The following is a 115343-nucleotide window of genomic DNA, read 5'->3' on the forward strand; positions in this document are numbered from 1 at the left end:
GTTGGGGTTAGTGAGGCCAAAAACCTTTGGATGGGAACATTTCACTCGGTTTTTGCACGTATTTTACGTTCAGAAGCAGATAAATTAGGTTTTCCCTCTAATTTTACAATTTACGATACGCAAGACTCTGTTCGTTTGATTTCTTCTATTATCAAAGAAATGGGGTTGGACAAAGAACGTTACAAAGCCAAACAAATTTTAGGGCGAATTTCATCCTTTAAAAACAGCTTAATTACGGTTAGAGCGTATTTTAATAATTCTGATTTGCAAGAAGCAGATATGCATGCAAGCAGGCCAAAAGTAGGCGATATTTACAAAGAATATGTAGATAGGTGTTTTAAGGCAGGTGCAATGGATTTTGATGATTTGTTATTAAGAACCAACGAATTGTTGGCTCGTTTTCCAGACGTTTTAGCAAAATATCAAGATAGATTTCGATATATTATGGTAGATGAGTATCAAGATACAAACCATTCACAATATATCATTGTAAGAGCTTTAGCAGACCGTTTTCAAAATATTTGTGTGGTAGGTGATGATTCTCAGAGTATTTATAGTTTTAGAGGAGCAAATATCCAAAATATCTTAAATTTTCAGAAAGATTATCCAGATGTAAAAACCTTTAAATTAGAACAAAATTATAGATCAACCAGTAATATTGTAAACGCTGCAAACTCAGTTATAGCAAAAAATAAAACAAAGTTAGATAAAGAAGTTTGGACGTCTAATGATGCTGGAGATTCTATAAATGTAATGCGTACTATTTCAGATGGAGAAGAAGGGCGTTTTGTAGCACAGTCTATTTGGGAAAACATGATGAACCATCAGTTAACACCAGAAAACTTTTGTGTATTGTACAGAACCAATTCACAATCTAGAGCCATAGAAGATGCTTTAAGGAAAAAAAATATCGATTATAAAATTTACGGAGGAATTTCATTTTATCAGCGTAAAGAAATCAAAGATATTTTATCTTATTTACGCATTTTGATCAACCCAAATGACGAAGAAGCCTTAAAAAGAATTATCAATTATCCTGCACGTGGTATTGGTGTAACAACCATAGATAAGCTAACCATTGCAGCAAACCATTATAAAAAATCAATTTTCGATATTATAAAATATATCGATAAAATAGATTTAAAAATAAATTCTGGTACCAAAAATAAGTTACAGAATTTTATGAATATGATTTTACGCTTGCAAATAGAAGCTAAAACCAAAAATGCTTTTGAAATTGCAGAAATTGTAGTAAAACAAACCCAATTAATAAAAGACTTAGAAAAAGATGGTACACCAGAAACTGTAAGTAAAGTAGAAAATGTACAAGAGCTTTTAAACGGAATTAAAGATTTTATTACAGATAAAATAGAGCAAGGCGAAGATGCTTCTTTAACATCTTTTTTAGAAGATGTGGCTTTAGCAACAGATTTTGATGCAAAAAAAGATAATGAGAAACCAAGCGTTTCTTTAATGACTATTCATCAATCTAAAGGATTAGAATATTTGTACGTTTACATTGTTGGTTTAGAAGAAAATTTGTTTCCCTCTGCCATGAGTATGAACACCAGAAGCGAGCTAGAAGAAGAGCGTAGGTTGTTTTACGTGGCCTTAACTAGAGCAGAAAAAGCAGCTTATTTAACCTATGCACAAACACGTTACAGATGGGGTAAATTGGTAGATGCAGAACCTAGTAGATTTTTAGAAGAAATAGACGATCAATTTCTATATTACATCACCCCAAAAGTGCCAGAACCTTCTATAAATAGGTTTGTAGACAAAAGTATTTTTGATGATGCTCCAAAAGGAATCCGTTTTCAAAAGCCAATTCAGCGAAAAAAAATGGAGCGAGATATGGCTAAAAAGAAAGAAGTCATTATTCCTAAAAATTTAAAAAAGGTATCAGAAACAAAATCAAAATCTAATTTGTTCGACAATAAGATTGCTGTGGGTAATATAATAGAACACGAACGTTTTGGTAGAGGTGAGGTACTTTCTTTAGAGGGAAAAGGACCTGATAAAAAAGCGCTGATTAAATTTAGTACAGCAGGAAAAAAGAATTTATTACTACGATTTGTAAAATTGAAAATTATTGGTTAAAAATCGTTAGTAAAACTAAAATAAATTGCTATTTTGCAACTTATAAAACTATCATATACAAACAAGTCTAATCTTGCACAGTAAAGACCTTATTTATTAAATTTTAATAAATAAAACATACTTCAAAAAATAAATAAATGACATACGACTTAGAATATAATTCAGAAAGACCATTAATGATCATTCCAGAATATGGAAGACACATCCAAAAAATGGTAGACCATTGTGTAGCTTTGGCAGATGCAGAAGAGCGTAATAAAATGGCAAAAGCCATTGTAGATGTAATGGGTAATTTACAACCACACTTGCGTGATGTGCCAGATTTTAAGCACAAACTTTGGGATCAATTATACATTATGTCAGATTTTAAATTAGATGCCAAGTCACCTTATCCAATTCCTTCAAGAGAAGAATTACAAGAAAAGCCAGAGCGATTGCCTTATCCAAAATACGCTTCTAAATATCGTTATTATGGGAACAATATTCAAACAATGATAGATGTTGCTCTAAGTTGGGAAGATGATGATAAAAAAGAAGCATTGGTGTATACCATAGCAAATCACATGAAAAAATGTTATTTAAATTGGAACAAAGACACAGTAGATGATGCTGTAATTTTTAATCATTTATATGATTTATCTGATGGTAAATTAGATTTAAGAAACTCTGAAGAAGAATTATCTGACAGTAAAAACTTGTTAAGAAAAAGAAATACTCAAGGACAGAATAATTCTAAAAATCATAAAAAACAACACAATAACAAAAACAGAAAAAGATACTAGTCTATGGCGTCATTTAAAATAGAAGGTGGGCATAAATTAAAGGGAACAATAACACCGCAAGGAGCAAAAAATGAAGTTTTACAAATCCTTTGTGCAGTTTTATTAACACCAGAAAAAGTTATTGTAAACAATGTACCAGATATTATAGATGTAAATAAACTAATCTTTATTCTGGGTGAATTAGGAGTTAAAGTAGAAAAACTATCAATAAACTCTTATTCTTTTCAGGCAGATAACATTAATTTAAAGTATTTAGAATCAGCAGATTTTAAAAGAGATGGTAGCTCTTTAAGAGGTTCTATTATGATTGTTGGCCCACTTTTAGCACGTTTTGGTAAAGGATACATACCAAGACCAGGAGGAGACAAGATTGGTCGTAGACGTTTAGATACACATTTTGAAGGTTTTATCAAATTAGGTGCCAAGTTTAGATACAATAAAGAAGAATCTTTTTATGGAGTAGAAGCAGACCAATTACAAGGTGTAGATATGTTGTTAGATGAAGCTTCTGTAACAGGAACCGCCAATATTTTAATGGCAGCAGTTTTGGCAGAAGGCACTACCAAAATTTACAATGCAGCATGCGAGCCTTACATTCAACAATTATGTAAAATGTTGAATGCAATGGGTGCAAAAATTAGTGGTGTTGGTTCAAATTTATTAATTATAGAAGGTGTAGATGCTTTAGGTGGTTGTGTGCATTCAGTTTTACCAGATATGATAGAAATTGGTTCTTGGATTGGTGTTGCAGTTATGACACAATCAGAACTTACTATAAAAAACGTTTCGTGGGAAAACCTTGGACAAATACCCAACGTATTTAGAAAATTAGGCATCACTTTAGAAAAAAAAGGAGACGATATTTACATACCAGAACAAGAATCTTATGAAATACAAAATTACATAGATGGTTCCGTTTTAACAGTAGCAGATGCACCTTGGCCAGGTTTTACACCAGATTTGTTAAGTATTGTTTTAGTAATAGCAACACAAGCAAAAGGTACTGTTTTAATACATCAAAAAATGTTCGAAAGTCGTTTGTTTTTCGTTGATAAATTAATAGACATGGGCGCAAAAGTTATTTTGTGCGATCCACATAGAGCCACTGTAATTGGGCACAATTTTCAATCGCAATTAAAAGCAACTAAAATGACCTCTCCAGATATTAGAGCAGGTATTTCTTTATTAATTGCAGCGCTTTCAGCAAAAGGAACCTCCATTATTAATAATATAGAGCAAATAGATAGAGGTTACGAAAATATAGAAGCTCGCTTAAAATCTATTGGTGCAAAAATAGAACGTATTGAAGATTAGTAATAAATATCTAAAAAAAAATATATGAAAAAGTAAAATATTTTATAAACCAAAATATTTTAAAAATGATAAGAAATTTATGGAATGAAGAATGGAAAAACATTCAATTCGATGAAAAAATTTCTGAAAAAGAAAAATTTAAAATTTCCAACTACGGAAGAATAATTAATTGTAAAGATGAAAATAAAGAGTTTTTAAAAAATGAAAACTATACAAATGGTTATGCAACTATTTCTTTAAAACAAAAAGTAAATGGAAAAAATACAGCAAGATATATACATAAATTAGTAGCACAACATTTTTTAAAAAAAGAAAATGAAGCGCAAGTTTTTGTGATTCACTTAAACTATGATAAAAAAGATAATACTTTAGAAAATTTAAAATGGGCTACAAAAAGAGAAAAAGAATTACATCAATTTAAAAATCCAAAGTTTATAGAATCTCGTAAAAGTATAACTTATGGGAAACTATCTGTTGGTAAAGTAAAAATTATTAAGCGCCAACTTCAAAATAAAAATAATAGAATTACAATGATTGCTAAACGGTTTGGTGTTTCAGATACACAAATACATCGTATAAAATCAGGCGAAAATTGGGCGGAAGTTCAAATATAAAAATATAAAATAGTGTCAGTTTGACACTATTTTTTTGTTGGCAACATTTTTGCCAATTATTGGTAGATAATTTAATGATTACAAAGAAATGAGTAAGAAAGAAAAGATACAAGAAGAAGAAATAAAAAATGAGCAAGAAACTTTGCAAGTTGAACAAAATCAAGAGGTTGAACCAGAGGTTGTAAAAGAAGAACCAACAGCAGAAGAGCTTCTTCAAACAGAAAAAGACAAGTTTTTACGTCTATTTGCAGAGTTTGAAAATTATAAAAAAAGAACCACTAAAGAAAGAATAGAGCTTTTTAAGACAGCAGGACAAGAAGTTATGACATCTTTACTGCCAGTTATAGATGATTTTGAACGTGCCTTGTCACATATTAAAGAAGACAAAGAATCAGAAGAATTAAAAAAAGGTGTATTGTTAATTTATAATAAATTTTACAACACTTTAGAGCAAAAAGGGTTGTCTAAAATAGAAACCGAAGCTGGCGATGTTTTTGATGCAGAAATTCACGAAGCAATTACACAAATACCTGCAACTACAGAAGATATGAAAGGTAAAATTATAGATTGTGTAGAAAAAGGATACAAGTTAGGAGATAAAATTATTCGTTATCCAAAAGTGGTAATAGGACAATAAGACTATAGTCTCTCGTTTTTAGCCGATAGTATTTACTATCGATTAAATTACTAAAGACTAAAAAATAAAACAATGGCAAAACAAGATTATTACGAAATATTAGGTATCTCAAAATCTGCTTCTCAGGCAGAAATAAAAAAAGCATATAGGAAAATGGCTATCAAATATCATCCAGATAAAAATCCTGATGATAAAACTGCTGAAGAGAAATTTAAATTAGCAGCAGAAGCCTACGAAATTTTAAGCGACGAAAACAAAAAAGCAAGATATGATCAGTATGGTCATGCAGCCTTTGATGGTCCTCAAGGTGGAGGAGGCTTTGGAGGTGGAGGCATGAATATGGATGACATATTTAGCCAGTTTGGAGACATCTTTGGAGGTGGTGGCTTTGGTGGTGGTTTTGGTGGTTTTGGTGGTGGTGGAGGCCAGCGTCAAGCCAGAGTTAAAGGAAGCAATATGCGAATACGAGTAAAGCTTACTTTAGAAGAAATTGCAAAAGGCGTAGAGAAGAAGGTTAAAGTTCGAAGAAAAGTACAAGCAGAGGGTGTAACATATAAAACGTGTACTACTTGTAATGGTTCTGGGCAACAAATGCGTGTTACCAATACTATTTTGGGTAGAATGCAAACAGCTACAACTTGTAGTACCTGTTCTGGAGCTGGAGAAATTATGAGCAGCAAACCCAATGGTGCAGATATACAAGGGTTAATTGTAAAAGAAGAAACAGTTTCTATAAATATACCTGCAGGTGTTACAGAAGGTGTACAATTGAAAGTTGGTGGAAAAGGAAATGAAGCTCCAGGTAAAAACTCTATAGCAGGAGATTTATTAGTTTTAATTGAAGAAATTCAACATGAAAACTTAAAAAGAGAAGGGACAAACATTCATTACGATTTGTATATTAACTTTTCTGAAGCAGTTTTAGGAGCAAGTAAAGAAGTAGAAACAGTTACAGGAAAAGTAAAAATAAAAATAGAACCAGGTACACAATCTGGTAAAATTTTAAGATTAAAAGGAAAAGGTTTACCAAGCATAGAAAGATATGGTACAGGAGATTTCTTAATCCATATTAATGTTTGGACACCACAAGAATTAAGCAAAGAACAAAAATCTTTTTTCGAAAATATGTTAGAAGATGAAAACTTTACACCAGCACCAAATAAGTCTGATAAATCATTTTTTGAAAAAGTAAAAGACATGTTTTCATAGTATTATATTAATAAACATTTTAAATGCATTTAATAAATAGAATTTGTTTTTTTTAAAATAATAAATACTATATATTTGCAAAGTTGTTAAGCAATTAACAACATTTTCTTTTTCATAGCAATTTTTCCCACTCAATTTATTGAGTGGGTTTTTTTTAAAAAGAAATTGTAATTTTGGATATTATTAAAGCAGGCTTATCTTATCGACTTATTATATAAGTAGGAAAGTCCGGACACCATAGAGAATCATAGCGGATAACATCCGTCCAACGTAAGTTGAGGACAAGTGCAACAGAAAGCAAGTACAGTTAGGCTGTAGTGAAACCAGGTAAACTCTATGAGGTGCAATGCCATGTAAATTAGAGTTAGAGAGTTTCTCGCTCGATTCTAAAGGGTAGGCAGATAGATTCTAAAAGTAATTTTAGAACTAGATAAATGATAAGAACCTTTTAAAGGACACAGAATTCGGCTTATTAGCCTGCTTTTTTATTTTGATTTTTATAAAAAAAACACGAAAATTATTAAGTAGAAAAATGTAATTTATACACAGTTTAATAATTATCGCACCCATTTTCTCATAATTGGGAACTCTTCTTTTTTGCAAAGGTTCATCCATTCTAATAGAGGTAAACCTATATAATTTTTATTTGTAAATTGTTTAATTTAAAATCTTGATTCAGGATCTTCAAGATCTAGATTTTCTGTTTTTTTTAGATTTAAAACAAGATTTATTTTCTCACGTAAAATTTAATCAACGTTTAAAAAAAATTAGATGAAGTAAGTAAATAAAACTCTCTAATTTATATAGTCATTATGATAACAACTTACCATAGTTAGTAAAATGACTTTTTTAATTATTTTTTTAAGTAAATGCAAAAAAAGACGGTTTTATTTGAGTTAAATTTAGTTAATTTTCAAATATTCTTTTTTTATTCATTAATTCTTGCATTCTTTTAATTATACTTGAAAGTTACTAGAAAAAATGTATTTTTGTCAAATTAAATTAACCAAAAAATAAAGCACTATACCTTAGCCAAAATAGAGGTGTAAATTTTTAGAAAAAATAACTTTCTCATGCATACTTACAAAGACTACCTTATAGAAATTGAAGAACGTAAAGCGCAAGGTCTCCAACCAAAACCTATTGATGGTCAGGAATTATTAAGCGACATAATTTCACAAATAAAAGATATAAATAATCAGTATAGAGAAGATTCTCTAAACTTTTTTATATATAATGTACTACCAGGTACAACAAGTGCAGCTAGTGTAAAATCAAAATTTTTAAAAGAAATCATTTTAGGGGAATCTAAAGTTGATGAAATTACAACTGAATTTGCATTCGAGTTACTATCTCATATGAAAGGTGGTCCATCAATTACAGTTTTGTTAGATTTAGTATTACTAGGTAAAGACATTGAAATAGCGAAACAAGCTGCAGAGGTTTTAAAAACCCAAGTTTTCTTATACGAAGCTGATATAGAAAGATTAGAAGACGCTTATAAAAAAGGATGTCCAATATCAAAAGAATTATTGGAAAGCTATGCTCAGGCTGAATTTTTTACAAAACTTCCAGAAGTAGAAGAAGAAATTGAAGTGGTTACTTATATAGCAGGTGTTGGAGATATTTCTACAGATTTACTATCTCCAGGGGCAGATGCACATTCTAGATCTGATAGAGAATTACACGGTCAATGTATTTTTGAGCATAATAAAGATATGCAAAATGAACTTTTAGCTTTAAAAGAAAAACACCCAGATAAGCGAGTAATGTTAGTAGCTGAGAAAGGAACTATGGGAGTAGGCTCCTCTAGAATGTCGGGTGTAAACAATGTTGCACTTTGGACAGGTGTAGAATCTAGCCCTTATGTACCTTTTATTAACATAGCTCCTGTTATTGCAGGTACAAACGGAATTTCTCCAATTTTCTTAACCACAGTAGGGGTAACCGGTGGTATTGGAATAGACTTACAAAATTGGGTAAAACAAAAAGATGCAGAAGGAAATACAATTGTAGATAAAGATGGCGAACCAGTTTTAAAGCAAATGTATTCAGTTGAAACAGGAACAGTTTTAACAATTAATACTAAAGAAAAGAAGTTATATAGTAATAATGTTGCGTTAAAAGATATTTCCACAGCCTTAACTCCACAGAAAATGGAATTTATCAAAGCAGGTGGCTCTTATGCAGTTGTTTTTGGTAAAAAACTACAAACAATTGCTTGTAAAATATTAGGAATAGATATTCCTCAAGTATATGCTACTTCAAAAGAAATTTCTATTGAAGGTCAAGGTTTAACTGCTGTAGAAAAAATATTCAACAAAAATGCAGTTGGTAACACTCCAGGAAAAAAATTACACGCAGGTTCAGATGTTCGTGTAGAAGTTAATATTGTAGGTTCTCAAGACACCACAGGTTTAATGACTTCTCAAGAATTAGAAATGATGGCTGCAAATGTGGTATCTCCAATTGTTGATGCAGGTTATCAATCTGGTTGTCATACAGCTTCAGTTTGGGATGATAAATCAAAAGCAAACATTCCTAGATTAATGAAATTTATGAATGACTTTGGCTTAATTACCGCACGTGATCCAAAAGGAAATTATCACGCAATGACAGATGTTATTCACAAAGTTTTAAATGATATCACAATTGATGATTGGGCTATTATCATTGGGGGCGACTCTCATACACGTATGTCTAAAGGCGTTGCTTTTGGGGCAGACTCGGGTACTGTAGCTTTAGCATTAGCAACTGGTGAGGCAACAATGCCAATTCCTCAGTCTGTAAAAGTTACTTTTAAGGGAGATATGAGAAGTTTTATGGACTTTAGAGATGTAGTTCATGCAACGCAACAACAAATGCTAAAGCAGTTTAAAGGTGAAAATGTTTTTCAAGGAAGAATTATTGAAGTGCATTTAGGAACACTTACTGCAGACCAAGCGTTTACATTTACAGATTGGACTGCAGAAATGAAAGCAAAAGCATCTATTTGTATTTCTGAAGATGACACATTAATTGAGTCACTAGAAATTGCCAGAGATCGTATACAAATTATGATTGAAAAAGGAATGGATAATGAAAAACAAATGTTACAAGGCTTAATAGATAAATCCAATGCTAGAATTACTGAATTAAAAACAGGAATTAAACCAGCGTTAACACCAGATGCAGATGCTAAATATTACGCAGAAGTTGTTATTGATTTAGATGAAATAGCAGAACCAATGATTGCTGATCCAGATGTTAACAATAATGACGTTTCTAAACGTTATACACACGATACAATTAGACCGTTATCTTTTTATGGAGGAACTAAAAAAGTAGATTTAGGTTTTGTAGGTTCTTGTATGGTTCATAAAGGAGATATGAAAATATTAGCTCAAATGCTAAAAAATATTGAAGCTCAACATGGTAAAGTAGAATTTAAAGCTCCTTTAGTAGTGGCCCCTCCAACCTACAATATTGTTGATGAGCTAAAAGCAGAAGGAGATTGGGAAGTCTTACAAAAATATTCAGGTTTTGAATTTGATGATAAAGCTCCAAAAGGATTGGCAAGAACTAAATATGAAAATTTATTATACTTAGAACGTCCAGGATGCAACTTGTGCATGGGGAATCAAGAAAAAGCAGAGCCAGGAGATACAGTTATGGCAACATCAACACGTTTATTTCAGGGTAGAGTAGTAAAAGATTCTGGAGAGAAAAAAGGAGAATCACTATTGTCATCTACTCCCGTAGTTGTATTGTCTACAATTTTAGGCAGAACACCAACTATGCAAGAATATGAGAAGGCTGTAGATGGTATTGTTTTAACCAAATTCAAACCATCTCAAAAACAGCTGGTCGGATAATAAAAATTTTAAAAATAATTAAGCTCAAGTTTTACTTGAGCTTTTTTTTTAAATTAAAAATCAAACAATAATAATTTAATAGAAAATAGATATAGTGCCATAAGATAAAGTTAGTAAGAGAAATCGTTATCTAATTTTTTTTATTTAAATTAGAGAGTAGAAATAAAAAAAACTCAAACTATATGGCTTTTGATATTAATATGATTAAAAAAGTCTACGCGAACGTTGTAGAACGTGTAGATGCAGCACAAAAAATTACAGGAAAACCTTTAACTTTAGCAGAAAAAATATTGTACTCTCACCTTTGGGATGGGAATCCAAGTAAGGTTTTTACCAGAGGAAAAGATTATGTAGATTTTGCACCAGATAGAATTGCATTACAAGATGCAACAGCACAAATGGCGTTATTGCAATTTATGCAAGCTGGTAAATCTAAAGTTGCGGTTCCAACCACTACACACTGTGATCATTTAATTCAAGCAAAAAACGGTGCCAGTACAGATTTACAATCTGCGTTAAATACAAGTAACGAGGTTTTTAACTTTTTAGAATCTGTATCTAATAAATATGGTTTAGGTTTTTGGAAACCAGGTGCAGGTATTATTCATCAAGTAGTATTAGAAAATTATGCATTCCCTGGAGGAATGATGATTGGTACAGACTCTCATACAGTAAACGCTGGTGGTTTGGGTATGGTTGCCATTGGTGTTGGTGGTGCAGATGCAGTAGATGTAATGGCTGGTATGCCTTGGGAATTAAAATTTCCCAAATTAATAGGTGTAAAATTAACAGGTAAACTTTCTGGTTGGACGGCCCCAAAAGATGTTATTTTAAAAGTAGCAGATATATTAACTGTAAAAGGCGGTACAGGTGCCATTGTAGAATACTTTGGTCCTGGAGCAACATCAATGTCTTGTACTGGAAAAGGTACAATTTGTAACATGGGAGCAGAAATAGGTGCTACAACATCTACTTTTGGGTATGATGATTCTATGGAACGTTATTTACGTGCTACAGATAGAGATGATGTTGCAGATGCAGCAAACCAAGTTAAAGATTATTTAACAGGTGATGCAGAAGTGTATGAAAATCCAGAAAACTATTTTGACCAAGTAATAGAAATTAACTTATCAGAATTAAGTCCGCTTTTAAACGGGCCATTTACACCAGATTTGTCTACTGCTGCAGGTTCAGAAATGACTAAAAAGGCAAATGAGAATGATTGGCCATTAAAAGTTGAATGGGGATTAATAGGTTCTTGTACAAACTCTTCTTACGAAGATTTATCAAGAGCATCTTCTATTGCACAACAAGCTATTGATAAAAATTTAAAAACAAAAGCAGACTTTGGGATCAACCCAGGTTCTGAAAAAGTAAGATATACTGCTGATAGAGACGGTATTTTAGGAGTGTTTGAAAAATTAGACGCAACAATATTTACAAATGCCTGTGGACCATGTATTGGGCAATGGGCTAGATATTCAGATCCAAAAAATGCACCCAAAAACTCTATTATTCACTCTTTTAATAGAAACTTTGCTAAACGTGCAGATGGTAATCCAAATACACATGCCTTTGTAGCATCCCCAGAAATGGTGGCAGCTGTAGCTATTGCTGGTCGTTTAGATTTTAATCCAATGACTGATAAGTTAATCAATGAGAATGGAGAAGAAGTAATGTTAGATGAACCAACAGGATGGGAATTACCTCCAAAAGGTTTTGAAGTAAAAGATGATGGTTTCTTAGCTCCAGAAGAAGATGGAAGTCATGTAGAAATTGCTGTAAAAAACGATTCTGAAAGATTGCAATTATTAGAGCCTTTTACACCTTTAGGATCAGAAATTAAAGGAGCAAAATTATTAATAAAAGCCTTTGGAAAATGTACAACAGATCATATTAGTATGGCAGGTCCATGGTTACGTTTTAGAGGGCACTTAGATAATATTGCAAACAATACTTTAATTGGTGCAGTAAACGCATTTAACAAAAAAACAAATTTTGTAAAAAACCAATTAACAGGTGAATATGGTGGGGTGCCAGATGTACAGCGTGAGTATAAAAAAGAAGGTGTAAAAACAGTTGTTGTAGGAGATCATAACTATGGTGAAGGTTCTTCAAGAGAGCATGCTGCAATGCAACCACGACACTTAGGTGTTGCTGCTGTAATTGTAAAATCTTTTGCACGTATACACGAAACAAACCTAAAAAAACAGGGAATGTTAGGCTTAACTTTTGCAAATGAAGCAGATTATGATTTAATTCAAGAAAATGATACTTTTAACTTTTTAGACTTACATGAGTTTGCACCAGAAAAACCTTTAACAATAGAAGTTGTTCATGCAGATGGTAGCAAAGATATTATTAAAGTGAACCACACATATAATGATGCTCAAATTGCATGGTATAAAGAAGGTTCTGCTTTAAATTTAATTAAAAAGCAAAACGCTTAATATTATAAAAAAACTCCTGAATTTCTTCAGGAGTTTTTTATAAAAACTTATCTTTCTCTTCGTCTTCTACCAAAACCACCAGATTTTCTGTCTCCAGAATTTTTAGGTCTATCACTAGAGCTTCTATCAGATCTTTTTCTTCCACCTCTGTCAGAAGAGCCTTCAGAGCTTCTTTTTCTTCCAAATCCTCCATCTTTTTTTCCAAAGGGTTTTTTACCGCGTCTTCTTCCACCACCAGAACGTTCTTTTTTAGTAATTTCTATATTTACAGAGCGTCCGTCAAAATCTGGTTGATTTTCTCCAAAAGCAGCTAATGTTTCGTTTTCGAAATTTTTATCTATTTCAAAGAACGAAAATGTATCTAAAATATCAATAGCACCAATTTCTATTTTATCACCTATATTTTGGTCATTAATTAAGCCAATTAACTTGGCAGGGTTTAAACTATCTTTTCTACCAATGTTGATAAAGAAACGAGTCATGTTTTCATTTGTAGCTCTTGCTCTAGAGTTTTCTCTAGATGATAAATCGTTTAAATCTTTAGCATTTTCATAATAAGCTAACATGGTGTTAAACTCTAAAGAAACAAATTTCTGAATCAATTCTTCTCTGTCTAAAGCGGCAAGTTTTTCGTAAATAGTTGGTAAAAACTCGTTAATTTCAGATTCGTTAACTTTTGTAGCTTGTACCTTATCAATTAAATTCATCAACTGATTTTCTACAATTTCTTTACCGGTAGGTACTTTAGTTTCTACAAATTTCTTTTTAATAATTCTTTCAATTGCTCTTAGTTTCCCTTTTTCTTTACCGTTTACTAAAACAATAGAAATACCTTTATTACCAGCTCTCCCTGTTCTACCACTTCTATGTGTATAGTTTTCTATTTGATCTGGTAATTTATGATTTAAAACATGCGTTAATTCAGTAACATCTAAACCTCGTGCAGCAACGTCTGTTGCTACTAATATTTGTATGGTTTTTTTACGAAACTTACCCATAACAGAATCTCTCTGACCTTGAGATAAATCTCCATGTAAAGCATCTGCACTATACCCATCTTTTATTAAGTTATCTGCAACTTCTTGTGTTTCTCTTCTGGTTCTACAGAAAATAATTGCGTAAATATCTGGGTTTAAATCTGCAATTCTTTTTAATGCTGGGTAACGTGTTCTTTCTGTTACCGAGTAATATTCATGACTTACGTTATCAGAACCTTGGTTCTTTTCACCAGAAGTAATTTCTACTGGTTTGGTCATATAGTTTTTTGCAATAGCTTCTACTTCTCTTGGAAAAGTTGCTGAAAATAGTAGGGTTTGTTTGGTTTCTGGAGTTGCTTCTAAAACTTTGTCCAACTCATCTTTAAAGCCCATGTTAAGCATTTCATCTGCCTCATCTAATACTAACCATTGTACATTGCCTAACTTTAAGGCTCTTCTATTAATTAAATCTACCGTTCTACCTGGAGTACCTACTACAATTTGAGATCCTCTTTTTAAAGATCTAATCTGTGTATCCATATTAGCACCACCATAAACCGTTGTTACTTTTACTTTTGGTAAATATTTACAAAAATCTTCTATGTTTTTACCAATTTGTACGGCAAGTTCTCTTGTTGGTGATAAAATAATAGCTTGTACATTGCTATTATCTTCATTTAAAAGTTCTAATATTGGTAAACTAAAAGCGGCTGTTTTACCGGTACCTGTTTGTGCAAATGCTTTTAAATCGTCTGTAGATGAAATAATTTGCGGAATTGCCTTTTCTTGAATAACAGTTGGTTTTTCGTAACCTAAATCTGTTAATGCATTGTTTATAGGTGCTTTTAAACCTAATTCTAAAAATGTTGACATTACTGTGTTTTTGTAGATTCACAGAACGCCCACCTGCAAATCAATTTATAATTTCGACTTGATTTTTATTCGAGTATATCTCAAAAATAAAACCGTGCAAAGGTACAGCAAATTAAATAGATAGCAAGTTTAAACTTGTTTAATTGTTTTTAGTGAGTTGTTTTAGCTGATAATAGATGTTTTGCGAAGCTATTGAAGCATAGCCATTTTCTACAATACCATTTTTGTTTACCAAAATAGTTCTTGGCATACCACTGGTTAAAAAGTTATTTTTTAGATTTTTGGTATTGATGTAATATTGATTTTTTATATCAATATTAGGAATTCTATTTAAGCTATTGCCATCTATTTCTATAATAGCAATATTTAAATCTGGAAATTTCCTTTTAAGAAAAGGGATTCGAGTGCTTAAAAAAACTTTTGAATAATAATCTTCATTCCAAAAAACCAATAATGAGTTTTTGTTTAAAACAAAATCTTGAATGTTTATAGGTTGTTCTGTAAAATCATAAAATAGAAAATCTTTAATCTCATCACCTTTGTGTATGGCTTCACCATCATTTAAAATATTTTTAACCAACGATTTGTCTTTAACGTTGGTACTGTATTTAAAAAAGGTATCAAAAGTTTTTGTATTAAAATTACAGCTAGATTTTTTGTAAAAATGTTCTAAAACAGTACTTTTTAAAAAGGCATTTTTAGAGTTCTCAGAGCTTATTTTATCGTTTATAGACTTTAATAAGTCTACCGTAAAATTAGCAGTGTATTCATTTTTCATAGGTTTATAACCTAGAGCATATGTAACATTATATAAATAATCTCTTATATATCTTGTGTATGGTGGATAATACATTAGAGAATCGTTATTAAAATCTATATAATTTCTATGGTTATAAAAATTACTTTTTGTTTCTATAAAACTATTGTGTCTATTTATTTTACTGTGGTTTAAGGGGTATCTTTCTATTCTAGAAAAAATAGGGTAGGTAAGTGCAATTTTTAAAAGTTTAAAATAATTATCTGTTTCTTTAGTATGATCTTTTACATAATCATTATAGGTGTCTAATCTTATTTGAAGTATAGAATCTATTTTATTTTTGAAGATGGTTGGCTTAAATTTATTAATTAGATAATAAGATCTTCTATCATTCTCATCTTCTAAAAAAATATCTATTAAAATATTGTTTCTTTCGGCACCTTTACCTGCGTAAACTAAAGATTCATCAAAATCCCATGTGTTTAAACGCAACATTAAACTGTCTTTAGGCTCTAAATATATGTATTGGTTTTCATTGCCATGTTCAAAGTAGTAAAGTCCTTCTTTTAAAGAAGTAAATTCTGCTAAAAACTTATTTTTATTATCTAATAAAATTGTATCAATTACTTTATCCTTAGCATATAAGACAACATATTTTGTTTTTGGGTTTATTATTTTACCACCAAAAAATGTAGGTTTATTTTTTTTAGAGTCCGTACAACTAATAGTTAATACTAAAAGTGTTAGGGGTAAATATAAAAATATGTTTTTTATCATTTATCATTTAAGTCTTGTGAACAAATTTAGAAATTTGGTACTGTTGTTCTTGTTAATTCACTGTTAAAATAGCCTTAAAAAAACTACCAATATTATTAAAGATAGTGCAAAATCTCTTGTATTTAAAGATTGTTAAGCAAAATGTAATTTGTACTTTTGCACAAAATTTAAAAATACAATTATGTTATCAGTTTCTAACTTATCTGTACAGTTTGGTAAGCGTGTTTTATTTGATGAAGTAAACACTAAATTTTTGCAAGGAAATTGCTATGGTATTATCGGTGCAAATGGAGCAGGAAAATCTACTTTTTTAAAAATTATTTCTGGTAAGCAAGAACCTACTTCTGGACAAGTACACTTAGAAACAGGAAAACGAATGTCTGTGTTATCTCAAGACCATTACGCTTATGATGAGTTTCCTGTTTTAGAAACGGTAGTTATGGGTAACAAAGAATTGTTTTCTATTAAAAAAGAAATAGATGCTTTGTATGCAGATTATACCGATGAAAATGCTGAAAAAATAGGAGAACTACAGGTAAAGTTTGAAGAGATGAATGGTTGGAATGCAGATTCTGATGCTGCAGCAATGCTCTCTAATTTAGGCATTGCAGAAGATTTGCATTACACTTTAATGAAAGATTTAGATGGTAAACAAAAAGTACGTGTTTTAATTGCACAAGCTTTGTTTGGCAATCCTGATGTGTTAATTATGGATGAGCCTACCAATGATCTAGATTTTGAAACCATTGCTTGGTTAGAAAATTTTATTGCAAATTTTGATAACTGTGTAATCGTAGTATCACACGATAGACACTTTTTAGATGCTGTTTGTACACATATTTCTGATATCGATTTTGGTAAAATCAACCATTACTCTGGGAACTATACTTTCTGGTATGAATCTAGCCAATTAGCAGCAAAACAACGTGCTCAACAAAACAAAAAAGCAGAAGATAAAAAGAAAGAATTAGAAGATTTTATACGTCGTTTTTCTGCTAATGTTGCAAAATCGAAACAAGCAACATCTCGTAAAAAAATGATAGACAAGTTAAATGTAGAAGACATTAAACCTTCTAGCAGACGTTACCCAGCTATTATTTTTGATAGAGACCGAGAAGCAGGAGACCAAATATTAAATGTAGAAGGTTTGTCTAAGAGTTTTGAGGATGAAAGTCTTTTTAATGAGGTACATATAAATTTGAATAAAGGAGATAAAGTAGCCGTAATTTCTAAAAATTCTAGAGCTATTACTGCTTTTTATCAAATTATTACTGATAATGAAAAGGCAGATGACGGTAAACATTCTTGGGGTGTAACAACTACACAATCGTACTTACCTTTAGATAATTCAGATTTTTTTCAAAATGGAGATTTAAACTTGGTAGATTGGTTAAGACAATATGCACAAACCGAAGAAGAACGTGAAGAAGTTTTTTTACGTGGGTTTTTAGGAAAAATGATTTTCTCTGGAGAAGAAGCTTTAAAGAAAAGTAACGTGTTATCTGGAGGAGAAAAAGTACGTTGTATGTTATCTAGAATGATGATGAAAAGAGCTAATATTTTAATTTTAGATGAGCCAACAAATCACTTAGATTTAGAATCGATACAATCTTTAAACAACGCCTTAATTAACTTTAAAGGGACTGTGCTATTTTCTACACACGACCATGAGTTTGCACAAACGGTTGCTAACAGAATTATAGAATTAACTCCTAAAGGAGCTATAGATAGATATGCCACTTTTGACGAATACTTATCGGATCCAAAAATTAAAGAATTACGAGAAAAAATGTATTCTTAGTTACTTAATAATAAATACTAAAAAAAAAAGGAAGCCCTTCAGCTTCCTTTTTTTAGTATAGTAATTTCATTTTATTTATTTTGCAAAGGACTAATAATTTTTACATCAGAAAAAGAAATAGCACCTCTAACTACACCATCAATAGTCTTTTTTAAAGCTTCAATTAATTGCATTTTTAATTGCGATTTATGGTAAATTAAACTCACCTCTCTTGCTGGTGGTGGATTTGTGAATTCACGTAGGTGTCTTTTATCAACATCGCTTAAATCAAGGGTATGTAAATAAGGTAACAAAGTCATTCCTAAGCCTTCTTTAGATAATTTTATTAAGGTGTCAAAACTTCCACTTGCTAACTGAAACCCTTTTTTATTATCTATTTTGTGATTTCTGCATAAATTTATTACACTATCTTTAAAACAGTGTCCATCTTCTAACAATAAGATATCTTCCATTTCTAACTCACCTTCAGTAATTTGTTTGTTATTAAAAAGTCTGTGGTTTTGCGGAATTAAACCCACAAATGGTTCATAGTACAAAGGTTTTTCTTTAATTGCCTCATTTTCTAGCGGTGTTGCAGCAATGGCTGCATCAATGTGACCATCAGTTAACTTTCTAACAATTTCTTCTGTAGTTAGTTCTTCTACAATCAATTTTACTTTTGGATATTTTTTAGTAAAATTATTTAAAAACATTGGTAATAAAGTAGGCATTATAGTTGGTATAATACCTATTTTAAACTCACCCCCAATAAACCCTTTTTGTTGGTGTACAATATCTATTATTCGGTTACTTTCGTCAACAATAACTTTGGCTTGCTCTACTATTTTTTTACCCACAGCAGTGAGTTCAATAGGTTTTTTAGAGCGATTAAATATTTGTACTTCCAATTCATCTTCTAGCTTTTGAATTTGCATACTTAACGTAGGTTGCGTAACAAAGCTATGTTCTGCAGCTATGGTAAAATTTTGGTATTCTGCAACAGATAAAACATACTTTAATTGGGTAATTGTCATTTTATATAATAATTTTCGATAAAGATATTAAAACTATCAATATTTACTATGGTAAATCGTTATAAAATTTTTGTAATTTTAAAAATGAATAAAAATTACAAGAATATGAGTATATCAATCTTAGGATTAGACAAAAAAGAAAGTGAAAATCTGGTAAACAAATTAAATGGTTTATTGGCAAATTTTCAAGTATATTATCAAAATTTAAGAGGTTTACATTGGAATATTAAAGGAAAAAATTTTTTTGAATTGCATGTAAAGTTCGAAGAATTTTACACAGACTCTCAAGTTAAAATAGATGATATTGCAGAACGTATTTTAACTTTACAAGGTAAACCATTGCACACGTTTACAGATTACATAGAAAATGCAACTGTACCCGTTGGAAAAGATATTTCTAATGATGTTGAAGCTGTAAACTTAGTTGTAAACTCTTTATCAGAATTATTAAAAATTGAAAGAGAAATATTAGACCTTTCTGATGAAGCAAATGACGAAGGTACTAATGCAATGATGAGTGATTTTATATCTGAACAAGAAAAAACAATTTGGATGTTAAACTCTTGGTTAGGTAACTAAATTATTTAAAAACTTACAATCTAAAAAACGCTACAAAATTTAAATTTTGTAGCGTTTTTTAGTTTAAAATATATTGCAAACCAACTTCAAAACCCACAAACGAATAACCATTATTTGGTTTTTTAGTATCAAAATTAGAAACATGGCCAATATTACTTCCTACATATAAAGTAGTTTGTTTGTAAAATTGGTAACACAAACCTAAAGAGCCATTTTCTAAAAAGGTAAATCCTTTAGCCAAACGTTCAGTACTAGTATCTATGGTAGCAACCCCTAAACCAATAGTTGCTAAAAATTTTATATTTTTTAATAATTGTTTTTTTAAAACAAAACCCAACTCAAAACCATATAAATTAATGTTTTTAGGTGATGTAAACTCTGTTCTTTTTTCTAAGTAATTTAATTCTGATGGTAATACAAATTGTTCATTATCTAGTTGATGATAAATTCTTTGATATTGTGGTTGTACAATTAATTCAAAATCTAAAGATCTCCAATTACCTAGATTGTAAAAAGCTTGTATTTTGTAGGTTTTTGTATTGTACGAATAATCTTTATCATCAAAAATAAAGTTTTTTTCGTTGGCATAATTGTATAAAAAGCCAATTTTTTTAGGTTTTAATTTATCAATTTTCACCTGAGCTTTTATAGTACTAACTGTAAAAAAAAATACAATGAGAAATAAAAATATCTTTTTCATATATCTACTTAAGAAAACATACTCGCTACTTTTCCTGCTTTTCTACTTTCTGAATAATCGTAAAAACCTTCACCAGATTTTACCCCCAATTTACCAGCCATCACCATATTTACTAATAATGGGCAAGGAGCATATTTAGGATTTTTAAATCCATCATACATTACATTTAAAATAGACAAACAAACATCTAAACCAATAAAATCTGCCAACTGCAAAGGTCCCATTGGATGTGCCATTCCTAACTTCATAACCGTATCAATTTCTGCAACACCAGCAACTCCATTATATAGGGTTTCAATAGATTCGTTAATCATGGGCATTAAAATTCTATTAGCCACAAAACCAGGGTAATCATTTACCTCAACAGGAATTTTATTAATTTTCTTTGCCAAATTTACAGTAAAATCCATTACAGTATCAGAGGTATTGTAACCTCTTATAATTTCTACCAACTTCATAATTGGCACAGGATTCATAAAGTGCATCCCAATAACTTTATCAGGTCTATTTGTTTTCGCAGCAATTTGCGTTATAGAAATAGAAGAAGTATTGGTTGCTAAAATGGTGTCTTTAGGGCAAAATTTGTCTAATTCTTTAAAAATATTACCTTTTAAAGCAACATTTTCTGTAGCAGCTTCCACCACTAAACTTGCATTTTTAACCCCCTCTTTAATAGAAGTATAGGTTGTTATATTTGCTAATGTATTGTTTTTATCGTTTTCTAAAATTTTTTCTTTAGCAACCATTCTATCCAAATTTTTACTAATGGTAGCCAAGCCTTTTTTTAGAGCATTTTCAGACACATCTATAAGTTGTACACTATAATTAAACTGTGCAAAAGTGTGTGCAATTCCATTTCCCATAGTTCCTGCACCTATTACTGCTATGTTTTTCATTGTATATTTTTTTGGGCGTTTTAACAGGCTTTCGCTACTCGCTTTACGCTTTTGGCATAAGAGCTCAAACAGGTCGCTCAATCCTTAACGCATTTATTAATCAACTTTATTGATATATTGTTACTTACTGCAATTCTAAATTTTAATTGTTTAAAAACAATCAATAATCATTTGTGCAACACGTAAAGCTTCAGCACCTTGGTGTAAAGAAACAATTGGTTTTGTACCATTATTTATGGCATCTGCAAAAGCTTCTAATTCATCTAAAATGGCGTTGTTATTTTTAACTTCAGGATTATCAAAGTAAATTTGTTTTTTTACACCTTCTGCATTTTGCAAAATCATAGCAAACTCATCGGGTTTTTCAGGTACATCTTTCATTCTAACCACTTCCGATTTTTTCTCTAAAAAATCTACAGAGATATAAGCGTCTTTCTGAAAAAAGCGAGATTTACGCATGTTTTTCATAGAAATTCTACTAGCTGTTAAATTGGCAACACAACCATTTTCAAATTCTATTCTTGCATTGGTAATATCTGGAGTTTCTGAAATTACAGAAATACCACTAGCGTGTACATTTTTTACTTTAGAATCTACAACCGAAAGTATAATATCTATGTCATGAATCATTAAATCTAGTACAACAGGTACATCTGTTCCTCTAGGATTAAACTCTGCCAATCTATGAGATTCTATAAACATAGGTGTGTCTATTTTATCTTTTACAGCTGTAAAAGCTGGGTTAAAACGTTCTACATGACCTACTTGACCTTGTACATGAAATTGGCTTGCCAAAGTTTTAATAGCCTCTGCCTCTAAAACCGTTTTGGTTATGGGTTTTTCTATAAAAATATGACACCCCTTTTCGATAGCTATTTTTGCACATTCAAAATGAGATAAAGTTGGGGTAACAATGTCTACAACATCTACAGCTGCAATTAAATCATCGATAGAATCAAACAATTTATAGCCAAATTCTTTAGAAACTTTCTCTGCATTTTCTTTAAAAGGATCAAAGAAACCTACCAATTCATATTTTTCTGATTGTTGTAATAAACGAAGATGAATTTTACCTAGATGACCAGCACCTAAAACGCCTGCTTTTAGCATAAAATGTATTATTTTATTTTGTCTGCTCGAGCGCAGTCGAGAGGTTTGTAATTAATTATAAGATAGTTCTTGACTGCGCTAGAACTGACATATTAAATAATAATATTTAAAAAACGCCAAAAACAAAGATACAATTTTATGAGTTTGTAATTAGAATTATTCTTATTTTTAGCTCATAGAAATTTGTTAAAATTGAGAGACACTTCGAAACACCAAGGACTTAGAAATCAGTTAGCTAAAGTATTAATGGCTAAAGGTATTACAGATAAAAATGTATTAGAAGCAATTCGTAAAATTCCACGTCATTTATTTATAGATTCTAGTTTTGAGGCGCATGCATACCAAGACAAGGCTTTTCCTATCGCAGCAGAACAAACCATTTCTCAACCTTACACAGTGGCATTTCAATCGGAAACATTGGCTGTAAAACCCGAAGAAAAAGTGTTAGAAATTGGTACAGGTTCTGGTTACCAAACTGCAGTTTTATTAGAATTAAATACAGAAGTATTTACCATAGAAAGACAGCACGAACTGTTTAAAAAAACAAGTTTGTTTTTACCTAAAATAGGTTACAAACCAAAGAAATTTATTTTTGGCGATGGGTATAAAGGTTTACAAGATCAAGCTCCTTTTGATAAAATAATTGTAACTGCTGGAGCACCATTTGTGCCCAAACCTTTACTTTCTCAATTAAAAATAGGAGGGATGCTGTTAATACCTGTAGGAGATAAAACACAAATTATGACACTTTTTACAAGAAAATCTGCCAAAGAATTTGAGAAAAAAGAATTGGGTGATTTTGCTTTTGTACCAATGTTAGAAGAAAAGAATTAGTATTTGTTTTATAGTTTTTTTACAAAATTAAATAACTCTTTCCCAATAAGCAGTTTTTCCAAAAAATGAAACACCAATATAGCCTCTTATTTTTAATTTATTAGGTTCTTCTATCTTAATATAACACTTGTAAACTTTTCCATTTCTTGGATCTAAAATAGTACCTCCAGACCATTCATCGTTCTCTTTTTCTAAACCAGATAATATATTTAAACCTAGTATTGGTTTGTTTTTATTTTCTCCTTCACAAGCAACACAAAGTGCATTTTTTCTATCAGGATTTAAAATTTCTATAATTTTAGCATACGCTTTCCCATCCTTTTTATATACTTCTAAAACGGAATCTACCTTACCAGCATCGTTTTTAGAGTGCCATTTACCAAAGATAGTTTGTGCATTTATGCCAATTGAAATTAATACGAATAAAAATGTAATACTTACTGTTTTCATGCCTGAGAAGTTTTAATTATTTTGTGAAAATATAAACTTTTTAGCAAATAATTTGTTAAAACTATACACTCGCATCAAAATTTTCTGTCCATTTGTTTTGTACTCGTAAAACTTGTTCTATAACATCTCTTACACACCCTTCTCCACCTTTTTTGTCTGAAATATATTTAGAAACTTGTTGAATTTCTCTAACAGCATCATTTGGGCAAGCTGGTAAACCCACTAATTTCATTACAGGATAATCTGGAACATCATCACCCATATACAAAACATTTTCTGGTTTTAAATTGTATTTTTTAACCAGCTCATTATACTGTTTTATTTTATCATGCGCTCCTAAAAAAACATCTTCAATACCTAAAGCTTGCAATCTATTTCTTACGCCTTCATTAGTTCCTCCAGAAATAATACATACTCTAAACCCTTTATTTAAAGCGTTTTTCATGGCATAACCATCTTTTACATTCATATGTCTAACCAATTCGCCATCTGGCATAATGGTTAAAGTACCGTTGGTTAAAACCCCATCTACATCAAAAATAAAAGTGTTTATTTTTGGTAATATTTGTTTATAGCTAATTTCCATAATTTTTTATTAAAGAGCTTTTAAATACGCTCTAATTGACAATTTAATTCAACTTATTTGAAGATTTTTTTATTGACTTTGTTAAAATTTTATATATTTTTTTCTGCTGTTTATCTAACAAAGCTAAATGATTTTTTATCGTTTTTCTATCGTTTCTAATAGCGGGTCCAGTTTGTGCTTGCTTTGGCGAAAGTTCTTTTATTTTTTCAGAAGTTTCGTTAATTAAAGGCTGTAAAATATCAAAAGGAATATTGTTTTCTTGGCAAATATCATTTCCTATTTTATATAAATGATTGGTGAAATTATTTACAAAAACAGCAGCTACATGTAGTTTTTTTCTTTGTTCTGAATTGATTTTATATATTTTATGTCCAATTGATTTTGCTAACTTTTCCAAGACTATATAATCTTTTTTATTTGTAGCTTCTAGGCAAAACGGAACTAAAGAAAAATCGATTTTTTTATCTTTAGAAAAACTTTGTAACATATAAAAAACCCCTTTTCTAGTGTTGTTTTTTAAGTCTTTTAGAGCAAAACTACCAGAAGTATGCACCACAAAAGAATTGTTGATTTTTGCAGAAACTTCTGCAATAGCATCATCTGAAATCGCAATAATAGTAACATCGGTTTCTGGAATATTTTCTAATTTTCTAGAATTTACTTGTATAACTTCCACATTTTTAGCTTTTAAAAAAGCATTGTGTAAATGTGTGGCTACATTTCCATTTCCAATAATTGCTACTGTTATCATTACAACGAAGATATTGATTTTTTGTAGAAATTTAGAGTTGGATTTGGTAATTTAGCAATAGAAAATTCGATACAATGAAAAATTCAAATAAATTAGGAATAAATACAACCTGTGTGCATACAGGAGAAGTAAAAGACGAACAATTTAAAGGAGCAGTTTCGCCTATATATATGTCTACTTCTTATGCTTTTGATGGAGTTGATGTAAAACGTTACCCACGTTATTTAAACACACCAAATCAAGAAATGTTGTGTAAAAAAATAGCCGCTTTAGAACATACAGAAGATGGTTTGATATTTTCTTCTGGAATGGCAGCAATTTCTGCAGCAATGCTAGCATTTTTAAAAACAGGAGATCATGTAATAATACAACAAGTGATTTATGGAGGAACTTATAATTTTATTGTAAAAGAATTTGATAAATATGGTATTGAATATTCTTTTACTGAAAGTGATCAAACAGAAGATTTTATTCCTTTGATAAAACAAAACACTAAGATTATTTACATAGAAACACCCTCTAATCCGCTTTTAGGAATTACAAATTTAGAAACAATAGCAACTTTGGCAAAGCAACATGATTTGCTAACTATGATAGACAACACGTTTGCATCACCTATAAATCAAAATCCTGCAGATTTCGGAATTGATATTATTTTGCACTCAGCCACAAAGTATATGGGAGGTCATTCAGATATTTCTGCGGGTGCAATTGCAGGATCTAAAGAACATATTTCGCAAATTTGGGAAACAGCCATTAACTTTGGTGGTAATCTAAGTGATCAAACAGTTTGGTTGTTAGAAAGAAGTTTAAAAACATTAAATCTTCGTGTAAAAGAACAGACTAAAAATGCAATGGAAATGGCAAATTATCTAGAAAATAATCCGAAAATTGACGCTGTTTATTACCCAGGTTTAGAGAGTCATCCACAGCATGTATTAGCAAAAAAGCAAATGAAAGGGTTTGGTGCAATGTTATCTTTTGAACTAAAAAAAGGAATAGATGCTATGGAATTTCAGAATAATTTACAATTGATAAAACCTTCTATGAGTTTGGCAGGTTTAGAAAGTACCACTGTAAGTCCTGCGCAAACTACACATGCTCTATTAAGTGAAGAAGAGCGTTTAGAAAGAGGAATTAAAGAGGGGTTAATTCGTTTTTCTGTAGGTATAGAAGAACCCAAAGATTTAATTGCTGATATTGAACAAGCTATAAAAAAGTCTCTTAAATAATCAAGAGACTTTTTTTAAGTAATTTTTATTTTCTTTTTTATTTCTAATTTTTTTAAAAAGGCCAAATAATTGGCACTAATAATAAAGTGGTGATTAGGAAAATTATTAAAAGAGGTAAGCCTACTTTAAAATAATCCATAAATTTATAATTACCAGAGCTTATTACCATGGCATTGGTAGTTGTACCAATGGGTGTTAAAAACGCTGTTGATGCACTAACAGCAACTGTTATTAATAGTGGTTCTGGAGATATGCCAACTGTACTTGCAGCTAATAAAACTATTGGCGCCATTAGTACTGCTGTTGCAGAATTGTTTATAAACTGACTAAATGTTGTGGTTAAAATAAATATACCTGCTAATAAAAGTGTTGGGTTTTCTTTTACAATGTAAAATTAGGTTGATATTAAATGGGGTTACATGATATATATCATAACTTTTCAAATTGTAAAATTTTTGTAATTATCATAAAAAAAAGACATTATTTTAACTATTTACAAATACGAAAAAGTAATAGAGATAATACCTTCTTATATTTTCTTTTAAAATTGATTATTTTTGAAGTATTAATTTTTTATTGAAAAGAATTTCATGAAAATTATACAAAAATATTTGCTAACTTAACGATTATTGTAGTTTCTTATAATAAAAGTTAAGTTTATAATTAAAAAATTTAAATAGGTTACAAATATATATGAAATTAGATATATTGGCTTTTGGGGCACACCCAGATGATGTAGAACTAGGTTGTGGTGCTACCATTGCTAAAGAAGTTTCTTTAGGAAAAAAAGTAGGTATTATAGATTTAACAAGAGGCGAGTTAGGTACACGTGGCTCTGCTGAGATTAGGGACGTAGAAGCTACAAATGCAGCAAAAATATTAGGCGTTTCTGTTCGTAAAAATTTAGGTTTTGCAGATGGTTTTTTTATAAATGATAAAAATCATCAACTTGAAATTATAAAGATGATTCGAAAATATAAGCCAAAAGTAGTGTTTTGTAATGCCATAGAAGACAGACACATAGATCATGGAAAAGGTAGCAAATTAGTATCTGATGCTTGTTTTTTAAGTGGTTTGATGAAAATAGAGACGAATTTAGATGGTGAATCTCAAGAAAAATGGCGTCCAAAACAGGTGTACCATTATATGCAATGGAAAAACATAGAACCCGATTTTGTTTTAGATGTTAGTGGTTTTATTGATAAAAAAATAGCTTCTGTTTTAGCCTATAAAACTCAGTTTTACGACCCTAATAGTAAGGAGCCAGAAACACCTATAACAAGTAAAAACTTTATAGACAGTATAAATTACAGAGCAAGAGATTTAGGAAGATTGGTTGGAGTAGAATGTGCAGAAGGTTTTACTACAGAACGTTACGTTGCTGCAGAAAATTTAGACAAATTAATTTAATTTTTTGTTGTTTTAGAATAGAAAAAATATTTATATTTGCACCCGCAACAAATGGTGGTTGTAGCTCAGTTGGTTAGAGCGTCGGTTTGTGGTACCGAAAGTCGTGGGTTCGAGCCCCATCTTCCACCCAAAATACAAAGCTTCTTAGAAATAAGAGGCTTTTTTTGTGGAAAAAAAATACAGCAAAATCATTTTTTTCTTTACTATTTATAACTTTAGTTGTTTTTAGAATTCTTAGAAGTTGAATTAAAATTCGCGCAATATTTAATTTTAACTAAAATAATGACCACATAGAAACAAAGAAAACAATGTCTTTATCTCTTATAAAATTCCTAAAATATCAATTTATCAGCCAAATATTTAGCAGTATACGATTTTTTATTTCTAACTAAATCTTCTGGAGTCCCTTGAAAAATAAGTTCTCCACCATTTTTACCACCTTCTAAGCCTAAATCTATAATATAATCTGCACATTTTATGAGTTCTATGTTATGTTCAATCACAACAATGGAATGACCTCTTTCAATTAAGGCATTAAAACTTGCTAATAATTTTTTAATATCATGAAAATGCAAGCCTGTTGTAGGTTCATCAAAAATAAATAAAGCTTTGTCTTTGGTATTTCCTTTTACTAAAAAGGATGCCAATTTTATTCTTTGAGCTTCACCACCAGAAAGTGTAGACGAGGATTGACCTAAAGTTACATAACCCAAACCAACATCTTGTAAAGGCTTTAGTTTGCTAGCAATTTTAGTTACTAAATTTTCTGAGAAAAAAGCTACAGCTTCATCTATGGTTAAATTTAAAATATCATCTATCGATTTTTGATGAAATTTTACCTCTAAAACCTCTTTTTTAAAGCGTTTTCCATTACAAACATCGCATTTTAAATGCACATCTGCCATAAATTGCATTTCTATAGTAACTTCTCCTTCACCTTTACAAACCTCACAACGACCCCCTTCTACATTAAAAGAAAAGTGTTTGGGTTTGTAATTTCTAATTTTAGATAATTTTTGATTAGAAAATAAGGCACGAATGTCATCATATGCTTTAATATATGTAACTGGGTTAGATCTCGATGAGCGTCCAATCGGATTTTGGTCTATAAACTCAACATGTTTTAATGTATCAAAACTACCTTTTACAGCTGTATGTTGGCCCACTTTATCGCCATAACCTACTAGTTTTTTTTGCATGGTTGGATATAATATTTTTTTAACCAATGTACTTTTACCAGAACCAGAAACTCCTGTAATTACACTTAAACAATTTAAAGGCAAAGAGATATCGATATTTTGTAAATTGTGTTCTCTTGCACCCAGAATTTCTATGGTGTTTTTTGATATTCTACGTTTTGTAGGTACTTGAATTTTTAAATCTTCATTTAAATATTTTGCTGTTAAAGAATCTGAATTTAAAATTTCATCAAAAGTACCTTCTGCAACTACTTTACCGCCAAAAGTACCAGCTTCTGGACCAATGTCTATAATATAGTCTGCTTCTTTCATGATGTCTTCATCATGTTCTACAACCACAACTGTGTTGCCTAAATCTCTTAAATCTTTTAAAACCCCAATTAAACGCTCTGTATCTTTTGGGTGTAATCCAATACTAGGTTCATCTAAAATATACATTGAACCTACTAAAGAACTACCTAATGAGGTTGCTAAATTTATACGCTGGCTTTCGCCGCCAGAAAGGGTGTTAGAGGTTCTATTTAAAGTTAAATAAGACAAACCAACATTTGTTAAAAATTGCAATCTATTATTAATTTCTGTTAACAAGCGTTTCCCAATTTTTTCTTCGTATTTGTCTAGGATTAAATTTTTAAAATAAACAGACAATTCATCTAAAGGCATGGTTACCAAATCAGCAATTGTTTTATTGTTTATTTTTACATAATTGGTTTCTTCTCTTAAACGCTTCCCATTACAAGATGTACATGCTGTTTTACCTCTGTAACGCGAAAGCATTACTCTATTCTGAATTTTATAACTTTTTTCCTCTAATGTTTTAAAAAAGTGATGAATTCCGTTAAATGATTTGTTACCATTCCAAACTAATTCTTGTTGTTTCTTTGTTAGTTGAAACCAAGGTTTATGTATAGGAATATCAAATTGATAAGCAACGTCTATTAATGCGTCTTTATAATGAATATACGATGGTGTTTTAAACGGAAAAATGGCGTCTTGCATAATAGATAAGCCTGTATTTGGGATTACCAAGTCTTTATCGATACCTACTACGTTTCCATAACCTTCGCAAGTTGGGCAAGCACCGTAAGGATTGTTAAAACTAAAAAAGTGGGTATTGGGTTCTAAAAACAACTTGCCATCTAACTCAAATTTATTGCTAAACTCGGTAACTTTCTTTGTTGATAAATTTTCTACAAAACAAGTACCTTTTCCTTCAAAAAAAGCAGTTTGTATCGCATCTCCCAATCTGTTATAAAAATCTTCGTCATCTTTGGTAATAATTCTATCTACAACCAAAAAAAGTGGTTCGTTTTTAAAATCTTTTTGAGGAAAATTGGCAATTCTATAAACAGTGTCTTTCCATTTTAAACGAGCATACCCTTGTTGTTCTAAAACCTGTAAAACGGTTTTTAAATCTCTATTTTCATCAATAGTAATAGGTGCCAATAATAAAAGTTTTGTGCTTTCTTCAAACTTTTTTACAAAATTAACAACGTTAGAAACGGTATCTTTTTTTACTTCTTTGCCAGAAATAGGAGAGAAGGTTTTACCAATTCTAGCATATAATAATTTTATATAATCGTAAATTTCTGTAGATGTACCCACAGTAGAACGCGGATTTGTAGCATTTACTTTTTGTTCTATAGCAATGGCTGGCGCAATTCCTTTTATATAATCTACTTTGGGTTTGTCTAATTTACCTAAAAATTGCCTTGCATAAGAACTTAGGCTTTCTACATAACGTCTTTGTCCTTCTGCATATAAAGTATCAAAAGCTAAAGAGGATTTACCAGAACCAGAAAGTCCGGTAATTACTACCAATTTATTTCTAGGTATTACTACATCAATATCTTTTAAATTGTGCAGTTTAGCGCCTTTAATTATGATGTTTTCTTTAGGATTTACTTTAGAAAGATCTGTCTTCATGTATCAATAAAATATAAGCTATAAAATTACCAAAAAAATAACTGGTTTTAGAAGTAGTAAAAATCTTTTTTTGTTAAATATTTGTTTGTAAAAAAAAAAACATACATATTTGTTATTCATAAACTTCATAAAATTAGACGTATATAGTAAAAAACTACTTTTTTAATTAATAATTAATAAAAAAACAGAAAGGCCTCTAAGCTTTTCTAAAGGTAGTTATGGTACGTACAAATTCAATTTCTGACAGTAAATTAGTTAAGGATTACATTAATGGTAGTGAAGCTTCTTTGGCTGTTTTAATAAATAGACATCAACAAAGACTTTTTAGTTTTATTTACAGTAAAGTACAAGATAAAGTGATTACTGAAGATATTTTTCAGGATACTTTTATAAAAGTAATTAGAACACTAAAAAAAGGTAATTACAATGAAGAAGGTAAATTTTTACCTTGGGTAATGCGTATTGCACACAACCTAGTAATTGATTATTTTAGAAAAAATAACAGAATGCCAAAATTTAAAAATACTGATGAATTTGATATTTTTTCTGTTATAAATGATGGTAATTTAAATGCTGAAAAACAAATTATACAAGAGCAAATTTATCATGATGTTAGAGGTATTATCAATGAGCTGCCAAACGAACAAAAAGAAGTTTTGGTAATGCGCATGTATAAAGATATGAGCTTTAAAGAAATAAGTGAAAATACTGGTGTAAGTATTAATACAGCATTAGGTAGAATGCGGTATGCTTTAATAAATATGCGTAAATTAATAGAAAAGCATAAAATTATTTTGGTAAACTAACAATAAAGTAAAAAAGGCATCGTTATTGTTTTAGTAACCAACATTTTAAATAACATATATGATGCAACTTTACTCTAAAAAGTCGTCTTATTTACAGATGCAACCCCAAAAAGAAACAATTCAATTTTTGATTAATTTTTCCAAATCATTCCAAGTAGTTAAAACCAAATCAAAAGATTTCATTGAATTGAATTTGAATTAAGAGTAGAAAAAGCTTCAACTAATGTTGAGGCTTTTTTTATTTTATTCTAATCTTAATAGGGTGAAGGTATTCTAATCTTTTAAAAAAAATATTTAAGTATTTTATACTATTTTTTTTTAAATAAAAATCTTCTAGCTTCAAATGTCTTACTTCTTGCTTTTGTAATAAGCACCTAAAACAGATTTTCTTCCAATGGTTTTAGTAATAATATCCTTTTCTAAATCCCAACCACGAGCTGGAGAATATTCACGACCATACCAAATAATTTGTAAGTGTAAATCGTTCCATAATTCTCTAGGGAACAATCTTTTTGCATCCTTTTCTGTTTGTGCGACACTTTTTCCGTTACTTAAATTCCATCTAAACATTAAACGTTTTATATGAGTATCTACAGGAAAAGCGGGTACACCAAAAGCTTGACTCATAACCACACTTGCAGTTTTATGACCCACAGCAGGTAATTCTTCTAAACCATCAAAAGATTGTGGAACTTCACCATTATATTTTTCTATTAAAATTTTAGATAAACCATAAATACCTTTACTTTTCATTGGAGATAAACCACAAGGTCTAATAATGGTTTTAATTTCTTCTACAGACATTTTAACCATATCAAAAGGATTATCTGCCTTTGCAAATAATAAAGGTGTAATTTGGTTTACTCGCACATCTGTACATTGCGCAGATAATAAAACTGCAATTAAAAGGGTATAAGGGTCTTTATGGTCTAAAGGAACAGGTATTTCTGGATATAACGTTTGTAAGGTTTCTATTACAAAATCTACTTTTTCTTGCTTGGTCATTCTTTGACTATTTAAGTTGTAAAGTTAAAAAGTTTATAAAGTTTAACGGTTTATTATCTAAAAAGTTTTTCATTCAGTTTTTACTTTTTAACTTTCCACTTTATTTTTTTAAACAAATCAATATGACAACATTAAAAGTAGGAGATAAGGCTCCAGAATTTGAAGCAAAAGATCATGCAGGAAATACAATTAAATTAGAAGATTATACTGGGAAAAAGTTAGTTTTATTCTTTTATCCAAAGGCAAGTACACCTGGTTGTACAGCAGAAGCCTGTAATTTAAGAGATCACTATCAAACTTTTTTAGCAAAAGGATTTGATGTTTTAGGTGTAAGTGCAGATTCAGCAAAAAGACAACAAAATTTTATCAATAAAAATGAACTTCCTTTTCCTCTTTTAGCAGACGAAGACAAAGCTGTTATAGAGTCTTTTGGTGTTTGGGGACCTAAAAAGTTTATGGGCAGAGAGTATGACGGTATCCACAGAACAACCTTTGTTATTGATGAAAATGGAGTAATTGAAGATGTAATTAGCAAAGTAAAAACCAAAGCTCATGCTGCGCAAATTATAGATTAAGCTATTTACTTTTTTAAAGATTAAAAATAGAGTGTTGTTTTAATATCAACACTCTATTGTATTTTTTTAAATTCTTAAAACTGCATACTAACTTTAAAGTTTAACACTCTACCGGTCATAAAGTTAGGAATTCCAAATTGATTTTTAGAATACACATCTCTAACCCAAGTGTTGGTAATAGCGTTTTGAATGTCAAACATATTAAAAAGCTCTAAACCCGCAGTTAATTCTTTAAATTTAGACATCCAGCCAGTTTTATATTGTTTGTTTGCATCTGCAAAAACATAAGAAACACCCAAATCTGCTCTTTTATAATCTCTTAATCGCTTTTGAAAACTGTATACATCTGAGTAGGATGGAGCTCCCCCAGGAACACCCGTATTGTAAACTAAATTTAAGTATGCTTTTAAATTGGGTAAATTAGGTACATAATCTTGAAATAAAATTCCGAATTTTAAACGTTGGTCAGAAGGTCTAGAAATATCCCCTTTATTATCTATGTTTTCTTCTGTTTTTAAATACCCTAAACTAACCCAACTTTCGCTACCAGGAACAAATTCGCCATTTAACCTGAGATCAAAACCTTGTGCATAGGCAGTTGTAAGGTTGTCTGCTCTATATCGTATTCTAACATTATCTATAGAATAAGCGTTTACATTTGTTAAATCTTTATAGTAGAGTTCTGTAGTTAATTTAAAAGGTCTTTCCCATAAATTAAAACTGTAATCCATACCCGCAACTAAGTGTAAAGAACTTTGTGCTTTTACATCTTTATTAATTTTACCATTAAAGTTTTTTAGCTCTCTGTATGAAGGTGGCTGCTTATACCATCCACCAGAAAAACGAAACAACATGTCTTGCTGCCAATTAGGTTTTAAAGCAAACTGTGCTCTAGGACTTAAAATTATTTGGTTACTCGATTTCTGTCCGTTTGCAGAAACTGTCCAATTATGAGCTCTTAAACCAAAGTTGTACCAAACTTCATTATTGCCCATATATAAGCGTTCGTTATATTGCACAAAACCTGTAAACCTATTTATTACAACATGGTTATCTTCTCTAATATTTTGAAAAGGTGTAATTGGGCCTTCAAAAGGTTCGTAAGGTTGGTTATTGTTTACAAGTTGATTTGGAGGTCTTACAGAAAAGCCTAAAGAATCTATAATTTCCCATTCTCTTATGCGTTCTCTTATGTCTTCATTTTGATATTTTACTCCAAAATCTATCTTTTTTTTATCAACTTTGTAGCTTCCTCTTATTTGCACATTGTTTATCAATGCATCTAAATCATTCCTTGCGTGATTTAATTGAGAGCCAATTCCTTGAGTAAAATCAACTTCACCAAAACTTTCAGAACCGATATTTGTGTCTACTTCTCCTAAATTATAAGATGCTGCAATATCGTAATACTCTTCTTCTTGAGTATTGTAGCTAGAAATAGTTGTTTTAAAACTAAGATTATCATTTACTTTATAATCTGCTGAAACGGCATTAAAAAGCGTTAAATAATTGTTTTCTTCTTTACCATCATAAAAAACAATTAACTCTAAAGGATCTGCAACTGTACCAAAACGAGTTTTTCTTGAAAAAGGTTGATAATTATAATTGTTTAAAGAAAAATTACTTAGATAGCTTAAAGAAAAGTTATTTGTAAAATTATAGGTAATAAAAGATTGTAAGTCTGTAAAAGTGGGTCTAAAATTGGTTTCAATCTGTTTACTATTTACAAATAAACTATTGTCTCTGTATCTTGCACCTGTAATAATCTTTAGTTTATTATTTAAAAAACCACCCTCAAAAGTTACACTACCCCCCAACAAACTTGCCTCTAAACTTGTGCTAATTTCTTTTGGTTTTCTATAAGTTATGTCTAAAACAGAAGATAATTTATCACCATATTTTGCTTGAAAACCACCTGCAGAAAAGTTGATGTTTTGTACCATATTTGGATTTATAAAACTTAAACCTTCTTGTTGGCCAGATCTAATTAAAAAAGGTCTGTACACTTCAATTCCATTTACATAGACAAGGTTTTCATCAAAATTACCACCTCTAACATTGTATTGTGTACTTAACTCGTTGTTATTGTTTACACCAGGTAAAGTCATTAAAATATTTTCTATACCCGCATTGGCACCAATAATGGTTTTTGCTTTTAGTGGATCTATATTTAAAAAACCTTGTGCTTCTTTTTTTCTGTCTTTAACAACAATTTCTTCTAATTTTTCTGTTTTTAAAAATAACGTTGGAGAAAAGCGAAGGGTAGTTCTGCTTTTTGCAGTAAGGGTATACTCAAAAGTTCTAAAAGAAATATGACTGAACTTAATGGTAATTTCCTTTTTGTAAGGTATTCTAATTGAGTAGTTACCCTTTTTATCGGTTACAGTTCCTGTTTTACCAAACTTAATAGATACATTTTCTATAGGTTGTTTGTTTTTATTTTTAACAGTACCTTTTAAGATGCTTGTTTTTTGAGCAAATGCACAAAGAGGTAAAAAGAAAAGTAGTAAAAATATTTTTTTCACGTATATAAGTTTATTTCTTAAAGAACGTAATAGAACGCTCTGTAGTATTGCCCACATTATCTGAGACTACAATTTTAAAGATATGTTTGTTACCAACCAATTTTTTATCATTAAAATTATAGGTTAATACGCCTTTTTTATGGTTAAACTCCATTAAAACCCACTTACCATCTAAAGTTGCTCTCCAATTATGTATACCAGAACCAATATCTGTTATTTTAACTTTTAGCGTTTTTAAACTAGAAATCCACTGTTTGTCTTTAAAATAAAGAAATTTAATATTTGGTTTTATCTTGTCTGATTTTAAAGTATAGTTCCCTAAAGTTTTTGTTGTTGTATAAAAAATACTATCTCTTTTTCGAGTGTTTTGGTATCTTGGGTATTTTGGATAATCTACATTTGCAATATACATTTGTTCTTTTTGGGCTTCTGTATATTTAGAAACGTTAAAGGTTAGTGTATATGTTCTATCTATAGGAATAGTAGGATTGTGTATTTTTGCTATTCCTTTTTCGACTTCAAAATCTATGTATACATCTTCATAAAATGTATTTTTTGGAAAAGCAATAGTTACATTATTTTTAGTGAATTTTTGAAATTTTTTAGCAACAATTTTATACCCAGTAGTATCTAGCTGTTTTTGAAAAAGAGTATTGATTTCTTTACCAACAATAGGTATTTTAATTGTACTTTTATTTCCATTAAAGTCTTTTGCAATTATTTCTACATTATAGTTTAAACCCTCTATAATATTAATTTTTCCATTATTTAATAAATCTTTATAAATCGATAATTTATTAGCCTCTGTCTTGTAGGTTCTTTGAACTTTACTTCTGTATTTTTTGTAATATTCGTAGTCAATTAGTAGGTTTAAATACTTACTTTCAGCAAAAGAAAATGTAGCAACATCATGGTAGTAATATTTTTTGCCATTAACCAACATTTCTAAACTGTAAATTCCGTTTCTATTTGGCGCTCTATTTAACTTATCAAAAGCATTTACACCAAAACCAATAATACCACTTGCAGAAATTCTATCTGCTTTGTAAATACCTTTACCTATATATTTTATAGGAACTTTAAAGCTATTGTGTTGTTTGTTTATTCTGGCATTATAGCCTAAAGGATATACATGTAAAGCGTTAAAAGTTGGCGCTTTTGTGTCTGGAGTAGTAATGCCAAAATGCATCGGATTTATAACATGTTCTGTTTTGGTGTCTCTAATTTCAAAATGCAAATGAGGCCCACTAGAACCACCAGTATCACCAGAAAAAGCAATTACCTGTCCTTTTTTTACTTTAAATTGATTTTTTTTCGGAAAAATATTTCCTGTTTGGTAATTCTTTTTTTTGTATTGAATATTTTTTACGTAACGCTCTATTGAATCTGCAAAGTTTTTAAGATGACCATAAACTGAAGTGTATCCATTCGAGTGAGTAATATAAATTACTTTCCCATAGCCATATTGTTGCACTTTTATTCTAGAAACGTAACCATCTGCAACTGCAAACACGTTTAAACCTTGTTTACCTTGTGTTTTAATATCTATACCCGCGTGAAAATGATTGCTACGCAACTCACCAAAAGTACCAGAAAGTACAATGGGGATGTCTAATGGATTTATATAAGAATCTTTTGGATATTTCTTCTGAGAATAGCCCAAAAAAAAGAATAAAAAAGAAAGTGTAAAAAGATTTTTTTTCAAATGACAAAATTTTATGTAAAAGTACTAAAAATACTTACTTTTATAAAAGTTTAGTAATCAGTATATTATTAAAATATCAATTAAACCTTGTAAAATTTAAAACAGAATGTTAACTTTGTAGATATAGTTTTATGCTAATATTTTATGAGTAATACCTTGGATGCAATTCATTTACTGCAAGATAAGTTAGAAAGTTTATTTTTTAATTACGAGTTTCTTAAGAAAGAAAATGATATTTTGCTAAAAAGTACCACAGTATTACAACAAAAATTAGTAGAAAAAGAGCAAGCTTTAGAAATTCAAAAAAAAGAATATGATTTATTAAAAATTGCTAAAACTATAGAAGGCAGTAGTGATAATACAAGAGATACAAAACTCAAAATAAATACATTAATCAAAGAAATAGATAAGTGTATTTTTCAGTTACAAGAATAACGTTCTTTTAAATAGTGGATAAATTAAAAATTAACATAGTAATTGCTGGTAGAACTTACCCCTTAAGCGTTAAAAATACCCAAGAAGAAGAAGGTATGCGTAAAGCTGCAAGTGCTATAAACAAGTTAATTTCTAGATACGAGCAAAATTATGCAGTTAGCGATAAACAAGACGTTTTAGCAATGTGTGCATTACAGTTTGCCTCTAAATTAGAAATATCATCACTAGAAAAAAGTTCTGAAAATACTGAAGCAATAAAAAAAATAAAAGAGTTAACCAATTTGGTAAATACTCATTTAAAATAAGTTCTTTAAAATACATTAACAACACACTGCCTACGTTAGTAATTTGTTTGATAAACTCAACAAATACCTATTATGAAGGATGAGTCTTAGTTGCTAAAGCATGCCACTAGAATTGAACTTGTTTCATTTCTTTGGTGGATCCTTGATCAGCTAGTTAGTCCTAAACTTGTCATAATGGAGTTTATAAAAACCACACTATCGTAGGCTTTTTTTATATATTAAATTTAAATTATGGATGGAATGTTACTTCCCACTATTGTGGGAATCATAGGAGTTTTAGTTGGTTTTATAATTGCTAAATCTCTAGAAAAAGCAAAGGAAAAAAAGCTGTTAAATACAACTAAAAAAGAAGCTACTTCAATTATAAAAGAAGCAAAAATAGATGCAGAATCTATTAAAAAAGAAAAAATATTACAAGCAAAAGAAAAATTTATTGAGCTTAAATCAGAACACGAAAAAGTAATTTTAGCTAGAGAAAAAAAGATTTCTGATGTAGAAAAAAGAATACGAGATAGAGAATCTCAAGTAGCATCTGAAGTAGATAAAAATAAGAAGTTAAATAAATCTATAGAGCAAAAACAAAAAGACTACGACTTTAAATTAGACTTTTTAGAAAAGAAAGAAAACGAGTTAGAAAAAATGCACAAAAGGCATGTAGACATGTTAGAACAAATTTCTGGCTTATCTGCAGACGAAGCTAAAAAAGAATTGGTTTCTTCATTAAAAGACGAGGCTAAAACAGAGGCCATGGCTTTTATACAGACTTCTATAGAAGAAGCTAAATTAACAGCCGAACAAGAAGCAAGAAAAGTTGTTTTAGGAACTATACAAAGAGTAGGAGTAGAACAAGCTGTAGAAAACTGTGTTTCTGTTTTTAACCTAGAATCTGATGATGTAAAAGGGAGAATAATTGGTAGAGAAGGTAGAAATATTAGGGCCTTAGAATCAGCTACTGGTGTAGAAATTATTGTAGATGATACTCCAGAGGCTATTATTTTATCTTGTTTTGACCCTGTGAGAAGAGAAATTGCACGCTTAGCAATGCACAAATTAGTAACAGATGGTAGAATACACCCTGCAAGAATTGAAGAAGTAGTTCAAAAAACTGAAAAACAAATTACCCAAGAAATTATAGAAGTAGGTAAAAGAACAGTAATAGATTTAGGGATACATGGTTTGCACCCAGAGTTGGTAAAAGCTGTGGGTAGAATGAAATATAGATCTTCTTACGGACAAAACTTATTACAACACTCGCGTGAGGTTGCAAATTTATGTGGAATTATGGCAGCAGAAATGGGTTTAAATTCTAAGGTAGCAAAACGTGCTGGTTTATTACACGATATTGGTAAAGTGCCAGATGCAGAAAGCGAATTACCACACGCATTATTAGGTATGCAATGGGCAGAAAAATATGGTGAAAAACCAGATGTTTGTAATGCCATTGGAGCTCACCATGATGAAATTGAAATGAAAAGTTTGATCTCGCCAATTGTACAAGTATGTGATGCCATTTCAGGTGCAAGACCAGGTGCAAGACGTCAAGTTTTAGATTCTTACATACAACGTTTAAAAGATTTAGAAGATATCGCTTTTGGTTTTACAGGTGTGCAAAAAGCTTATGCCATACAGGCAGGACGTGAATTACGTGTAATGGTAGAAAGTACCAAAGTAAACGACACCAAAGCCTCTGAATTATCTTTTAATATTTCTCAAAAAATACAAAATGATATGACCTATCCAGGACAGGTAAAAGTTACTGTAATTAGAGAAACTAGAGCCGTAAATGTTGCTAGATAATAAAAAAAACAAATATTTTTAGATATGATTAAATTCCTGCTTTTCTAGCAGGAATTTTTATTTTCTAGGATGAAAACTTTCTACAACTTGCTTTAAATAAGTTTTGTCTACATGAACATAAACCTCTGTTGTGGTAATACTTTCATGACCAAGCATTTGTTGGATGGCTCTTAAATCGGCTCCATTTTGTAGTAAATGTGTTGCAAAAGAATGTCTTAAAGTATGTGGACTTATTTTTTTTTGAAGATTTATTTTTTGTGATAAATCTTTTAAAATCATAAAAATCATTTGTCGCGTTAAACCTTTACCGCGTCTATTTAAAAATAAAGTATCCTCAAAACCTTTAATAGCTTGTATTTGGTTTCTAATAGTGTTTCTGTATAAATTTACAAATTTTATGGCTTCATTATGTATAGGAACGTAACGTTCTTTGTTTCCTTTTCCTAAAACACGTATAAAACCTTCCTCAAAAAACAAGTCTGATATTTGAAGAGAAATTAACTCGCTAACACGTAAACCACAACTATACATTATTTCTAAAATAGTTCTGTTTCTTTCTCCTTGTGGATGACTTAAATCGATGGCTGCAATTAAATTATCAATTTCTATAGGTGATAGTGTATCAGGCAATTTTCTTCCTATTTTTGGTGTTTCTAGTAAATCTGTAGGATTGTTATCTCTATAATCTTCAAACACCAAATAATCAAAAAAACTTCGAATACCAGAAATAATTCTAGCCTGACTTCTAGGGTTAACAAATTTGGCAGTTTCGTAAACAAACTGTTTTACAACATCACTATTAATAGAAATAGGAGACATGTTTATTTCTTTTTCATGTAAAAAAAAATATAACTTTTCTAAATCTCTAGAATAACTATCAATAGTATTTTTTGATAGGCCTCTTTCGATCTGCATATACATTTGGTAGTCTTTAATTGCATTGTGCCAGTTCATGAAATTAAAGATAAAAAAATATTAAATAGTAACGAGTATATTCAAAATAAAAATTATATTTGATTAAACTAAAAAAAAAAAATTATGAAAAAAGTATTATTTATTGCTGTATTAGCAATTTTAGGATTAGGAAAAGTAAATGCTCAAGAAGCTGCTTTTGGTGTAACTGGTGGGTTTCACAATTTTACAATTAGTCTGTCGGAAGATAATGCATCAGCATCAGAAAGTTACGCAGGATTTTTTATAGGTGTTTTTGCAGATTTTATCATTTCTGATAAATTTAGTATTCAACCAGAATTACAATATGCAGCAGTCACTGTAGAGAATGAGACTTTAGATGAGTTAATTATTCCAATTGCAGTTAAATATTATGTAGCAGAAAAATTTTATTTACAAGCAGGTCCTCAGTTCGATTATGTTATGGAAGAAGACTCAGAAGGTATAAATAAATTTGGTGTTGGTTTTCTTATTGGTGCAGGTTTTGACTTTACCGATAAACTATTTGCTACAACAAGGTACTCTTTTGGGTTAACTAATAGAGTTGAAGGTACTCCCTCTGGTTTATCTTCTAGATTTAATACTTTTCAAATTGGCTTAGGTTATAGATTTTAAAGAAAAATAATAAGTTCTCAAAAAGGAAGTCTTTAAGGCTTCCTTTTTTTGTTTAAAAAATGTATTTTTACTTTATGAAATTAATTATTATAAACGGACCCAATTTAAATCTTTTAGGTAAAAGAGAACCAGAAATTTATGGTTCCAAAACTTTTGAAGACTATTTTAGAGAATTAAAACTACAATTTAACAAGGTAGAATTGTCTTATTTTCAATCTAATATAGAAGGAGAAATTATAGATAAATTACACGAAGTAGGTTTTAATTATGATGGTATTATTTTAAATGCGGCAGCCTACACACATACATCTGTAGGTATTGGTGATGCAATAAAAGGTATAGAAGTACCCGTTGTAGAAGTACATATTTCTAACATACACGCTCGTGAAGATTTTAGGCAACACAGTTACATATCACCCAATGCTAAAGGTGTTTTATTTGGTTTTGGCTTAAAAGGTTATAACTTAGCAATTCAAAGTTTTCTTTAGTATCAAAATTTACAACTTTATTATTAATTTTAGCAAACAAAAAATAGCTGCGAGCTATTTTTAATTGCTCAACACTTTTTTATCAATTAGATTCTATAAAAAATAGACAACCCTTTTACATTTGGCTGTAATTTGTGCTTTAGTTAATAAAGAAAAAATACTTTCTTAGGTTTTAAAATTTTTATAAAAAAAATTACTAAAGTTTTATTTTTTTGAGTTTAATAAAAATTGATAAAGAAATATATACCTCACAAAAAACAAGAATATCAAAGGGATTATAGCTATTGGAAAAACCTGAATTTTAAAAATCCACAATACAGTAGTTAGTAATAAAAACACTAAAAGAATTTCTATATATTTTTGAAACCATGTTTTTGAGATATTTTTAGACAATTTAAAAGCCAAAATTAAGTTCGGTAAAAATGCCCACAAAATATTAAAATTATTAGGGGCAGTTTTGTGTGATGAAAATACCCACAAGTACACCAAAATTAAACCAACAAAGCCAGTGGTAAAAAATACTAAAAAATCTGCTATCTTAGTTCTTTTATTGTTTTTAAAGTCTATATAAGTTATAAAGACTCCAATAAAAGCAATAAGTGTAAAGAGTGTAATTGGACTAAATAGGTTAAATTTAGAGTTACTTTTCTCTTTAAAATTTAACAATACATCTTCTCTTAATACAAGTTGCTTGTTTTTGTCATTATTACTTTTTACAGTTGCATTTTTAAAAAGCGAATACACATAATCTGGCAAATACATATATGCTTCTGATTTTCTTTTTTCATCTAAAATAATACCTGCAATTAAATTGATGCCTAAATTTCCCCAAGAATTAAAGTAAAGTTCTTGGTTCATTAAATTTCTTAAAGATTTATAATCCCCTATATCTTTATTTTTAAACTGGACGTCATTTTTAAAAACGTATTTGGTAATATCTCTAAGTTTTGTGGCACAATTATTAAAAAAAGGATCATATAAATAAGTTGCATTTTCTTTTAAGGTATTGGTTTCTAAATAGTTAAAATAAGCTTGTTTTTGTTGTTGATTTAAATTTAAAACTTGCTGTTTTACCCAACGTTTTTCCTTTTTGTAAGTATTTAAAAAATATTTAAAATCGTATTTTGCGAGTAAATAATACATTTTACCTTGCGCAAAATTGGTGTAAAAATTAGGAGCATTAAAATCGAAAATACCATAATTATAAATAATATCTAAATTTAAAACGGGGTCTTTAATTCTGATAGCAGAGTGTCCAAATTTTTCATATAATTCATCTCCTGGACCAGCTGTAATAATAGAAATTTCTGAATATACAGAAAGGTTTACTTGTGCTTTTTGTAATTGAATTGCGAAAAATATAAATAGCAGTGATAAGAAAATATTTTTTTTCATAAAAAACTAAGGTCTAAGAAATAGAAAATCGAAAGTAATAGAAAAAATATTAGAATATAACGCATTACCAACACTACCAATGTTTGTAAGTGCATAATCTACTTGTATGCCTTTATAGTTAAAACCAACTCCAAAATTGGGTTGTAATGATAGTGATTTTGTATTGTCAAACTGTGTAATGTATTGAAAATTACCAACTCCAGCTCTTAAATATACCAATTGGTCATAATCTACTTGAAACCCAACAGCTGGATTGATACTTGCTACATCTGAAGAAATGATATCATTTGTTTTTGCAAATCTTACATTAACATCTACTTCTGTTAAAAGGTTAAAAAAGCGTCCAATTCTAAAATCTTTGGCAACACCTACTTGTAATTTTGGCTTTGTAATTTCTGTGGTTTCTGGTAATTCTTGATTTTGCCCAGGGATGGCGTTTTTTATTTTATCAAATTCAGTTTCATTAATTGCCCAACTATTAAAAGTAGTTGTAATATCTCTAGCCATGATGCCAAATTTCCAATTATTTCTTTCAAATTGAAAACCAGCATCAAAACCAAAACCCCAAGAGGAAGCAAAATTACCAATGGTTCTTCTTACAATTTTAGCATTTACTCCAAATTTTACATCTTTAAAAATTAAATTTCTAGCATAAGCAAAATTAAAGGCATAATCTGCAGCCGAAAAAAGACTAATTCTATTAAAATCTATATTTCCTTCACTATCAATTAATTCTGTTGTATTTAAAATATCATCTACCCCAAAACGAATTATAGAAATACCCACAGCACTTTCTTTGTCTATTGGCATTGCAAAAGCAGCGTGATTATAGTTAGCAATACCTGCAAAATAAGAGGCATGCATTAAAGAACCTTGATAATCTTCTATACCCACCAATCCTGCAGGATTCCAATAAATAGCATTTACATTGTTGGTGGTTGCTACTACAGTTTTACTCATTCCTAAGGCAGCTGCATCTACACCAATATTTAAAAACTCGTTGGAATAACTCCTAAATACTTGCGCATTTAGTAAGTAACTTGTAAATAAAAAAGTAAGTATGAATTTAATTTTCAAGGGTCTATTTTTCTTTAACAAATATCTAAAATACTTATAAAATAACAGATGTTTTTACAAGTTATTGTTTAATGGATTTTAATTTTGATATTTTCTTCTATAAACCTTGTAATTCTTTTTTCTAACCAAGTATTTTCATAAGGTTTAAAAGAACTCATAAAGCCTACATGACCACCAAAATTAGGTATTTCTAAAAAGAAATATTTAGATTGTATTGCCTCTTTTCTAGGATAACACTCTGCTGATAAAAAAGTATCATCTTTGGCGTTTATTAGTATTGTAGGTCTGTCTATTTTAGAAATATAAGGTTTAGAACTTGCTTTTTTCCAATAATCGTCTGGGCTTTTAAATCCAAAAACGGGCACCGTATATAAATATTCTAAATGTTTAAATTTTGTAGCTTTAAAAAGTTTGTCTTTGTCTAAATTAAATTCTGGAAACTTATATGCTTTTTCTAAAACCTTGTTTTTCATCGTTTTAAAAAACATTTCTACATACAATTTATTTTTTAATTTTTCCATTTCTACTTCTGCAGTAGCAATATCGATAGGTACAGAAACAGCAATAGCTCCTTTAATTTTATCAGATAATTTCTTTTGATATTCACCCATATATTTTAGAGTTAAATTTCCTCCTAAGCTAAAACCTATCAAAATTAAATTTTTATAATCATATGAATTTAAAAGGTGATTCACTATAAAGTCAACATCCTCAGTTTTACCACTATGGTAGGTTGCTAATAACAAATTATCTTCTCCACTACAACTTCTTAAATTAAAACAAACAGTATCTAACCCTTTGTTATTTAAAAAGTTAGAGGTAGATACCATATATTTAGATTCTGAACTTCCTTCTAAGCCATGTATTAACAAAACCAAGGTTTCTGAACCTACCAAAGAAAAATCTAAATCTATAAAATCCTCATCCCAAGTGGTAACTCTTTTTCTAAGATAATTACAGGTATCCTTCATAAAAAGTGGCCTATACATAGTATTAAAATGACCATTTTTAAAAGGTAAAGTAGGAGAGAAGTCAGATTTTAAAATTGGCATAGCAGTAAATTAATCCTATTTTTTAAAAATACATAAAAAAAGACAATATTAGAAAACAACCCAATTTCTATTTCTTATTTTAGCTTTTTATTCCAATTTATTATGAAAAAACATATTCCTAATTTATTAACACTTGGTAATCTTTTTTGCGGAATGATTGCCACAATTTTTGCAGTACATGGAGTTTTTGAAATTGCAGCACTTTTTGTTGTATTGGGTATCTTTTTTGATTTTTTTGATGGATTTTTAGCGCGTTTACTAAATGTTTCTGGAGATTTAGGAACACAATTAGATTCATTGGCAGACATGGTTACAAGTGGTGTTGTACCGGGTATTATTATGTTTAGTTTGTTATCTCCAAACGATTATTTTGGGTCAAGTTTTGAAGAAACTGAAAAGATGATTTGGAGTGGAGTAAAAATAGCTCCTATTCAATTTTTAGGTTTACTTCTAACTTTAGGTGCTTGTTACAGGTTGGCAAAATTTAACATAGACAATAGACAAACCGATTCATTTATAGGTTTGCCAACACCGGCTATGAGTTTGTTTGTAATTTCTTTACCTTTAATTCAACAATTTTCAGATATTGAATTTATACAAGATTTAATTTCTAACAACTACTTTTTAATTGCAATTACCCTAATTTTAACGTATTTAATGAATGCTGAATTGCCTTTGTTTTCATTAAAATTTAAAGAATATTCAGTTAAAAATAATTTGCTAAAATATTTATTTTTATTGGTTTCATTAGGAATGATTATCTTCTTACAATACCTTTCAATCCCATTAATTATAACGCTTTATGTAATTTTATCAGTATTTTATAAGGATGGAAAAAAAACAACAGTTTAAATCGATAAGACCTTTTATTGGTACTAAAGACTTTGAGAAATCTAGAGCTTTCTATACAGAATTAGGATTTTTAGAATTGGTTTTATCAGAAAACATGTCTGTTTTTAAGGTTGATGAAAAGTTGAGTTTTTATTTACAAAAAGCCTATGTAAAAGATTGGGTAGATAATACAATGCTATTTTTAGAAGTAGAAAATGTTGAAGCGTATTTAGCAATTTTAAAAGCTAAAAAACTTACAGAAAAGTTTAAAAAAGTAAAGCTTTCAAAAATTGTAAATAACGATTGGGGTAAAGAGTTTTTTTTGCATGATCCCTCTGGAATTCTATGGCATATAGGTTGTTTCTATTGAAAAATCTTCTTCTTTTTCAACTCAAAATCTTTACCTAAATATACTTTACGTACCATTTCATCTGCAGCTAATTCCTCTGGTGTACCTTCTTTTAAAATACTACCATTATACATTAAGTATGTTTTATCTGTAATCGCTAAAGTAGCTTGCACATCATGATCTGTAATTAAAATACCAATATTTTTATTCTTTAATTGAGCAACAATACTTTGTATATCTTCTACAGCAATTGGGTCTACACCAGCAAAGGGTTCATCTAATAGAATAAAGTTGGGGTCAGAAGCCAAACAACGTGCAATTTCTGTTCTTCTTCTCTCTCCACCAGATAATAAATCGCCTCTGTTTTTTCTTACGTGGCCAATATTAAATTCTTCTATTAAAGATTCTAATTTTATTTTTTGTTCTTTTTTAGAACGTCCTGTAAATTGTAAAACAGACATAATATTATCTTCTACAGATAGTTTTCTAAATACAGAGGCTTCTTGTGCCAAATAACCAATACCTTTTTGTGCACGTTTGTACATGGCATCTTGTGTTATTTCTTCATCATTTAAAAAAATAGTGCCAGCATTGGGCTTAATCATACCAACAATCATGTAAAAAGAAGTTGTTTTTCCAGCACCATTTGGTCCTAACAAACCAATAATTTCTCCTTGCTGTACTTCTAAAGAAATGCCTTTTACAACTTTTCTACTTCCATAAATCTTCTGAATGTTGTCTGCTTTTAAAATCATTTGTTAAATAGGTGTAATTGTATAACTATTGAAACGTTTAATTGTTGTTTTTGTAAAAGTAATAAAGAATATTGATAGGAAATCTTAAATCACTCACAAACGTTTAGACATTTATATGATGAAATCATTCATTAATTAAGCTTCTTTATTTTCAAGAAACTCCCAATATTCTACAGCTCTTCTTAAGTGAGGTATAACAATAGTGCCCCCCACTAAATTAGCAATAGACATAGTTTCCATCATTTCTTCTGTAGTTACCCCATTTTTTTTAGCTGCTTCTAAGTGATATTGTACACAATCATCACACCTTAAAACTGCTGAAGCTACTAGGCCTAAAAGTTCTTTTGTTTTAACTGGTAAATGTCCTTCTTTAAAGGCATTTGTATCCAAATTAAATATTCTTTTGATAACTTTATTATCTGACGCTAGAATTTTATCATTCATTTTAGAACGATAATCATTAAACTCTTGGACTTTTTTGTGCATTTTTTTGCTGTTTTTTAATGACCATTTTAGAGACTTTAATACTTACTTCGTATAAAATAAGTATTGGAATTGCTACAATTATTTGGCTAGCAATATCTGGAGGCGTAATAATTGCTGCTAAAATTAACACAACAACCAAAGCATGTTTTCTGTATTTTTTTAAAAATTCTGGGGTTACCAAACCAATTTTAGTTAAAAAATAAACCAAAACAGGTAATTCAAACAACACAGAAACGCCTAGTAACATGTTGGTTACTAGCCCTATGTGAGAGTCCATAGTAAAATTATTCTGTATTAAATCTGTAATTTGGTAATTGTATAAAAAATGAATAGATATAGGCGCAATTACATAAAAACTAAAAGCGATTCCTATAAAAAATAAAAATGAGGCTATAAAAATAAAACCTCTTGAGTTTTTAATTTCTTTATCAGTTAAACCAGGAGAAATAAAACGCCAAATTTCCCACAACAAATAAGGAAAAGAGAGTACAATACCTAAAATTAATGAAGACCAAATAGAGTTCATTAACTGTTGTGTAGGTTTTAAACTGATTAAATTGTCTTTAAAAGTAACATCGCAAAAGGTACTATCTATACCCAGCATATTAAAAAAATCGCAAAAAAGTTGGTAGGTAATAAAATCTGGTTTTCTGTGTGCTAATAAAAAGTGTTCGTATACTTCTTTTTGAAAAACAAATAATACAATAGCTATAATAAATATAGCTGATGCACTTCTAACCAAATGCCATCTTAATTCTTCTAAATGTCCTAAAAAAGACATTTCTTTTTGTGCTTTTGCCATTAGAAAATACCTTCTTTTATTAAATCATGTAAATGTACAACACCTACATAGTTATTATAATCATCTACAACTAATATTTGTGTTATATTATTATTTTCTAGCTTTTCTAAAGCTTCAACAGCCATAGCATCTTTATGGATAGTTTTTGGGCTTTTACCCATAATATTTTCTGCCAATAAATTATTAATATCTGTTGTTTTACTTAGCATTCTTCTTATATCACCATCTGTAATAATACCCACAAGTGTATTATTTTCTAAAACAGCAGTTACTCCAAGACGTTTTTCAGAAATCTCTACAATTACCTTAATAACAGAGTTTTTTATATCTACTTGTGGTTTTTCGTTGTTTTTAATAAGATCAGAAACCCTTAAATATAGTCGTTTACCTAGTGCACCACCTGGATGATATTTTGCAAAATCTTTACTAGAAAATCCTCTTAAATCTTGCAAACAAACAGCCAAAGCATCGCCCATAACTAATTGAGCAGTGGTACTAGTTGTTGGCGCTAAATTATTAGGGCAAGCTTCTTTTTCTACAAAAGTATTTAAGGTAAAATTTGCATTTTTACCTAAAAAGGAGTCAATATTTCCAGTAATGGCAATAATTTTATTTCCGTAGTTCTTAATTAGTGGTACCAAAACTTTAATTTCTGGGGTGTTTCCACTTTTTGATAAACAAATGACCACATCATTTTGCTGAACATTTCCTAAATCCCCATGAATGGCATCTGCAGCATGCATAAAAATAGCAGGTGTACCGGTAGAATTTAACGTTGCTACTATTTTTGTAGCAATATTGGCGCTTTTTCCAATTCCTGTAACAATTACTCTACCATTTGAATTTAAAATGTAGTTTACAGCATTCTCAAAATTACTATCTAATAAATTTTTCAAATTTGCAATTGCATTACTTTCTAGTAATATTGTTTCTTTTGCAGTTTGTAAAATTGGTTTCGAATTTTTCAATGGATTTGTATTTTATCAGAATAAAAAAAAGTTATATCTTTAGATTAAGAAACGAGCAAATTTACTATAAAAAATAGTTACAACAAATAATAAAGAAAGTTTGTACATTGTTTTTAATTTAAAACGAATATTAAATAAATGGATTTACATAGTCCTTTAAAAAAGTTCTTCGGATTTAACAAATTCAAAGGCTTACAGGAGCAAGTTGTTAAAAGTATTGTATCGGGTAATAATACCTTTGTTATTATGCCAACAGGTGGTGGTAAATCTCTCTGTTACCAATTGCCAGCTTTAATGCAAGAAGGTACAGCAATTGTGGTTTCACCATTAATTGCTTTAATGAAAAATCAGGTTGATGCTATTAGAGGAATCTCTGAACATAATGGGGTTGCTCATGTTTTAAACTCCTCTTTAAACAAATCTGAAGTTGCGCAAGTAAAAGAAGATATTGCAAACGGCATTACAAAGCTTTTATACGTAGCACCAGAATCTTTAATAAAAGAAGAATATGTTACGTTTTTAAGAACTCAAAAAATTTCTTTTGTAGCTATTGATGAAGCCCACTGTATTTCTGAATGGGGTCATGATTTTAGACCAGAATACAGAAATTTAAAACATATTATAAAAGCAATAGATAACGTTCCTGTAATTTGTTTAACAGCTACTGCTACAGAAAAAGTACAAGAAGATATTTTAAAAACGTTAGGAATTACAGAAGCAAATAGATTTAAAGCTTCTTTTAACAGACCTAACTTATTTTATGAAGTAAGACCAAAGACTAAAGAAGTAGAAAAAGACATTATTAGGTTTATAAAACAAAGACAAGGAAAATCTGGTATTATTTATTGTTTAAGTAGAAAAAAAGTAGAAGAAATTGCTCAAATATTACAGGTAAATGAAATTAATGCTGTTCCTTATCATGCAGGGTTAGATGCTAAAACACGGGTAAAACACCAAGACATGTTTTTAATGGAAAATTGTGATGTTGTAGTTGCTACCATTGCTTTTGGTATGGGAATAGATAAGCCTGATGTGCGTTATGTAATACATCACGATATCCCAAAAAGTTTAGAAAGCTATTATCAAGAAACAGGTAGAGCAGGACGCGATGATGGAGAAGGGTATTGTTTGGCATTTTATGCTTATAAAGATATAGAAAAGCTAGAAAAATTTATGGCAAGCAAGCCAGTTGCAGAACAAGAAATAGGTCATGCGTTGTTGCAAGAAGTGGTAGGTTATGCAGAAACCTCTATGAACAGACGCAAATATTTATTGCATTATTTTGGAGAGGAGTTTGATGAAGTAAAAGGAAAAGGTGCAGATATGGATGACAATTCTAGAAATCCGAAGAAAAAGCATGAAGCTAAAGAGGATGTTGCAAAACTTTTATCTGTTATTAAAAACACATTGCAAAAATATAAATCTAAAGAGATAGTAAATACGTTGGTTGGTAAAGAAAATGCTTTATTAACTTCTCATAAAACGCATTTACAGCCTTTTTTTGGTATTGGTAAAGATAAAAAAGCCTCTTACTGGATGGCTTTAATTAGACAAGTTTTAGTAGTAAATTATATTAAAAAAGAAATTGAGCAATATGGTGTAATTAAATTAACAAAAAAAGGGGCGCATTTTTTAGAGCAACCGACTTCTTTTTTAATGACTGAAGACCATTCTTATTCTGCTGAAAATGACAATACAATTATTACCAATGCAAAATCTGCTGGTGGAACTGCTGATGATAAATTGATAAAACTTTTAAAAGATTTACGCAAAAAAGTAGCTACCAAATTAGGTGTACCACCTTTTGCCGTTTTTCAAGATCCATCGATAGATGATATGGCTTTAAAATACCCAATTACTTTAGAAGAATTATCTAAAGTACATGGTGTTGGAGAAGGTAAAGCAAGAAAATTTGGTAAAGATTTTATAAAATTAATTGCACAATATGTAGAGGATAATGATGTACTAAGACCAGATGATTTAATTGTAAAAAGTACCGGTACAAATTCAGGGTTAAAGCTATTTATTATTCAAAATACTGACAAAAAACTTCCCTTAGATGACATGGCAAAGTCCAAAGGGTTAGAAATGGAAGAATTGATAAAAGCAATGGAAGCTATAATTTTTTCTGGAACCAAGTTAGACATCAATTATGCATTAGATGATTTATTAGATGAAGATCAGCAAGAAGAAATCTATGACTATTTTATGGAAGCAGAATCTGATAAAATACAAGAAGCTTTAGACGAGTTTGATGGTGATTATGATGAGGAAGAACTTAGGTTAATGCGTATTAAATTTATTAATGAAGTTGCGAATTAAAACAGATACCTTTTATCAATTTTATATTTAATAAGCATTTTTCTACAAGGTAAGTTTTGTTTTAAAGTCTTATTTTTTCTTTAAGTATTTGTTGTTTTTATTTTTTTCAAATATTCATTAATATGTCAAAAAAACATAAATCTATTAACAAATAGGCATGTCACTTTCAATAAAAATTTGCAAAAATCTATAATGTAAAAATGGTTAACATTATTCCCAATAAAATTGCCATAAATTTTTGTAAATTAAATTTATGATTTTCTGTAGTTTCAAAGAGAATAATTGTAGAAATATGTAAGAAAACACCAATAATTATAGCTGTAATTTCAGTGTAATACGTTTTGAAAAAGTCAATTTTATCACCAAATAAAACCCCTAAAGGACTCATGAATGCAAACACTATCAAAAAACTAAAAATTATCTTTTTAGAATAATTAGTGTGAATTAAAAAAGTAGTTAACACAATTGCAATAGGTATTTTATGCACTACAATGGCCCACAATAAATTACTATCTGCATTGTGTATTGGCAAACCTTCAGAAAATGCATGTATACATAAACTAAAAAACAATAACGTTGGGAATTGTTTGCTATCAGAATGCATATGAATATGGCCATGTTCTGCACCTTTAGAAAAAGATTCTAAAACAGACTGTAAAATTATACCAGCAAGAATAAAAACACCAATAATTTTGCCATCAGCACTTGTTGTATAAACATCTGGTAATAAATGTAAAATGGTTACAGAGAGTAAGTAAGCACCGCTAAAAGCTAGTAGTAAACGAACAATTTTGTTACTTGGTTTTATTAAAAATACTAGTAAAGCCCCAAAAAAAACTGCAGTTATTAAAAATATATAACTCATTTTGCCACTATAATTAATCGATTAGAATTTTTAGCATCAAACTTATTTAATTGATAATTGCCAAAAACATGTGTTATTTTAAAACCTATTTTATCTAAAAAAGTGGTCATTTTTTCTAAATCTAAATATTTTACACGTTCTGTAAAATGATGATTTTTTCCATCTGCAAAAAATGAAATATGTTTTAAAATAAATCCCTCTTTTATTTCTCTTTTAATGTAAAAAGTAATGTTATCTACAATTTTAGTTTCTTGGGCAACCAAATTGTTTTTTACAAAAGTTGCATTTAAAAAATCAAACACAAAAAGACCATTTTTTGTTAAACCGTTTTTAATGTTTTGTAAGGTTAAAATATCCTCTGCATCATCTTTAAAATAACCAAAACTGGTAAACAAATTAAAAACAGCATCATACCTGTTATTAAAAGGTTTACGCATGTCATGTAATTTGAATTTTAAAAGGTCATTTTCAAACCTTTTAGCTGCTTTTATACTGTTTTCAGATAAATCTCCACCCGTAACTTTATAGCCTAAAGAATTTAAAAAAACAGAATGACGCCCTTTACCACATGGTAAATCTAGAATATGAGTACTTTTTGGTAACTCTAAAAAAGAGGTAATGTTACGCATAAATAGCTGTGCATCATCATCATTTCTATCTTTATATAATATGTGGTAGTAAGGTGTATTAAACCAATCTACAAACCAATCTGTTGTTTTCATACTTAAAATAATTTGTAAATGTAACTAAATCTTACTTGCTAAAAAATCAAATTTAGAATTTCTAATAATTCCTATTTAGAAAGTGTATTTTTGCAATCAATTTTTATGAGTATGAACAGAGATTTTAAAATGACAGCAACCACCCTTTTTGGTTTAGAAGGTGTATTAGCTAACGAACTTAAATTATTAGGGGCACAAGATATAAAAGAAGGTGTTAGGAGCGTTTCTTTTAGAGGCGATAAAGGTTTTATGTACAAAGCCAATATTGCCTTAAGAACTGCAGTGCGTATTTTAAAGCCTATAAAGACTTGTAAAATTTACGATGAAGAAGATTTGTATGAAGCCATTCAGAAAATAAAATGGGAGAATTATTTAGATGCAGAAGGGACTTTTGCTATTGGTGCAGTTGTAAATTCTAAAAACTTTACTTCCAATTCGCATTATATTTCTTTAAAATCTAAAGATGCCATTGCAGATTATTTTAGACACAAATATCATAAAAGACCCAATGTAGATTTAAAATATCCAGATGTAAAAATTCATGTTCATATTCAAAAAGACTGGTTAACAATTTCTTTAGATTCTAGTGGAGATTCTTTACATAAAAGAGGATATAGAACAGCCACTAATATTGCACCTATAAACGAAGTTTTGGCAGCAGGTATGGTTTTATTATCTGGTTACAGAGGCGATGAAAATTTTATAGATCCCATGTGTGGTTCTGGAACCATTTTAATAGAAGCTGCAATGATTGCCAACAACATTCCGGCAAACATCAACAGAAAACTTTTTGCTTTTGAGCATTGGAAAGATTATGATGAAGATTTATATTTTACCATACAAGATGCCTTGCTAAAGAAAATTAGAAGCTCGCACTTTAAAATTATGGGTTTTGATAAAGCACCATCTGCTGTACAAAAAGCTAAAGCCAATATAGAAAGCGCCAATTTAGACGAATTTATTGGTGTACATCATGTGAATTTTTTCAACTCAACAAAAGAAGTTTTTGGCAATACCACCATTTTGTTCAATCCACCTTATGGAGAGCGTTTAAATATAGACACTCTAGAATTTTACAAGAAAATTGGCGATACATTAAAACACAATTACCCAGGTTCTACAGCTTGGTTAATTACTTCAGATACCGATGCTTTAAAGTCTGTAGGCTTAAGAACCTCTAAAAGAATTGCTCTTAAAAATGGCGATTTAGATTGTAAGTTTGTAAAGTATGAATTGTATGAAGGTAGCAGAAAAATAAAGCCTCGTAAAGATGAGGCTAACTCAGATGGGTAGATTTTTTTTAGTAATTAACCTTTTTTTAATGACATTAATTATATGCAATTTTTACTAGAATGATAGATTGGTGTCAATACATGATTTTATTTTTGTTACTGATAATCAATACTTAAAACCTTATAGTTTTTTATCCAATAAAAAATATCTTTTAAAATATGTTTGTGACCTTTATTTTTTTAATAAATCATTATTAAAAATCTGATACCCCAAAAAAAGTTACTATTTGTTTTCAAATTATTGTTTACAATCTAACGATTTTTATGTAGTTTTGATAGCTAATAAACATATAAAAATGTCAGTTCGAGTGATTCCGATTTTTCATCGGAATTGTATCGAAAACTTTTTTAAAGTGAAGACTTTTTATTTTTTATCATTTCAAAAGAAAAACCAAACGAAGTGACAAACCACTTTATAGACCTTATTTTACCCATTCCACTTCAAAAAACGTTTACCTATTCCGTAACAGAAGACGAAGTTAATTTTTTACAAAAAGGAATGCGTGTAGCTGTTTCTTTTGGGAAAACAAAAATGTACACAGGTTTGGTTTTTAAGATCCATACAACAGCACCTACTTTGTATGAAGCCAAAGAAATCAATCAAATTTTAGATGAAACACCTATTGTAAGTGAGCAACAATTACAACATTGGCAATGGATAGCAAATTACTACATGTGTGCTTTAGGCGATGTTTATAGAGCATCTTTGCCATCAGCTTTTTTACTAGAAAGCGAAACTATTATTTACAAAAACGAGGCTTTTACAGACGATGTTTCTTTAGAAGACAACGAGTTTCTTATTTTTGAGGCGCTGCAACATCAATCTCAATTAACCATTCATCAAGTTGCTGCTATTTTAGGTAAGAAAAAAGTAATGCCTATTGTAAATGAGCTCATAAAAAAATCTGCCATTTATATAAAAGAAGAAATTTACGAAACCTATAAACCTAAGTTGGTAAAATATGTTCGTTTACATGCAAATTATAATTCAGATGCTTCTTTAAATGCCTTATTAGAAGAGTTAACTAGAGCCAAAAAACAAAGAGAAGCCGTTTTAACATTTTTTCAATTATCAACCACAAAAAAACCAATAAAAGCGATAGATTTAGAAACTGCAGCCAATGTTTCATCTTCCATTTTAAAATCTTTGGTAACTAAAAATATCTTCGAATTTTATCACATACAAAAAGATAGAATCAATTTTAAAGGAGATACCAACGATTTAAAAACCTTAAACGAATTCCAGTCAAAAGCGCTTTCAGAAATTAAAGAAACGTTTACAACAAAAGATGTTACATTGTTGCATGGTATTACAAGTTCTGGTAAAACAGAAGTGTATACAAAACTAATTCAAGAGGTTTTAGACACTGGTAAACAAGTATTGTTTTTACTTCCAGAAATTGCCTTAACAACGCAAATTATAGCGCGTTTAGAATTTTATTTTGGGAATCAAATTTCTGTATTTCACTCAAAATATTCTATGAACGAAAGAGTAGAAGTGTGGAACAATGTTTTGGAAAACAAAACAAAAGCACAAATTATATTAGGGGCAAGATCTTCGGTTTTTTTACCTTTTTCTAACTTAGGGTTAATTGTGGTTGATGAAGAGCATGAAACTTCTTACAAACAATTTGAGCCTTCACCAAGATACAATGCTAGAGATGCTGCTATTGTTTTGGCAAAAATACATCAAGCAAAAATATTGCTAGGTTCTGCAACACCATCGTTAGAAACCTATTTTAATGCACAGCAAAACAAATACGGTTTTGTAGAATTAAATAGGCGTTTTGGAAATGTTCAATTACCAAAAATTGAGTTGATTGACGTTAAAGAAAAACATAAAAAAAGAGAAATGAATGGTCATTTTTCTGATAGAATGCTCAAGTTAATTCAACAAGCTTTAGACGAAAAAGAGCAAGTTATTTTATTTCAAAATAGGCGTGGTTATTCGCCAGTTGTAGAGTGTAAAACCTGTGGTGTTTCTCCAGAATGCCCAAATTGTGATGTTACTTTAACGTTTCATAAATACAAACATGAATTACGTTGTCATTATTGCAATTATCAACGTGCAATGCCTAATAGTTGTGCTGCTTGTGGTAGCAATACTTTAGATACCAAAGGCTTTGGAACTGAGCAAATTGAGCTGGAATTAAAAGAGCTATTCCCCGATTTTAAAATCGGTAGAATGGATTTAGATACCACTCGAGGCAAATTTGGTTATCAGAAAATAATAGGTGCTTTTGAAGCTAGAGAAATAGATATTTTAGTAGGTACACAAATGCTCTCAAAAGGTTTAGATTTTGAAAATGTGTCTTTAGTAGGTGTTTTAAATGCAGACACCATGTTAAACTTTCCAGATTTTAGAGCGCATGAAAGAGCGTATCAAATGATGGTACAAGTTTCTGGTAGAGCAGGTCGTAGCAAAAAACAAGGCAATGTTGCTATACAAACTTACAATCCATATCATAAAATATTGCAACAAGTTTCTACCACAAATTATATAGAAATGTATAAAGAACAGTTGCAAGATCGTTGGCAATACAAATATCCGCCTTATTACAGATTGATAAAAATCACTCTAAAACACAGAGATTACAACAAAGTTGATACAGGTGTAAATTGGCTATTTAAAGCTTTATATAATGTTTTTGGAGAGCATGTGTTAGGTCCCACAGCTCCTGCTGTTTCAAGAATCAGAAATCAGTATATTAAAAATATTGTAATTAAAATTTCACCAAAACAAAGTTTAGCAAATACCAAAAACTCAGTTTCTAAAATTAAAAATACTTTTGAAGCTGTTAAAGACTTTAGACCTATTCGTTTTATTATTGATGTGGATGCGTATTAGGTAGGTTTTTGGTTTATAATTTTTGATTACTTTTTTTGTATTTAGTTATTTTACTAAAACTATCAACCAAAAACTAAAAGTCATTTTTTTTTTTTTCCACAAAGCAACCTTTTTTAAACTTTGGGAGTCTATATATTTGTAAGGCAGTAAAAATAGAATCTAAGAGGCTTGAAAATTATACCATTGCATAACCAAAAATCACTTATTAAAAAAGCAAGTGATCATGACAGAGAAGCGCAAAAACAATTATTTGAGCAATTTTCTCCTAAAATGTTGGGCATTTGCAGGCAATATGTAAAAGATTTACATCACGCAGAAGATTTAATGTTACAAGGATTCTTAAAAGTCTTTACCAATTTAGCTAAGTTTAAACACGAAGGGAGTTTTGAAGGCTGGATTAGAAGAATTATGGTGAATACCTGCTTTTCTTACCTCCGAAAAAAAAATGTAATAAATCTATCTGATGAAGATTATGTATTTAATGATACAGCAACAGAAAGTTTAGAAAATACTTCTGTAGAAGATATTCAAAAACTGATAGATCAATTACCAGAAGGATATAAAATGGTATTTAATTTATATGCCATAGAAGGTTATAAACACTCAGAAATTGCCCAAAAGTTAGGTGTTTCTGAAAGTACATCAAAATCGCAATTATTTAAAGCACGTAAATTATTGCAAGAAAATTATCTTAAAATGAATACAACAATTCATGAAATCAAATAAAATAGATACTAATATAAAAGAAAAGTTAGCAAACAGAACTTTTGAACCCTCAGCTTCTGCTTGGGAACGTTTGTCTACTCAATTAGACCAACAGTCAAAGCAACAAAAGAAGGGTTGGTTTTTTTATATAGGGTATGCAGCAAGTATTTTGGTGCTAATTTCTATAGGAATTTATCTTTTTTCTGATAAAGAAGAAGTAATTATACCAGAAAACATCATAGTAGATACACCTATTGATACTGTAATTATTAAAAATAAAATTGATAAAATTTTAAATGAAATTCCTGTAGAGGAAGTCATTGTTAAAAACGAGAAAAAAGTAAAAGAAATCAAACCTAAAAATGTCAGTTCGATTACAGAGAAAAAATCAAAGAAAAAAGTAAATACAATTGCAAATAATGTAAATATTATTAAAAAGGAAATCAATAAAAAAGAAATTAAAAATAAAGTAGCTGTATATATTGATGATCTAAAACCATTAGTAAAGAACCAAACCGTTGCATCTAAAATAGTAAACAATACAAATAGCCGAATTAAAGTAAGTGGAGCAGATTTATTATATGCTGTAACGCACACAGAAACAGAAGTAAAAGCCTATTATGCAAAGCTTAATGTTACAAGAGATGACGTTTTAAAAACGATTAAAAGTGAGCTTAAAAAATCGAATTTAAAAGTGAATCCTGAAACCATTTTAGCAGAAGTTGAAAGTACTATAGATGATGATTTTTTTCAGAATAACTTTCTAAAATCGCTTAAAAGAAGAGTAACAGACATAGCCTCTGCAATTGCTAGTAGAAATGATTAATTATATTGTTAACTTAAGCAGAAACAAAGATCTTGAAAAAATAATAAAATTTAAAAATCAAAAAAACATGAAAAAAATATTACCAATAGTATTCTTTTTTGCATCATTAGTTGTTGTTGCACAAGAAAAAACCTTTGAAAAAGAAGTCGCAAAAATTTCTAAAAGAATTGAGTTGATTACAAAAAAACAGAAAGATTCTTTAAAAACCAAAGTGCTAGAAATTGACAAAAAACTAGAAAAAGGAGAAATTACAAAGCCAACTGCAGAAACTTTAAAGAAAGAATTAGCGGCTTATCATGCAAAGCAAATAGAACTAAAAGTTGGTGAGCAAGAACATCTGTTACAGTTATTGGTGCAAGATAAAACCAATGGTAAAATAGCAAGTTCTTCAAATAAAAATTTTAGTAATAATGACGAAATAAACACATTCACAGTTGGTAATAAAACGTTTCGTTTTACTGTTGATAGCGATAATGGTGATACTAGTAGAAATAAGGAAAAACAGCATAGATCTAACAGAAGAAACAGAAGTACCACTACACAATTTGTATTTGCCATGGGGGTAAATAATGTATTGCAAAACAACCAACTATCTTCTTTAAACGATTCAGAATATCAATTTTGGCGCTCTCGTTTTTACGAGTTAGGTTTTACTTGGAAAACAAGGTTTTCTAGAGAAGCTTCTCAATTATACTTCAAGTATGGTGTTTCTTTTCTTTGGAATAATTTGCGCTTGAAAGACAATCAATATCATGTAAAAAATGACGATGTAACAGAAATTCAAGTCTTTTCACAAAGTTTAAAAGATAGTAGATTACGACATGTACAAATGAATTTCCCAATACATCTAGAGTGGGATTTATCTAAAAATAAAAAATACAAAGATGGTTTTGTATATGATAAAAGAAACAGATCTGTAAAAATTGGAGTAGGAGGTTTTGCAGGTTTTAAGTTAGGAACAAGGCAATATTTAGAATATTCAGATCCAAATAATGGAGACATAGAACAAGTAGCTTACGATAATTTTAACATGAATATATTTAATTACGGTTTAAGCACTTACGTGGGATATAGATCTACTAGTCTTTACGTAAAGTACGATTTAAATCCACTATTTAAAGATACAGAAATAAGAAATATTTCTATGGGGATTCGTTTTGACCTAAATTAAAAGAACATATAATTTTTATGAAGAGGATTGAGAAAAATTATTATGACATCTCAAAGAGATAAATAAAGCATTTGATCTCAAAAAAAATAGCTAAACAATTTGTGTTTAGATAGCTGTAATTATTAAAAAGTTATTATATTTGCACCCTTAAAAATAAACAATAAATATTTAATTATGAATCATTACGAAACTGTTTTCATTTTGAATCCCGTTTTATCTGATACTCAGATAAAGGAAACAGTACAAAAGTTTGAGGACTATTTGGTTTCTAAAGGTGCCGAAATGATTTCTAAAGAAGATTGGGGCTTAAAAAAATTAGCGTATCCAATCCAAAAGAAAAAAAGTGGTTTTTATCACTTATTTGAGTACAAAGTAGCTGGTGAAGAAATTGCTGCATTTGAGTTAGAATTTAGAAGAGATGATAGCGTTATGCGTTACCTTTCTGTTAGATTAGACAAACATGCTGCTGCTTGGGCAGAGAAAAGAAGAGAACGTGTTAAATCTACTAAAAAATAAGACATGGCAACAATAGAACAACAAGCAAAAGGAGGTAAATCTGCTGACGTTAGATATTTAACGCCATTAGATATAGACACTAAAAAAGAAGCAAAATACTGTAGATTTAAAAAGAAAGATATCAAGTATATCGATTATAAAGATGCAGACTTCTTAATGTATTTAGTAAACGAACAAGGTAAAATTTTACCAAGACGTTTAACAGGAACATCATTAAAATATCAACGTAAAGTTGCGCAAGCAATTAAAAGAGCGCGTCATTTAGCGTTAATGCCTTACGTTGGAGATCTATTAAAATAATAAATACGTAGAGACATGGAATTGATATTAAGACAAGACGTAGAAAATTTAGGTTTTAAAGATGATGTTGTAACTGTAAAAAATGGTTATGGTAGAAACTTTTTAATACCTACTGGGCAAGCTGTTTTAGCTACAACTTCTGCAAAGAAAGTATTAGCAGAAAATTTAAAACAACGCGCTTATAAAGAAGCTAAATTAATAGAAGATGCTAACAAAATAGCAGAAGTTATTAAAGGATATGAAATTAAAATTGCATCTAAAACTGGTTCTGGAGACAAATTATTTGGTTCTGTAAACAACATAGATTTAGCTGCAGCTTTAGCAAAAGAAGGAACAGAAGTTGACAAGAAATTCATTAAAGTTGTTGGTGGTTCTGTAAAAAGATTAGGTAAATACGACGCATCTGTAAGATTACACAGAGAAGTAGTTGCTGATATTACTTTTGAGGTTGTTGCTGAATAGTAACAAACTTTTACACATTTTTTAAAAAGCTCGTTAGAAATAACGAGCTTTTTATATATACAATCTAATGTCAGATTAAGCGCAATAAAATCTAAATTAAATATATTTATGAAATACAGACAATTAACAAAAGAGCAATTTGAAAGTTTACACCAAGAATTTGCTCGTTTTTTAGCGAGTCAAAATATAGATGCAACCGAATGGAAACAAATTAAAGAAGAAAAACCAAACGTTGCAGAAGATGAAATGAATGTGTTTTCTGATGTTGTTTGGGATGATGTATTAGATAAAACAAAATATTTAGAGCACTTTTCTAAAACATCAGCCAATTTGTTTAAATGCGAAAATGAAGAAATACACAGAATTGCTATTCAAGTAAATTGGGATATTAATCTATTAGAACAAGAAGGTTTTGAGTGGTTACTTAAAAACCCAATGGACAATTCAGTAGAGGTTTTTAGAGGAACAAAACCCTACAATCAATCTGACAGAAATGCAGAATTATTTGATTTAATTGAAAAAGGAAGTGCTATTTCTAAAGGAGAAATCTACGAGTATTTCAATCAATTGATATCTTAATCAAAATTATATATCAAATAATATTTTTCCTAAAAATTCAATTATTTTACATAAAATTTATTAAATCTTAACTTTTTTTTAAAAATTACTTTATTTAAGCTAATATTGTATTCATTAATTATTAAAATAAAAATGAAAAAGAAATTAAATGTTTTATTGATTGAGGATAATCTAATCGAAATTATGAAAATGAAACGTACAATTTCGTTTCTTAAATTAAATCATAAACTCCAAGAGGCAAAAAATGGGGAAGAAGCTCTAGAAATCTTAAAGGATAAAAATAACTTTCCTGATATAATTTTGTTAGATTTAAACATGCCTAAAATAAGTGGTATCGAATTTTTATCTATAATGAAAGAGAATGAAGATTTAAGGCATATTCCTGTTATCATTCTAACAACTTCAGATAATAAAAAAGATTTAACAGAGTGCTTTAAAATAGGCGTTTCTGGCTACATTTTAAAACCATTAAAATATGATGACTACGTATTTAAAATTGAAAAAGTTTTAAGTTATTGGAGCTTAAACGAATTAAAAAAAGACTAAGTATGAAAGGCATTGTTTTTACAGAATTTTTAGATATGGTAGAAGATAAATTTGGTTTAGAAATGGTTGATAAAATTATTATAAACACTAATTTAAAATCTGAAGGAGTTTATACATCTATAGGAACATATAGTTTTTCTGAAATGTTACAATTATTACAACATCTTAGTAAATACACAGATATTTCTATAGATAACTTACTTTTAATCTATGGAGAACATTTCTTTTCAGTAATAGAAAATAGCTACCCAGGTCTTTTAGCAACTTATAAAGATCCTATAGAAATGCTTTCATCTATTGAAAATCATATACATGTTGAAGTATTAAAAATTTACCCAGATGCAGAATTACCTACCTTTCTTGTAGAAGAAAAATCTGAAATATCGTTAATTATGGTCTATAAATCTAGTAGAGCAATGCATCATTTTGGACTAGGGTTAATGAACAAAACTTTCGAACATTTTAATACCACTGCAACGATTCAGTTAGAAAAAATTAAAGAAGATGGTACAGAGGTTAGATTTACAGTTATTAAAAATTAATGGATAGTAACAAAGTAGAAATATTAGAACGTGCATTAAAACGAGAAAAAGCAGCTAGAAAAGCAGCCGAAAAAATATTAGAAGAAAAATCTAGAGATTTATACCTATTATCAGAAGAGTTAAAAACACTCTTAAATGAAAAATCTTTTTTATTAAAAGGTTTATTTGATACTATAAATGATGCCTATTTAGTTATTGACTTAAAAGGCAATATTTTAGAAATGAATAAAGTAGCTTTTAAGGTAATTAACAGCGACTTAAAAAAAGAAAAAATTAATATTAAAGACTTAGTTTACAAAGATGATATTGACTATGTAGAAGATTTTTTTAAAACCTTACACAAAGAGGGCTCTACAGATGCATACACACTAAGAATTTTAACGAAATCTAAAGAAATAATGTGGTTGCAAGTAAAAGGAACTTTGTTATTTAATAATGAAAACAAACCTATTGCAGCACAAGCTATAATTAGAGATATAACTAAAGAAAAAAAAGCATCCGATTTATTAGTTGAATCAGAAAACAGACTGTCTTCTATAATAATGAATTTAGATAAAGCAGTTTTGTTAGAAGATGAGAATCGAAAAATAGTACTAACAAATCAAAAATTTTGCGACCTTTTTAATATACCTGTTTCTCCTAATTTAATGATAGGACAAGATTGTTCTAATGCTGCAGAACAAAGTAAAGAACTCTTTAAAAAACCAGAAGATTTTGTAAACAAACTATCAGAAATTTTACAAAAAAAAGAAAAAGTTTTAGCAGACGAATTAGTGATGAAAAACGGTACAATCTTAGAAAGAGATTTTATACCTATTGTAAGCGATATGAAATATAAAGGACATCTTTGGACATATAAAGATGTTACATTAAAAAAACAATATAATAAAAGTTTAGAAACACAAAAAGAAAAGTACAGTAACATTATAGCAAACATGAACCTTGGTTTAATGGAGGTAAACAATCAAGATGAAATTTTAATGATAAATCACAGTTTTGCTAAAATGTCTGGTTACTCAGAAAAAGAGTTAATTGGTAAAAAAGGAATTGAGGTCTTTCTTGATTTTGTTGATGCTGAAACTTTACATAAAGAAAGTTTAAAAAGAATTAAAGGAAAATCTAATTCTTACGAATTAAAAGTAAAAAATAAGAAAGGAGATATTAAACATTGGTTGGTTAGTGGAGCTCCTAACTATAATTTAAAAGGAGAAACTATTGGTTCTATTGGGATTCATTTAGATATTACACCACTAAAAACCTTGCAATTTCAAAAAGAAAATATTTTAAAAGAATTAGAGCAAAAAAATAAAGACTTAAACGAATATGCTCATATTGTTTCTCATGATTTAAAATCACCTTTAAGAAGTATTGATGCTTTGGTTTCTTGGATTAAAATGGATAATGCAGATATGTTTGATGATGTAACCCTGCAAAACTTTAATTTAATTTCAAAAACATTAGAAACTATGGAAAAAATTATTTCTGATGTATTAGAATATTCTAGCGCTGGCGCAAATACAAGTAAACAGGAAATTGTAAATCTTAATAAAACATTAAATAATTTAAAAAAGGTACTATTTATACCAGAAAATATTTCATTAAACGTGTTAACTAAATTGCCTGTAATTGTAGGTGATGATATAAAATTTCAACAGTTATTTCAAAATCTCATAGGTAATGCAATTAAATTTTCTGATAAAGAAAAAGGGATTGTAGAAATTGACTGTGTAGAAAAATCAACATATTATCAATTTTCAATTAAAGATAACGGAATGGGTATCGAAAAAAAATATCATGATAAAATATTTAAAGCTTTTCATTCTTTAAATAAAAGTGAAGATTCCTCTGGAATTGGATTGTCAATCGTTAGAAAAATAATCGATTTATACAAAGGGAAAATCTGGTTGGAAAGTGAGCCAAATGTAGGTACTACTTTTTATTTTACTCTAAAAAAATAAGATGGAAAAACCTAATTTAATATATATAAACCAATTGGCAAGAGGAGATAACTCTATAAAAAACGAATTGATAAATATTATTAAAACAGAGTTTCCAGAAGAAAAAAAATATTATTTTGAGAGTTTACAACAAAATAATTTTAAAAAAATAGCAGAAAATGTTCATAGACTTAAACATAAAATTAGTATTTTAGGGCTTAGTAATAGTTACAAAATAGCTAAAGAGTTTGAACATAATCTTCGCGAGCAAAGCTTAGAAAGAAAACAAGATTTTGAGAAAATTTTAATAGCAATTACACATTATATAGAAACCTTATAACTTTTATGAATTGTATCATTATAGATGATGAAAAAATGGCAAGGTCTATTTTAAAAACCTTATGTAATGAAATTAAATTACTTACTGTAATTGGAGAATATTCTAATGCAATAGAAGCGATAAAGTTTCTAAATGATAACAAGGTAGATTTAATTTTTTTAGATATTCATATGCCAGATTTTAATGGTTTTGATTTTGTAGAAACTCTTAAATATAAAACAAAAGTTGTTTTAATTACCTCTGATGACCAACTTGCTATAAAAGCTTTTAAATATTTAAATATTGTTGATTATTTATTAAAACCACTTTCTTTAGATTCTCTAGAAAAATCTATAGAAAAAATAAAAATGTTGGATGTTGATTCAAATACAGGTTCTAAAACTTTAGAAAAAAAGAAAAATCATGTATCAGATTATATTTTTGTAAATATTAATCATAGGTTAATTAGATTAACAATAAATGAAATAAATATAATTAAGTCTGATAAAAACTATATTTTAATTACAACAGATACTGAAACTCATAAAGTGAATATTTCTCTAAAAAAAATTCAACAAAGACTACCGTTAAAAAGCTTTTTTAGAGTACATAAATCATATATAGTTAATTTGAATAAAATTGTAGATATAGAGGATCGTACAATTGTTATTCAAAAAAATGTAGTACCAATTGGAAATAAATATTGGATGAATTTAAAAAATCGTCTTAACCTAATTTAATTAGGTACGATTCTTTATTTTTAATTCACACAATATCATATTGCAAATACCAAATTGTACTTAATCGCTACAAATAACTATTTCATCATTTATTATGTATCGTTCATACTTTGAAGGCGTTTTTTTTAAAATGAAAAAAATATATTTGTCATGTTATTATAAACACAACAAATTAAAAGTTCTTTAATAGTATTATAATTGATTTCATTTTATTTCCCCCCGGTCATAAAGTCCCCCATTTTTTTTTAATTCAAATTATAATTTATTAATCTACTTTTAAAAATAATAATTTACTATTAAGGGGTTAGTAGTATTTTTCTAAGGCAACTTATTTATAAGTTGCCTTTTTACTTTTCTTATATATTTAAAATTTTTTTTTATTTTCTTATATTTAAAAATATTTAATTAAATTTTATTGTATGATAAATTTAAAGCTCTTAGAATTTTTTGAAAGTTTTTTAACAGAGAAAAGAAAAAACCTTTTTAAAACTGTTTTAGAAAATAGAACAAGACATTTTACAGTCGTTTTAGAAGATATTTATCAGCCACATAATGCAAGTGCTGTGGTTAGAACTTGCGATATTTTTGGTGTTCAAGACATTTACACCATAGAAAACAAATACAATAACAAAGTCTCTAGACATGTAGCTAAAGGTTCTCAAAAATGGTTAAATCATTTTAGATATAAAAGTGATGGCGATAATACCAAAGAATGTTTAAGTAATCTAAAATCAAAAGGATATCAGATCATAGCAACAACGCCCCACAACGATTCTTGCTTATTGCAAAATTTTGATGTTTCTAAAAAATCGGCATTTGTATTTGGGGTAGAAGCAGCCGGTGTTTCTGATTATGTTTTAGAAAATGCAGATGGTTTTTTAAAAATTCCTATGGTAGGTTTTACAGAAAGCTTAAATATTTCTGTCGCTGCTGCAATTATTTTACAAGACGTAACTACAAAACTTCGAAAATCTGAATTAGAATGGCAACTATCAGCAGAAGAAAAAGAAATTTTGTATTTTGATTGGGTTAAAAAGTCGATTAAAAATGCAGCTAAAATAGAAGAACGTTTTTATGTAAACTTGTAATTATAAGTAAAAAAATGATATATATATTATAAAAAAAATAGAGGTTTTACTTACTTTTTTAACTGAATTTCTTTTGGCAAAAACTAGAAAATACAAATTTAAAGACTTTTAAAAAGGAACGTTCAGTAAATCAAAATAATACGTAAATTAGATTGCTGTAGCTAAAATAGATACCAATAATTTTTTTTAAAACGTCAGTGATTTTCAACAGACAAGGTTTCAATAAAAAAAATGCAGCTTGTTAATTCACCATTATTTTTTCAATGGTAGCAATAGAATCGCAACGTTTTACTAATAAATTTATATTTTCTAACTCTTTTTTTCCTGTGATATAATAATCTGCACAAGGTTTTTGTCTTGGCTTGCTTTTTCCAAAATCAACATCGCCATTTTTTAATATGGTATTCACCTTTAAAGTATCAATATCAAAGTTTCTCATCACATTTTTTGCATTTTCTGAGTAGGCTATTTTTCTAACTCGAATTGTTTTTAGTGTTCTTGCATCCATACCATAATCGAAAGTCGCATTTTTTTTCTGCCAAAAAAAATATACTCCAATAGAGCCGATAGATAAACCAATTAAATAGTAGAAAATTCTTTTTGTAAGCATTGTGATAATTTGAAAGGCAAAGATACTTTTTAAATATAGAAAGCGCCTTATAAAATTAACAAATTAATATCTCTAAAAGGTAAATCGAACCAGTCTGCTACAGTTTTGTTGGTTAAAACACCATGATAAAAATACATGCCATTTCTTAAGCTTTTATCAAAACGCGCTGTGTTTTCAAAACCACCTTCTTCTGCAATGTTAAGTAAATATGGTGTAAAAATATTACTAATAGAAACAGAGGCAGTTCTAGAATAACGTGCAGGAATATTGGGTACACAATAATGAATAACCCCATGTTTTACAAAAGTAGGTGTTTTATGTGTTGTTATGTTAGAGGTTTCAAAACAGCCTCCTCTATCTATAGCAACATCTACTACTACTGAACCTTCTTTCATTTTTTCTATCATTTCTTCTGTAGCGCAAATAGGACTTCTATTTTTACCTCGAACGGCTCCTATAGCAACATCGCAACGCATTAAAGCTTTTAAAATAGACTTTGGTTGTAATGTGCTAGTGTAAATTGGCGCATTTAAGCAATCTTGTAACTTTCTTAATTTGCTTATAGAATTATCAAATACTTTAACTCTTGCACCTAAACCAATGGCTGTTTTTGCAGCATATTCGCCAACCGTACCTGCACCAAAAATTACAACACTTGTTGGGGGTACACCACCAATATTACCAAAAAGTAAACCATTTCCTTTATTTAAACCGCTCATTAATTCGCCAGCAATTAAAATAGAGGCAGTACCAGCAATTTCGCTTAACGATTTTACAATCGGGTAAGAATCATGGTCGTCTTTGATGTAATCAAAAGCAATGGCAGTAATTTTTTTCTTTGATAAGCTTTCAAAATATTGTTTAGATTGTGTTTTTAATTGTAAAGAAGAAATTAAAATAGTTTTCGGATTTATATATTCGATTTCTTTTTCTGTAGGAGGTGCTACCTTTAAGACAATATTACATTTAAAGGCTTCTTCTATGTTGTAAGAAATTTTTGCACCATTATCAGAATATTCTTTATCTGTAAAACTTGCACCATCTCCTGCACCTGTTTCTATAACAACTCTATGCCCATTAGAAGTTAAAGCACCTACAGCATCTGGTGTTAAACAAACACGTTTTTCGCTTAAATAAGTTTCTTTTGGCAAGCCAATAAACAATTCTCCTTTTTGTTTTTTAATTTCTAGCATTTCTTCTTGAGGTAGCAAATCTTTTTTGCTAAATGGAGAATAAGAACTCATAGGTTGTTTATTTTAGTTGAATATTACGTTGTCCATCTTCTAAAACTGATAAATGAATTTCAACAGCTTCTAAAGGTAATAAATTTTCCACATTTTCTGGCCATTCTATCAAACACCAATTATTATTGTAAAAATAATCGTCAATACCCATATCTAAAGCTTCTTCTTCCTCTTCAATTCTATAAAAATCAAAATGAAAAATGCTTTCATTATTTTTTGTTTGATATTCATTTACCAATGAAAAAGTAGGAGAGGAGATGTTATCTAAAACACCTAGCTGTTTGCAGATTTCTTTGATTAAAGTGGTTTTACCTACACCCATTTCTCCATAAAACAATAGCGTTTTATTTTTTACAGAGGCAATTACTGCAGTTGCAATTTCTGATAGGTTTTCTAATGAATAGCTTTTGTACATTTGGCAAAAATACTTAAAATCTAATTGACTTTTTAAATAGTAATAGGTGTTTTGATGTTACTAAAAACTGCAAATTATTTTCCATCATACCTATAATTCTCTATAATTTTAAAATCGAACAAACAATCTTCTAAAACTTGACCAGATCTAATAATATATAACTAAATACCGTTTTTGGTCTTTAGATTTTTTATTTCGGACTATAAACAGCACAAGGAATAATTACTTCTTCTAAAGAAACACCACCATGTTGATACGTGTTTTTGTAATATTTTACAAAGTGATTAAAATTATTAGGATATGCAAAAAACAAGTCTTCTTTAGCAAAAATAAAAGGTGCATTCATAGCTATAGTAGGTAAAAAAATATCTTTTGGATTTCTAACAGCATACACATCTTTTTCTTCGTAAGACAAACTTCTACCTGTTTTATAACGCAGGTTAGAGCTAATGTTTTTATCGCCAATTACTTTTGTTGGGCTTTTACAATTAATAGTACCATGATCTGTAGTGATAATTAATTTTTGTCCTAGACTTTGTGCTTTCTGAATAATTTCAAACAAAGGCGAGTTTTTAAACCAACTTAACGTTAAACTTCTGTACGCTTTATCATCACCAGCCAATTCTTTAATCACTTCCATTTCTGTTTTAGAGTGCGATAAAATATCAACAAAGTTATACACCACAGCAGTTAAATCGTTTTGTTTGGTGCCATTATAGTTGTCTGCTAATTCTTTTCCGTTTTTAAGTGATGATATTTTATAATATTCGTGTTTAATATCTAAACCTAAACGTTTTATTTGTGCCGATAAAAACTCATTTTCATACAAGTTCATACCACCTTCATCGGTATCGTTTTTCCAATATTGTGGGTATTTTTTTTCCATCTCAGATGGCATCAATCCAGAAAAAATAGCATTTCTAGCATATTGTGTAGCTGTTGGTAAAATAGAAAAATAAGTATTTTCTACTTCTTTTTTATAATGATTGTTAATCAAAGGTTCTAAAATACGGTATTGGTCATAACGTAAATTATCTATTACAACCCATAAAACACCTTGATCTTTGCTTAATTCTGGTAATACATAATCTTTAAATAATGTGTGTGAAAATGTTGGTTTGTTATGTGCCGTTAAATAATCTTCATAATTTTTTTTCATGAATTTAAAAAACTGAGAATTGGCTTCTTGTTTTTGGCTTTCTAAAATCCCCAACATCCCTGCGTCACTAATATTTTCTAATTCCAGTTCCCAGTGAATTAGTTTTCTATACAATTCAATCCAATCTTCGTAAGAATTTACCATGGCCAAATCCATAGAAATTTTTCTAAATTCTTGTTGATAATTAGAGGTTGTTTTTTCAGAAACCAGCCTAGAATTGTCTAGATTCTTTTTTAAACTTAATAAAATCTGATTCGGGTTTACAGGTTTTATTAAATAATCTGCAATTTTAGAGCCAATTGCTTCCTCCATAATATATTCTTCTTCACTTTTGGTAATCATTACCACTGGTAAATTGGCTTGTTTTTGTTTTATTTCAGATAAAGTTTCTAAACCTGTTAAACCAGGCATGTTTTCATCTAAAAAAACAATATCAAAATTTTCTTCTGCTACTAAATTTATGGCATCTGCACCATTTGTACAGGTAGTTACCTTGTAGTTTTTTAATTCTAAAAATAAAATATGTGGCTTTAACAACTCAATTTCATCATCTACCCATAATATCTGTATGCTCATTTGTATTTTGTATTTATTTTTTAACGTTAAAATTATAGTTTTGTTACTTTTTTAAGGTTTTTAAAATGATAAAATATTGCCAATTTTATAAATACCTAGAAATCACTTATATTTTAAATTAAATTAGCGAATACTTATATTAAAAAATTAGAAACCATATTAATAAAATAAATAGTTGCAAATTCTTTGTTTTATATTGTATTTTGCAATAAGATTGATAAATATTTTTAAATTTTGAAGAAAAAACAAGCCAATAAACTTAAAATATTAAACGACCCCATTTACGGTTTTATTCAAATTCCGAATTCATTAATTTTTGATATTATAGAACACCCATATTTTCAACGTTTAAGGAGAATTACGCAGATGGGTTTTTCAAATTTAGTGTATCCAGGAGCAAACCATACCAGATTTCATCATGCAATTGGTTGTATGCATTTAATGCAAAAAGTAATTACCGTTTTGCGTTTTAAACAAGTAGCCATTTCTAAAGAAGAAGAAAATGCCTTGTATATTGCTATTTTGTTGCACGATATTGGTCATGGTGCTTTTTCTCATGCCCTAGAACACAGCATTGTAAATGGTATTTCTCACGAAGAGATTTCTTTAAGATTTATGAAAGAATTAAATAAAGAATTTGGAGGGAAATTAACCTTAGCGATAGAAATTTTTGAAGGTAAAAATCCACGTAAATTTTTATACCAATTAATTTCTAGTCAGCTAGATATAGACCGATTAGATTATTTAAAAAGAGACAGTTTTTATACAGGTGTTACAGAAGGTAATATTTCATCAGACAGATTAATAGCTATGATGAATATAAAAAACGACGAATTAGTTTTAGAGAAAAAAGGAATTTATTCTGTAGAAAAATTTTTAATTGCCAGAAGGTTAATGTATTGGCAAGTATATTTACATAAAACAGGTTTGGTAGCAGAAAATATTTTGGTAAATGTTTTAAAAAGAGCAAAAGAATTGGCAGAAAAAGGAGAGGAGTTATATGCAAGTTCTTCTTTAAAATACTTTTTACAAAACCCAATAACTGCCAATAATTTTACTGAAAAAACTTTAGAAATGTTCTCTAAATTAGACGATTTTGATGTGCTTTCGGCTATCAAAGAGTGGGTGCATCATAAAGATAAAGTACTATCTTTATTGTCAAAAATGATTGTAGATAGAAAATTATTACGTATCGAAATTCAAAAGAATAATTTCGAAGCAAGTTATATTCAAAAAAAGCAAGATTATGCAGTGAAGAAACTTCAAATTTTAAAAGAAGATGCTCATTATTTTGTTTTTCATCAACAAATAAGTAATCAAGCATATAATTTAAAGAGTCCAATTTTAATTTTAAATAAAAAAGGACAGTTAAAAGATATTGCAAAAGCATCAGATCAATTAAACATAGAGGCTTTAACAATCCCAGTAGTTAAACATTTTATTTGCTATCCAAAATAGCAGGATATTAGCCAAAACCGTATTATTTTTATATTTTTGCAATTGATGAAATTTAAAGCACAACAAATAGCGGATATTTTAGAAGGTGATGTCGTTGGAAATCCTGAAGAAGAAGTATCTAAACTTTCTAAAATAGAAGAAGGAGAAAAAGGTTCGTTAACCTTTTTATCAAATCCAAAGTACAACGCATATTTGTATACAACAAATGCCTCAATTGCAATTGTAAATAAAAGTTTTGTACCAGAAAAGGAAATACAAACTACTTTAATAAAAGTAGATAATGCCTATCAATCTTTTTCTAAACTATTAGAGTTTTATAACGATGTAAAAAACAATAAAATAGGTAGAGAACAACCAAGTTTTATAGCAGATTCTGCTGTAATTGGTAGTAAAGAATATATAGGTGCATTTGCTTATGTTGGTGAAAACGTTAAATTAGGAGACAATGTAAAAATATATCCTAATTCTTATATTGGAGATAATACAGTAATTGGTAATAATACTGTAATTTTTTCTGGTGTAAAAATATATTCAGAAACAGTTATTGGCGCTAATTGCAAAATACATTCAGGCGCAATTATTGGTGCAGATGGTTTTGGTTTTGCACCCGATGAAAATGGAGCATACAAAGCAATACCACAAATTGGTAATGTAATAATAGAAGATAATGTAGATATTGGCTCAGCATCTACCATAGATAGAGCAACATTAGGATCTACAATTATTAGAAAAGGGGTAAAGTTAGACAATCAAATACAGATTGCCCACAATGTAGAAGTTGGAGAAAACACAGTAATAGCCTCACAAACAGGTATTGCAGGTTCTACTAAAATAGGTAAAAACTGTATGATTGCTGGTCAAGTAGGTGTTTCAGGCCATTTAAAAATTGGCGACAATGTTAAAGTTTTAGCACAAGCTGGAATTTCTAAAAACATAAAAGACAATCAAATTGTAAATGGTACACCAGCTTTTAAAGTACAAGACTACAATAAAAGCTATGTATACTTCAAAAATTTACCAAAATTAGTTACTAAAATAAATCAACTAGAAAAAGATATTAATACTCAAAAAAACAATAATGAGTAAGAAACAAAAAACCATAAAACAACAAGTAAGTTTATCTGGTGTTGGCTTACATACAGGTAATACAGTTACAATGACATTTAAACCTGCTCCAGCAAACCACGGTTTTGCATTTAGTAGAGTAGATTTAGAAGGCATACCTACCATAGAAGCTAGAGCAGAATATGTAGTAAACACCCAAAGAGGAACTAACTTAGAAAAAAACGGTGTTCAAATACAAACTTCAGAGCACGTGCTAGCAGCAGCTGTAGGTTTAGATATAGACAATTTATTAATAGAAATAAATGCTTCTGAACCTCCAATTATGGACGGATCTTCTAAATATTTTATAGAAGCTTTAGAAAAAGCAGGTATAGAAGAGCAAGAAGTTGAAATAGAAGAATACGTAGTCAAAGAAATTATTTCTTACAAAGACGATGTTTCTGGTAGCGAAATTATCCTAATGCCATCAAACAAATATCAAGTTACAACAATGGTAGATTTTGGGACTAAAATATTAGGTACGCAAAATGCTACTTTAGAAACTATGGTAGATTTTAAAGATGAAATTGCAGATGCTAGAACTTTTAGTTTTTTACATGAAATAGAAATGCTTTTAGAAAACGATTTGATAAAAGGTGGAGATTTAAATAATGCTATAGTGTATGTAGATAAAGAATTATCAGAAAATACTATGCAAAAATTAAAGAAAGCCTTTAATAAAGATGATATAGCAGTTAAATCTAATGGTATTTTAGACAATTTAACTTTACATTGGGCAAATGAAGCTGCTAGACATAAATTATTAGATGTTATTGGTGATTTAGCATTAGTGGGTACAAGAATAAGAGGTAAAGTAATTGCCAACAAACCAGGCCATTTAGTAAATACTTTATTTGCTAAAAAACTAGCAAAAATTATCAAACAAGAAAAAAGAAATAACGTTCCAAAATACGATTTAGACCTTCCTCCATTATTAGACATTCACCAAATAATGGACATTCTACCTCACAGACCCCCATTTTTATTGGTAGACAGAATTATAGAACTTTCTGATAAGCATGTTGTGGGTATGAAAAATGTAACAATGAATGAGGATTTCTTTGTAGGGCATTTCCCAGGATCTCCAGTAATGCCAGGTGTGTTACAAGTAGAAGCCATGGCACAATGTGGTGGGATTTTAGTACTGAGTACAGTGCCAGATCCAGAAAATTACTTAACTTATTTTATGAAAATGGATAATGTTAAGTTCAAGCAAAAAGTGTTGCCTGGAGATACTTTAATATTTAAAGCAGAGTTAATCACACCTATAAGAAGAGGAATTTGTCACATGCAAGCTTATGCTTATGCTAATTGTAAATTAGTTGCAGAAGCAGAATTAATGGCGCAAATTGCTAAAAAGAAATAATTATGAATCAACCATTAGCATACGTTCATCCGCAAGCAAAAATTGCTAGAAATGTTGTAATAGAACCATTTACAACTATACACAATAATGTAGAAATTGGTTCTGGTACTTGGATAGGATCTAACGTAACCATTATGGAAGGTGCTAGAATTGGTAAAAATTGTAGAATTTTTCCAGGTGCTGTTATTTCTGGTATACCACAAGATTTAAAGTTTGATGACGAAGAAACAACTGTAGTTATTGGTGATAATGTTACCATTAGAGAATGTGTAACTATTAACAGAGGTACGTCAGACAGAATGAAAACAGTTATCGGAAATAATTGTTTAATCATGGCATATTGCCATATTGCACACGATTGTTACGTAGGCGATAATTGTATTTTCTCAAACAATTCAACATTAGCAGGCCATGTTACTATTGGAGATAATGTGGTTTTAGCAGGTATGGTTGCTGTACATCAATTTGCTTCTGTAGGTAAACATGCTTTTGTTACAGGAGGTTCTTTAGTTAGAAAAGATGTACCACCTTATGTAAAAGCCGCAAGAGAACCTTTATCATATGTAGGTATTAATTCTGTTGGTTTAAGAAGACGTGGTTATACCACAGATAAAATTAGAGAAATACAAAATATATATAGAATATTATTTCAAAAAAACTACAATTACTCGCAAGCAATTCAGATTATAGAAGCAGAAATGGAGGCAACTTCAGAAAGAGACGAAATTGTACAGTTTATAAAAGACTCTCATAGAGGAATAATGAAAGGATATTTTAATTCAAACTAAAATTACATTTAAAATAACAATATATAAATGGCAACAACATCAGACATTAGAAACGGATTGTGTATTAGATACAATAATGATATTTATAAAATAGTAGAATTTTTACACGTAAAACCAGGAAAAGGACCTGCTTTTGTAAGAACAAAATTAAAAAGTGTAACCAATGGTAAAGTTATAGACAATACATTTCCTGCAGGTAGAAAAATTGATGAAGTTAGAGTAGAAACACACAAGTTTCAATTTTTATACCATGATGGTGAATTTTATCATTTTATGAATGAGGCTGATTACACGCAAATTCGTTTGTTAGAAGCTGCTTTAGATACTCCAGAATTAATGAAAGAAGGTGAAATTGTAACAATTATTATCAATTCTGAAGATAATATGCCACTTTCTGTAGAAATGCCAGCCAGTGTTATTTTAGAAGTTACGCATACAGAGCCTGGTGTTAAAGGTAACACAGCAACCAATGCAACAAAACCTGCAACAGTAGAAACTGGTGCAACCGTAAATGTACCTTTATTTATAAATGAAGGTGATAAAATTAAGGTCGAAACTACCAAAGGTTCTTATCAAGAAAGAATTAAAGAGTAATTGTATCTGGTAATAGCATTTATAATTCAGTGAATACCTAATAACAAAAAGCTAATAGTTATTTAATGAAATTCAAAAAACCACAAACATTACAACAAATTGCTGCTTTGTTAAAAGTTGATTTTGTTGGTAATGCTAATTTTGAAATCTTAGGGATTAACGAAATTCATGTTGTAGAGAAAGGAGATATTGTTTTTGTAGATCATCCAAAATATTACGACAAAGCATTAAATTCTAATGCAACTATCATCCTAATTAATAAATCTGTAGCCTGTCCAGAAGGAAAATCATTATTAATTTCTGAAGATCCTTTTAGAGATTTTAATAAAATAACCAATCATTTCAATCCATTTATTGCCTCAAAAGCAAGTATTTCAGATTCTGCAAAAATAGGAGAGAATACTATAATACAGCCAAATGTCTTTATAGGAAATAATGTAAATATTGGTAAAAACTGTATTATACATTCTAATGTAAGTATTTATGATAATTCTGTAATAGGTAATAATGTAACTATACACGCAAATACTGTTTTGGGTGCAGATGCATTCTATTATAAAAATAGGCCAGAAGGTTTTGATAAACTATTATCTGGTGGAAGAGTGGTTTTAGAAGATCATGTAGATTTAGGAGCTTCTTGTACTATAGACAAGGGGGTAACAGGAGACACTACCATAAAAGCAGGTACAAAAATAGACAACCAAGTGCATGTTGGCCATGATACTGTAATAGGTAAAAAATGCTTAATAGCATCGCAAACAGGTATTGCAGGTTGTGTAATTATAGAAGATGAAGTAACTATTTGGGGACAAGTTGGAACCAATAGTGGCATAACTATAGGGAAAGGCGCTGTTATTTTAGGACAAACTGGTGTTACAAAATCGGTTCCAGGAAATAAAACTTATTTTGGTACGCCAATTTCTGAATCTAGAAAAAAATTAAAAGAAATGGCAGAAATTAAACGTTTCTTAAAAGATAGAAATCATTAAAATTATAATTTAACTTTTTATAAAGAATTTTACAATAAGAAAAACTATATTTTCTTTTTTAAAAACAATCAATAAGTTATTTTTGCATAGAATAAAATTAATCGAACTCCATTTATTTCTTTTTTAGAAATTCAATATAAAATGGGCTTAAAAACAAACCAATGAGTGTTTTAGTAAATAAAAATTCAAAAATAATAGTACAAGGTTTTACAGGTAGCGAAGGTACTTTTCATGCAGGTCAAATGATAGATTATGGTACCAATGTTGTTGGTGGAGTTACTCCAGGTAAAGGAGGCCAAGAACACTTAGGAAAACCTGTTTTTAACACAGTTGTAGATGCTGTAGAAAAAGTACAAGCAGATACTTCTATTATTTTTGTACCACCTGCTTTTGCTGCAGATGCAATAATGGAGTCTGCAGATGCAGGTATTAAAGTAATTATTTGTATTACAGAAGGTATACCAACTGCAGATATGGTAAAGGTTAAAGCTTACATTGCAGATAAAGACTGTAGATTAGTTGGTCCAAATTGCCCAGGTGTAATCACACCAGATGAAGCTAAAGTTGGTATTATGCCTGGTTTTATCTTTAAAAAAGGTAAAGTAGGTATTGTGTCTAAATCTGGTACATTGACTTATGAGGCTGCAGACCAAGTTGTAAAACAAGGTTATGGTATTACTACCGCAATTGGTATTGGCGGTGATCCAATTATTGGAACTACAACAAAAGAAGCTGTAGAAATGTTAATGAATGATGACGAAACTGAAGCAATTGTAATGATTGGTGAAATTGGTGGAAACTTAGAAGCAGAAGCTGCACAATGGATAAAAGCAGACGGAAATAAAAAGCCAGTTGTTGGTTTTATTGCAGGACAAACTGCTCCAGCTGGAAGAACAATGGGACATGCTGGTGCAATAGTTGGAGGTGCAGATGATACAGCACAAGCAAAAATGAAAATTTTAGCAGCAAATGGCGTACACGTTGTAAGTTCTCCAGCAAAAATTGGCGAAATGGTTGCAAGTGTTTTAAAATAACTAATATTAGATTATAACAAACCAAATAAATTCCCGTGAAAACGGGAATTTCTTTTTTATATTTGAAAATCAACTAAATAGTACATTATGAAATTATTAGAAAATAAATCTGCAATTGTTACAGGAGCAACTAGAGGAATTGGTAAAAGTATTGCAGTAGAATTTGCTAAACAAGGTGCAAATGTTGCATTTACATATAACGCTTCTGTAGATGCTGCAAAAGCTTTAGAAAAAGAACTTACCTCTTATGGTGTAACTGCAAAAGGATATCAATCTAATGCTGCAGATTTTAATGCTGCACAAGAATTAGCTAAAGAAGTACAAAAACAATTTGGAAGCATAGATATTTTAGTAAATAATGCTGGTATTACAAAAGATAACTTGTTAATGCGTATTTCTGAAGAAGATTTTGATAAAGTGATAGAAGTAAACTTAAAATCTGTTTTTAACTTAACAAAAGCAGTCATAAGACCAATGATGAAACAAAGAGCAGGTTCTATTATTAATATGAGTTCTGTAGTTGGTTTAAAAGGAAATGCAGGACAAGCAAATTATGCAGCATCAAAAGCTGGTATTGTTGGTTTTTCTAAGTCTGTAGCTCTAGAATTAGGCTCTAGAAACGTAAGAAGCAACGTAATTGCACCAGGCTTTATAGAAACAGAAATGACAGCAAAATTAGATGAAGCTACTGTGCAATCTTGGAGAGATGGAATCCCTTTGAAAAGGGGAGGACAACCTATAGATATAGCAAACGCATGTGTGTTTTTAGCTTCTGATATGAGTGCTTACATTACCGGGCAAACTATATCTGTAGATGGTGGTATGTTAACGTAAAAACATATTTATAATTATAACTAAAGTTATAAACCTACAATAAAATTAACGTTGTAGGTTTTCTTTTTTAGGATAGTTATTTATATCTTTCACACAAATAAAAAACATTGCAGTCTTTAACTTTATTGTATATCGTAATTGCTTTATTAATAAGTCTTTTTGTGGCTTATTTTCAGTATTTTTATAAAGCTAAAAATACGGCAAAAGTCACTATTTCACTTTTTTTTTTAAAAGCTTTATCACTTTTTTTGTTGCTTTTATTGCTTATAAACCCAATAATAAAAACAACTACTTATCAAAATACAAAGCCTACACTTTCTGTTTTAGTAGATCATTCTAAATCTATTGAATTTTTTAACGAAGCAGTATCTGTAAAAGATATTGTAAATCAACTAAAAACAAACAATAGTTTAAACGATAAATTTGCGTTAGAAAACTTTGGTTTTGGCGATAATTTACAAGTTACAGATAGTGTTTTTTTTAATGCTAATGAAACCAATATTTATAAGGCTATAAACGGCTTAGATAATTTAAATAAAAGAAAAAATGCACCTATTATTTTAATAACAGATGGTAACCAAACTATTGGTAATGATTATGAATTTATAAGTTCTAACAAAAAAATATATCCCATTGTTGTTGGAGATACCACTATATACAAAGACCTTAAAATAACTCAAGTAAATGTAAATAAGTATAGTTATATTAAAAATAAATTTCCTGTAGAAGTTATTTTAAATTATCAGGGCAAAGAAAGTATAACTACTAAATTTTCTATTTTTAATGGAGCTAAAATTGTTTTTACTAAGAATATTACTTTTTCTAAAGAGGTAAATTCTAAAATTATAACCACAAATTTAACCTCAACTAAAGAAGGTTTAAATTATTATACTGCTTCTTTACAAAAAATAGAAAACGAAAAAAACACTCAAAATAACACCAAAAACTTTTCTGTAGAAGTTATAGACGAGCAAACAAAAATATTAATTGTAACAGCTGTTTTACATCCAGATATTGGCGCAATAAAAAAGGCAATAGAAAGTAATAAACAACGTGCAGTAGATGTTTTTTTGATTAGTGAATTTAAAAATCAAATAAATGATTATCAATTAGTTACAGTATATAACCCAAACAATAAGTTTAATAATTTACTTAATGAAATAAAACAAAATAACAGCAACTTTATTTTGGTTACAGGAACCAATACAGATTGGAATTTCCTAAATAAACAACAACTTGGTTTTTTTAAAAAGCACATCAATCAAACAGAAAATTATGGCGCTAATTACAACAGTAGTTTTTTAACTTTTCTACAAAAGGATATTGGTTTTGATCAATTTGCTCCTTTAGAAGATAAATTTGGCGAAGTAATATTTTCGAAAGATCATCAAAATTTATTAACACAAAAAATAAATGGTATTCAAACAGAACAACCTTTATTATCTGTTTTAAATGTAAATAATCAAAAAATTAGCGTTGTTTTTGGTGAAGGAATTTGGAAATGGAGAGCCAGTAGTTTTTTAAATACCAACTCCTTTCAAGAGTTTGACCAATTTATTGGAAATCTAGTGCAATTTACGGCATCCAATAAAAAAAGAAGTCGTTTAGAGGTAAATACAGATAATTTATATCCAGCCAACTCTAACATTAATATTTCTGCATTTTACACTGATAAAAATTATAAGTTTGATGCTAGAGCATCTATAGAAATTACTATAACAAATACCGCTACAAAAGAAGTTAAGAAGTTGCCTTTATCACTTATAAACAACTCTTATCAAGTTTCTGTAGATAATTTAATTTCTGGTGATTATATCTTTAGTTTAGAGGTTTTAGGGCAAAATATTAAAAAATATGGTAAATTTAAGATATCAGATTACCAAATAGAAGAACAGTTTACGAGTGCGAACAAAAATAAATTACAAAAATTAGCCTCTAAAACAGGAGGAAAGCTGTATTATAAAAACCAAATAGAAAGCTTAATTCAACATCTAATAGAAGATAAAACCTATTTTACAACTCAAAAATCTATAGAAAAAGAACAAAATTTAATTGATTGGAAATGGATTTTATTTTTAGTGGTAGTTCTCTTTACTGCAGAGTGGTTTATCAGAAAATATTTTGGTAAAATCTAATCAACTACTTTAAAAATCCATCTTTTAAAGTGATAAAAGATAGTCTGTAAAATTATGATCATCACCATCATCATTCTGCTACTAACAATATGAGTATTTTTTTTTAAAATAATCGAATTTATTGGTGGTTTTACAGAAAAAAGTTTCGGTTATAATGTATGATTTTATTTACCATTTAAGCGATTTTTTAAACTTTAGAATGCTAGAAAAGAATCTGAAACTATCAAAAAAGATATAAAAGTTGTTATGAATTGTATATTTATTTTAAATCATAGTACATTATAGTTTCATGATTTAGAAGATTGTGTTTATATAGATTGTGTTTCATCAAGTTAATTCGTAAATTTGATAAACTTTAAAATAAAAAAAATGTCAAGAAATCAAGCAGAACTTAATTTTCCAAAAGGTGGTGTCCTTTTTATTATAGCAGCCGTAGTTTTAATTATATTATTTTCTAGATCCACAGTAACTATTGGTCCTGGTGAAGGTGGTGTAGTTTTCGAAAGATTTGGAGATGGTATCAACATAGAAAAAACATATGGAGAAGGTTTTCAAATAGTAGCTCCTTGGAACGAAATGATTGTGCGTAAAGTGCGTCAGCAATCTATTTCAGATGAAATGAATGTTTTATCTGTAAACGGATTAGAAGTAAAGGTGAGTGGTACAGTTTGGTATGAACCAGAATTTTCTAAACTTGGACTTTTAATTAAAACAAAAGGAGAGGATTATGAGCGTGAATTATTAGATCCAGCAATTAATGCAGCTGCAAGAAGTGTTGTAGGGCGCTATACTCCAGAACAATTATATTCTAGTAAAAGAGATGTAATTGAACAAGAAATTTTAGATGAAGTAACAAAACTTTTAGCAGACCAATATTTAATTGTTAAAAGAGTTTTGGTAGAAGATGTAAAATTACCACCAACAATTAGAACCGCAATAGAAACTAAATTAAAGCAAGAACAAGAGTCTTTAGAATATGAGTTTAGATTAGCAAAAGCTAAAAAAGAAGCAGAAAGACAAAAAATTGATGCAGAAGGTAAAGCTGTGGCAAACAAAATTTTAAGTGCTTCTTTAACGGATAAAATTTTACAAGAAAAAGGCATTGAAGCTACTTTAGAGCTTTCTAAATCTCCAAATAGTAAAGTTGTTTTAATTGGTTCAGGTAAATCTGGTATGCCAATTATATTGGGTAACCAATAAAATAAAAAACATATTTTAAAAAAAAATCTAGCTTTTGCTAGATTTTTTTTGGGTACTAAACCATAAAGTGTGTAAGTAAAGTTATTCTGAAATTTTTCTAGGTCAATATTCCTATTGTCCAATGAGGAAAAATTTCGGAGATAACTTTACGATTAAATAATCACTAAATTTATAAACACACTTTTGACACTTTCCTAAAAACTGTGTAAGTTTAAAAATTCAGGGTTAAATGGACACTATCCTAAAAAGCTTCTATTGGTTTGGTTAATAAAAATGTTTCCCAATATAACAAAACTAAATTCTATTGCATTTAGTTTATTATTTGCTCTTATCTCCTTTATTGCTTTAACAATCTACCTTCTGAAGTTTTTATTTGTTTTTTCTGTCATTATTTATTTCTTCATACCTTTTTTTTTAAATTAATTTTTATTTCTTAAACTTAAATACATTTAATTTTATTAACTATTTTATTGTAATCTTTTTTATTGTTTACAAAGTCTAATTCAGATACATCTACAATTAATAAATTTAAATCTTTTTGGCTGGTAATAAAGTTTTTATAACCCTCTTGTATTTTTTTAAGATAAGCAGATTCAATATTTTGCTCATAATTTCTCCCTCTTTTTTTAATATTTTCTAGTAACCTATCTGTGTTTTGATATAAGTAAACGTACAAGTCTGGTTTTGTTATTTCTTTATAAATAAGAGTAAACATTTTTCTATATAAGAGATATTCATCTTCAGATAAAGTTACTTGTGCAAATATTAATGATTTAAATATATAATAATCTGAAACTAAAAAGTTTTTAAATAAGTCAAATTGTGCCAAATCATCGCTCAATTGTTGATATCGATCGGCTAAAAAACTCATTTCCAAAGGAAATGCATAACGTTCTTTGTCTTTGTAAAATTTAGGTAAAAAGGGATTATCTGCAAATCGTTCTAAAACTAGTTTAGAATTAAAATCTTCAGAAATCATTTTTGCTAAGCTGGTTTTTCCGGCACCAATATTACCTTCTATAGCAATATAATTGTATTTTTCTATAATAGGTAAAGGTCTTTTTAACTGTTTTTCTATAGCAGTTATTTCAGAAGCATCTGTACAGTTTAAGAGACAGTTTTTTATACTTTCTTTTTGTATCGGATGATTTATTTGACCAGCTATTTCTGCTAATGGAACAAGTACAAATTTACGTTCTAGCATCTTAGGGTGTGGTACAATTAATGATTCTGATAAAATAATTTCATCATTAAAAAGTAATATGTCTATATCTATATTTCTATTTTGGTATTCTTTTGTTTTTTTTCTTTGTCTTCCTAAGCTCTTCTCAATTTTTAGTAGTGAAGTAATTAATTTTAAAGAGTTTTGCTTTGTGGATACTTGTATGCAAATATTATAAAAATCGTTACCATTAAAGCCCCAAGCGGGTGTTTTGTAGATTGATGATATTTTTTGAATATCACCAACTTCACGATCAATAGTATTGATGGCATTTTGTAGATTTTCAAGTTTGTTTCCTTGATTTGTTCCTAAAGATAAATATGTGGTGTGTTGAATTTTCATAAACAGTTTACAAAGAAAATAAAAGCATTTTATAAATCGGCTATAAAATAACAAAATCGCTAAAATTAATTAGCGATTTTGTTATTAAGAAAAATAGATTATCAACTAAGTGTAAATAAATAATATTTTTAGCCTATTAAAATTCATTTTATATAATATGTTTGCAAGTTATAGAACTTATTTATTACTTAAAATAGTTTTAGAAGCAATTTTAGTCTTGTTCATGTATCTACTCTTTTTGTCAGTAATATTTTTTAATTCTGAATACACAAACAGATATTCTTTTAAATTCTTTTTAGAAGCATATCAAATTATTAACCAGTATATTAAATCGTACAATTATAAAAGACTTCATTCTTCTTTAGGTTATAAATCACCTGTAGAAATGGAATTAATAATGAAAAATAATAAAAACAAAAAAAACTCAGGATTTAATCAATCCTGAGTTTTTGAAACTTACACACTTTATTAGATACTGCCTTTTCTTCTTATTTCAATTCTTTTTTAATTAAAAACTAAACTCTAATCCACCATAAATTCCAAATGGATGACCTGGTCTTAAACCTGCAGGAACTCTAGAAGCTGCATAGGTGTTGTCTAATAAATTAATTACATTTAAGGTGGTACTTAAACGTTTTGTGATAAAATATTTACCAGATAAATCCACAATAAAATTAGCATCCACTCTTTCGTTATCAGGAATATTTCCTGTTCCTGCCAACGTTCTAAATTCTCCATTAAATCGTCCATTTATATTGATTTCAAAATCTTTATGTTCTATAGAAAAAGTGGTATTAAACTGATGTTTTGGTATGTAAGGCAATTCATCACCAGCAGTTACTGCCCCCCAAAAACTATCTGCTCCATTAAAACTATTTTTAAATTCTGTATTTGTAAATGTATATCCAACAGAAATAGGAAAAGAGAATTTTGCATCTGAATTTGAAAAATTATAGTTCAATAATAATTCAATTCCGTTTACATTTACCTCACCAGCATTAAATTGATCTAAAGAACCTGTTCCTCCAGTTGCTGCTAAATCGCTCCCTAAAAGATTTGAATAATCGTTAAAAAAACTAACAAATTCACCTTGTAATTTTCCAAGATTAAAACGTGTTCCTAATTCGTAATTGATGCTTTCTTCTGGGGCTTGACCATCTTGATTTCCAGGAGGCGAAAATCCTTTGTGAACACCACCAAATAAAGAAAAATCGTTATTAAATTTATAATTTGCACCCATTCCTGGTATAAAAACGCCCACTGAATTTTCTCTAGTTGCTAAATTTACACCAGTTCTATTGACATCATTTTTACCAAAATCTTCTCTTTGTAAAGTGATATTTTCATAACGCACACCAGGTGTAAACGTCCAATTATTATATTTTAATTTGTAAGTAATGTAAGATGCAAATGCGTTTGCGCTACTAATTCTATTGGCATCTGTGCCTTCAATCGCATCAGTTGTTAAAGACATAACACCTGTACTAGAAATACTATATTTATCTACCCATTGAAACCTATCTTCTTCATCATAATGATAACGCAAGCCAATTTCTACATCATGAAAAGCATTTCCTTTATACCAATGGTAATCTAGTTTTGTTTGAATTCCTGTTGAGTAGTATTTTCTATTATTTGCTTTTATGCCAATAGCATCAGCAGCAGAATTTACAGAACCATTTACAATGCTAAAATGGTTAGCATAAGTTGACGGATCTTCTAAGATGTCTGCAATTCCTTTTTTTGTTCCATTAAAAGTAACATCATCTAGTTTATACCAGTTTCTAGCAAAATTGTTTTGATAAGCAGTGGTAGTAATTCTAACATTTTTAGAAAAATCTAAACGATGTGTAATCATATATTGAGTATGGTCTGTAACCATTCTATCTTCATTTGAAGAAGCGTATCTAGAAAAAGGGTTGGTATTAAAATCTTGTTCAGATAATCCTAAATAAGTTTCGTTTCCATCTTCATCTGAATATTGAAATTTAAACTCTAATGTCTGTTGTACACTTGCTTTTGGAAATAAATTTACACCAATTTTAGCGACAACATCGTTTTTGTTAAAACCAGTGTTTTTTCCACTTGGTAGGGTTTTAAATCCGTCTGAACCGTAATTTAAATACTCTAATACATAACCAAATTTTTTATTTCTTCCCCCAATTTTTGCATGTAATTGATTCGAATTAAAGCTACCATAACTTGCTCTAACTTTTCCACCAAATTCAGTGGGAATTTGAGCAGAAATCATATTGATAGCTCCACCAGTTGTAAAAGGGCCATATTGAACTTGACTACTTCCTTTTAAAACTTCTACAGCTTCCATTCTTGCAATTGTTGGAAAATAATAAGCAGATGACGCACTATATGGAGCAGGAACAATCAAAACACCATCTTCCATTAAGGTTATTTTAGAACTTCTTTCTGGTGATGTTCCTCGTAAACTAATATTTGGACGTAAACCAAAACCATCTTCTTCGTAAATTGTTACTCCCGGCACACTTCTTAAAGCTCTATTTACATCTGTAAAACTAAATTTTTGTAATTCTTTTGGAGATAAATAATACGCAGCACCTGTTCTGTGTTTGGCTACATATTTATTTCCAAAAATTGTTTTTGTAGAAATAATAATTTCATCTAATTTTTGAATTGAGTCTAAGCTTGTGGTTTCTTTTTTCTTTTTTTGAGCAGATAAAATAACTGTAAATAAGATTGTTATGATTAATATACCTTTTCTCATTTTATTTAGATTAAATATAAATAGATTTTTTTAACGCGGCAAAGATACAACCCAGTTTGTGATTTACAAGTTTTATTTAGAATAAATAAAAATAAATTTTAAAATATCCTGGTTATTAAAACATTACAATGAATTTTTTTTAAATTTAAAAGTTTAAACAATGATTTTTTTAAAAGGTTAACAATATTATTTAAATTGATTTTAAATAAAAGTCAACTAAAATGCTATTTTTTGATTTAGATATGATTATTTAATTTAGTAAAAAATTTTAATTATGTTACAAACCATTGATATTCAACAACAACTAATAAAAGAAAGGAATAAAAAACACCAATCTTTTGATGTTATACAGTGGGTACATCAAGTATTTGATGACATAGATACACAAGAAAAAAGTGTTTTAGAAAGATTGGTACAATCTCCCATAAATAAAACAACCAATACTTTTAACATTGATAGAATAGATGCTAATGCCATTTTTCACATTACTGAAATAAAAAAGATTTGTATCGACTTTAGACTTCGTTTTTTAGATACAAGATATTTTAAAGCAGATTATCCACAAGAAGTTATTGCTAAAATTAATGCTTTAGAAAAAGAGCATCACACAACTTTAGATGGTTTTAAAATAATTGCTCCTTCAAAATTATTCGAACTAAATGAAGCAGATGATCCATTACTATTTGCACCTATGGGCAATGGTTATTATTATTTAATACATAAATGGGGTAAAGATTTACATCCATTAAGAAAAGTAAAATATTGGGCAATTAAAAACGTAGAAAATCTTTTATGGGTAGTTTTATTTACGAGTATCTTTTGTACGTTTCTCACCAAAAATTTATTTTATGGAAACATGAATAATTTTGGGCATATTGCCATTTTATTTCTGTTTTTTGTAAAAGGAATCATTGGTATGTTCTTTTTTTATGGTGTAGCTTCTGGTAAAAATTTTAGTGCTTATTGTTGGACAAGTAAATACAATAAAATATCTTAACCCTAAATGCATATACAATTAAATAATAAGTTGTAAATTTGCATGCAATTATACCTTAATTGCCATATGACAGCACACAACAACAAAATTTTAGGAGAAGGTTTAACGTATGATGACGTTTTATTAGTCCCTGCCTTTTCAGAAGTACTTCCAAGAGAAGTAAACATTCAAACAAAATTCACGAAAAACATCACTATAAATGTACCTATAGCTTCTGCAGCGATGGATACTGTAACAGAATCTGCTTTAGCAATTGCTATTGCAAGAGAAGGGGGGATTGGTGTTTTACATAAAAATATGACAATAGAGCAACAAGCTTTAGAAGTTAGAAAAGTAAAACGTGCAGAATCTGGTATGATTTTAGATCCAGTAACATTGCCGTTAACTGCAACTGTGTTAGATGCTAAAGCAAATATGAAAGAACACAGTATTGGTGGTATACCTATTGTTGATGAAAATGGTGCTTTAAAAGGAATTGTTACCAACAGAGATTTGCGTTTTGAGCACGACAATGCAAGACCCATTGTAGAGGTAATGACTAGTGAAAACTTAGTAACAGCCTCAGTAGGAACTTCTTTAAAAGATGCAGAAAAAATACTTCAAAATCATAAAATAGAAAAACTTTTAATTGTTGATGATCATTATACCTTAAAAGGTTTAATTACCTTTAGAGATATTACTAAGGTTACACAAAAACCAATTGCTAATAAAGATTCTTTTGGTAGATTAAGGGTTGCAGCTGCTTTGGGTGTAACTGGAGATGCTGTAGAAAGAGCAGAAGCTTTGGTAAATGCGGGGGTAGATGCTGTAATTATAGATACAGCTCATGGCCATACAAAAGGCGTGGTTACTGTTTTAAAACAAGTAAAAAGTAAATTTCCAAAACTAGATGTTGTAGTGGGTAATATAGCCACAGCAAGTGCCGCAAAATATTTAGTAGAAGCTGGTGCAGATGCAGTAAAAGTAGGTATAGGTCCAGGTTCTATTTGTACAACAAGAATTGTTGCAGGTGTTGGTTTCCCACAATTTTCTGCAGTTTTAGAGGTAGCTGCTGCTATAAAAGGTAGTGGAGTACCAGTAATTGCAGATGGAGGTATACGTTATACAGGTGATATCCCTAAAGCAATAGCAGCTGGTGCAGACTGTGTAATGTTAGGTTCTCTATTAGCTGGTACCAAAGAATCTCCAGGAGAAACAATTATCTACGAAGGAAGAAAATTTAAATCTTATAGAGGTATGGGCTCAGTAGAAGCAATGAAACAAGGTTCTAAAGATAGGTACTTTCAAGATGTAGAAGCAGATATTAAAAAATTAGTACCTGAAGGTATTGTAGGTAGAGTTCCTTACAAAGGAGATTTATTTGAAAGCATCCATCAGTTTATTGGTGGTTTAAGAGCGGGTATGGGCTATTGTGGTGCCAAAGATGTTGAAACCTTAAAAGAAATAGGTCAATTTGTTAGAATTACAGCAAGTGGAATTAACGAAAGCCATCCACATGATGTGGCAATTACAAAAGAAGCACCAAATTATAGTAGACGATAAACTACAATTTTAAAAATTTAAAAGCTCAAGAATATTTCTCTTGAGCTTTTTTTGTTAACTTTAAACCTAAATCCTTAACATTGTAAAGTCTATTTTATAAAGTAAACGAATTGTTTTTTTTTAAATAACCAACCTAAATAATTATAAGTTTTTAGAGTATCTTTTGTTATTATTTTTCTGTTAACACTTTGTAAGTGGATAGCAGGTGTAATTGGTGCTTTGGTTACTTAAATTATCAATAAGTAGGTCAAATATCTTTGTTAATTATGGTGTAAAAAGTTTTAAAAGATAATTATAAAACTACAAAAACGTTTACAGACTTTTATGAAGATCATCCTATAAAAGAAGAAAATTATAGATAAATTTATGCAATATTGCCTTCTAAATTAAATTACTTTAAGAATTAGACATCGTATTTATTTAATGTTTAATATATTGTTATTCAAATATATAGATACCTCACTACATGTTGGGTATAATATTGCCTATAATTAGCTATGTTAATAAATTGAGTTAAATAGCTATTTTTGGTAGTTGATTATTAATAAAAATCAAAAAAAACAAGAAATGGAAAAAACATTATTTGACAAGGTATGGGATTCTCATGTGGTACGTAGCGTAAAAGACGGGCCAGATGTGTTTTTTATTGATCGTCATTTTATACATGAAGTTACAAGTCCTGTAGCTTTTTTAGGATTAGAAAGTAGAGGAAACAGTGTGGTATATCCAGAGCGCACATTTGCAACTGCAGATCATAACACACCAACTATCAATCAGCATTTACCAGTAGCAGATGCTTTATCTGCCAATCAGTTAGACGCATTAGAAAGAAATGCGGCTAAATATGGTATTTCTCATTGGGGTTTGGGTGATAAAAATAACGGAATTGTACACGTTGTAGGCCCAGAAAACGGAATTACCCTACCTGGTGCAACGATTGTTTGTGGAGATTCACATACATCTACACATGGTGCTTTTGGTGCTATAGCTTTTGGTATTGGTACAAGTGAAGTAGAAATGGTATTATCTACACAGTGTATTATGCAACCAAAACCCAAAAAAATGCGTATTAACGTAAATGGAAAATTAGGTGCAGGTGTAACTCCAAAAGATGTGGCTTTATACATAATTTCTAAACAAACAACTTCTGGAGCTACTGGTTATTTTGTAGAGTATGCAGGAGATGTTTTTAGAGACATGTCTATGGAAGGTCGAATGACGGTTTGTAACCTTTCTATAGAAATGGGTGCAAGAGGAGGTATGATAGCTCCAGATCAAAAAACCTTTGAATATATTAAAGGACGTGCATTAACTCCAAAAGGAGCAGATTGGGACAAAGCCATGAAATATTGGGAAACTTTGCACACAGATGAAAATGCTCAGTTTGATGAAGAATTCAATTATGAAGCTTCAGATATAGAACCAATGATTACTTATGGTACCAATCCAGGAATGGGAATGGGCGTTACAAATTCGATACCAACTGCAGCAAATGTAGAAGGTGGAGCAGAAACCTATAAAAAGTCTTTAGGTTATATGTCTTTTAATGAAGGTGAAGCTATGATTGGAAAACCGATAGATTTTGTATTTTTAGGTTCATGTACCAATGGTAGAATAGAAGATTTTAGAGCTTTTTGTTCTATTGTAGATGGAAGAAAAAAAGCAGACAATGTTACAGCTTGGTTAGTACCAGGATCTCACAAAGTTGTAGATCAAATAAAGGCAGAAGGTTTGGATAAAATTATATCAGATGCAGGTTTCGAGTTAAGAGAACCAGGTTGTTCTGCTTGTTTGGCTATGAATGATGATAAAATTCCAGCAGGAAAATTATCGGTTTCAACATCAAATAGAAATTTTGAAGGAAGACAAGGACCAGGATCTAGAACTTTATTAGCATCTCCTTTAGTAGCAGCAGCATCTGCAGTAGAAGGTGTAGTTACAGACCCAAGAACATTATTAGTATAAACTATAAGCTACAGGCTTAAAACCTATAGCTTATTAAGAATCAAAAAATTGCTTAGAGCATAAAAGCTTAAAGCATAAAGCAAAACAAAATGGCATACGATAAATTTGAAGTATTAACAAGTACAGCATATCCATTACCAATAGAAAATGTAGATACAGATCAAATTATACCTGCTCGTTTCTTAAAAGCAACAGAGCGTAAAGATTTCGATATCAATTTTTTTCGTGATTGGAGATACAATGCAGACGGGACACCAAAAGCAGATTTTCCATTAAACAAAGAAATTTATGCAGGTTCTAAAATCTTAGTAGGAGGTAGAAACTTTGGTTCTGGTTCTTCTAGAGAACACGCAGCTTGGTCTGTGTACGATTTTGGTTTACGTTGCGTTATTTCATCGGCATTTGCAGATATTTTTAAAAATAACTGTTTAAATGTAGGAGTTTTACCAGTGCAAGTTTCTGCAGCATTTGCAGATAAATTGTTTGATGCAATTATGGCAGATCCCAAAACAGAAATCAAAGTAGATTTACCCAATCAAAAAGTAACTTTAGTAGCAACAGGAGAAACAGAATCTTTTGACATAAATACTTATAAGAAAGACAATATGTTAAATGGTTTTGATGATATTGACTATTTAAAAAATATGGAAGAAGAAATTACTAATTTTGCAGAAAGAAGACCTTTCTAAATGCTTTTCTCGAGAAAACGGGAAACCAAAAAAAGATTTTTTTTTCAAATTTGATAGGATGATTCAAAGAAAAATAGAAATAATGGATACGACATTGCGTGATGGAGAACAAACATCAGGCGTGTCTTTTTCAGTTTCTGAAAAATTAACCATTGCAAAACTGCTTCTAGAAGAGTTGCATGTAGATCGTATAGAAATAGCATCTGCAAGAGTTTCTAAAGGTGAACTAGAAGCTGTACAAAAAATTACTTCTTGGGCTTCAGAAAACAATCAATTAAACAAAATTGAGGTTTTAACTTTTGTTGATGGAGGAAAATCTATCAATTGGATGATAGAGGCTGGTGCAAAAGTACAGAACTTGCTAACCAAAGGTTCTTTAAATCACTTAAAACATCAACTTAAAAAAACACCAGAACAGCACTTTGCAGCAATTAAACAAACTATTGAATTAGCTGCAGAAAACAACATTAAAACCAATGTTTATTTAGAAGATTGGTCTAATGGTATGCGCAATTCTAAAGAATATGTGTTTGAGTTTTTAAATTTTTTATCAACACAAAATATAGAACGTATTTTATTACCAGATACTTTAGGCGTTTTAACTCCCAAGGAAACATTTACTTTTATAGAAGAAGTAAAACAAAAATATCCAACAACACATTTTGATTTTCATGGTCATAATGATTATGACTTAGGTGTTGCCAATGTGATGGAAGCTGTTTATGCAGGTATTAACGGCTTACACTTAACCATAAATGGAATGGGAGAACGTGCAGGGAATGCACCTTTAGCAAGTGTTGTAGCTGTAATTAATGATTTTATTAATGGTGTTGAAATTTCTGTAGATGAAACTGCTTTAAACAAAGTTAGTAAGTTGGTAGAAACGTTTTCTGGCTTTAGAATCCCTGTAAATAAACCCGTAGTTGGTGCAAATGTTTTTACACAAACTGCTGGTATTCATGCAGATGGAGATAATAAAAACAATCTTTATTTTAACGATTTAATGCCAGAACGTTTTGGTAGAAAACGTAAATATGCATTAGGTAAAACATCAGGTAAAGCTAATATTCAAAAAAATTTACAAGATTTAGGTATCAGCTTAAATGATGATGAACTAAAGAAAGTTACCCAAAGAATTATAGAACTGGGAGATAAAAAAGAAGTGGTTTCTCAAGACGATTTACCATATATTATTTCTGATGTTTTAGATAGCGATACAATAGAAAAACGCGTAGTTGTAAAAAACTATGTATTGGGTCATGCAAAAGGTATGAAACCTTCCACTACTTTAAAATTAATAGTAGAAGGAGTAGAATACGAGGCTCATGCACAAGGTGATGGGCAATTTGATGCTTTTATGAATGCACTTAGAAAATTGTACAAAACACATAGCAAAAAAGATTTACCAGACTTGGTAGATTATGCCGTTAGAATTCCTCCAGGAAGTCATTCTGATGCTTTGTGTGAAACCATTATTACATGGAAAAAAGAAAAACAAGAATTTATAACACGGGGTTTAGACTCAGATCAAACAGTATCTGCCATTAAAGCCACAGAAAAAATGTTGAATATAATTTAAATTAGTCAATAATCTTTAAACTTTAGTCATCGCTACATTTGACTAAAGTCTAAAGTCTACAAACAATAAAAAAATGAAATTAAATATCGCATTATTAGCAGGAGATGGAATTGGTCCAGAAGTAATAGACCAAGCAGTAAAAGTATCGGATGCTATTGCAAAAAAGTACAATCATGAAATTAATTGGAAACCAGCATTAACAGGTGCAGCTGCTATTGATGCAGTTGGAGAGCCTTATCCAGATGAAACGCACGAAATTTGTGCATCTTCCGATGCCGTTTTATTTGGCGCTATTGGGCATCCACGTTTTGATAATGATCCTTCTGCAAAAGTAAGACCAGAACAAGGTTTGTTAAAAATGCGTAAAAAATTAGGTTTGTTTGCAAATGTAAGACCTACCTTTACGTTTCCATCATTATTAGATAAATCACCTTTAAAAAGAGAACGTATTGAAGGAACTGATTTGGTCTTTTTACGAGAGTTAACTGGAGGTATTTATTTTGGTGAAAAGGGTAGAAGAGAAGAAGGCGAAACCGCTTTTGATAATTGTGTTTACACAAGAGCAGAAGTACAACGTCTAGCAAAAAAAGGTTTTGAGTTGGCTATGACTCGTGGTAAAAAACTATGTTGTGTAGACAAAGCGAATGTTTTAGAAACTTCAAGATTATGGAGAGAAACTGTGCAGGCTATGGAAAAAGATTATCCAGAAGTAGAAGTTTCTTACGAATTTGTAGATGCTGTTGCCATGCGTTTGGTTCAATGGCCAAATAGTTACGATGTATTAATTACAGAAAATTTATTTGGAGATATTTTAACCGATGAAGCATCTGTAATCTCTGGTTCTATGGGCTTAATGCCAAGTGCTTCTTTAGGTGCAGAAATTGGTTTGTTTGAGCCAATTCATGGTTCTTATCCTCAGGCAACAGGTTTAAATATTGCAAATCCTATGGCTACTGTATTATCAGCAGCAATGATGTTCGAAAATTTTGGATTACAAGAAGAGGGGAAAGCAATTAGAGATGCTGTAAACAAAGCTTTAGAAAAAGGGGTTGTAACAGAAGATTTAGCTGATGGACAAAAATCTTACGGCACAAAAGAAGTAGGAGATTGGTTGGCTGAAAACATCTAGTTTTCATAAAAAAAATAAACAGTAAAGGTGCTGTTTTGTAATTTTTTCTTGTTTATTTTTGAAAAAAAAATAATTACATGAAATTACAAAATGCACTTTTTTTTATTGCTTTAATTTTTAGTATTTTTTCTATAAATGCACAAATTAAAGGTAAGGTAGTAGATGCTTTAGATAATTACCCTTTAGAATATGCAAGTGTTGCTATTTATAAAGTTGCTGATAAAAAACTAGTAACAGGTGTTATTACCAATTTAGAAGGTTTTTTTATTATTGATGCAATAAGACCTGGTAATTATTATATTGAAGTTACATTTTTAGGCTATGAAACTAAAGTAATTAAAAGTATACATCCAAAAAGTAAAGGAGCATTAATAAACCTAGATACTATTAAACTTGTTCTAGGCTCAGCAAATCAATTAAACGAAGTTGTTTTAAGAGCAGAAAAACAAACGGTTTCTCATAAAATTGATAGGCAAGTTTTTGACACCCAAAAATATCAAACTACAGTTGGTGGAAATGCCGTTGATGTAGTACGTAATTTACCATCTGTAACAATTAATGGTTTGGGTGAAATTAGTGTAAGAGGAAGTAAAGGTTTTACAGTTTTAATAAACGAAAAACCTACACAAGGTGATGCAAGTACTATTTTAGCACAATTACCAGCCAATGCTATAGAAAAAATCGAATTAATTACAGCTCCGTCAGCAAAATATGATCCAGAGGGAAAAGGAGGTATTTTAAACATTATTACAAAAAAAGGAGCTATAGATGGAACTTTTGCTCAAATAAATTTGCGAGGTGGATTTCCATCTATAGAAGATTACGATACCCAAGTTGCTGCAAAGCGTTTTGGTATTGATGCAACAATTAATAAAAGAACAGGTAAATGGAATCTGTCTTTTGGTGCAAGTTACCAAAGAAATGACAAAACTGGTAGAAGAGAAGGAGATATGTTTATCATTAATACTCCAGAGAATACAACCTCTTTTTTGCCTTCTGATGGTGAGCGTAGTTTTGATGAGATTACCTACAATGGTCGTTTTAATGTTGATTTTACTCCAGATGATAAGAATAACTTTTCAATAGGGTTCTTTGCAGGAAAAAGAACTAAAGATCGTTTAGCCGATATTGTCTATAATAATTATGCAGTTTCTCCAATAAATAGTAACAATCGCTTGTATAAGCTTACCTATTTTAATCATAATTTAAGAACTAGAAAAGGAGATTTTGCATTGGGTAGTTTTGATTATAGTCATAAATTTAACAATGACTCAAAATTATCAACTTCAATTTTATATGAATATACTTTTTTAGGTGGGCCAACAGAGAACGATAATTTAGGTTTTCCTGATAATGCGATTGTGTATCAAAGAGAATTTAATACTAATGATAATCCTTTGCATGGAAATCGCTTTAATTTAGATTATCAATGGAAACCATTTTCTTTTGGGATTTTAGAAACAGGATATCAATTTAGAAATTTAGAGCATACAGGTAAATTTGTATACGAAAGAGATGAGAATTTAGTGCCAGAGTTTTCTAGTGATGTAAGCTTAAAAAGAGTAATCCATTCTGGATATGCACAACTTTCTGGAGCAAAAAATAAATGGAGCTATAATGCTGGTGTACGTTTAGAGTCAATGGATAGAGAATATAAAGAAACATTGCGAAGTGATGGAATAGAAAATGTTTACAATTTAGATTTTGTAAAGTTATTTCCTTCAGCATCCTTACAATATAAAATTAATGATAAAACAAATATTAAAACTGCATATAGCAAAAGAGTAGAAAGAACTACAACTTTTAAAATGAATAGTTTTGCAGAACGTGAGCATTCAGAGGTTTTTGAACAAGGTGATAATACTTTACAACCAGAATTTATTGATTTAATTGAACTAGGTATCACTAAAAAATTAAACGGTGGAAATTCAATTTATGCAACAGGGTATTTTAGACATGTAAAGAACGTTATTAATAGAGTAAATACTTTAGCGTATCAATCTAATGGTGCTGTAATCGATAGCATTATTAATAGAGTCTATTCTAATGTTGGAAATAGTAATTCAATAGGTTTAGAAGTAGGAGCTACAATAAAAGCATCAAAAAATTGGACAAACTTTATTGGTGTAAATGCTTATAATTATGATATTGATGGCGTTTTAAATTTTAAACATAGAGATGGTGTTGAACGTAATTATAATATTGATACCAATTCCACAATTTATTCTATAAATTTAAATACTACTTATAATTTTGGGCAAAATGCTTCTGTGCAGTTCACATTTAATTACTTGTCTGATAGGGTTACAGCTATAGGTGAAGATTCTCGATTTTATTCACCAAACCTAACGTTTCGAAAAAAGTTTATGGAAAATCGATTGACGGCTACTTTGCAGTGGCAGAATATAGATATGGGGCTATTTAAAACAAATGAACAACGCATTACCACCTCAAGTGCTAATCAGTTTTATACCACAACAAATTATGTGTATGAAGTTGATATGATTACCTTAAACTTATCTTACACGTTTAACGCTGCTAAAAATAAATCGAAGTTTATTGATAGTGAATTTGGTAAAAGAGAGTTTTAATTACAAATTGTAAAACTCCATACTCTCAATAATCAATTCTTCAGCAACTTTACAGTCTAATTTAAAATTTTCGTAATCGTTTAAAAGTACAAAATTTACTTGTCCGTTTACGTTTTTCTTATCATGCTTAAGTAGTTCTATAATAGCAACAAAATCTTCTTTTAAAAGATTTATTTTATCGTAAATAGCTAGAACTACTTCTTTTACTTCTGCAACTTTTTCTGCAGGAAAACCTAATAATCTAGAAGACATATAACTTTCGCAAACCATCCCAATTGCAATAGCTTCTCCATGTGTTAAGTTTTCTTTGTTTTCAGACTCTAAGTAAAAAGACTCTATCGCGTGTCCTAAAGTATGACCAAAATTTAAAATTTTACGTATGTTTTTTTCTTTGGGGTCTTCTAAAACAACTTCGTTTTTTATCTCAATAGATCTAAATATTAAATCTTTGATATGTAGCTCTTTATTTTGTTTTATCTCATTAAATAGTTTAATATCGTAAGTAACACCGTATTTAATAATTTCAGCCATTCCAGATTTTATTTCTCTAGGCGTAACTGTTTCTAAATAAGCAGCATCTACCAATACCATTTCTGGGTTTGCAAACAAACCAATTTGATTTTTCAACACCCCTAAATCTACACCTGTTTTTCCACCTACAGAAGCATCTACCATAGATAATAAAGTGGTTGGTACATTTACAAAATCAATTCCTCGTTTAAAACAAGAAGCCACAAAGCCACCTAAATCTGTTATAACACCACCACCTAAAGTAATTAAGAGACTTTTTCTATCACCACCTAATTCTGTAATAGCATTCCAAACACCAATACAAGTTTCTAGATTTTTATTAATTTCTCCAGACTCAATTTCTATTATTTCAATCCTGTTTTCTGCACTAAAATTTCTTATAAATTTAGGATAACAATGCTCAAAAGTATTCTCATCAACCAAAATAAAAATAGTTGAGTAGTTGTTTTTAGTTACTAAAGTAGACAATTCTTTATACGCTTTGTCTTGAAAATGAACAGGATAACTTATTGCTTTTATAGATTTCATCATAAAAATATTGAAAGTGCAAATTAACTAGAAATTATTGAATTATTTATACTCTTCAACTATCTTTGTTTTAAATTTTGATAGCTTCAAATGAATTTTTTTAATAACACACAAGTTGCTTTTGCACTAAAAACAGACTCTCAGCTAGAAAGAGCCTATTTTTTGTTTAAAATGATTCAAAACCAACCCTTAGTTAGAATTGGTAGTGCAGTAACAAATTTTGCTTTAAAAGCACATTTACCTATAGAAGGTTTAATTAGAACAACGGTGTTTGATCACTTTTGTGGCGGTGTTACCGAAGAAGACTGTATGCCAATTATAGAAAACATGTACAACAATGGCAATGTACATAGTGTTTTAGATTATTCTGTAGAAGGTAAAGACAAAGAAACAAGTTTTGATGAAGCTTTAGAGAAGGTTTTAAAAATTGTAAATTTTTGCGCAGAAAAAAAATCCATTCCATTTGCGGTTTTTAAACCCACAGGTTTTGGGCGATTTGCATTGTATCAAAAAATTACTGAAAGCAACCAATTATCAACAGAAGAAAAAAAAGAATGGGCTAGAGTAGAAGCGCGTTATCACAAAGTATGTAAAGTAGCATTAGAGAAAGATGTACCCTTATTAATTGATGCAGAAGAAAGTTGGATGCAAGATGCAGCAGATCAATTAATAGAGCAATTAATGGAAACTTACAACCAAGAAAAAGCCATAGTTTTTAATACTTTACAAATGTATAGGCATGATAGACTTGCCTATTTAAAAAAACTGCACAAAAAAGCTCTCCAAAAAGGGTTTCATATCGGTATAAAAGTGGTAAGAGGTGCTTATATGGAAAAAGAAAGAGAAAGAGCCGAAGAAAAAGGGTACCCATCACCAATTTGCGAACACAAACAAGCTACAGATATTAATTTCAATGAAGCTGTAAAATACATGATGGAACACAAAAATATGGCTATTTTTATAGGAACACATAATGAAAAAAGCTCTTATTTAGGTATGGAATTAGCAGACAAATACAAAATTAGTAAAAACGATGCAAGACTTTGGTTTGGGCAACTATTTGGTATGAGCGATCATATAAGTTACAACCTTGCAAACCAGCAATACAATGTTGCAAAATACTTACCTTTTGGGCCAGTAAGAGATGTTATGCCTTATCTAATTAGACGTGCAGAAGAAAACACTTCAGTTGCAGGGCAAACAAGTAGAGAGTTAAACCTGTTAAAAGCAGAAAGAAAACGTAGAAAATTATAATGCAAACTGTAGAAGAAATAAAACAGTTACTTCATAGAAATAAACTGAGGTTACATCAAGAGTTGTTACAAAGCAAAGAAGCTTACCATTTAATTAAAAAATCTACACACTCGCATTTAACAGAAGAAGAAAAGCAAAAAATTAAAATTCAACTGTTAGATATTTGCAAAGCCATACCCGCTTTTACGGTTTTTATGCTTCCAGGAGGCGCATTATTACTACCCTTATTAATCAAATTAATACCAGATATTTTACCATCTGCCTTTCAAGAAGATCCAGAAACAGATAACAAATAAAATAATTTGGGCGTTCCCTTTCAGGTCGCGTTTTTCATTGCAAGTCCTCGTTCGTAACCTCACTGTGGGCTTTCCATTACAATCGCTAACGCACTTATCTAGAAGCTTTTTGCTAACATCAAAGTAAAAGAAACTCTATAAAAACCTGTTTTTAAGGCATTAAAAAAGCACAACGTAAAAATAATTAGCTATTTTTCGTATAATTCGTGTCTAAACAACTACTTTTGCACGAAATTTAAGAAAGCACAAATGCAATCAATAAGAAACATCGCAATTATTGCCCACGTAGACCATGGTAAAACTACTTTGGTAGACAAAATTATAGATCAAGCAAAAATTTTAGACGATCGTAAAGAACGTACAGATTTATTGTTAGATAATAACGATTTAGAAAGAGAAAGAGGAATTACCATTCTTTCTAAAAACGTATCTGTAAATTACAAAGATGTAAAAATTAATGTAATAGATACACCAGGTCACGCCGATTTTGGAGGAGAAGTAGAACGTGTATTAAAAATGGCAGATGGTGTTTTGTTATTGGTAGATGCTTTTGAAGGCCCAATGCCACAAACTCGTTTTGTATTAGGTAAAGCGATAGAATTAGGTTTAACACCAATTGTGGTTGTAAATAAAGTAGACAAAGAAAACTGTACACCAGATTTAGTACACGAAAAAGTGTTCGACTTAATGTTTGCTTTAGAAGCCTCAGAAGAACAACTAGATTTTACAACCATTTATGGTTCAGCAAAAAATGGTTGGATGTCTACAGATTGGCAAGAACCAACAGACAATATTATTCCTTTATTAGATGCTGTTTTAGAAGCTATTCCAGAAGCACCTTATAGAGAAGGTTCTCCACAAATGCAAATTACCTCTTTAGACTTTTCTGCTTTTACAGGTAGAATTGCAATTGGACGTGTATTTAGAGGAGATTTAGAAATAGCAAAAGACTATATGCTTATAAAAGCAGATGGTTCTACCAAAAAAGTAAGAATTAAAGAATTGCACGTTTTTGAAGGAATGGGTAAAGCTTCTGTAGAAAAAGTAAGAAGTGGAGACATTTGTGCAATAACAGGTATAGAAGGTTTTGAAATTGGTGATACCATTGCAGATTTAGAAAACCCAGAAGCCTTACCAAGAATAGAAGTTGATCAACCTACAATGAGTATGTTGTTTACCATTAACAACTCGCCATTTTTTGGTAAAGAAGGTAAGTTTGTAACATCTCGTCATTTACGTGACAGATTGTTTAAAGAAATGGAAAAAAACTTAGCTTTAAGAGTAGATACTACAGATTCTGAAGATAAATTTAACGTTTTTGGACGTGGAGTTTTACACTTATCCGTTTTAATAGAAACCATGCGTAGAGAAGGTTACGAGTTACAAGTGGGAAGACCACAAGTAATTATTAAAGAAATAGATGGTGTAAAATCAGAACCTTACGAAACACTTTCTATAGACGTACCAGAAGATGTTGCCTCTAAAGCAATTAACTTAGTTTCTTTACGAAAAGGAGACTTGTTAATTATGGAACCAAAAGGAGATTTACAACATTTAGAATTTACAATTCCTTCTAGAGGATTAATTGGTTTACGTAATAAAATCTTAACTGCAACAGCTGGTCAAGCAATTATAAACCACCGATTTTCAGAATACGGCCCTTATAAAGGCGATTTCTCTGAAGAAATAAAAGGAGCTATTGTATCATCTGCAGCAGGTAAAGCAACAGCTTATGCAATTGATAGATTACAAGACAGAGGTCGTTTCTTTATAGATCCTAATCAAGATATTTACATTGGTCAGGTTGTGGGAGAAAACGCAAAGTCTGATGATATGGGTGTAAACCTTATCAAAGGTAAAAAATTAACCAACGTTCGTTCTTCAGGTACAGATGATAGTGTAAAAATTGCACCAAAAATCGATTTCTCTTTAGAAGAATGTATGGAGTATATTAAAGCAGACGAGTATTTAGAAGTAACTCCAGAAAGCTTACGTATGCGTAAAATTAATTACAGACCATAATTTTAGTTAAATTATATAAACAAAAAAAGCTCGAGAATTTATTTTCTTGAGCTTTTTTTTGTTCCATTAACATATTTCTAAAATAGTCAAATTTTAATTTGTTAAATATAAATTAAAAAATTTATATTTTTTTAAGAAGCTAAAGGATAATATCTTGAATATTTCAAATCAAAAATTAACAAAAACAACAATTTTGATAAATATTGAACCCGATTCAAAAATTTTACAAAAATCATTTTGATTTAAAGAAATAAAATTAAGATATTTGCACAAACAATAAAAGAAATGAACTTTACTCAAAACCATCATCATTTATATAATTGCTCTCAAGCGATGTAGAAATGTATTGAATAAAGTCTAATATATTATACAAACCCGTTTGAGAAAATCAAACGGGTTTTTTATTTTAAAATCATAAAATGATTTTAAAATAATCCTGAAGAAAGTCAGGATCAATAAAACAATAAATTTGTCATTCTTGCGAAGGCAGGAATCTAATCCAAATTTGCTCAGGCAACATAAAAAACAAAAATGAACAAATTAAGAATTGCAGTACAAAAATCAGGAAGATTAAACGAAGATTCTATGAGAATCTTAAAAGACATTGGTATTTCTATAGACAATGGTAAAGACCAATTAAAAGCAGCAGCTAGAGATTTTCCTGTAGAAGTATTTTATTTAAGAAATGGAGATATTCCTCAATATTTACAAGATGGAGTCGTAGATGCAGCTATTATTGGCGAAAACGTCTTAATAGAAAAAGGAAACAATATTGAATTTGTAGAACGCTTAGGTTTTTCTAAATGCAAGGTTTCTATTGCTGTTCCTAAAGAATCTAAAGCCAGTTCTTTAAAAGATTTAGCATGCAAACGCATTGCAACTTCGTATCCAGAAACTGTTAAAAAGTTTTTAACAGCACAAAATATAGAAGCAAATTTGCACATTATTAATGGTTCTGTAGAAATTGCCCCAAATATTGGGTTGGCAGATGGTATTTGCGATATCGTTTCAAGTGGTTCAACGCTATTTAAAAACGGTTTAAAAGAAATTGAAGTATTATTAAAATCAGAAGCTGTTTTGGCAGTTTCTCCAGAAATTTCTGCAGAAAGAAAAGCCATTTTAGAGAAAATCCAATTTAGAATTCAATCGGTATTAAAAGGAAGGCAATCTAAGTACATTTTGTTAAACGCACCCAACGAAAAATTAGATGCAATTTTGGCCTTATTACCAGGTATGAGAAGTCCTACAGTTTTGCCATTGGCAGAAAATGGGTGGAGTTCTGTACACACCGTAATTTCTAAAAATCAGTTTTGGGAAATTATAGACGAATTAAAAGCCAATGGTGCAGAAGGCATTTTAGTTTGTCCAATCGAAAAAATGGTACTTTAAATTTAGTTTATAAATTTAAAGTATGCTGAACTTGTTTCAGCATCTAATATTATAAATAAGATGATATTTTTTGGGCGTTTTAACGGGCTTTTCGCACTCGCTTTTTTTCTGAAAAAGAAAAAAGAGCTCAAACAGTTGCTACAATCCCTAACGCTCACGCAAGTTAATAAGAGAATAGAATGATGAAAGTAATTAGTAATCCATCAAAAAAAGACTGGAAACAACTTCTAGAAAGACCTACAAAAACTGTTGATGATATAGAAGGTGTCGTAAATCAGGTTTTTGCTGATATTCAAAAAAATGGAGATACAGCAATTAACAAATACACACAAAGATTTGATGGTGTTTCATTAGAAAACAATATTGTTTCTAATGCAGAAATAGAAGAAGCTATCAATTTGGTTTCCCAAGATTTAAAACAGGCTATTAACCTAGCAAAAACAAATATTACTAATTTTCATACAGCACAAAAAACAGTAAAAGTAGCTGTAGAAACTGCAAACGGAGTTTCTTGTTGGCAAGAAAAAAGACCTATTACAAAAGTTGGCTTGTACATTCCTGGTGGAACAGCCCCATTATTTTCAACAGTTTTAATGTTAGCAATTCCAGCACAAATTGCAGGGTGTAAAGAAATTGTGTTGTGTTCTCCACCTAATAAACAAGGTAAAATTCATCCAGCAATTTTATATACAGCCAATTTATGTGGTGTAACTAAAATTGTAAAAGTAGGTGGTATCCAAGCCATTGCTGGTTTAACTTTTGGTACTAACAATATACCACATGTCTATAAAATTTTTGGTCCAGGTAACCAGTTTGTAACAGTGGCAAAACAATTAGCAACCAAATTTGGTGTAGCTATAGATATGCCTGCAGGGCCAAGTGAATTGTTAGTAGTTGCAGATGATTCTGCAAAGGCAAGTTTTGTAGCATCAGATTTATTAAGTCAAGCAGAACATGGTGTAGATTCTCAAGTTATTTTGGTATCTACTTCTAAAAAATTAATATCAGAAGTAGAAAAAGAAATCAACTCACAAATTTTAGAGCTACCAAGAAAGGAAATTGCACAAAAAGCTATTGAAAATTCAAAGTCAATTTTTGTAGAAACCGATGAAATTGCCTTAGAACTAATTAACGAATATGGTCCAGAACACTTTATTGTTTGTACCAATAACAACAGTTTTTATGTGCAGAATATAGAAAATGCAGGGTCTGTTTTTATTGGAAATTATACTCCAGAAAGTGCAGGAGATTATGCTTCTGGAACTAACCATACATTACCAACAAACGGATTTACAAAAGCATATTCTGGTGTAAATTTAGATAGTTTTACAAAAAGCATTACGTTTCAAGAAATTAGTAAAACAGGAATCCAGAACATAGGAAATGCTATAGAACTAATGGCAGAAACAGAAGGCTTACAGGCGCATAAAAATGCAGTAACTTTACGTTTAAATGATTTAAAATAGAATGTCATTCCCATGAAAATGGGAATCCACAGTAAAATAGATTCCTGCTTTCTCAGGAATGACAAGAAAAAGTAATGAAGACAAATTTCAACATAAAAAATCTCATCAGAGAAAACATCAGAAACATTACACCCTATTCCTCTGCAAGAGACGAATATAAAGATGCTACATCAGATAAAATGGTGTTTTTAGATGCCAATGAAAATCCATTTGAAAATGGAGTAAATAGGTATCCAGATCCGCAACAAAATTCAGTAAAAGACCTGTTGTCTGCTATTAAAAATGTTTCAAAAAAGCATATTTTATTAGGTAATGGTAGTGATGAAGTGTTGGATTTAATCTTCCGAGCATTTTGTGAGCCAAAAGAAGATAACATCATTACTTTACCACCAACTTACGGAATGTATTCAGTGCTAGCGAATATCAACAACATAGAAAACAGAAAAGTTTTATTAACGCAAGATTTTCAACCAAAAGTTGATGAAATTTTAGCAAAAGTAGATGCAAAAAGTAAAATTTTGTTTTTATGTTCACCCAACAATCCTTCAGGAAATAGTTTTACATCTAAAAAAATAGAAGAATTATTACAGAAATTTAATGGTTTAGTAGTAATTGATGAAGCTTATATCGATTTTTCTGAAGAAAAAAGTTGGTTAGAAAAATTAACAGCATTTCCAAACTTAATCATCACACAAACACTTTCTAAAGCTTATGGTTTGGCAGGAATTAGATTAGGAGTGTGTTATGCTTCTGCACAAATAATTGCTGTTTTAAACAATATAAAACCACCGTATAATGTAAACGAATTAACACAACAAAAGGCTATTGAACGTTTGCAAAAGGTAGAAGAAGTACAAGAAGAAATTGGTAAAATTAAAGCAGAAAGAAATCAATTAATTGTGTGTTTAAAAGAAATCGATTTTATCAAAGAAATTTACCCAACAGATTGTAATTTTGTTTTGGTAAAAGTAGACGATGCCACAAAACGATATAATCAATTGGTTGCAAAAGGTATTGTAGTTAGAAACAGAACTACCCAACCTTTATGTGAAAACACATTGCGTTTTACAATTGGAACGAATTTGGAGAATGAGAAATTGATTCGTGTTTTAAAAACAACCGAATAATGTAAATAAAAACCTCACAGGTTTTTAAAACCTGTGAGGTCTATAAAATAATAGATAATGAGTAAGAAAGTATTATTCATAGATAGAGATGGAACTTTAGTGCTAGAACCGCCTATAGATTATCAGTTAGATAGTTTAGAAAAGTTAGAATATTATCCTAAAGTTTTTCAATACATGGCTAAAATAGCCTCAGAATTGGATTACGAATTGGTAATGGTTACCAATCAAGATGGTTTAGGAACCGATTCTTTTCCAGAAGACACCTTTTGGCCAGCACAAAATAAAATTATTGCTGCTTTTGAAAAAGAAGGTGTTGTTTTTTCAGCAGTTCATATAGATAAAACTTTTCCACATGAAAATGCTGAAACCAGAAAACCAAGAACAGGTTTGTTAACCAACTATTTTTCTGAGGAGTATGATTTAGAAAATTCTTTTGTTCTGGGTGATAGAATCACAGACATGGAATTGGCTAAAAATTTAGGTGCAAAAGGAATTTATTTGTCTGAAAACCCAGAGTTAGGTGCAAACGAAATTGAAACTTCAAAACAAGAAATTTTAGATTGTATTGCCTTAAAAAGTACAGATTGGGCAGACATTTATCAGTTTTTAAAATTAGAAGACAGAGTTGCAGAAATCACCAGAAACACCAATGAAACTAAGATTTACATCAAACTAAACTTAGACGGTTCTGGTAAAAATAATATCAATACAGGATTATCTTTTTTCGACCACATGTTAGACCAAATAGGGCGTCATGGAAATATGGATTTGACCATAAAAGTAGATGGAGATTTAGAGGTTGATGAGCATCACACTATAGAAGACACCATGATTGCTTTTGGAGAACTGTTCAACAAAGCCTTAGGTAATAAATTAGGTATAGAAAGGTATGGCTTTTGCTTGCCTATGGACGATTGTTTAGCACAAGTTGCTGTAGATTTTGGAGGTAGAAACTGGCTAGAATGGGATGCAGAATTTAAGAGAGAAAAAATTGGAGATATACCAACAGAAATGTTTTTTCATTTGTTTAAATCGTTTACAGATGGTGCAAAATGTAATTTGAATATAAAAGCAGAAGGCGTAAACGAACATCATAAAATAGAAGGCATTTTTAAAGCTTTTGCAAAAGCAATGAAAATGGCAGTAAAAAGAGATGCGAATAAGATGTTTTTACCTTCTACAAAAGGACTTCTTTAGCCCATCCTAACCTTCCCAAAGGGAAGGAATGAATTATGGAATCGTTGCGAGTATAAACAATATTGAATAACTGAAAGTTATTTTAAACAAATGAATAAAGAAATAAAAAATATAAATTACAAGAGTGAGAGTTCTTCCCCTTTGGGGAAGTTAGATGGGGCTTTGGTAATTATAGATTATGGTGCAGGAAACATTAAAAGTATTCAATTTGCTTTTAAACGTTTAGGTATTAATGCTGTTTTAACAAATAGTATTGATGAAATTAAAGCTGCTGATAAAGTAATATTTCCAGGAGTTGGAGAGGCAAGCTCTGCCATGAAAATGTTACAAGAAAGTGGCTTAGATAAAGTGATACCGACTTTAAAACAACCCGTTTTAGGCATTTGTTTAGGAATGCAGTTAATGTGCAATCATTCAGAAGAAGGTAACACCCAAGGTTTAGGTATTTTTGATGTGGCTGTAAAGCGCTTTTCTAATGATGTAAAAGTGCCCCAAATGGGTTGGAATGTAATTAATGATTTAAAATCTGATTTATTTAAAGGCGTTAAAGAAAGAGAGTTTATGTATTTAGTGCACAGTTTTTATGCAGAAAAATGCGATGAAATGATTGCCAAAACAGATTACGAAATTGAGTATGCATCTGCATTACAAAACGATAATTTTTATGGAGTGCAGTTTCATCCAGAAAAATCAGCTCTTGCAGGAAGTAAAATTTTAGAAAATTTTTTAGAATTATAATATGTCAAGAAAGTTAATTAGTTCAGGTTCTTCTTTTGAAAAAGAAATGGGATATTCTAGAGCTGTAGTAGAAGGAGACTGGGTATTTGTATCTGGAACAACAGGTTTTAATTATGATACAATGACTATTGAAGAAGATGTTGTAGCGCAGACCGAACAATGTTTTAAAAATATAAAAAACATATTAGAAGAGGCTAATTCTAGTTTAGATAAGATTGTTCGTATTACTTATATTTTACCAAAACCTTCTGATTTTGAATCTTGCTGGCCTGTTTTAAAAAAATATTTAGAAAATATAAGACCAGCTGCAACCATGTTTTCTGCGGATTTATTTGATAAAAAAATGAAAATTGAAATTCAAGTAACAGCTTTAAATAAATAGGGAATAGAATAAAGAACCCTGAAACAATTAGGGTTTATTAATAAGTTAATGAATGAGAATAATACCAGCAATAGACATCATAGAAGGTAAATGTGTTCGTTTAACCAAAGGAGATTACAATACCAAGAAAATATATAACGAAAATCCGTTAGAAGTTGCCAAAGAATTTGAAGCAGCAGGTATTCAATATTTGCATGTTGTAGATTTAGATGGTGCCAAAGCAAGTCAAATAATTAATTATAAAGTATTAGAGCAAATTGCAACGAAAACCAATTTAAAAATTGATTTTGGTGGCGGTTTAAAGGCTGATAAAGATTTAGAAATTGCTTTTAATTCTGGTGCAAATCAAATTACTGGAGGTAGTATTGCTGTAAAAAATGCAGCGGTTTTTAAAAGTTGGATTACCAAATTTGGAGCAGAAAAAATTATTTTGGGTGCCGATTTTTATCCCGATAATTTAGGAGGAAAGATCGCTACCAATGGCTGGCAAGAAGAAAGTAGTTTAGAATTGATTCCGTTTATTACTGATTATCAACAAAAAGGAATTCAATATGTAATTTGTACAGACATTTCTAAAGACGGAATGTTACAAGGTCCTAGTTTTGAAACGTACTCAAAAATACTTAATGAATGTGAAGTTGAGCCTGCCAAAACGTCTTTAAAACTTATCGCTTCAGGAGGAATATCTACTTTTAATGAATTGCCAAAATTAGCAGCATTAGGTTGTGAAGGAGTAATTATTGGAAAAGCAATTTATGAGAATAAAATCAGTTTAAAACAATTAGAAAATTTTATATTAAATAAATAATCTAGATTCCTGCCTACGCAGGAATGACAGTAACAAAAATCCCTTCCCTTTGGGAAGGTTAGGATGGGCTTATGTTAACAAAGAGAATAGTACCTTGTTTAGATATTAAAAACGGAAGAACTGTAAAAGGTGTCAATTTTGTAAATTTAATTGATGCAGGAGATCCAGTGGTTTTGGCAAAACAATATGCAGATTTAGGAGCAGATGAGCTGGTTTTTTTAGATATAGCAGCTACTTTAGAAAATAGAGGAACCACTTTAGATATGGTGTTAAAAGTGGCAGAACAAGTAAACATTCCGTTTACAGTTGGTGGTGGAATTTCTTCAGTAGAACACGTTGATGCATTGTTAAAATGTGGTGCAGATAAAGTATCTATAAATTCATCTGCCGTAAAAAGACCTGAATTGGTAAGTGAATTGGCAGACAAGTTTGGAAGTCAGTGTGTAGTAGTTGCCATTGATGCAAAACAAATTGATGGAGAATGGTTTGTGCATTTAGCAGGAGGAACAATTCCTACAGAAATAAAGCTTTTTGATTGGGCAAAAGAAGTAGAACAACGTGGAGCAGGAGAAATATTGTTTACCTCTATGAATCATGATGGAACCAAAGCAGGTTTTGCAAATGAAGCTTTAGCCTACTTATCAGAATTGGTAAATATTCCCATTATTGCTTCTGGTGGTGCAGGTACTGTACAACATTTTGCAGATACATTTATAAAAGGAAAATCAGACGCAGCATTAGCTGCAAGTGTTTTTCACTTTGGTGAAATTCCTATTTTAGAGTTAAAACAAGAATTACAAAAACAGGGAGTACCTGTAAGAATATAATAATAGTTTATAGTTATGGTTGAAGGTTTTTGTAAAAACTGAAAACCAACAACCAAAAACCAAATAAAATGAACATCAATTTTAATAAAAATAACGATGGTTTAGTGCCAGCAATCATTCAAGATGCAACAACAAAAAACGTGTTAATGTTAGGGTATATGAATGAAGATGCTTTTAACAAAACCAAAGAAACAAATTTGGTAACTTTTTTTAGTAGAACTAAAAACAGGTTATGGACAAAAGGTGAAGAAAGTGGAAATGTATTGAATTTAGTAGATATGAAACTAGATTGTGATAATGATACTTTGTTAATTCAGGTAAATCCAAAAGGACCAACTTGCCATAAAGGATCAGATACTTGTTGGAACGAAGAAAATAATTCGAATTTTGGTTTCTTTTCAACCTTAGAAAATGTGATTTCCGAAAGAGTAGCAAACAAAGACACGAAAAAATCTTATATAGCCAATTTATTCGATAAAGGAATTAATAAAGTAGCACAAAAAGTAGGAGAGGAAGCCGTAGAAACCGTTATTGAAGCTATGGATAATAATGATGAATTATTTTTATATGAATCTGCAGATTTACTCTTTCATTATTTAATGTTATTACAAGCTAAAGGTTTCACTTTAAAAGATATTGAAGCTGAATTGAAGAAAAGACAGAAATAAATTTTTAAAGTAACCCCAATATGAAAACTGTTTTTTTTGGGTAAAACTTATTAATTATTTTATTAAAAGTTGTTCTAAATTTTCTGTTTTGTTCAAAATCTGCACTATACAACTAGTTTTCCTCGTCTTTAAGTGTTTTTTTATCATTGGGCGATTTTTTTAAATACATTTAATTTTTTAGTAGTGTAGACAACTTTTTTTAACAAATGTTTTTCTGAAAATATTTCACAATTTCAGAATAAAGTGACACCCTTTTTTGAGATTTTTTTTATCTTTCAACTTCTTAATAAATTTTAACACTTCATGAAAAAACTAGCACTACATTGGAAAATTTTAATAGGAATGGTATTAGGTATCATTTTTGGTTTTATAATGAACACAATAGAAGGAGGTAAAGGCTTTGTAACAGACTGGATTAGTCCGTTTGGAACCATATTTATAAACTTATTAAAATTGATAGCTGTACCGTTAATTTTGGCATCGTTAATTAAAGGAATATCAGATTTAAAAGATATTTCTAAAATTAAAAAAATGGGGTTAAGAACAATTTCTATCTATATAGGTACAACTTTGGTGGCTATAATTATAGGTTTAGGTATTGTAAATTTGGTAAAACCAGGCACAGGAATGTCTGCAGATACCATAGAAAAAATTAAAGCGAAGTACGAAAACTCTACTGATGTAACCGATAAACTAACCAAAGCAACAGCACAAAATGACGCAGGTCCATTACAGGCATTGGTAGATATTTTTCCAAGTAATATTTTTCAATCTTTTGTAGATGCTAGCATGTTACAGGTTATCTTTTTTGCCATGTTTGTAGGTATTTCTTTACTGTTAATATCAGAAAAAAAAGCAAAACCTTTAATGGATTTTTTTGATTCTTTAAATGAAATGGTGATGAAAATGGTAGATCTAATCATGCTTTTTGCGCCTTACGCTGTATTTGCATTATTAGCAAATGTTATTATTGCTTTTGATGATACTGAAATTTTATTAAAACTACTAGTTTATGCTTTGTGTGTTGTTGGTGGTTTGGTATTAATGATTGTTTTTTACCTATTTTTAGTAGCTGTGTACACAAAAAAATCACCAATGTGGTTTTTAAAACAAATTAGTCCAGCACAATTATTAGCATTTTCTACAAGTTCTAGTGCTGCTACTTTACCAGTTACTATGGAAAGGGTTGAAGAACATTTAGGCGTAGATAAAGAAGTTTCTGGTTTTGTTTTACCAGTTGGTGCAACAATTAATATGGATGGCACTAGCTTGTACCAAGGTATTGCAGCTGTATTTATTATGCAAGTAGTATGGCCAGAAGGTGCTACATTTTCCAATCAATTAGTAATTATTTTTACTGCCTTATTAGCATCTATTGGTTCTGCAGCTGTACCAAGTGCAGGTATGGTAATGTTGGTTATTGTTTTAGAATCTATCAATTTTCCAGCAGAATTATTACCTATAGGTTTGGCTTTAATTTTTGCTGTAGATAGACCTTTAGATATGTGTAGAACTACAGTAAATGTTACAGGAGATGCAACAGTATCTATGATTATTGCAAAATCTTTAGACAAATTACACGAACATCCAATTGAGAAAAATTGGGATGATAATTATGATAAAGTGAAGTAAACAAATTAAAAGTTGGGCTTTAGAAGTTAGAAAATTTCCAGCAAAAAAAAATAAAATAAACAAACAAATGGATTATTTGGTTTAAGAAAATAGGAATATTTAAATCCGTCAAATATTCAATCATCATTAAGATTTTTATGAATATAATTCATAAAAAAAACCTCACAAAGTGAGGTTTTTTTTATGTAGAAAATAACTATTTATTTTGCAGGTAAAATTTTACCAACACATTCACCAAAACCAATACGTACTTTATCATTTTTACAATGTGCCCGCATAATTACGGTATCGTTATCGTTAATAAATTTACGGGTTGTACCATCTTTTAGTTTGATAGGGTTTTTACCACGCCAAGTCAACTCTAACATAGAACCAAAACTATCTTTTGTAGGTCCAGAAATGGTACCAGACCCCATCATATCACCAGCTTCAACAGGGCATCCATTTACGGTATGATGTGCTAGTTGTTGCGCCATTGTCCAATACATATATTTAAAATTAGAGTTGGCAACTATAGTTTCATCTCCATTTTCTGGCTGAATCCCCACTTGTAAGTGAATATCATAACTTCCTTTTCCTTCTTGTTTTAAATAAGATAAAGGTTCGTGTACTTGTTTAGGATTATCGGTTCTAAATGGTTCTAAAGCATCTAAAGTTACAATCCATGGCGATATTGTAGAGGCAAAACTTTTACCTAAAAAAGGTCCTAAAGGAACATATTCCCAGGCTTGTATATCTCTTGCAGACCAATCATTAAACTGTACCAATCCAAAAATATACTCTTCAGCTTCTTCAATAGGTATTCTTTCGCCTAAAACATTGGCATCTGTTGTTATAAAAGCCATTTCTAGCTCAAAATCTAATAATTTTGTAGGTCCAAAACCAGGTGTATTACTTCCTTCAGCAGGTTTTGTTTGTCCATAAGGTCTTCTAATAGGCGTACCAGAAGGTATTATGGAAGAACTTCTACCATGATAACCAATGGGGATATGCAACCAGTTAGGTAACAAAGCATTTTCTGGATCTCTAAACAAAGACCCCACATTTGTTGCATGTTCTTTACTGGCATAAAAATCTGTATAATCTCCCACAGCAACAGGTAAAAGCATTTCTACTTCATCCATTCTAAAGATAATTTTATCTTTATGTGCTGCATTATCTCTAAGAGAACCATTGGTTACATCAAAAACTTCTGCAATTCTGTTTCTTACCAAACGCCACGTTTTCCTACCATCTGCAATAAAATCATTTAAATTGTCTTGCAAAAAGATATCGTCTGTTAAAGGGATTCCTTCAAAATAACCTAATTGATGAAAAGCACCTAAATCTATAGCAAAATCGCCAATTCTACTTCCAATGGTAATAATATCATCTCTGGTAATAAAAACTCCAAAAGGAATATTCTGAATCGGGAAATCAGAATCTTTATCTACTTTTAACCAAGATTTTCTATTAGGGTTATTTGCTGTTATTATCATTTGTGTATTTTTATTTTATTCTCAAATTTATGTAATTTTTTATCATTTATTAAAGAAAAATAATCAATAACATATTTTTAACATCCTTTTTTTAAGTTAATAACAAATCTTAATAAGTTCTACAAATTACTCATAAATTCTTATTTATTTAAATTCTGTTTTTCACTATTTTTGTTGTGTTAATAAAATCTAAAACAATGCAATTAGACAATCAAATTTTTGATCTTATACAAGAAGAAAAAGAAAGACAGTTAAATGGTTTGGAATTAATAGCTTCTGAAAATTTTGTAAGTGACCAAGTAATGCAGGCCCAAGGATCTATTTTAACCAATAAATATGCAGAAGGCTACCCAGGTAAAAGATATTATGGTGGTTGCGAAGTTGTGGATGTTATTGAGCTAATAGCTATAGATAGAGCCAAAGAATTGTTTGGAGCTGCTTATGTAAATGTACAGCCACACTCTGGTTCTCAAGCAAATACAGCTGTTTTTGCAGCGTGTATAAAACCAGGAGATACTATTTTAGGTTTTGATTTATCTCATGGTGGGCATTTAACACACGGTTCTCCAGTAAATTTTTCTGGTAAATTATACAACCCTGTTTTTTACGGAGTAGAAGAAGAAACAGGTGTTTTAAATTATGATAAAATTCAAGAAATTGCAACTAAAGAAAAACCAAAATTAATTATTGCAGGTGCATCTGCATATTCTAGAGATATTGATTTTAAACGTTTTAGAAAAATTGCAGATAGTGTAAATGCTATTTTAATGGCAGATATTTCTCATCCTGCAGGTTTAATTGCAAAAGGTATTTTAAATGATCCTTTACCACATTGCCATATTGTAACTTCTACCACACACAAAACTTTACGTGGTCCAAGAGGTGGTATAATAATGATGGGACAAGATTTTGAAAATCCGTTTGGAGAAACTTTAAAAAGCGGTAAACCAAAAATGATGTCAATGTTATTAAACTCTGCTGTTTTTCCAGGAAATCAAGGTGGGCCCTTAGAGCATGTTATTGGTGCTAAAGCAATTGCTTTTGGAGAGGCATTAACAGATGAGTTTTTAGAATATCAAATACAAGTAAAAGAAAACGCAGCAGCAATGGCTAAAGAGTTTGTTGCTAAAGGATATAAAATTATTTCTGGGGGTACAGACAATCA

The 115343-nt window shown here is 29.8% G+C and carries 102 protein-coding genes, 1 tRNA gene, 2 other RNA genes and 1 pseudogene (2 of these 106 cut by a window edge); 74 read left to right on the plus strand and 32 right to left on the minus strand.

Going from position 1 to position 115343, the window contains the following annotated elements; translation table 11 throughout:
* The 9 genes from Q0662_RS01675 to Q0662_RS01715 form a co-directional block, all read left to right on the plus strand.
* A protein-coding gene (locus Q0662_RS01675; protein WP_298946546.1) for an ATP-dependent helicase crosses the window boundary here: on the plus strand, nucleotides 1-2100 show its 3' portion. 222 nt of this gene lie to the left of the window's left edge; only the last 2100 of its 2322 coding nucleotides appear in the window; its start codon lies off the left edge, out of view; its stop codon occupies nucleotides 2098-2100.
* 137 nt (nucleotides 2101-2237) lie between these two features.
* Nucleotides 2238-2882 carry a DUF4290 domain-containing protein gene (locus Q0662_RS01680; RefSeq protein ID WP_298946548.1) on the plus strand — a complete coding sequence of 215 codons (645 nt, stop codon included), beginning with the start codon at nucleotides 2238-2240 and terminating at the stop codon, nucleotides 2880-2882.
* A gap of 3 nt (nucleotides 2883-2885) precedes the next feature.
* The gene (murA, locus tag Q0662_RS01685; RefSeq protein WP_298946550.1) at nucleotides 2886-4196 is read left to right on the plus strand and encodes a UDP-N-acetylglucosamine 1-carboxyvinyltransferase; all 1311 of its coding nucleotides are present in this window, start codon (nucleotides 2886-2888) and stop codon (nucleotides 4194-4196) included.
* A gap of 65 nt (nucleotides 4197-4261) precedes the next feature.
* On the plus strand, nucleotides 4262-4810 hold the full coding sequence (locus Q0662_RS01690) for an NUMOD4 domain-containing protein (protein ID WP_298946552.1): 549 nt from the start codon (nucleotides 4262-4264) through the stop codon (nucleotides 4808-4810).
* An 88-nt stretch (nucleotides 4811-4898) separates the two neighbouring features.
* Nucleotides 4899-5447, plus strand: a complete 549-nt coding sequence (locus tag Q0662_RS01695) for a nucleotide exchange factor GrpE (RefSeq protein ID WP_298946554.1) — start codon at nucleotides 4899-4901, stop codon at nucleotides 5445-5447.
* Between the two features lie 72 nt (nucleotides 5448-5519).
* Nucleotides 5520-6656 carry a molecular chaperone DnaJ gene (gene dnaJ, locus Q0662_RS01700; protein ID WP_298946556.1) on the plus strand — a complete coding sequence of 379 codons (1137 nt, stop codon included), beginning with the start codon at nucleotides 5520-5522 and terminating at the stop codon, nucleotides 6654-6656.
* 185 nt (nucleotides 6657-6841) lie between these two features.
* An RNA gene (rnpB, locus tag Q0662_RS01705) (RNase P RNA component class A) lies at nucleotides 6842-7144 on the plus strand.
* A gap of 585 nt (nucleotides 7145-7729) precedes the next feature.
* Entirely contained in the window at nucleotides 7730-10510 is a 2781-nt protein-coding gene (locus Q0662_RS01710; protein WP_298946558.1) for a bifunctional aconitate hydratase 2/2-methylisocitrate dehydratase, read from the plus strand.
* A gap of 182 nt (nucleotides 10511-10692) precedes the next feature.
* Nucleotides 10693-12960, plus strand: a complete 2268-nt coding sequence (locus Q0662_RS01715) for an aconitate hydratase (protein ID WP_298946560.1) — start codon at nucleotides 10693-10695, stop codon at nucleotides 12958-12960.
* A gap of 47 nt (nucleotides 12961-13007) precedes the next feature.
* Here Q0662_RS01715 and Q0662_RS01720 read toward each other — a convergent pair whose 3' ends face one another.
* Together Q0662_RS01720 and Q0662_RS01725 are read right to left on the minus strand one after the other, a co-directional pair.
* Nucleotides 13008-14810 (minus strand): DEAD/DEAH box helicase, encoded by a 1803-nt coding sequence (locus tag Q0662_RS01720; RefSeq protein ID WP_298946562.1) that lies wholly within the window; start codon nucleotides 14808-14810, stop codon nucleotides 13008-13010.
* Between the two features lie 139 nt (nucleotides 14811-14949).
* Nucleotides 14950-16344 (minus strand): hypothetical protein, encoded by a 1395-nt coding sequence (locus tag Q0662_RS01725; RefSeq protein WP_298946564.1) that lies wholly within the window; start codon nucleotides 16342-16344, stop codon nucleotides 14950-14952.
* A gap of 181 nt (nucleotides 16345-16525) precedes the next feature.
* Between Q0662_RS01725 and Q0662_RS01730 the strand changes: the two genes are divergently transcribed.
* Nucleotides 16526-18145, plus strand: a complete 1620-nt coding sequence (locus Q0662_RS01730; RefSeq protein WP_298946567.1) for an ABC-F family ATP-binding cassette domain-containing protein — start codon at nucleotides 16526-16528, stop codon at nucleotides 18143-18145.
* A 71-nt stretch (nucleotides 18146-18216) separates the two neighbouring features.
* Here Q0662_RS01730 and Q0662_RS01735 read toward each other — a convergent pair whose 3' ends face one another.
* Nucleotides 18217-19158 carry a hydrogen peroxide-inducible genes activator gene (locus Q0662_RS01735; protein WP_298946569.1) on the minus strand — a complete coding sequence of 314 codons (942 nt, stop codon included), beginning with the start codon at nucleotides 19156-19158 and terminating at the stop codon, nucleotides 18217-18219.
* Between the two features lie 105 nt (nucleotides 19159-19263).
* Here Q0662_RS01735 and Q0662_RS01740 point away from each other — a divergent pair, with 105 nt between their 5' ends.
* Nucleotides 19264-19737, plus strand: a complete 474-nt coding sequence (locus Q0662_RS01740) for a Dps family protein (RefSeq protein ID WP_298946571.1) — start codon at nucleotides 19264-19266, stop codon at nucleotides 19735-19737.
* A gap of 58 nt (nucleotides 19738-19795) precedes the next feature.
* Here Q0662_RS01740 and Q0662_RS01745 read toward each other — a convergent pair whose 3' ends face one another.
* The 3 genes from Q0662_RS01745 to Q0662_RS01755 all read right to left on the minus strand — a co-directional run bounded on the left by Q0662_RS01745 (nucleotide 19796) and on the right by Q0662_RS01755 (nucleotide 22443).
* Entirely contained in the window at nucleotides 19796-20374 is a 579-nt protein-coding gene (locus tag Q0662_RS01745; RefSeq protein WP_298946573.1) for an acyloxyacyl hydrolase, read from the minus strand.
* A 71-nt stretch (nucleotides 20375-20445) separates the two neighbouring features.
* Nucleotides 20446-21333, minus strand: coding sequence for a 3-hydroxyacyl-CoA dehydrogenase family protein (locus tag Q0662_RS01750; protein ID WP_298946575.1), 888 nt, complete (start codon nucleotides 21331-21333; stop codon nucleotides 20446-20448).
* A 150-nt stretch (nucleotides 21334-21483) separates the two neighbouring features.
* On the minus strand, nucleotides 21484-22443 hold the full coding sequence (locus Q0662_RS01755) for a Gfo/Idh/MocA family oxidoreductase (RefSeq protein WP_298946577.1): 960 nt from the start codon (nucleotides 22441-22443) through the stop codon (nucleotides 21484-21486).
* Nucleotides 22444-22635: 192 nt separating this feature from the next.
* Here Q0662_RS01755 and Q0662_RS01760 point away from each other — a divergent pair, with 192 nt between their 5' ends.
* Nucleotides 22636-23277 (plus strand): protein-L-isoaspartate(D-aspartate) O-methyltransferase, encoded by a 642-nt coding sequence (locus Q0662_RS01760; RefSeq protein ID WP_298946579.1) that lies wholly within the window; start codon nucleotides 22636-22638, stop codon nucleotides 23275-23277.
* A 27-nt stretch (nucleotides 23278-23304) separates the two neighbouring features.
* Here the strand turns inward: Q0662_RS01760 and Q0662_RS01765 are convergent, their stop codons facing one another.
* The 3 genes from Q0662_RS01765 to Q0662_RS01775 form a co-directional block, all read right to left on the minus strand.
* A complete protein-coding gene (locus Q0662_RS01765) occupies nucleotides 23305-23727 on the minus strand; it encodes a DUF2147 domain-containing protein (RefSeq protein WP_298946580.1) in 423 nt (140 codons plus the stop codon).
* A 61-nt stretch (nucleotides 23728-23788) separates the two neighbouring features.
* The gene (locus tag Q0662_RS01770; protein ID WP_298946583.1) at nucleotides 23789-24313 is read right to left on the minus strand and encodes an HAD family hydrolase; all 525 of its coding nucleotides are present in this window, start codon (nucleotides 24311-24313) and stop codon (nucleotides 23789-23791) included.
* A gap of 43 nt (nucleotides 24314-24356) precedes the next feature.
* Nucleotides 24357-25064 carry a Rossmann-like and DUF2520 domain-containing protein gene (locus Q0662_RS01775; protein WP_298946585.1) on the minus strand — a complete coding sequence of 236 codons (708 nt, stop codon included), beginning with the start codon at nucleotides 25062-25064 and terminating at the stop codon, nucleotides 24357-24359.
* A gap of 74 nt (nucleotides 25065-25138) precedes the next feature.
* On the opposite strand from Q0662_RS01775, the gene Q0662_RS01780 reads away from it, so the two are divergent.
* Complete coding sequence (locus tag Q0662_RS01780) at nucleotides 25139-26296, plus strand: PLP-dependent aspartate aminotransferase family protein (RefSeq protein WP_298946587.1); 1158 nt, start codon at nucleotides 25139-25141, stop codon at nucleotides 26294-26296.
* Between the two features lie 52 nt (nucleotides 26297-26348).
* Here the strand turns inward: Q0662_RS01780 and Q0662_RS01785 are convergent, their stop codons facing one another.
* The gene (locus Q0662_RS01785; RefSeq protein WP_298947024.1) at nucleotides 26349-26684 is read right to left on the minus strand and encodes an SLC13 family permease; all 336 of its coding nucleotides are present in this window, start codon (nucleotides 26682-26684) and stop codon (nucleotides 26349-26351) included.
* A 305-nt stretch (nucleotides 26685-26989) separates the two neighbouring features.
* Here Q0662_RS01785 and bshB1 point away from each other — a divergent pair, with 305 nt between their 5' ends.
* The gene (bshB1, locus tag Q0662_RS01790; protein ID WP_298946589.1) at nucleotides 26990-27706 is read left to right on the plus strand and encodes a bacillithiol biosynthesis deacetylase BshB1; all 717 of its coding nucleotides are present in this window, start codon (nucleotides 26990-26992) and stop codon (nucleotides 27704-27706) included.
* Nucleotides 27707-27759: 53 nt separating this feature from the next.
* A tRNA-His gene (locus Q0662_RS01795) sits at nucleotides 27760-27835 on the plus strand.
* A gap of 203 nt (nucleotides 27836-28038) precedes the next feature.
* Here the strand turns inward: Q0662_RS01795 and uvrA are convergent.
* The gene (uvrA, locus tag Q0662_RS01800) at nucleotides 28039-30831 is read right to left on the minus strand and encodes an excinuclease ABC subunit UvrA (RefSeq protein WP_298946590.1); all 2793 of its coding nucleotides are present in this window, start codon (nucleotides 30829-30831) and stop codon (nucleotides 28039-28041) included.
* Nucleotides 30832-31049: 218 nt separating this feature from the next.
* On the opposite strand from uvrA, the gene Q0662_RS01805 reads away from it, so the two are divergent.
* Nucleotides 31050-31637 (plus strand): sigma-70 family RNA polymerase sigma factor, encoded by a 588-nt coding sequence (locus Q0662_RS01805; RefSeq protein ID WP_298946592.1) that lies wholly within the window; start codon nucleotides 31050-31052, stop codon nucleotides 31635-31637.
* Nucleotides 31638-31985: 348 nt separating this feature from the next.
* Here Q0662_RS01805 and nth read toward each other — a convergent pair whose 3' ends face one another.
* Nucleotides 31986-32642 carry an endonuclease III gene (nth, locus tag Q0662_RS01810; RefSeq protein WP_298946594.1) on the minus strand — a complete coding sequence of 219 codons (657 nt, stop codon included), beginning with the start codon at nucleotides 32640-32642 and terminating at the stop codon, nucleotides 31986-31988.
* 122 nt (nucleotides 32643-32764) lie between these two features.
* Between nth and bcp the strand changes: the two genes are divergently transcribed.
* Nucleotides 32765-33217: a thioredoxin-dependent thiol peroxidase gene (gene bcp / locus Q0662_RS01815; protein WP_298946596.1), complete on the plus strand. Its 453-nt coding sequence runs from the start codon at nucleotides 32765-32767 to the stop codon at nucleotides 33215-33217.
* 74 nt (nucleotides 33218-33291) lie between these two features.
* Here bcp and Q0662_RS01820 read toward each other — a convergent pair whose 3' ends face one another.
* Together Q0662_RS01820 and Q0662_RS01825 are read right to left on the minus strand one after the other, a co-directional pair.
* Nucleotides 33292-35742, minus strand: coding sequence for a TonB-dependent receptor (locus tag Q0662_RS01820; RefSeq protein WP_298946598.1), 2451 nt, complete (start codon nucleotides 35740-35742; stop codon nucleotides 33292-33294).
* 10 nt (nucleotides 35743-35752) lie between these two features.
* On the minus strand, nucleotides 35753-37447 hold the full coding sequence (locus tag Q0662_RS01825) for a M23 family metallopeptidase (protein WP_298946600.1): 1695 nt from the start codon (nucleotides 37445-37447) through the stop codon (nucleotides 35753-35755).
* A 144-nt stretch (nucleotides 37448-37591) separates the two neighbouring features.
* Between Q0662_RS01825 and Q0662_RS01830 the strand changes: the two genes are divergently transcribed.
* The 4 genes from Q0662_RS01830 (at nucleotide 37592) to rny (ending at nucleotide 39984) form a co-directional block, all read left to right on the plus strand.
* Nucleotides 37592-37882 (plus strand): hypothetical protein, encoded by a 291-nt coding sequence (locus tag Q0662_RS01830; RefSeq protein WP_298946601.1) that lies wholly within the window; start codon nucleotides 37592-37594, stop codon nucleotides 37880-37882.
* Between the two features lie 14 nt (nucleotides 37883-37896).
* Nucleotides 37897-38187 carry a cell division protein ZapA gene (locus tag Q0662_RS01835; RefSeq protein ID WP_298946602.1) on the plus strand — a complete coding sequence of 97 codons (291 nt, stop codon included), beginning with the start codon at nucleotides 37897-37899 and terminating at the stop codon, nucleotides 38185-38187.
* A 54-nt stretch (nucleotides 38188-38241) separates the two neighbouring features.
* Nucleotides 38242-38370: non-coding RNA, 6S RNA (ssrS, locus tag Q0662_RS01840), on the plus strand.
* A 48-nt stretch (nucleotides 38371-38418) separates the two neighbouring features.
* The gene (rny, locus tag Q0662_RS01845) at nucleotides 38419-39984 is read left to right on the plus strand and encodes a ribonuclease Y (RefSeq protein WP_298946603.1); all 1566 of its coding nucleotides are present in this window, start codon (nucleotides 38419-38421) and stop codon (nucleotides 39982-39984) included.
* A gap of 57 nt (nucleotides 39985-40041) precedes the next feature.
* Here rny and xerD read toward each other — a convergent pair whose 3' ends face one another.
* The gene (gene xerD, locus Q0662_RS01850; protein ID WP_298946606.1) at nucleotides 40042-40938 is read right to left on the minus strand and encodes a site-specific tyrosine recombinase XerD; all 897 of its coding nucleotides are present in this window, start codon (nucleotides 40936-40938) and stop codon (nucleotides 40042-40044) included.
* Nucleotides 40939-41022: 84 nt separating this feature from the next.
* Between xerD and Q0662_RS01855 the strand changes: the two genes are divergently transcribed.
* Together Q0662_RS01855 and aroQ are read left to right on the plus strand one after the other, a co-directional pair.
* Nucleotides 41023-41550: a porin family protein gene (locus Q0662_RS01855; RefSeq protein WP_298946608.1), complete on the plus strand. Its 528-nt coding sequence runs from the start codon at nucleotides 41023-41025 to the stop codon at nucleotides 41548-41550.
* A gap of 74 nt (nucleotides 41551-41624) precedes the next feature.
* On the plus strand, nucleotides 41625-42038 hold the full coding sequence (gene aroQ, locus Q0662_RS01860) for a type II 3-dehydroquinate dehydratase (protein ID WP_298946610.1): 414 nt from the start codon (nucleotides 41625-41627) through the stop codon (nucleotides 42036-42038).
* 204 nt (nucleotides 42039-42242) lie between these two features.
* Here the strand turns inward: aroQ and Q0662_RS01865 are convergent, their stop codons facing one another.
* The 3 genes from Q0662_RS01865 to Q0662_RS01875 form a co-directional block, all read right to left on the minus strand.
* Nucleotides 42243-43433, minus strand: coding sequence for a DUF4105 domain-containing protein (locus Q0662_RS01865; RefSeq protein WP_298946613.1), 1191 nt, complete (start codon nucleotides 43431-43433; stop codon nucleotides 42243-42245).
* A gap of 6 nt (nucleotides 43434-43439) precedes the next feature.
* Entirely contained in the window at nucleotides 43440-44504 is a 1065-nt protein-coding gene (locus Q0662_RS01870) for a PorV/PorQ family protein (protein WP_298947025.1), read from the minus strand.
* Between the two features lie 74 nt (nucleotides 44505-44578).
* Nucleotides 44579-45562, minus strand: a complete 984-nt coding sequence (locus Q0662_RS01875; protein ID WP_298946615.1) for an alpha/beta fold hydrolase — start codon at nucleotides 45560-45562, stop codon at nucleotides 44579-44581.
* A gap of 102 nt (nucleotides 45563-45664) precedes the next feature.
* Between Q0662_RS01875 and Q0662_RS01880 the strand changes: the two genes are divergently transcribed.
* A complete protein-coding gene (locus Q0662_RS01880) occupies nucleotides 45665-46414 on the plus strand; it encodes a CDP-alcohol phosphatidyltransferase family protein (RefSeq protein ID WP_298946617.1) in 750 nt (249 codons plus the stop codon).
* Nucleotides 46392-46763 (plus strand): glyoxalase, encoded by a 372-nt coding sequence (locus Q0662_RS01885; RefSeq protein WP_298946619.1) that lies wholly within the window; start codon nucleotides 46392-46394, stop codon nucleotides 46761-46763. Before Q0662_RS01880 ends, Q0662_RS01885 begins: the two co-directional genes overlap by 23 nt.
* Here Q0662_RS01885 and lptB read toward each other — a convergent pair.
* The 4 genes from lptB to Q0662_RS01905 form a co-directional block, all read right to left on the minus strand.
* The gene (lptB, locus tag Q0662_RS01890) at nucleotides 46757-47497 is read right to left on the minus strand and encodes an LPS export ABC transporter ATP-binding protein (protein ID WP_298946621.1); all 741 of its coding nucleotides are present in this window, start codon (nucleotides 47495-47497) and stop codon (nucleotides 46757-46759) included. The two genes, Q0662_RS01885 and lptB, sit on opposite strands and share 7 nt — an antisense overlap.
* Before the next feature lie 135 nt (nucleotides 47498-47632).
* Nucleotides 47633-47983: a carboxymuconolactone decarboxylase family protein gene (locus tag Q0662_RS01895; RefSeq protein ID WP_298946623.1), complete on the minus strand. Its 351-nt coding sequence runs from the start codon at nucleotides 47981-47983 to the stop codon at nucleotides 47633-47635.
* A complete protein-coding gene (tatC, locus tag Q0662_RS01900; RefSeq protein ID WP_298946625.1) occupies nucleotides 47958-48785 on the minus strand; it encodes a twin-arginine translocase subunit TatC in 828 nt (275 codons plus the stop codon). Before tatC ends, Q0662_RS01895 begins: the two co-directional genes overlap by 26 nt.
* Nucleotides 48785-49753: a KpsF/GutQ family sugar-phosphate isomerase gene (locus Q0662_RS01905; RefSeq protein ID WP_298946627.1), complete on the minus strand. Its 969-nt coding sequence runs from the start codon at nucleotides 49751-49753 to the stop codon at nucleotides 48785-48787. The genes tatC and Q0662_RS01905 overlap by 1 nt, the downstream gene beginning before the upstream one ends.
* Nucleotides 49754-49891: 138 nt before the next feature.
* On the opposite strand from Q0662_RS01905, the gene Q0662_RS01910 reads away from it, so the two are divergent.
* A complete protein-coding gene (locus Q0662_RS01910) occupies nucleotides 49892-52075 on the plus strand; it encodes an ATP-dependent DNA helicase RecQ (RefSeq protein ID WP_298946630.1) in 2184 nt (727 codons plus the stop codon).
* A 187-nt stretch (nucleotides 52076-52262) separates the two neighbouring features.
* Here the strand turns inward: Q0662_RS01910 and Q0662_RS01915 are convergent, their stop codons facing one another.
* Together Q0662_RS01915 and Q0662_RS01920 are read right to left on the minus strand one after the other, a co-directional pair.
* A complete protein-coding gene (locus Q0662_RS01915; protein ID WP_298946631.1) occupies nucleotides 52263-52940 on the minus strand; it encodes a ZIP family metal transporter in 678 nt (225 codons plus the stop codon).
* Complete coding sequence (locus tag Q0662_RS01920; protein WP_298946633.1) at nucleotides 52937-53662, minus strand: bifunctional 2-polyprenyl-6-hydroxyphenol methylase/3-demethylubiquinol 3-O-methyltransferase UbiG; 726 nt, start codon at nucleotides 53660-53662, stop codon at nucleotides 52937-52939. The genes Q0662_RS01915 and Q0662_RS01920 overlap by 4 nt, the downstream gene beginning before the upstream one ends.
* A 111-nt stretch (nucleotides 53663-53773) precedes the next feature.
* Here Q0662_RS01920 and Q0662_RS01925 point away from each other — a divergent pair, with 111 nt between their 5' ends.
* The 15 genes from Q0662_RS01925 to Q0662_RS01995 all read left to right on the plus strand — a co-directional run bounded on the left by Q0662_RS01925 (nucleotide 53774) and on the right by Q0662_RS01995 (nucleotide 67533).
* Complete coding sequence (locus tag Q0662_RS01925) at nucleotides 53774-54955, plus strand: class I SAM-dependent RNA methyltransferase (RefSeq protein ID WP_298947027.1); 1182 nt, start codon at nucleotides 53774-53776, stop codon at nucleotides 54953-54955.
* A 399-nt stretch (nucleotides 54956-55354) separates the two neighbouring features.
* Entirely contained in the window at nucleotides 55355-57802 is a 2448-nt protein-coding gene (priA, locus tag Q0662_RS01930; RefSeq protein ID WP_298946635.1) for a primosomal protein N', read from the plus strand.
* A 168-nt stretch (nucleotides 57803-57970) separates the two neighbouring features.
* On the plus strand, nucleotides 57971-58528 hold the full coding sequence (locus Q0662_RS01935; protein WP_298946638.1) for a sigma-70 family RNA polymerase sigma factor: 558 nt from the start codon (nucleotides 57971-57973) through the stop codon (nucleotides 58526-58528).
* Nucleotides 58515-59333, plus strand: a complete 819-nt coding sequence (locus Q0662_RS01940; protein WP_298946640.1) for a hypothetical protein — start codon at nucleotides 58515-58517, stop codon at nucleotides 59331-59333. The genes Q0662_RS01935 and Q0662_RS01940 overlap by 14 nt, the downstream gene beginning before the upstream one ends.
* Before the next feature lie 67 nt (nucleotides 59334-59400).
* Nucleotides 59401-60504, plus strand: a complete 1104-nt coding sequence (locus tag Q0662_RS01945; RefSeq protein ID WP_298946641.1) for a hypothetical protein — start codon at nucleotides 59401-59403, stop codon at nucleotides 60502-60504.
* A gap of 174 nt (nucleotides 60505-60678) precedes the next feature.
* Nucleotides 60679-61020 (plus strand): 30S ribosomal protein S6, encoded by a 342-nt coding sequence (gene rpsF, locus Q0662_RS01950; RefSeq protein ID WP_138535038.1) that lies wholly within the window; start codon nucleotides 60679-60681, stop codon nucleotides 61018-61020.
* Nucleotides 61021-61023: 3 nt separating this feature from the next.
* Complete coding sequence (gene rpsR, locus Q0662_RS01955; RefSeq protein WP_298946645.1) at nucleotides 61024-61320, plus strand: 30S ribosomal protein S18; 297 nt, start codon at nucleotides 61024-61026, stop codon at nucleotides 61318-61320.
* Between the two features lie 15 nt (nucleotides 61321-61335).
* Nucleotides 61336-61782, plus strand: coding sequence for a 50S ribosomal protein L9 (rplI, locus tag Q0662_RS01960; protein WP_298946647.1), 447 nt, complete (start codon nucleotides 61336-61338; stop codon nucleotides 61780-61782).
* A 108-nt stretch (nucleotides 61783-61890) separates the two neighbouring features.
* Complete coding sequence (locus tag Q0662_RS01965) at nucleotides 61891-62361, plus strand: DUF6495 family protein (RefSeq protein WP_298946649.1); 471 nt, start codon at nucleotides 61891-61893, stop codon at nucleotides 62359-62361.
* Between the two features lie 132 nt (nucleotides 62362-62493).
* Entirely contained in the window at nucleotides 62494-62907 is a 414-nt protein-coding gene (locus tag Q0662_RS01970) for a response regulator (RefSeq protein WP_298946651.1), read from the plus strand.
* Between the two features lie 2 nt (nucleotides 62908-62909).
* Nucleotides 62910-63449: a heme NO-binding domain-containing protein gene (locus Q0662_RS01975; RefSeq protein ID WP_298946653.1), complete on the plus strand. Its 540-nt coding sequence runs from the start codon at nucleotides 62910-62912 to the stop codon at nucleotides 63447-63449.
* Nucleotides 63449-65407 (plus strand): PAS domain S-box protein, encoded by a 1959-nt coding sequence (locus Q0662_RS01980; protein WP_298946655.1) that lies wholly within the window; start codon nucleotides 63449-63451, stop codon nucleotides 65405-65407. Before Q0662_RS01975 ends, Q0662_RS01980 begins: the two co-directional genes overlap by 1 nt.
* 1 nt (nucleotide 65408) lies before the next feature.
* A complete protein-coding gene (locus Q0662_RS01985; RefSeq protein ID WP_298946657.1) occupies nucleotides 65409-65726 on the plus strand; it encodes an Hpt domain-containing protein in 318 nt (105 codons plus the stop codon).
* Nucleotides 65727-65731: 5 nt separating this feature from the next.
* The gene (locus tag Q0662_RS01990; RefSeq protein ID WP_298946659.1) at nucleotides 65732-66445 is read left to right on the plus strand and encodes a LytTR family DNA-binding domain-containing protein; all 714 of its coding nucleotides are present in this window, start codon (nucleotides 65732-65734) and stop codon (nucleotides 66443-66445) included.
* 419 nt (nucleotides 66446-66864) lie between these two features.
* Entirely contained in the window at nucleotides 66865-67533 is a 669-nt protein-coding gene (locus tag Q0662_RS01995; RefSeq protein WP_298946661.1) for an RNA methyltransferase, read from the plus strand.
* 241 nt (nucleotides 67534-67774) lie between these two features.
* Here Q0662_RS01995 and Q0662_RS02000 read toward each other — a convergent pair whose 3' ends face one another.
* The 4 genes from Q0662_RS02000 to Q0662_RS02015 form a co-directional block, all read right to left on the minus strand.
* Nucleotides 67775-68143 carry a DUF4258 domain-containing protein gene (locus Q0662_RS02000; protein ID WP_298946663.1) on the minus strand — a complete coding sequence of 123 codons (369 nt, stop codon included), beginning with the start codon at nucleotides 68141-68143 and terminating at the stop codon, nucleotides 67775-67777.
* A gap of 47 nt (nucleotides 68144-68190) precedes the next feature.
* Nucleotides 68191-69387, minus strand: coding sequence for an alanine dehydrogenase (locus Q0662_RS02005; RefSeq protein WP_298946664.1), 1197 nt, complete (start codon nucleotides 69385-69387; stop codon nucleotides 68191-68193).
* A gap of 7 nt (nucleotides 69388-69394) precedes the next feature.
* Complete coding sequence (gene tsaE, locus Q0662_RS02010; RefSeq protein ID WP_298946665.1) at nucleotides 69395-69802, minus strand: tRNA (adenosine(37)-N6)-threonylcarbamoyltransferase complex ATPase subunit type 1 TsaE; 408 nt, start codon at nucleotides 69800-69802, stop codon at nucleotides 69395-69397.
* A gap of 190 nt (nucleotides 69803-69992) precedes the next feature.
* On the minus strand, nucleotides 69993-71537 hold the full coding sequence (locus tag Q0662_RS02015; RefSeq protein ID WP_298946668.1) for a response regulator: 1545 nt from the start codon (nucleotides 71535-71537) through the stop codon (nucleotides 69993-69995).
* A 234-nt stretch (nucleotides 71538-71771) separates the two neighbouring features.
* On the opposite strand from Q0662_RS02015, the gene Q0662_RS02020 reads away from it, so the two are divergent.
* The 10 genes from Q0662_RS02020 (at nucleotide 71772) to Q0662_RS02065 (ending at nucleotide 83039) form a co-directional block, all read left to right on the plus strand.
* The gene (locus tag Q0662_RS02020) at nucleotides 71772-72995 is read left to right on the plus strand and encodes an HD domain-containing protein (RefSeq protein WP_298946671.1); all 1224 of its coding nucleotides are present in this window, start codon (nucleotides 71772-71774) and stop codon (nucleotides 72993-72995) included.
* 45 nt (nucleotides 72996-73040) lie between these two features.
* A complete protein-coding gene (lpxD, locus tag Q0662_RS02025) occupies nucleotides 73041-74081 on the plus strand; it encodes a UDP-3-O-(3-hydroxymyristoyl)glucosamine N-acyltransferase (RefSeq protein WP_298946673.1) in 1041 nt (346 codons plus the stop codon).
* Nucleotides 74074-75465, plus strand: coding sequence for a bifunctional UDP-3-O-[3-hydroxymyristoyl] N-acetylglucosamine deacetylase/3-hydroxyacyl-ACP dehydratase (locus Q0662_RS02030; RefSeq protein WP_298946675.1), 1392 nt, complete (start codon nucleotides 74074-74076; stop codon nucleotides 75463-75465). The genes lpxD and Q0662_RS02030 overlap by 8 nt, the downstream gene beginning before the upstream one ends.
* A 2-nt stretch (nucleotides 75466-75467) precedes the next feature.
* A complete protein-coding gene (gene lpxA / locus Q0662_RS02035; protein WP_298946678.1) occupies nucleotides 75468-76253 on the plus strand; it encodes an acyl-ACP--UDP-N-acetylglucosamine O-acyltransferase in 786 nt (261 codons plus the stop codon).
* 27 nt (nucleotides 76254-76280) lie between these two features.
* On the plus strand, nucleotides 76281-76847 hold the full coding sequence (gene efp, locus Q0662_RS02040) for an elongation factor P (protein ID WP_298946680.1): 567 nt from the start codon (nucleotides 76281-76283) through the stop codon (nucleotides 76845-76847).
* Between the two features lie 65 nt (nucleotides 76848-76912).
* Complete coding sequence (locus tag Q0662_RS02045) at nucleotides 76913-77836, plus strand: UDP-3-O-(3-hydroxymyristoyl)glucosamine N-acyltransferase (RefSeq protein WP_298946682.1); 924 nt, start codon at nucleotides 76913-76915, stop codon at nucleotides 77834-77836.
* 161 nt (nucleotides 77837-77997) lie between these two features.
* Nucleotides 77998-78870: a succinate--CoA ligase subunit alpha gene (sucD, locus tag Q0662_RS02050; protein ID WP_298946685.1), complete on the plus strand. Its 873-nt coding sequence runs from the start codon at nucleotides 77998-78000 to the stop codon at nucleotides 78868-78870.
* A gap of 87 nt (nucleotides 78871-78957) precedes the next feature.
* Nucleotides 78958-79704, plus strand: coding sequence for a 3-oxoacyl-[acyl-carrier-protein] reductase (fabG, locus tag Q0662_RS02055; protein ID WP_298946686.1), 747 nt, complete (start codon nucleotides 78958-78960; stop codon nucleotides 79702-79704).
* 107 nt (nucleotides 79705-79811) lie between these two features.
* Entirely contained in the window at nucleotides 79812-81839 is a 2028-nt protein-coding gene (locus Q0662_RS02060; protein WP_298946688.1) for a VWA domain-containing protein, read from the plus strand.
* 369 nt (nucleotides 81840-82208) lie between these two features.
* Complete coding sequence (locus Q0662_RS02065) at nucleotides 82209-83039, plus strand: prohibitin family protein (protein WP_298946690.1); 831 nt, start codon at nucleotides 82209-82211, stop codon at nucleotides 83037-83039.
* Nucleotides 83040-83478: 439 nt separating this feature from the next.
* On the opposite strand, the gene folK is transcribed toward Q0662_RS02065, so the two are convergent.
* On the minus strand, nucleotides 83479-84603 hold the full coding sequence (folK, locus tag Q0662_RS02070; protein WP_298946692.1) for a 2-amino-4-hydroxy-6-hydroxymethyldihydropteridine diphosphokinase: 1125 nt from the start codon (nucleotides 84601-84603) through the stop codon (nucleotides 83479-83481).
* A gap of 223 nt (nucleotides 84604-84826) precedes the next feature.
* On the opposite strand from folK, the gene Q0662_RS11990 reads away from it, so the two are divergent.
* The gene (locus tag Q0662_RS11990; protein WP_367181278.1) at nucleotides 84827-85048 is read left to right on the plus strand and encodes an integrase core domain-containing protein; all 222 of its coding nucleotides are present in this window, start codon (nucleotides 84827-84829) and stop codon (nucleotides 85046-85048) included.
* Nucleotides 85049-85111: 63 nt separating this feature from the next.
* Here Q0662_RS11990 and Q0662_RS02075 read toward each other — a convergent pair whose 3' ends face one another.
* Nucleotides 85112-87343: a TonB-dependent receptor gene (locus Q0662_RS02075; protein WP_298946694.1), complete on the minus strand. Its 2232-nt coding sequence runs from the start codon at nucleotides 87341-87343 to the stop codon at nucleotides 85112-85114.
* Between the two features lie 274 nt (nucleotides 87344-87617).
* Here Q0662_RS02075 and Q0662_RS02080 point away from each other — a divergent pair, with 274 nt between their 5' ends.
* The 8 genes and pseudogenes from Q0662_RS02080 (at nucleotide 87618) to Q0662_RS02115 (ending at nucleotide 97835) form a co-directional block, all read left to right on the plus strand.
* The gene (locus tag Q0662_RS02080; RefSeq protein ID WP_298946697.1) at nucleotides 87618-88340 is read left to right on the plus strand and encodes a hypothetical protein; all 723 of its coding nucleotides are present in this window, start codon (nucleotides 87618-87620) and stop codon (nucleotides 88338-88340) included.
* A gap of 66 nt (nucleotides 88341-88406) precedes the next feature.
* Nucleotides 88407-89882, plus strand: a complete 1476-nt coding sequence (guaB, locus tag Q0662_RS02085; RefSeq protein ID WP_298946699.1) for an IMP dehydrogenase — start codon at nucleotides 88407-88409, stop codon at nucleotides 89880-89882.
* 159 nt (nucleotides 89883-90041) lie between these two features.
* Nucleotides 90042-90113 (plus strand): annotated as a pseudogene (locus Q0662_RS02090) (YqaE/Pmp3 family membrane protein); the annotation flags it as partial.
* Between the two features lie 336 nt (nucleotides 90114-90449).
* A complete protein-coding gene (leuC, locus tag Q0662_RS02095) occupies nucleotides 90450-91847 on the plus strand; it encodes a 3-isopropylmalate dehydratase large subunit (RefSeq protein ID WP_298946702.1) in 1398 nt (465 codons plus the stop codon).
* Between the two features lie 89 nt (nucleotides 91848-91936).
* Nucleotides 91937-92536, plus strand: a complete 600-nt coding sequence (leuD, locus tag Q0662_RS02100; RefSeq protein WP_298946704.1) for a 3-isopropylmalate dehydratase small subunit — start codon at nucleotides 91937-91939, stop codon at nucleotides 92534-92536.
* Between the two features lie 58 nt (nucleotides 92537-92594).
* A complete protein-coding gene (locus Q0662_RS02105; RefSeq protein ID WP_298946709.1) occupies nucleotides 92595-94115 on the plus strand; it encodes an alpha-isopropylmalate synthase regulatory domain-containing protein in 1521 nt (506 codons plus the stop codon).
* Between the two features lie 73 nt (nucleotides 94116-94188).
* On the plus strand, nucleotides 94189-95244 hold the full coding sequence (gene leuB / locus Q0662_RS02110; RefSeq protein WP_298946711.1) for a 3-isopropylmalate dehydrogenase: 1056 nt from the start codon (nucleotides 94189-94191) through the stop codon (nucleotides 95242-95244).
* A gap of 77 nt (nucleotides 95245-95321) precedes the next feature.
* Nucleotides 95322-97835 carry an outer membrane beta-barrel protein gene (locus tag Q0662_RS02115; protein ID WP_298946713.1) on the plus strand — a complete coding sequence of 838 codons (2514 nt, stop codon included), beginning with the start codon at nucleotides 95322-95324 and terminating at the stop codon, nucleotides 97833-97835.
* Here Q0662_RS02115 and aroB read toward each other — a convergent pair whose 3' ends face one another.
* Complete coding sequence (gene aroB / locus Q0662_RS02120) at nucleotides 97836-98894, minus strand: 3-dehydroquinate synthase (protein WP_298947030.1); 1059 nt, start codon at nucleotides 98892-98894, stop codon at nucleotides 97836-97838. It abuts the gene before it with no gap.
* A gap of 90 nt (nucleotides 98895-98984) precedes the next feature.
* Between aroB and Q0662_RS02125 the strand changes: the two genes are divergently transcribed.
* The 13 genes from Q0662_RS02125 (at nucleotide 98985) to Q0662_RS02185 (ending at nucleotide 112700) form a co-directional block, all read left to right on the plus strand.
* Nucleotides 98985-100148 carry a proline dehydrogenase family protein gene (locus tag Q0662_RS02125; RefSeq protein WP_298946716.1) on the plus strand — a complete coding sequence of 388 codons (1164 nt, stop codon included), beginning with the start codon at nucleotides 98985-98987 and terminating at the stop codon, nucleotides 100146-100148.
* Entirely contained in the window at nucleotides 100148-100444 is a 297-nt protein-coding gene (locus Q0662_RS02130; protein WP_298946718.1) for an LETM1 domain-containing protein, read from the plus strand. Before Q0662_RS02125 ends, Q0662_RS02130 begins: the two co-directional genes overlap by 1 nt.
* A 249-nt stretch (nucleotides 100445-100693) precedes the next feature.
* On the plus strand, nucleotides 100694-102466 hold the full coding sequence (gene typA / locus Q0662_RS02135) for a translational GTPase TypA (RefSeq protein WP_298946720.1): 1773 nt from the start codon (nucleotides 100694-100696) through the stop codon (nucleotides 102464-102466).
* Between the two features lie 531 nt (nucleotides 102467-102997).
* Nucleotides 102998-103855: an ATP phosphoribosyltransferase gene (gene hisG, locus Q0662_RS02140; RefSeq protein ID WP_298946722.1), complete on the plus strand. Its 858-nt coding sequence runs from the start codon at nucleotides 102998-103000 to the stop codon at nucleotides 103853-103855.
* A gap of 182 nt (nucleotides 103856-104037) precedes the next feature.
* The gene (gene hisD / locus Q0662_RS02145) at nucleotides 104038-105321 is read left to right on the plus strand and encodes a histidinol dehydrogenase (protein ID WP_298947032.1); all 1284 of its coding nucleotides are present in this window, start codon (nucleotides 104038-104040) and stop codon (nucleotides 105319-105321) included.
* 74 nt (nucleotides 105322-105395) lie between these two features.
* Nucleotides 105396-106448 (plus strand): histidinol-phosphate transaminase, encoded by a 1053-nt coding sequence (hisC, locus tag Q0662_RS02150; RefSeq protein ID WP_298946724.1) that lies wholly within the window; start codon nucleotides 105396-105398, stop codon nucleotides 106446-106448.
* A gap of 57 nt (nucleotides 106449-106505) precedes the next feature.
* Nucleotides 106506-107645, plus strand: coding sequence for a bifunctional histidinol-phosphatase/imidazoleglycerol-phosphate dehydratase HisB (hisB, locus tag Q0662_RS02155; RefSeq protein WP_298946726.1), 1140 nt, complete (start codon nucleotides 106506-106508; stop codon nucleotides 107643-107645).
* A gap of 90 nt (nucleotides 107646-107735) precedes the next feature.
* On the plus strand, nucleotides 107736-108383 hold the full coding sequence (hisH, locus tag Q0662_RS02160) for an imidazole glycerol phosphate synthase subunit HisH (RefSeq protein WP_298946728.1): 648 nt from the start codon (nucleotides 107736-107738) through the stop codon (nucleotides 108381-108383).
* A gap of 1 nt (nucleotide 108384) precedes the next feature.
* Complete coding sequence (locus Q0662_RS02165) at nucleotides 108385-108765, plus strand: RidA family protein (RefSeq protein WP_298946730.1); 381 nt, start codon at nucleotides 108385-108387, stop codon at nucleotides 108763-108765.
* Nucleotides 108766-108817: 52 nt separating this feature from the next.
* Entirely contained in the window at nucleotides 108818-109573 is a 756-nt protein-coding gene (hisA, locus tag Q0662_RS02170; protein ID WP_298946732.1) for a 1-(5-phosphoribosyl)-5-[(5-phosphoribosylamino)methylideneamino]imidazole-4-carboxamide isomerase, read from the plus strand.
* Nucleotides 109574-109644: 71 nt separating this feature from the next.
* Complete coding sequence (gene hisF, locus Q0662_RS02175) at nucleotides 109645-110400, plus strand: imidazole glycerol phosphate synthase subunit HisF (protein ID WP_298946734.1); 756 nt, start codon at nucleotides 109645-109647, stop codon at nucleotides 110398-110400.
* Nucleotides 110401-110438: 38 nt separating this feature from the next.
* Nucleotides 110439-111068, plus strand: a complete 630-nt coding sequence (gene hisIE, locus Q0662_RS02180; RefSeq protein WP_298947033.1) for a bifunctional phosphoribosyl-AMP cyclohydrolase/phosphoribosyl-ATP diphosphatase HisIE — start codon at nucleotides 110439-110441, stop codon at nucleotides 111066-111068.
* Nucleotides 111069-111371: 303 nt separating this feature from the next.
* Nucleotides 111372-112700 (plus strand): dicarboxylate/amino acid:cation symporter, encoded by a 1329-nt coding sequence (locus tag Q0662_RS02185; RefSeq protein WP_298946736.1) that lies wholly within the window; start codon nucleotides 111372-111374, stop codon nucleotides 112698-112700.
* A gap of 200 nt (nucleotides 112701-112900) precedes the next feature.
* Here the strand turns inward: Q0662_RS02185 and fahA are convergent, their stop codons facing one another.
* Nucleotides 112901-114178 (minus strand): fumarylacetoacetase, encoded by a 1278-nt coding sequence (fahA, locus tag Q0662_RS02190; protein WP_298946738.1) that lies wholly within the window; start codon nucleotides 114176-114178, stop codon nucleotides 112901-112903.
* A 197-nt stretch (nucleotides 114179-114375) separates the two neighbouring features.
* Here fahA and glyA point away from each other — a divergent pair, with 197 nt between their 5' ends.
* A protein-coding gene (gene glyA / locus Q0662_RS02195; RefSeq protein ID WP_298946740.1) for a serine hydroxymethyltransferase crosses the window boundary here: on the plus strand, nucleotides 114376-115343 show its 5' portion. The gene runs 307 nt beyond the window's last position; only the first 968 of its 1275 coding nucleotides appear in the window; the start codon lies at nucleotides 114376-114378; its stop codon lies off the right edge, out of view.

Origin of the sequence: uncultured Polaribacter sp., assembly GCF_947503855.1 — a bacterium.
In the GTDB taxonomy this organism is placed as follows: Bacteria; Bacteroidota; Bacteroidia; order Flavobacteriales; family Flavobacteriaceae; genus Polaribacter.

Bases quoted from the DNA above. Each gene is read 5' to 3' on its own strand.
- Q0662_RS01680 (WP_298946548.1), top strand. From the start codon at position 2,238: ATGACATACGACTTAGAATATAATTCAGAAAGACCATTAATGATCATT.
- murA (WP_298946550.1), top strand. From the start codon at position 2,886: ATGGCGTCATTTAAAATAGAAGGTGGGCATAAATTAAAGGGAACAATA.
- Q0662_RS01690 (WP_298946552.1), top strand. From the start codon at position 4,262: ATGATAAGAAATTTATGGAATGAAGAATGGAAAAACATTCAATTCGAT.
- Q0662_RS01695 (WP_298946554.1), top strand. From the start codon at position 4,899: ATGAGTAAGAAAGAAAAGATACAAGAAGAAGAAATAAAAAATGAGCAA.
- dnaJ (WP_298946556.1), top strand. From the start codon at position 5,520: ATGGCAAAACAAGATTATTACGAAATATTAGGTATCTCAAAATCTGCT.
- Q0662_RS01710 (WP_298946558.1), top strand. From the start codon at position 7,730: ATGCATACTTACAAAGACTACCTTATAGAAATTGAAGAACGTAAAGCG.
- Q0662_RS01715 (WP_298946560.1), top strand. From the start codon at position 10,693: ATGGCTTTTGATATTAATATGATTAAAAAAGTCTACGCGAACGTTGTA.
- Q0662_RS01720 (WP_298946562.1), bottom strand. From the start codon at position 14,810: ATGTCAACATTTTTAGAATTAGGTTTAAAAGCACCTATAAACAATGCA.
- Q0662_RS01725 (WP_298946564.1), bottom strand. From the start codon at position 16,344: ATGATAAAAAACATATTTTTATATTTACCCCTAACACTTTTAGTATTA.
- Q0662_RS01730 (WP_298946567.1), top strand. From the start codon at position 16,526: ATGTTATCAGTTTCTAACTTATCTGTACAGTTTGGTAAGCGTGTTTTA.
- Q0662_RS01735 (WP_298946569.1), bottom strand. From the start codon at position 19,158: ATGACAATTACCCAATTAAAGTATGTTTTATCTGTTGCAGAATACCAA.
- Q0662_RS01740 (WP_298946571.1), top strand. From the start codon at position 19,264: ATGAGTATATCAATCTTAGGATTAGACAAAAAAGAAAGTGAAAATCTG.
- Q0662_RS01750 (WP_298946575.1), bottom strand. From the start codon at position 21,333: ATGAAAAACATAGCAGTAATAGGTGCAGGAACTATGGGAAATGGAATT.
- Q0662_RS01755 (WP_298946577.1), bottom strand. From the start codon at position 22,443: ATGCTAAAAGCAGGCGTTTTAGGTGCTGGTCATCTAGGTAAAATTCAT.
- Q0662_RS01765 (WP_298946580.1), bottom strand. From the start codon at position 23,727: ATGAAAACAGTAAGTATTACATTTTTATTCGTATTAATTTCAATTGGC.
- Q0662_RS01770 (WP_298946583.1), bottom strand. From the start codon at position 24,313: ATGGAAATTAGCTATAAACAAATATTACCAAAAATAAACACTTTTATT.
- Q0662_RS01775 (WP_298946585.1), bottom strand. From the start codon at position 25,064: ATGATAACAGTAGCAATTATTGGAAATGGAAATGTAGCCACACATTTA.
- Q0662_RS01780 (WP_298946587.1), top strand. From the start codon at position 25,139: ATGAAAAATTCAAATAAATTAGGAATAAATACAACCTGTGTGCATACA.
- bshB1 (WP_298946589.1), top strand. From the start codon at position 26,990: ATGAAATTAGATATATTGGCTTTTGGGGCACACCCAGATGATGTAGAA.
- uvrA (WP_298946590.1), bottom strand. From the start codon at position 30,831: ATGAAGACAGATCTTTCTAAAGTAAATCCTAAAGAAAACATCATAATT.
- Q0662_RS01805 (WP_298946592.1), top strand. From the start codon at position 31,050: ATGGTACGTACAAATTCAATTTCTGACAGTAAATTAGTTAAGGATTAC.
- nth (WP_298946594.1), bottom strand. From the start codon at position 32,642: ATGACCAAGCAAGAAAAAGTAGATTTTGTAATAGAAACCTTACAAACG.
- bcp (WP_298946596.1), top strand. From the start codon at position 32,765: ATGACAACATTAAAAGTAGGAGATAAGGCTCCAGAATTTGAAGCAAAA.
- Q0662_RS01830 (WP_298946601.1), top strand. From the start codon at position 37,592: ATGAGTAATACCTTGGATGCAATTCATTTACTGCAAGATAAGTTAGAA.
- rny (WP_298946603.1), top strand. From the start codon at position 38,419: ATGGATGGAATGTTACTTCCCACTATTGTGGGAATCATAGGAGTTTTA.
- xerD (WP_298946606.1), bottom strand. From the start codon at position 40,938: ATGAACTGGCACAATGCAATTAAAGACTACCAAATGTATATGCAGATC.
- Q0662_RS01855 (WP_298946608.1), top strand. From the start codon at position 41,023: ATGAAAAAAGTATTATTTATTGCTGTATTAGCAATTTTAGGATTAGGA.
- aroQ (WP_298946610.1), top strand. From the start codon at position 41,625: ATGAAATTAATTATTATAAACGGACCCAATTTAAATCTTTTAGGTAAA.
- Q0662_RS01865 (WP_298946613.1), bottom strand. From the start codon at position 43,433: ATGAAAAAAAATATTTTCTTATCACTGCTATTTATATTTTTCGCAATT.
- Q0662_RS01875 (WP_298946615.1), bottom strand. From the start codon at position 45,562: ATGCCAATTTTAAAATCTGACTTCTCTCCTACTTTACCTTTTAAAAAT.
- Q0662_RS01880 (WP_298946617.1), top strand. From the start codon at position 45,665: ATGAAAAAACATATTCCTAATTTATTAACACTTGGTAATCTTTTTTGC.
- Q0662_RS01885 (WP_298946619.1), top strand. From the start codon at position 46,392: ATGGAAAAAAAACAACAGTTTAAATCGATAAGACCTTTTATTGGTACT.
- lptB (WP_298946621.1), bottom strand. From the start codon at position 47,497: ATGATTTTAAAAGCAGACAACATTCAGAAGATTTATGGAAGTAGAAAA.
- Q0662_RS01895 (WP_298946623.1), bottom strand. From the start codon at position 47,983: ATGCACAAAAAAGTCCAAGAGTTTAATGATTATCGTTCTAAAATGAAT.
- tatC (WP_298946625.1), bottom strand. From the start codon at position 48,785: ATGGCAAAAGCACAAAAAGAAATGTCTTTTTTAGGACATTTAGAAGAA.
- Q0662_RS01910 (WP_298946630.1), top strand. From the start codon at position 49,892: ATGGATTTACATAGTCCTTTAAAAAAGTTCTTCGGATTTAACAAATTC.
- Q0662_RS01915 (WP_298946631.1), bottom strand. From the start codon at position 52,940: ATGAGTTATATATTTTTAATAACTGCAGTTTTTTTTGGGGCTTTACTA.
- Q0662_RS01920 (WP_298946633.1), bottom strand. From the start codon at position 53,662: ATGAAAACAACAGATTGGTTTGTAGATTGGTTTAATACACCTTACTAC.
- Q0662_RS01925 (WP_298947027.1), top strand. From the start codon at position 53,774: ATGAACAGAGATTTTAAAATGACAGCAACCACCCTTTTTGGTTTAGAA.
- Q0662_RS01940 (WP_298946640.1), top strand. From the start codon at position 58,515: ATGAAATCAAATAAAATAGATACTAATATAAAAGAAAAGTTAGCAAAC.
- Q0662_RS01945 (WP_298946641.1), top strand. From the start codon at position 59,401: ATGAAAAAAATATTACCAATAGTATTCTTTTTTGCATCATTAGTTGTT.
- rpsF (WP_138535038.1), top strand. From the start codon at position 60,679: ATGAATCATTACGAAACTGTTTTCATTTTGAATCCCGTTTTATCTGAT.
- rpsR (WP_298946645.1), top strand. From the start codon at position 61,024: ATGGCAACAATAGAACAACAAGCAAAAGGAGGTAAATCTGCTGACGTT.
- rplI (WP_298946647.1), top strand. From the start codon at position 61,336: ATGGAATTGATATTAAGACAAGACGTAGAAAATTTAGGTTTTAAAGAT.
- Q0662_RS01965 (WP_298946649.1), top strand. From the start codon at position 61,891: ATGAAATACAGACAATTAACAAAAGAGCAATTTGAAAGTTTACACCAA.
- Q0662_RS01970 (WP_298946651.1), top strand. From the start codon at position 62,494: ATGAAAAAGAAATTAAATGTTTTATTGATTGAGGATAATCTAATCGAA.
- Q0662_RS01975 (WP_298946653.1), top strand. From the start codon at position 62,910: ATGAAAGGCATTGTTTTTACAGAATTTTTAGATATGGTAGAAGATAAA.
- Q0662_RS01980 (WP_298946655.1), top strand. From the start codon at position 63,449: ATGGATAGTAACAAAGTAGAAATATTAGAACGTGCATTAAAACGAGAA.
- Q0662_RS01985 (WP_298946657.1), top strand. From the start codon at position 65,409: ATGGAAAAACCTAATTTAATATATATAAACCAATTGGCAAGAGGAGAT.
- Q0662_RS01990 (WP_298946659.1), top strand. From the start codon at position 65,732: ATGAATTGTATCATTATAGATGATGAAAAAATGGCAAGGTCTATTTTA.
- Q0662_RS01995 (WP_298946661.1), top strand. From the start codon at position 66,865: ATGATAAATTTAAAGCTCTTAGAATTTTTTGAAAGTTTTTTAACAGAG.
- Q0662_RS02000 (WP_298946663.1), bottom strand. From the start codon at position 68,143: ATGCTTACAAAAAGAATTTTCTACTATTTAATTGGTTTATCTATCGGC.
- Q0662_RS02005 (WP_298946664.1), bottom strand. From the start codon at position 69,387: ATGAGTTCTTATTCTCCATTTAGCAAAAAAGATTTGCTACCTCAAGAA.
- tsaE (WP_298946665.1), bottom strand. From the start codon at position 69,802: ATGTACAAAAGCTATTCATTAGAAAACCTATCAGAAATTGCAACTGCA.
- Q0662_RS02015 (WP_298946668.1), bottom strand. From the start codon at position 71,537: ATGAGCATACAGATATTATGGGTAGATGATGAAATTGAGTTGTTAAAG.
- lpxD (WP_298946673.1), top strand. From the start codon at position 73,041: ATGAAATTTAAAGCACAACAAATAGCGGATATTTTAGAAGGTGATGTC.
- Q0662_RS02030 (WP_298946675.1), top strand. From the start codon at position 74,074: ATGAGTAAGAAACAAAAAACCATAAAACAACAAGTAAGTTTATCTGGT.
- lpxA (WP_298946678.1), top strand. From the start codon at position 75,468: ATGAATCAACCATTAGCATACGTTCATCCGCAAGCAAAAATTGCTAGA.
- efp (WP_298946680.1), top strand. From the start codon at position 76,281: ATGGCAACAACATCAGACATTAGAAACGGATTGTGTATTAGATACAAT.
- Q0662_RS02045 (WP_298946682.1), top strand. From the start codon at position 76,913: ATGAAATTCAAAAAACCACAAACATTACAACAAATTGCTGCTTTGTTA.
- sucD (WP_298946685.1), top strand. From the start codon at position 77,998: ATGAGTGTTTTAGTAAATAAAAATTCAAAAATAATAGTACAAGGTTTT.
- fabG (WP_298946686.1), top strand. From the start codon at position 78,958: ATGAAATTATTAGAAAATAAATCTGCAATTGTTACAGGAGCAACTAGA.
- Q0662_RS02065 (WP_298946690.1), top strand. From the start codon at position 82,209: ATGTCAAGAAATCAAGCAGAACTTAATTTTCCAAAAGGTGGTGTCCTT.
- folK (WP_298946692.1), bottom strand. From the start codon at position 84,603: ATGAAAATTCAACACACCACATATTTATCTTTAGGAACAAATCAAGGA.
- Q0662_RS11990 (WP_367181278.1), top strand. From the start codon at position 84,827: ATGTATCTACTCTTTTTGTCAGTAATATTTTTTAATTCTGAATACACA.
- Q0662_RS02075 (WP_298946694.1), bottom strand. From the start codon at position 87,343: ATGAGAAAAGGTATATTAATCATAACAATCTTATTTACAGTTATTTTA.
- Q0662_RS02080 (WP_298946697.1), top strand. From the start codon at position 87,618: ATGTTACAAACCATTGATATTCAACAACAACTAATAAAAGAAAGGAAT.
- guaB (WP_298946699.1), top strand. From the start codon at position 88,407: ATGACAGCACACAACAACAAAATTTTAGGAGAAGGTTTAACGTATGAT.
- leuC (WP_298946702.1), top strand. From the start codon at position 90,450: ATGGAAAAAACATTATTTGACAAGGTATGGGATTCTCATGTGGTACGT.
- leuD (WP_298946704.1), top strand. From the start codon at position 91,937: ATGGCATACGATAAATTTGAAGTATTAACAAGTACAGCATATCCATTA.
- Q0662_RS02105 (WP_298946709.1), top strand. From the start codon at position 92,595: ATGATTCAAAGAAAAATAGAAATAATGGATACGACATTGCGTGATGGA.
- leuB (WP_298946711.1), top strand. From the start codon at position 94,189: ATGAAATTAAATATCGCATTATTAGCAGGAGATGGAATTGGTCCAGAA.
- Q0662_RS02115 (WP_298946713.1), top strand. From the start codon at position 95,322: ATGAAATTACAAAATGCACTTTTTTTTATTGCTTTAATTTTTAGTATT.
- aroB (WP_298947030.1), bottom strand. From the start codon at position 98,894: ATGAAATCTATAAAAGCAATAAGTTATCCTGTTCATTTTCAAGACAAA.
- Q0662_RS02125 (WP_298946716.1), top strand. From the start codon at position 98,985: ATGAATTTTTTTAATAACACACAAGTTGCTTTTGCACTAAAAACAGAC.
- Q0662_RS02130 (WP_298946718.1), top strand. From the start codon at position 100,148: ATGCAAACTGTAGAAGAAATAAAACAGTTACTTCATAGAAATAAACTG.
- typA (WP_298946720.1), top strand. From the start codon at position 100,694: ATGCAATCAATAAGAAACATCGCAATTATTGCCCACGTAGACCATGGT.
- hisG (WP_298946722.1), top strand. From the start codon at position 102,998: ATGAACAAATTAAGAATTGCAGTACAAAAATCAGGAAGATTAAACGAA.
- hisD (WP_298947032.1), top strand. From the start codon at position 104,038: ATGAAAGTAATTAGTAATCCATCAAAAAAAGACTGGAAACAACTTCTA.
- hisC (WP_298946724.1), top strand. From the start codon at position 105,396: ATGAAGACAAATTTCAACATAAAAAATCTCATCAGAGAAAACATCAGA.
- hisB (WP_298946726.1), top strand. From the start codon at position 106,506: ATGAGTAAGAAAGTATTATTCATAGATAGAGATGGAACTTTAGTGCTA.
- hisH (WP_298946728.1), top strand. From the start codon at position 107,736: ATGAATAAAGAAATAAAAAATATAAATTACAAGAGTGAGAGTTCTTCC.
- Q0662_RS02165 (WP_298946730.1), top strand. From the start codon at position 108,385: ATGTCAAGAAAGTTAATTAGTTCAGGTTCTTCTTTTGAAAAAGAAATG.
- hisA (WP_298946732.1), top strand. From the start codon at position 108,818: ATGAGAATAATACCAGCAATAGACATCATAGAAGGTAAATGTGTTCGT.
- hisF (WP_298946734.1), top strand. From the start codon at position 109,645: ATGTTAACAAAGAGAATAGTACCTTGTTTAGATATTAAAAACGGAAGA.
- Q0662_RS02185 (WP_298946736.1), top strand. From the start codon at position 111,372: ATGAAAAAACTAGCACTACATTGGAAAATTTTAATAGGAATGGTATTA.
- fahA (WP_298946738.1), bottom strand. From the start codon at position 114,178: ATGATAATAACAGCAAATAACCCTAATAGAAAATCTTGGTTAAAAGTA.